The organism is Roseivivax lentus, from assembly GCF_900156805.1.
Taxonomy (GTDB): Bacteria; Pseudomonadota; Alphaproteobacteria; order Rhodobacterales; family Rhodobacteraceae; genus Roseivivax; species Roseivivax lentus.
The window spans coordinates 227,310-339,795 of sequence record NZ_FTOQ01000003.1; the positions used below are offsets into that span (position 1 = coordinate 227,310).

Sequence of the window (112,486 nt, forward strand, 5' to 3'; positions counted from 1 at the left end):
AAGAGGCGGCGCCGCGCGACGTGCCCGAGGCCGATGCGCGCGATCTGCCGGATTGGCTGTGGCCGGTCTTTCGCGATGCGCTGGGCGAAAAGGCCGGCCCCGTGGCCCAATCGCTGCGCAGCCGCGCGCCGGTGAGCCTGCGGGCGAACCTTCTCAAGACCGACCGCGCGGGGGCAGCCCGCGCGCTCGCTGCGGAGGGGATCGAGACCCGGCCCAATCCTCGGGCCGAGACCGCGCTGACCGTCACGGGCAATCCGCGCCGGGTGGCGGGGTCGGCGGCCTATCGCGACGGCCTCGTGGAGTTGCAGGATGCGGCCTCGCAAGCGGCGGTTGCGGCCTTGCCCTTGGCGCCCGGCATGCGGGTTCTGGATTATTGCGCGGGCGGCGGCGGCAAGGCGCTGGCCATGGCGGCGCGCACGGGCGATGCGGTCGAGGCCCATGATGCCGCGCCCGAGCGGATGCGCGATCTGCCGGCACGGGCGCAGCGCGCCGGGGCGGATATCCGGCCGGTAACGCGGCCCGAACCGCCCTATGACCTCGTGCTCTGCGACGCGCCCTGCAGCGGATCGGGCACCTGGCGCCGCGCGCCCGAGGCCAAGTGGCGCCTCGATCCGCAGCGGCTGGAGGCGCTTCTGGCGACGCAAGGCGCGATCCTCAACGCGGCAGCGGCGCTCCTCGCCCCGGGCGGGGTTCTGGCCTATGCGACCTGTTCGGTGCTCACGCCGGAGAACGACGCGCAGATCGACGCGTTTCTCGAGCGGCACCCGGATTTTGCCGCCGGGGACAAGCGACTGATGCTGCCGGACGATGATGGCGACGGATTTTTCCATGCACTCTTGACGCGTGTGTAGGGCGTTGCATTAATCAACTTTGGGTAGATTTTTCGGGCACCTTTAGAGATCCTTAAGGCTTCCGCGGAGAGTCTTTGCCAAATCGTCGGCAAGGGAGTTGCGGATGGCCTCAGATATCGCGCAGGGCGCGGCCCGGCATGGCGTTGCGAAGGGCGCGCTCATGGGCGCAATCGCCATCCTCGGCGTTGCGGTTGCGGTTTTTGCCTTCGATCTGCCGATTAACCTTCCCGTCGCAATGGGGGCCTGTGCCGCGGTGGTTTCCGCAGCGTGGGTGATTCGCCACCTCCCGCCCCGGCGCGGCAGCCGGCAGGTGGCCGATTCGGGCGCGCTCGACTTCGCGGCACTGGTCGAAGGCGATCCGGTAGCGGGCTGCGTCTGCGATGCCTCGGGCCGGGTTTTGGCGCTCAACGCGGCGGCCGAGGCCCGTTTCGCGCTCTATCGCGACGGCCTTCTGTCCGAGGTCTTCGCGGGGGATGTCGCCGATCCCGCCGCGCTGGTGACGTCGCTGACCAACCGGGCCATCGCCGCGATCTGGACGCGCGAGACGCTGCTTTACGGATCGGACCGGATCGATGTCACCGTGCGCGCGGTGGGCGATGTGTTCCACTGGCGCCTCGATGCGGTCGAGGGCACGCAGGCGGTTCTGCGGGACACGCCGCTCGTGTCGGTCGGTCGCCAAGGCGTGGTGCTGTCGATGAACAAGGCCGCGCGCGACCTCGTGGGCCAGCGCGCGCGCACCGTGTCGCAGCTCGTGGCCGATCCGCCCATCGACACCTCCCGCGTCTACGAGGTGCTCACCCCCGGCGGGCCTCGCCCTTTCCATATCTCGGTGATCGGCGACGGGCCGGGGCGCAGCGAACTGGCGATGTTCCCGGTGGCGCGGGCGGCCAATGGCGCGGGCGCGGGGCTCGACACGCTGCCGATCGCGCTTCTCAAGGTCACGCCCGAGGGCAAGATCGTCTTCGCCACCCGGCAGGCCCGGCGCCTCTTCTCCGCCGACCGGGTGGAGGGGGAACCCGTCGCGCGCTTCATGGAGGGGCTCGGCCGCTCCATCGCCGATTGGCTGCAGGATGCCGCCGCGGGCAAGGGCCTGACGAAGTCCGAGTTTCTGCGCCTGTCCCGCGAAGATCGCGAGGTGTTCGTGCAGGTCACGCTCGCCCGCGTGCAGGAAGAGGGGCGTACGCTGCTCGTCGCCGTGCTCAACGATGCGACCGAGCTGAAGACGCTCGAGGCGCAATTTGTGCAAAGCCAGAAGATGCAGGCCATCGGGCAACTGGCTGGCGGCGTCGCGCATGATTTCAACAACCTGCTGACCGCGATCTCGGGCCATTGCGACCTGATGCTGCTGCGCCACGATCCGGGCGATCCCGATTACGGCGACCTCATCCAGATCAACCAGAACGCCAATCGCGCAGCGGGCCTCGTGGGCCAGCTCCTGGCGTTTTCGCGCAAGCAGACGCTGCGGCCCGAAATCCTCGATCTGCGCGAAACACTGGCCGATCTGACGCATTTGCTGAACCGCCTCGTGGGCGAGAAGACGACCCTGACGCTGCGCCACGATCCGCTCCTGCCACCCATTCGCGGCGACCGGCGGCAGCTCGAACAGGTCATGATGAACCTCGTCGTCAATGCCCGCGACGCGATGCCCGAGGGCGGTCGCATCGAGGTGGAGACCGATTGCGTGACCCTCGCCGCGCCGCTCGAACGCGACCGCGTGAAGGTGCCGCCCGGGCGCTACGTGGTCGTCCGCGTCAAGGATGCGGGCATGGGGATCCCCAACGACAAGCTGCAGAAGGTGTTCGAGCCCTTCTACACCACCAAGCGGCTGGGCGAGGGGACGGGGCTCGGATTGTCGACGGTCTACGGTATCATCAAGCAGACCGGCGCATATATCTTCGTCGATTCCGAGGTCGGGCAGGGCACGACCTTCAGCCTCTATTTCCGCGCCCATGAACGCCAGGCGGACCAGCCCGTGGCCATCGCGCCGCCGCCGCCCCGGGTCAGCACGCGCGGGCGCGACGGCGTCATCCTCCTCGTCGAGGACGAGGCGCCGGTGCGCGCCTTCGCCTCGCGCGCGCTGCGCCTCAGGGGATACACGGTGATCGAGGCCGACAGCGCCGAGGCCGCGCTCGATATCCTGTCCGACAGCGCGGTCGAGGTCGATCTCTTCGTCTCCGATGTCATCATGCCGGGGCTCGACGGGCCGAGCTGGGTCAAGAAGGCGCGGCAGGACCGGCCCGATGTGGGCGTGATCTTCGTCTCGGGCTATGCCGAGGACGCGCTGGAACGGACGGGGTCGGACATGAACAACATGGCCTTCCTGCCCAAACCCTTCTCGCTCGATGCCCTGTCCGAGATGGTTCAGCGCCAGCTCGGATGATGCGACGACGCCCGTCAGGGCGGAGGAGCGGCGCGTCAGAGCGGCAGATATTCGACCGTATCCCCGGCTTGGAGCGGCCCCGCGCCGGGCGGGCGGACGACCAGCGCGTCCGCGGCGTTGAAGACCGACAAGAGGCCCGAATCCTGCCGCTCGAACACTTCGAGCGCGCCTTCCGCGAAGACCGCGCGCATGTAATGCGCCCGCGGTCCGTTGGCCGCCAGCGGATGGGCCAGCGGGCCGCGCTGCCGCGGCGCGGGCCGCGCGCCGAGGCCCTGCATCGCCCGCAGCACCGGAACCACGAAGACATGGCCGCACACCATCGCCGAGACCGGGTTGCCCGGCAGGCCGATCATCATCGTCGCGCCTAGCCGCCCCGCCATCAGCGGCTTCCCGGGCCGCATGGCGACCTTGTAGAAAGACCGCTCGAGCCCCATTTCCGCGGCCACGTCGGCCACCAGATCATGATCGCCGACCGATGCACCGCCCACGGTCACCACGAGATCGGCATCCTCGACGAGCCCCAGCACCGTGCGCAGCGAGGCCATATCGTCCCGCGCGATGGGCAAAAGCCGCGCTTCCGCGCCCGCCGCCTCGAAGAGGGCCGCAAGCCCGTAGGTGTTCGAAGCCACGATCTGGTCGGGGCCGGGCACCTCGCCCGGGGAGACCAGTTCATCGCCCGTGGCGATGATCGCGACGCGCGGCCGCCGGGTCACCGCGACGCGGGGCACGTTCATCGCGGCCAGCAGCGCGATATCGCCGGGCCGCAGGGGCAGCGGGGCGGCAAGTCGGAACCCGGCGGAAAAATCGTTGCCCGCAGGCCTGAGATAGGCGGCGCTGTCGGGCGCGTCGCAGACGGTGATGACGTCGCCGTCGCGCGTCACGTCTTCCTGGATCACCACGCGGCCCGCGCCTTCGGGCACCGGCGCGCCGGTGAAGATGCGCACGGCCTGGCCGGGGCCCACGCGCCCCTCGAAGGCCTTGCCCGCCACGGCGGTTCCGATCACCTCGAACCGGTCGCCGGGTGCGGCCTCGGCGACCGCGTAGCCGTCCATGGCCGAGGCGACGAAAGGGGGCTGGTCGCGCGCGGCGACCGCGTCCTCGCGCAGGACACGGCCCGGCGCCTGGCGCAGATCGACGGTTTCAGTCTCAAGCACGGGGGCCAGCGCGAACAGTTCCTCGAGCGCCGCCTCGACCGAGATCATGGCGCCTCGAACCGGCCGGACTTGCCGCCATCCTTCAGGATGACCCGGATACCGCCGATCTCCATGCGCTTGTCCACCGCCTTGGCCATGTCATAGACGGTCAGTGCCGTGGTCGAGACCGCGGTCAGCGCCTCCATCTCGACGCCGGTCTGCCCGGTGGTCTTGACGCTGGCCTCGATCCGGAGGCCCGGCAGGTCGGCATCGGGAGTGATCTCGACCGCGACCTTGGTCACCGGCAGCGGGTGACAGAGCGGGATCAGGTCCGGCGTCTTCTTCGCGCCCATGATGCCCGCCAGCCGCGCCACACCGATCACGTCGCCCTTCTTTGCGCGACCTTCTGTAATGATATCAAAGGTTTCCTGCGCCATCTTCACCCAGCCGACAGCGGTTGCGATCCGCGAGGTCACGGGCTTGTCCGAGACATCGACCATATGCGCATCGCCCTTGGCGTCGAAATGCGTGAGCCCGCCCGCCATGGCTCAGGCCACCGGATCGGCGAGGAGCCGCGCGGTGGCCGCCGCCACATCCGCCTGCCGCATCAGCGCTTCGCCGATGAGGAAGCTGCGCACGCCCACACCCGCCATCTCGGCCAGATCCGCCGGCGTGAAGAGCCCCGATTCCGAGATCACGAGCGCATCCTCCGGCATCTGCGCCGCCAGTGTCTTGGTGGTCTCCAGCGAGGTCTCGAAGGTGTGCAGGTTGCGGTTGTTCACGCCGATCATGCGGGATTTGAGCTTCTGCGCGCGCTCCAGCTCGTCGGCATCATGCACCTCGATCAGCACATCCATGCCCCAGTCAAACGCCGCGGCTTCCAGTTCCGCCGCCTGGCCATCCTCGAGCGAGGCCATGATCAGCAGGATGCAATCGGCATGCAGCGACCGTGCCTCGACGACCTGGTACGGATCGTAGATGAAATCCTTGCGGATCGCCGGCAGACGCGTCGCGTTGCGGGCCTGGCTGAGATAGGGCTTCGCGCCCTTGAAGCTGGGCGTGTCGGTCAGCACCGACAGGCAGGTGGCGCCGCCCTGCTCATAGGCGAGGGCGAGCGTCGCGGGCTCGAAATCCTCGCGGATCAGACCCTTGGAGGGCGAAGCTTTCTTGATCTCGGCGATCAGCCCGTAGCCCGATCCCTGCGCGCGGCGCAGCGCGGTTTCGAAGCCGCGCACGGGGGTGGCGGCCTTCGCGGCCTCCTCGATCAGGTTCAGCGGCATGGTCGCCTTGTCGGCGGCGACCTCCTGCAGCTTGTAGGTCTTGATCCGGTCGAGAATGGTCTCGCTCATCTTCGCGTCCAATCGATGTCCCTGTCGCCCCGAGACCTAAGCCAAGCGTTGATCCGGGAAAAGGGCCGTGATCCGAAAAAGCCCCGCCGCGCGGAGAGCGGCGAGGGATGCGGGCTTTCCAGCACGAGATGCCCGTCGCCGGTGATGCAGGGGCGAAAGGATTGCGCATGCGCGCCCCAGAGCACGAAGGCGCGGGGCCGGTCGGACAGCGTCGCCAGCACCTCTTCGGTCAGCCGCCGCCAGCCAAGCCGCGCATGCCCGCCCGCGACCCCCCGAGGCACGGTCAGCGCGGTGTTGAGCAGCAGAACGCCTTGCGTGGCCCAATCCGACAGGTCGCAATCTTCGCGCGTGACCTGAAGATCGATTTGCAGTTCCTTGAAAATATTCGATAAAGACCGGGGCGGGGGGTGCGTTCCCGGGGCTGCCGAGAAGGCCAGCCCGTTGGCATGGCCGGGCGTCGGATAGGGATCCTGGCCGAGGATCACCACGCGGACATCCTCCGGCCGCGCGGCGTCAAGGGCTGCGAAGACGCGCTCGCGCGGCGGCAGGATCTGCCGCGTCTCGGCCGCGAGTGCGGTCTGGATCCGCGGCCAGTCCGTGCGGAAGAACGGCAGATGCGCCCAGGCTTCGGGCGGATTTGGCTCCGTCACGCCTGCGACAGGCGCGCCAGCGCGTCGACCCGGGCGCGCGCCGCGCCGCTGTCGATCGATTCGGCGGCCATCCGCGCCCCATCCTTCAGATCCGGCGCCTTGCCCGCAACCACCAGCGCCGCGGCGGCGTTCAAGAGCACCGCGTCGCGATATGCGCCCGGCGCGCCCACCAGAAGCGCGCGGAAGGCCTGGCCGTTTTCCTCGGGCGTGCCGCCGAGGATCGCCTCGAACGGGTGCTCGGGCAGGCCCGCCTCTTCGGGATGCAGCTCGAACTCGCGGATCGCGCCGTCCTCGAGGGCGGCCACCCAGCTGATCCCGGCGATGGACAGCTCGTCGGTGCCGTCGCCGCCATGGACCAGCCATGCCCGGTCCGAGCCCAGCTCCTGCAGCACCTCGGCCATCGGCCGGATCATCTGCCGCGAGAAGGCGCCGGTCAGCTGGCGGGTGACGCCCGCGGGATTCGTGAGTGGCCCCAATATGTTGAAGATCGTTCTTGTCCCAAGCTCCTGCCGCGTCGGTCCCACATGGGCCATGGCCGGGTGGTGCATCGGCGCCATCATGAAGCAGATGCCCGCCTCGCGCAGGATCGCCTCGACCCGGGCGGCCTCGATCATCACGTTGACGCCGAGCTGCGTCAGCGCGTCCGCCGCGCCCGATTTCGACGACAGGTTGCGGTTGCCGTGCTTGGCCACGGTCACGCCCGCGCCCGCCACGACGAAGGCCGTCGCGGTCGAGATGTTGAGCGTGCCCTTGCCGTCGCCGCCGGTGCCGACGATGTCCATCGCGCCCGCCGGTGCGGCCACCTTGTTGCACTTGGCGCGCATCACCCGCGCGGCGGCGGTGTATTCCGCGACGCTTTCCCCGCGCGTGCGCAGCGCCATCAGAAGCCCGCCGATCTGGCTCGGGGTCGCCTCGCCCTCGAACAGAAGGGTGAAGGCGCGTTCGGCCTCGTCGGCGGTCAGGGGGCGTTCGGCGGCGGCGCCGATCAGCGGTTTCAGCGCGTCGCTCATGCCGCCACCGGCAGAAGATCGGTGAAGTTCTTCAGAAGCTTGTGGCCGTGTTCGGAGGCGATGCTCTCGGGGTGGAACTGCACGCCATGGATCGGTAGCGTCTTGTGCGACAGGCCCATGATCGTGCCGTCCTCGAGCTCCGCCGTGATCTCGAGGCAGTTCGGCAGGCTCGCGCGATCCACCACCAGCGAGTGATAGCGCGTCGCCTCGAAGGGCGAGGGCAGACCGGCGAAGACGCCGCGCCCCTGGTGATGCATCACGCCCATCTTGCCGTGCACAATGTCGGTGTGTCGCTGCACCCGCCCGCCGAAGGCTTGCCCGATGGTCTGGTGCCCGAGGCAGACCCCCATCAGCGGCGTGCCGGTCTCGGCGGCGGCATGGGTCAGCGCGAGGCAGATGCCCGCCTGGTCGGGATCGCAGGGGCCGGGAGACAGCAGAATGCCCGCGGGCTTCATCGCCATCGCCGCCTGCACATCCAGCGCATCGTTGCGGCGCACCACGACCTCTGCGCCAAGCTCGCCCAGGTAATGCACGAGGTTGTAGGTGAAACTGTCGTAGTTATCGATCAGAAGAAGCATGAACGCGCCTGTTTTCGCCGGTTTCGACCACGCGGAAGGGCCGAGAGGGCTGGTCCGGCGGGGATGAATTCCGGTATAGATGGGCCGAGCGGTCCGCCGAGGTCAAGGGCAGGGGTCTTCCTGCCGCGACCCCTCGGCCAAGAAGACCGTCGTCGGACGCGCCCGGATGCCGGGTGTGCCCGGTCGGGGCAAATGAGGGATCGAGCGATGGCGCGCGGATTACTGGCTGGGGCAGCGACGGGACTGGCGATATCGGTCGCGGCGGCTGCGGGATTGTCGTTGGTCATGGGCTACCCGCCGCCGCCCGACGGCGTGCTGCCCGAACCTGCCGTTTCGGACAGCGCGGTCTCCGAGGGCACGGCGCCCGACAGCGCCGCCGATGCGGGCCCCGCGCCCAGCCAGGAGACCGCGCCCGGCGCGGCGGGGGGCGTCGCGAGCCTCGATGCGCCCGCCTCGGGCGATGCGCTGCCCGAAGACACCGACACGACGCCCGCCGCGGTGCCCGATGTGGCCGGTGAAAGCGCGGCGCTCGAGGCGCCCGAGACCGCCGGCACCGACACCGCGCCTGGCACGCCCGGCCTGCCCGGCGCATCGGGCTCGTCCGGTATCGCCACCGCACCCGTGCTCGGCCAGCCCGCGCCCGTCTCCGAGACCGGCCCGGAGATCGCGACCGACCCCGCGCAGCCCCCGGTGCCCGAGATGCCGCAGGACGAGATCGCGCTCGTCGCCCCCGTGCCGGAGCCCGCGGAGGCCGCGCCGCTGCTGCCGCGCAGCGACGAGCGCGCGCCGGATACCGGGGATCGTCCGGGCGACATGACCGCGCCCGGAGCCGCCGAAAGCGCCCCCGATGCGGGAACCGAGTCCGCGCCGGTGCCCGCGACGGAGGCGGAACCGCAGACCGAAAGCGCCGAGGCGCCGGTCGTGGAAGACAGCGCGCCCGAGCTGCAGGACCAGACCGCGACGGAAGAGGCGCCCGAAGGCCCGGGCATCGGCACGCCCGCCTTGCAGCTCACCGATCGCGCCGACCCTGCGCGCAGCACGCGCCTGCCGACCATCGGCGGCGACAGCGGCGACGAGACCGTGGCGGATGGCGCGGCTGACGGAAACGCCCCCGAAGCCGATGCCGCGACCGATGCCGACGCCCCGCCCTTCCGGCGCTACGCCGCCAGCGTCGAGGTGGCGCCCGACACGCCGCGCATGGCGGTGATCCTGATCGACGACGGCTCCGGTCCGCTGGGGCCCGCCGCGCTCGATGCGTTTCCGTTCCCGGTGACCTTCGCCGTCGATCCCGCTGCCCCGGACGCCGCGGCGCGCATGGCCGGGTATCGCGAGAAGGGCTTCGAAGTGCTCGCGCTGGTCGATCTGCCGGATGGGGCGCAGCCCAGCGATCTCGAAGTGACCTTCGAGGCGGCGCTCGGCACCCTGCCGGAGGTCGTGGGCATCATGGAGGCGCCCGGCGGGGCCTTCCAGGGCAGCCGCGACGTGACCCAGCAGGTGGCGGATTACCTCGCGGCCTCGGGTCACGGGCTGGTGATGCAGGGGCAGGGGCTCAACACCGCGACCGCGCTTGCGCGGCGCGAGGGGGTGCCCGCGGGCGCCGTGTTCCGCGACATCGACGCCGAGAGCGAGGATCCGGGCATGCAGCGGCGACTTCTCGACCGCGTGGCGCTCAGGGCGCGGCAGGACGGGCAGGTCATCGCGCTGGGGCGGCTCAAGGCCGATACGGTCTCGGCGCTGCTGCTCTGGGGGTTGCAGGACCGCGCGGCGACGCTGGCGCTGGTGCCCGTGTCGGCGGTGATCGCGCAGCCATAGGGAAAGCGGGGCCGGGCGTGGTCCGGCCCGTGACGCTCAGCTCTTCCGGTCTTCCGTGGCCAAGGCGGACCATGCCTCGAGCGACCGGGCGAGGTCGCCGTATCCCGTGAACCGCCGTTCGAAGCGCAGGCCGAGCCGCTTCGCGCAATCGCGCGCGGTTTCGGTCAGGGCCGGATCGTCGGTCTGCGCCTGGTAGACCAGCGTCTCGTAATGGGCGAAATAGATATCCCGCAGTTCCGGATGCCGGTCGAGGCCCAGCGGTTCCCAGACGAAGGCGTCGAATTGCCGGACGAGGAAATCCGTCAGGTAGAAGGCCGTCATCTCGTCCCGCGCCGCGAAGGCCGCGTTGCCCTCGAAGAAGCTGTAGCAATGCGGGCCTTCCAGCATCTCGACGCCCATCTCGGCGCAGGACGCCGCAAGCGCGCCGCCGGTGCCGCAATCGCCGTAAAGCACGTAGACCCGGTCATAGTCCGCACGGCGGGCAGTGACCGCTTCGCGCACCGAGGGGGTGATCTTTTCGGGGGTGTTGTGCAGGATCGCGGGCAGGCAGTGCAGATCGAGGTGATCCCAGCCATTCGCCGCTTTCAGGTCGAGGATTTCCCGCGCGAGGGCACCGCAGGCCAGCAGCAGGATGCGCCCCTTGCCCGAGGCATCGAGCCCGGCGTCACGCAGGATGTCGAGATCGGTCGTCTCAGCCGTGGCTGTCGTCATAGGGCACATGCTCGAGGCCCCAGCGGGCCAGCAGACCCACGACCAGAAGCACCGGCAGGACAGCGAGGATGCCGAAGGCGCTCATGGCCCAGACGGTCAGGGCTGCCGCGGCGATCACCAGAAGGATCATTAGTGCGAAGGATGTCACAGGCATTCTTGGTCCTTTCCCTAAGACCAATATGGGACAGGAAGTGTTAAATAAAAAGCCCCATCCGCGAGGATGGGGCCATTGTGTCGCGCAAGTGGGGTGCGTGCCGTAACGTCAGCTGGCCGCGCGCTGGTTGTGGCGCCGGGCGACGAGTTCCTTGGCGGTGTCAACGGCGACGGCGGCGTCGCGGCAATACGCATCCGCCCCGATGGCGCGGCCGAACTCCTCGTTCAACGGCGCGCCGCCCACCAGCACGATGTAATCGTCGCGGATGCCCTGTTCCTTCAACGTGTCGATCACGACCTTCATGTAGGGCATGGTCGTGGTCAGCAGCGCCGACATGCCGAGGATGTCGGGCTGCTCGCGCTCGATCGCCTCGAGATAGCTTTCCACGGCGTTGTTGATGCCCAGATCCACGACCTCGAAGCCCGCGCCCTCCATCATCATCGACACCAGGTTCTTGCCGATATCGTGGATATCGCCCTTCACGGTGCCGATCACCATCTTGCCCATGCGCGGGGCGCCGGTTTCGGCCAGAAGCGGCTTCAGGATGGCCATGCCGCCCTTCATCGCGTTGGCCGCCAGCAGCACTTCGGGCACGAAGAGGATGCCGTCGCGGAAATCGCGCCCGACGATGGTCATCCCCGCCACAAGCGCTTCCGTCAGGACCTTGTAGGGCTCCCAGCCGCGTTTGAGCAGGATGTTCACACCCTCCTCGATTTCTTCCTTCAGACCGTCATAGAGATCGTCGTGCATCTGCGGCACGAGTTCCTCGTCGGGGAGGTCCGACAGGATCAGATCGTCTTCTTGCTCAGACATGACACTCGTCCTTTCCTTCGGCGGCCGGATACATGTCCGCCGCCGCGTTTCGCCGAGCTTTGGCGTCAAAGCGCCGAAGCTGTCCGCCGGATTGCGACGCAGGGCGCGTCGCAACCGACCTTTTCGCTGTCGCCGCGCCCGGTGGGACACGGAAACCGTTGCGAATGTTCTCACTTCGTTCTAATTTCGCGGAATGCCGCGCCATCAGACCCATATCGCCGAAGATCTTCGCCCGGGGCGGGGTGCCGCGAGCCGCGATGCCGGGCGCTTCGAACGTTTCCTGCGCGAAGACGTCCATGACGGCTGGGACATCGCCGAGACGCCCCGCATCGAGCGGACCGAAGTCGCCGAGGAGCGGCCGCGTTCGGTCATCAACTACACCCGCTCGCCCGATCTGCCCTTCGACCGCACGATCAACCCCTATCGCGGCTGCGAGCATGGCTGCATCTATTGTTTCGCGCGTCCGACGCACGCCTATCTGGGCCTGTCGCCGGGGCTCGATTTCGAAACGCGGCTGATCGCCCGGCCCGACGCGCCCGCCACGCTGGCGCACGAATTGCGCAAGGCGTCCTACCGGCCCGCGACCATCGCCATCGGCACCAATACCGATCCCTACCAGCCCATCGAGAAGACGCGCGGGATCATGCGCGGGCTCCTGGAGGTGCTGCGCGATCATCGTCATCCGGTCGCCATCGTCACCAAGGGCACGCTGATCGAGCGGGATATCGACATCCTGTCCGAGATGGCGGCGCAGGGGCTGGCGCGGGTCGGCATTTCCGTGACCACGCTCGATCCGGTCCTGTCGCGCCGGATGGAGCCGCGCGTGCCCGCGCCCGCGCGCAGGCTCGCGACCATCGCACGGCTGACCGAGGCGGGGATTCCCGTGCGGCTCATGGCCTCGCCCATGGTGCCCGCGCTCACCGATCCCGAACTGGAGGCGATCCTCGAGGCCGGTCGCGACGCGGGCGCCGATGCGGCCAGCTGGATCATGCTGCGCCTGCCGCGCGAGGTGGCGCCGCTCTGGCAGGACTGGCTCGAGACGCATTATCCCGACGCGGCTTCCCGCGTCATGGCGCGGCTGCGCGAAATGCATGGCGGCGCGGTGTACTCGTCCAAATGGCACACCCGCATGCGGGGCGAGGGGCCCTACGCCCAGATCGTCGCGCAGAGATTCGCGCTGGCCACGCGCCGTCTCGGCCTCGACCATCCGACCGCGCCGCTGCGCACGGATCTCTTCCGCGTGCCGCCGCGCGCGGGCGATCAATTGGCTTTGTTCTGAAATCATCACGCGCGACGACGACGGCGTCCGGCCGAACGGCGGGCAGCCCCTTCCGCCTTGGCCTCGGCGCCGGTGCCGTCGGAGGCCGAGGAGAAACCGCCGATCTTCGCCTCGATCTCGGCGAGGGTCGGGGCATCGCCGCGCGGGCGGGTTTCGAGCGCTTTGCGCATGGCGCGCAGGTGATCGGGCATCGTGCCGCAGCAGCCGCCGATGATCGTGGCGCCCGCATCGCGGGCCATCACGGCGTATTCGGCCATCAGTTCGGGCGTGCCGTCGTAATGGATATGCCCGTCCTCGAAGCGCGGGATCCCGGCATTGCCCTTGGCGATCACCGGGATTTCCGGGCTTTCGGCGGTGAAGCCCAGCACCGTGCGCAGCAGGTCCGACGCGCCGACGCCGCAATTGGCCCCGAAGGCCAGGGGCGGGTTCGGCAGGCCCTGCACCAGCGCCACCATGTCCGACGAGGTCAGGCCCATCATCGTGCGGCCCGCCGTGTCGAAGCTCATGGTGCCGCACCAGGGCATGTCCGCCAGCGCGAAGGCCTCGGCGGCGGCGCGGAATTCCTCGGGCGCCGAGATCGTCTCGACCCAGAGCACGTCGGCGCCGCCCGCCTTCAGCGCCTCGGCCTGTTCGTGAAACATCTCCACCGCGTCGGCATGGCTGAGGCTGCCCACGGGCTGCATGATGTCGCCGGTGGGCCCGACCGAGCCTGCCACGACGATCGGGCGGCCGGCCGCGTCGGCGATGTCGCGGCCAAGCTCGGCCGCGGCGCGATTGAGCTCGCCCACGCGGTTCTGCCCGTCATGCAGTTTCAGCCGCGAGGCATTGCCGCCGAAGGAATTGGTCAGGAAGATATCCGAGCCGGCCTCGACCGCGTTGCGGTAGAGCGCGCGGATCTTGTCGGGTTCGTTCAGGTTCCAGAATTCCGGCGCATCCCCCGAGGAAAGCCCCATGTTGAAGAGGTTGGTCCCCGTGGCCCCGTCCGCCAGCAACCAGTCGCGCGTCTCGAGCAGGGAGGTGAGAGCATTCGTCATCGGGTCGGCCTTTCGGGTTGCATGCGGGCAGGCGCGCCGGTCCGGCGCGCGGCGTGGTTCCCCAGCCAGTGCACGATGCCGCGGGCTGAAGCAAATTCATAATCTTCAAGAAGATGTTGAGGCGGGCTTCAATGTGCGGGGGCGAGCGTGCCGCCGTGGCCGCGTGAAACGGCGCATCGCGCCCGTGGCCCGGGCGGGAGCGAGGGGGCTGTCTGCCCCCTCGCGCTCCCCCGAGAGGTATTTCCGGTCCGGTCGTGACAGGGGGCTTTGCGCATCATCCCCGAGGGTGGGACGCGCCGGTGGCCGGAGCCGGGTCCGTGCGGATGCCTGGAGGGCTATGCTGCAATGTGTGTCGGGCGGGCGGCCGGTGTGCGTGTGGGGCGATCCTCGGGACGCATGGTGCGGGCGCTTTTCGGTGGCGCCGTGCCGGGCAGGGGGCGCGCCCGCGCCCGGCATGTCTTGTCGGGACCGTTCAGTGCTCCTCGACGAGCTGGCCTTTCGCGACGACCAGCAGCTCGGCCATCTTGGCGCGAATCTCGTCGGCGGTGGCGGCGTCGCCCAGATCGCCCGCGACCTTGCGCACCACGTCCTCGTGGCCGGCCTCTTCGAAATCGGACTTGACGACTTCCTTGGCATAGGCCTCGGCGTCGGCACCCTTCTTGCCCATCATCTCCGCCGCCCAGAGACCCAGGAGCTTGTTGCGGCGCGCCTCGGCGCGGAATTCCATCTCGGCGTCATGGGCGAACTTGGCCTCGAAGGCGTGTTCGCGGTCGTCGAATGTGGTCATGTCGGCTCTCCTGTCCTGTATCCTGTCCAGATTAGGCCGACAGCGCCGGGCGCCGCAAGCAGACTTGGCAGCGCGCTTGCGGGAAGATGGGCCATGCACTAAACGAACGCCAAGAGGTGCGCCGGGCAGACCGGCGCGCCGCAACCGTCATTCCGAAGGGGCCCCAATGGCACGCCGCAAGAAGATCTACGAAGGCAAGGCGAAGATCCTGTATGAAGGCCCGCGTCCCGGCACCATCGTGCAGTACTTCAAGGACGATGCAACCGCCTTCAACGCCGAGAAGAAGGACGTGATCGACGGCAAGGGCGTGCTGAACAACCGCCTGTCGGAATTCTTCATGACCGGGCTGAACCAGATCGGCGTGCCCACCCATTTCATCGAGCGGATCAACATGCGCGAGCAGCTCGTCCGCTCGGTCGAGATCATCCCGCTCGAGGTGGTGGTGCGCAACGTGGCCGCCGGGTCGATGTCGAAGCGCCTCGGCATCGAGGAGGGCACGGCCCTGTCGCGGCCCATCGTGGAATATTACTACAAGGACGACGCGCTTGGCGATCCACTGGTCACCGAGGAGCATATCGCGGCTTTCGGCTGGGCCAGCCAGCAGGACATGGACGACATCCTGAGCCTCGCGCTCCGGGTCAACGACTTCCTGTCGGGCGTGATGATGGCGGTCGGCATCCGGCTCGTGGATTTCAAGATCGAGATCGGGCGGCTCTTCGAGGGCGATTTCCAGCGCCTGATCGTGGCCGACGAGATCTCGCCCGACAGCTGCCGGCTGTGGGACATCGAGACCGGTCAGAAGCTCGACAAGGACGTGTTCCGGCGCGATCTGGGCAACCTCGCGGATGCCTATACGGAAGTGGCGCGGCGGCTCGGCGTGATGCCGAAGACCAGCCAGCCGATCACCAAGCCGACGCTCATCAATTGAGGCAGGTGCCCGGGCGCGCCCGGGCCTGCGCAACGTTTCGAAAAGGCAAGACAGGGGGCCCCGCCATGAAGGCAAAGGTGCACGTGATGTTGAAGGATGGCGTTCTCGACCCGCAGGGCGAGGCGGTGCGCCATGCGCTGAAGGGCCTGGGCTTCGGTGGCGTGCAGGGCGTGCGGCAGGGCAAGGTGATCGAGCTCGATCTCGAGGACGGCACCTCCGAGGCGACCATCGAGGAGATGTGCCGCAAGCTCCTGGCCAATACGGTGATCGAAAGCTACCGGATCGAGGTGCTGTGATGCGCGCCGCGGTTCTCGTCTTTCCCGGCTCCAATTGCGACCGCGATCTGGCCACGGCCTTCCGCGCCGCGGGCTTCGAGACCGAGATGGTCTGGCACAAGGAGACGAGCCTGCCCGACCGGGTCGACCTCGTCGGCGTGCCGGGCGGCTTTTCCTACGGCGATTACCTGCGCTGCGGCGCCATCGCGGCCAACTCGCCGATCTGCCGGGCGCTGAAGGACCATGCGGAGCGGGGCGGTTTCGTCTTCGGGCCCTGCAACGGTTTCCAGATCCTCGCCGAAACCGGGCTGCTGCCCGGGGCGCTTCTGCGCAATGCGGGACTGAAATACATCTGCCGGACGGTCGGGCTCAAGGTGGCCACGACCGACAGCGTGTTCACCGGCGCCTATGCCGAGGGCGAGGAGATCCAGATCCCCATCGCCCATCACGACGGCAATTACTTCGCCGATGCCGATACGCTCGACCGGCTTGAGGGCGAGGACCGCGTGGCGTTTCGCTACAGCGACAATCCCAACGGCTCGGCGCGCGACATCGCGGGGATCCTGTCGGAGAATCGCCGCGTGCTCGGCATGATGCCGCATCCCGAACGGGCGGCGGATGCGGGGCATGGCGGCACCGATGGTCAGCGCCTTTTCGCTCATCTGACCGAGGCGCTCGCCACCGCCTGACTTGTGGCAGGCCGCGCCGGACCGTATCCTTGCGCGCATGTCCGAGACGACACCCAGAGAGACCGGCCGCACCGGGCCGGGCCCCTTGTCCTGGCGCGTGCGCGCGGCGCTGGGGGGGCTGTTCGTCGCGGCCGCGGCCACCGTCTGGTTCACCAACAGCCTGCTGACCGACCGCTTCACCGAAACGACGCGCAACCGCGCCGAGCTGCGCCTCGCGCTCTATTCCGGCAACCTTTTGTCCGAGCTGCGCCGCAACGCCATCGTGCCGCAGCTTCTGGCGCGCGACCCCGCGCTCATCAACGCGCTCAACACGATGGATTACAGCCAGTCGACGCAGCGGCTGATCTCCTTCGTCGAAGAGATCGGCGCGGCCTCGCTGATGCTGCTCGACAGCGAGGGGCGCACGGTCGCTGCCACCGACCGCAACCGGCTGGGTGAGACCCATCGCAACGCGCCCTATTTCGTCGATGCGGTGCGCGCCTCCTCGACCGTCTTCACCTCGCTGCGCGGCGAGGCGGGCAATTACAGTTTCACCTATTCGCGCCGGGTCGAGAGCCAGGGCGCTGTGATCGGCGTCATCCTGGTCGAGGCGGATCTGGCGAAGTTCGAACGCGCCTGGGCGGGGATTTCCGACGCGGTGCTGGTCACCGACAGCGAGGGGCGGATCATCCTCGCGACCGAGCCGCGCTGGCGCGGGCTGACGGTGGTCGAGGCGCTGCAGCGGCAATCGCCCGACACCGCGATCGAGCGGGCGATCCAGGCCACCGCCGACTGGACCGCCCTGCCGGCGGACGCCTATGTGATGGGCGAGGCGGTGATGCGCGTCGATGGCCGCATCCCCTTCCGCGGCTGGTCGCTGACCTCCTTCACCACCTACCAGAGCGTGCGGGAGCGGGTGAATACCGTGCTGGCGCTCGAGATCATGGCCTTCGCGCTTCTGGCCGCACTCGCCTTCTACGCGCTGTCGCGCAAGACCGCGCTGCGGATGGCGCTCTTCCAGCGCGAAAGCCGCGAGCTCAGGCAGCTGAACCTGCGCCTCCAGCGCGAGATCGCCGAGCGCGAGCGCGTGCAGGAAAACCTCGCCGTGGCCGAGCAGACGCTGGCGCAAAGCTCCAAGCTCGCGGCCCTGGGCGAGATGTCGGCGGCGGTCAGCCACGAGCTCAATCAGCCGCTCGCGGCAATGAAGACCTACCTGGCCGGGGCGCGGCTCCTTCTGCGGCGCAACCGGCCCGACGAGGCGCTTTCTGCCTTCCACCGCATCGACGACCTGATCGAGCGGATGGGCGCCATCACCCGGCAGCTGAAATCCTATGCCCGCAAGGGGCAGGCGGATTTCTCGCCGGTGGACATGGCCGAGGCCATCGCCTCGGCGCTGTCGATGATGGAGCCGCAGCTGAAGGCGCGGAAAGTGCGCATCACCCGCATCCTGCCCGAGGCGCCGGTCCTCGTCATGGGCGACCGGATGCGGATCGAACAGGTGCTGGTCAACCTTCTGCGTAACGCGCTCGATGCCACGAAATCCGTGCGCAATCCCGAGATCGAGCTGCTGCTCGCCTCGGGCGAGACCGCGACGCTGACGGTGCGCGACAACGGTCACGGGATCGAGGATCTCGATTCCCTGTTCGAGCCCTTCTATACCACCAAGCAGCCCGGCGACGGCACCGGCCTCGGGCTTGCCATCTCCTCGGGCATCGTGAGCGATCTGGGCGGCCGGCTCATCGCACGGAACGCGGAGGACGGCGGCGCCGTTTTCGAAATGCAGCTCCCGATAATGACAGACACCACGCAAGCAGCGGAATAAGGTTCTATGGCACAGGCAATGAAGATCGCGATCGTCGATGACGAAAAGGACATGCGCCAATCGATCAGCCAATGGCTGGCGCTGTCGGGCTACGATACCGAAAGCTTCGCCTCGGGCGAGGAGGCCTTGCGCCAGCTCGGCCAGGATTACCCCGGCATCGTCATCTCCGACATCAAGATGCCCGGCATGGATGGCATCCAGCTTCTGAAGAAGCTGATGGGGCTCGACTCGGCCTTGCCCGTGATCATGATCACCGGCCATGGCGACGTGCCGATCGCGGTCGAGGCGATGCGGATCGGGGCCTATGATTTCCTCGAGAAGCCGTTCAATCCCGACCGCATGTCGGAGCTCGCGAAGAAGGCCACCAACGCGCGGCGCCTGACGCTCGACAACCGGCAGCTGCGGCGCGAGCTCAGCGATGGCGGGCAGATCATGCAGAAGCTCATCGGGCAGAGCCCGGCGATGGAGCGGCTGCGCGAAGACGTGCTCGATCTCGGTCAGGCCGACGGCCATGTGCTGATCGAGGGAGAGACCGGCACCGGCAAGACGCTGATCGCCCATGCGCTCCATGCGGTGGGCAGCCGGGCGGGCAAACGCTTCGTGCTCCTGCCCTGCGCCGCGATGGACGAGACCGCGCTGATGAAGCGGCTCTTCGGGCCGATGGACCCCGAAGACAGCCGCCTGCCCGCGATGGAAGAGGCGCGTGGCGGCACCCTGGTGCTCGAGGATATCGAGAGCCTGTCGGATGCGGCGCAGGCGCGGCTTCTGTCGGTGATCAACGACCAGGGCACGCCGCCCGAGACCCGGATCGTGGCCATCTGCAACCTGCAGGACGAGGGGCGGACCTGCGAGACCGCGCTGCGGTCGGATCTGTTCTACCGCCTCGCGGCGCTGCGCATCACCGTGCCGCCGCTGCGCCAGCGGGGCGAGGATATCCTCACGCTCTTCACCCGGCTCTCCGAGCAATATGCCGACGAATATGGCTGCGACACGCCGCAGGTGACCGCGCAGGAGGCCGCGCAGCTTCTGCAGGCGCCCTGGCCCGGCAATGTGCGCCAGCTCATCAATCTCGCCGAGCGCGCGGTGCTGCAATCGCGGCGCGGCACGGGCACGATCGCGTCCTTGCTGATGAACGATCACGAGGACATGCAGCCGGTGATGACCACCGAGGGCAAGCCCCTGAAGGAATACGTGGAAGCCTTCGAGCGGATGCTGATCGACAACACGATGCGGCGGCACAAGGGCTCGATCTCGGCGGTGATGGACGAGCTCTGCCTGCCGCGCCGGACGCTGAACGAAAAGATGGCCAAGTACGGGCTGCAGCGGTCGGATTACCTAGACTGAGCACGCCCGTGGCCGGAGCGGGAGCGAGGGGCCAGCCCCTCGCGCGCCCCGGAGGTATTTCCGGTCCGGCCGTGACGGGGGCGGCGCGCGCAAGGCGTCCAAGTGGGACGCGCGGGCGGCTCAGGGGGCGGCTCGGGGCCGCTGCCCCACATGGCGGCCCGCGCCCTCGGGTTTCGGGCATGCGGCATGGGCCTCGGCGAAGGCCGTCAGCGCCGCACCGATCCTGTCGGGCGGCGGCGCGGAGCGGCGGGTCGCGAGGTCCATATGCAGGCAGAGGGTTTCCATCGTGGCCGCGAGCGTGCCCTCGGGGCCGTGGATGCGGTGGAAGAGATGCAGCTTCTTGCCCGCGCCATCGAGCACCTGCGTCGTGACCGTGACCCGGTCGCCGGCCATCAGTTCGGCGAGGTAGCGCAGGTGGTTCTCGACCGTGAAATAGGACCCGCCCGAGGCGATATAGGCCGCGTCGCAGCCGATCATCTCCATGAAACGGTCGGTGGCCTGCGCGCCGAGCTCGAGGTAATGCGCCTCGTTCATGTGGCCGTTGTAATCGGTCCAGCTTTGCGGGATCGCGCGGGCGACGGTGACGGGCAGAGGGGCCGGTTCGGGCGCGGGCAGCGTAGCTTCATGGGCGGCAATCACCGCGCCCGCGGCGGCCCCTTGCTTGCGCAGCGCGCGCAGGATGCCCACGAGGTTGTCGTCGCGGAGCCGTTCCAGCTCGCGGATCGTGCGGTGGCCCGATTGCGCATCGGACTGGCCGGCGATCAGCTCCACCAGATCGGGCGTGAAGTCCGGCACATCGGTGAGCCGCGACCAGGGCCAGGCGAGCGCGGGGCCGAACTGCCCCATGAAATGCGCCATGCCATCCTCGCCGCCAGCGATGCGGTAGGTCTCGAAGAGGCCCATCTGCGCCCATCGGAGGCCGAAGCCGTAGCGGATCGCGTCGTCGAGCTCCCGGGTCGTGCAGATGCCGTCGCGGATGAGCCAGAGCGCCTCGCGCCAGACTGATTCGAGCAGCCGGTCGGCGATATGGGCGTCGATCTCGTGGCGGACATGCAGGGGCTTCATGCCGAGCGACGTGAGCGTCTCCATCGCCCGGGCGACGAGGTCGGACGGCGTGGCGGCGGAAGGCACGACCTCCACCAGCGGCAACAGGTAGACCGGGTTGAAGGGATGCGCGACGAGGATGCGGGCCGGGCGCCGCGCGCCCTCCTGCAGGGCGGTCGGGGTGAAGCCCGAGGTCGAGGAGCCGATGAGGGCCGCGTTGGGCGCATGGGCCTCGATCTCGGCCAAGACGCGGTGTTTCAGGTCGAGCTGTTCGGGCACGCTTTCCTGCACCCAATCCGCGCCGGTGACCGCCTCGGCGAGCGTGCCGCAATACGTCAGCCGCCCCTCGGGTGGCAGCGCCCGGTCGTAGAGCGACGGCAGCGACCGGCGGGCATTGGCGAGGACCGCCTTCAAGCGGTCTTCGGCCCCCGGAGCGGGGTCACAGACCGCCACGTCCCAGCCATTGAGCAGGAAGCGCGCGGCCCAGCCGCCGCCGATCACGCCGCCGCCGACGATCGCGGCGCGGCTCATGCCGCCACCGGCGCGCGTTTCACAAGGCCCAGCCGCGCGCGGACGTCTTCCGGGCCGATCACCCTTGCCCCCATCCGCTCGATGATGCCCACCGCGCGGTCGACAAGCTGCGCATTTGTCGCGAGCACGCCGCGGTCGAGATAGAGATTGTCCTCGAGCCCCACGCGCACATTGCCGCCCGCGAGCACCGACGCCGCGACATAGGCCATCTGGTCCCGCCCGAGCGAGAAGGCCGACCAGTGCCAGCCTTCGGGGATCGCGTTCACCATGGCGAGGAAGGTGTTGAGGTCATTCGGCGCACCCCAGGGCACGCCCATGCAGAGCTGCACGAGGGCCGGGGCATCGAGCACGCCCTCGCGCACCAACTCCTTGGCGAACCAAAGATGCCCCGTGTCGAAGGCCTCGATCTCGGGGCGCACGCCAAGGGCGGTTATCTCGGCCCCCATCGCGCGCAGCATGCCGGGAGTGTTCGTCATCACGTAATCGGCTTCGGCGAAGTTCATCGTGCCGCAATCGAGGGTGCAGATCTCGGGCAGGCACGCGGCCACATGAGCGAGCCGCGCGGAGGCCCCGATCATGTCGGTCTGGGCCGCGTTCAGGGGCAGGGGGGCCTCGGGCGGGCCGAAGACCAGATCGCCGCCCATGCCGGCGGTGAGGTTCAGCACCACGTCCACCTCCGAGGCGCGGATGCGCTCGGTCACTTCGCGGTAGAGTGCCGGATCGCGGGACGGCGCGCCGGTTTCGGGGTCGCGCACATGGGCGTGGACCACCGCCGCCCCGGCACGGGCCGCGTCGATGGCGGCCTCGGCGATGGCCCTGGGGCTGCGCGGCACGTTCGGCGAGCGGTCCTGCGTCGCGCCCGATCCGGTCAGGGCGGCGGTGATGAAGACCTCGCGGTTCATGGCTAGCGGCATCTGTCCTCCCCGACCCGTCGCGGCGCGATGATCGGGGAGAGCCTGTCTGCGCGCAAGGGCCCTCAGGCCGCCTCGGGCCCCGCGCGCATCACCATCCCGAAGAGATCGCGCGGATCATCGGGATCCGCCAGCAGATCGAGCGGGGTCGAGAAGGGCGTGCCGCGGATCGCCTCGCGCAGGAAACACAGCGCCGAGAAATCCTCGATGGCGAAACCCACGCTGTCGAACAGCGTGATCTCGGAGGTGGAACTGCGCCCCGATTTCTGCCCCGCGATGACCTGCCATAGCTCGGTCACCGGGTGATCGGGGTCGAGCTGCTGGATCTCGCCCTCGATCCGCGTCTGCTCGGGATATTCCACGAAGATCGTCGAGCGGTGCAGGATGCCCGGCGCAAGCTCGGTCTTGCCGGGGCAGTCCCCGCCGATGGCGTTCACGTGCACGCCCGCGCCGACCATGTTGTCGGAGAGGATCGTCGCGTATTGCTTGTCGGCGGTGCAGGTCGTCAGGATCTCGGCGCCTTCGATGGCCTCTTCCGGGCTCTGGCATTTCACCACGCGCAGCCCTGTGCCTTCGAGGTTGCGCGCGCATTTCTCCGTCGCCGCCGGGTCGATGTCGTAGAGCCGCACCGCCTCGATCCCCACCAGCGCCTTCATGGCGAGGCTCTGGAACTCGGCCTGCGCGCCATTGCCGATCATCGCCATGGTCTTCGCGCCCTTGGGCGCGAGGTGCTTGGCCGCGACGCCCGACATGGCGGCGGTGCGCAAAGCCGTCAGGATCGTCATCTCGGTCAGCAGCACCGGGTAGCCGTTCGACACGTCCGCCAGAAGGCCGAAGGCGGTCACGGTCTGCAGGCCCTCCTTCATGTTCTTCGGATGGCCGTTGACGTATTTGAAGCCGTACATTTCTCCGTCGGAGGTCGGCATCAGCTCGATCACGCCCACGGGGCTGTGCGAGGCCACGCGCGGGGTCTTGTCGAAGCTTTCCCAGCGGCGGAAATCGGCCTCGATCCGGTCGGCGATGCCGCGGATCATCGTCTCGAAGCCGAGGTGATGAATGAGCCCCATCATGTGATCGACGGAGACGAAGGGCACGAGGGCCTTGTCGGAGGGATCTTTCGCCATGGCGAACCTCAATACATGCGTTGCGTGGGACGGTCGAAGACCTTGCGGCCGAAGGCCGAGGCGGCCAGATCGACCATGAGCTGCGCGGTGCGGCCGCGTTCGTCGAGCATCGGGTTCAACTCCACCAGGTCGAGCGATGTCATCAGCCCGCTGTCGTTGAGCATCTCCATCACCAGATGCGCTTCGCGCACGGTGGCCCCGCCCGGCACGGTGGTGCCCACGGCGGGCGCCACGGCGGGATCGAGGAAATCGACGTCGAGCGAGACATGCAGCGCACCGCCTGCCTGCGCCACGTCGGCGAGGAAGGCGGCGAGGGGCCGGCGGATGCCGTCCTCGTCGATGGCGCGCATGTCGTAGCGGCGGACGCCCGTCCCTTCGATGGCGGCGCGTTCGGCCGCATCGACCGAGCGCAGGCCGATCATGCAGACGTTTTCCGGGCGCACCGGCGCGGTCACGGGCGGGAAGGCGTCGAAGCCGTCGCGCCCGGTGGCATATCCCACCGGCGTGCCGTGCAGGTTGCCGCTGCCGGTGGTCTGGGGCGTGTGGAAATCCGTATGGGCATCGAGCCAGAGGACGAATTGCGGACGGCCCGCCTCTACGGCGTGCCTCGCGACCCCGGTGACGGTGCCCATCGACAGCGCGTGATCGCCGCCCATGAAGATCGGCGTGCCGCGTGCCATGGCGGCCTCGGCCTCGCGGGCCAGCGCCTGCGTCCAGCCCACGGTTTCGGGCAGGGCGAAAAGGTGATCGTGCTCCGGCAGGTCCACCGCGTCGGGCGCGACATTGCCCAGATCCTCGACCCGGTGGCCGAGATCGCGCAGGGCGTCGGGCAGGCGGGCGGTGCGGTAGGCGTCAGGGCCCATCAGGCAGCCCGCGCGGCGCTTGCCCGAATCCATCGGCACACCGAGAAGAAGAATGGTCTTGTCGCTCATGGATCGGCCTCGCTTGTCTCTTGCGCCGTGATAACCGCCGGATCGGGCAGAAGTCACCTTGGCAAAATGGCCGATCCGAGGCAGTATTGATCGAAACGGACGGAGAGACTTGCGATATGGACGCGACCGATCAGGCCATCCTGTCCGCGCTCCGGCGCGATGCGCGGGCCTCCTATTCGGACCTTGCGCATTTGCTGGGCCTGTCCCGCACAACCGTGCGCGCCCGGGTCGAGAAGATGCGCGCCGAGGGGCATATCCTGGGCTTCACCGTCGTGCTGAAGGAAGACGCCGCGCGCGATCCGGTGCGCGCGATGATGATGATCGGGATCGAGGGGCGGGGGACCGACCGCATCCTGCGTCAGCTCTCGGGCCTGCCCGAAGTGCGCGCGCTGCACAGCACCAATGGCCGCTGGGACGTGATCGCGGAACTGGGGACGACCGATCTCGAACGGCTCGACGCGGTGCTGGGCCGGATCCGTGCCATGGGCGGCGTGACGACCAGCGAGACCTCGCTGCTGCTCTCGACCAAACGCAGCAGCTAGCGGCGTCAGCTCTTGCGGAACGCCGCGATCCAGAGCCCGGCGAGGATCAGCGACAGGATCGCGTTCCAGCCCGCCATGGAGATGCCCATGAGCTGCCAGGCGATCTCGTCGCAGCGCACCAGCGGCGCGCTCATGATCTGGTTCAGAAGATCGTCCGTGGACATCCCGCCGATATCGCCCGAGGTGCAGGTATCGGGGCCGGGCCACCATTCGCGCTCCACACCCGCGTGATAGGCGCCGATTCCGGCGGTCGTCAGCGCGGCCAGCGCACCGAGCGCGGGCAGAAGCCGGCCGGGCAGGGTCAGCGCCACAAGGCCGATGGCGATGGCGGCCAGATGCGGATAGCGCTGCCAGTAGCACAATTTGCAGGGCGGCAACTCGCCGATATACTGAAAGCCGAGCGCGCCCAGCATCAGCGCCAGCGATCCGCCGGCGGCCATAAGGATCAGGATGTTTCGCGTCATGGTCATAGCAGTCGCAACACCATGAAGCCGCCGATCAGCGCAACACAGAAAAGCGTGAAGACGAGCCCGAGCCGCCGCTCGATGAAGTCGCGGATCGGCGGGCCGAAGTAATAGAGCAGCCCCGCCACGATGAAGAAGCGTGCCGCGCGGGCCACGATCGAGGACAGGATGAAGGGCAGGATGGGCATCGCCGTCCAGCCCGACATGATGGTGATGACCTTGAACGGGAAGGGCGTGAGCCCCGCGACCAGCACCGCCCAGACGCCGTATTCGTTGAACTTGGTATTGAAGGCCTGCATGCTGTCGCCCTTGCCGAGCGCCTCCAGCACCGGCGCGCCGATGCTCTCGTAGAAGAAGGCCCCGATGGCATAGCCGAGCATCGCACCGGCAACCGACGACAGCGTGGCGACCAGCGCGATCAGCCAGGCCCGGCGGGGGGCGGCGAGGATCATCGGGATCATCATCACGTCGGGCGGGATCGGAAAGACCGAGCTTTCGATGAACGAGATGAAGGCCAGCGCCCAGAGCGCGCGGGGATGCTCGGCGAGCATCAGCGTCTTGTGGTACATTCCGCGCAGCATGAGGGGCGTCCTTTGTGATTGCCCCCTCTGAGCATGCAGGCCCGCCCGGGTCAAGAAACCCCGTTTTCGTCTGGACGAAGTGTTTCCGTCCCGCTATCCCCAAGCCGCGTGCCCGAGTGGCGGAATGGTAGACGCAGGGGATTCAAAATCCCCCGGTGGCAACACCTTGTCGGTTCGAGTCCGACCTCGGGTACCAATAATTTCAACAGGTTGCACGTTTTTTCCGCTTGGAGGATGTGGGAGTAGGCATGGCAGATCAAAAGTCGGCAATGCGGCGGTGCGAAACCAGGCCAACTGGTGGATCGTGGCAATAATCCAGTGGAAGACCGAGACCACCCTTCTTTGTGACGCCCTCCCGGACAAGAAATCCAGAGTTGCCATGGCTGCGCCGCCGTTAACGTCTCGGACTGGCTCTGATGATGCGACACTCCTCCTTTGCGGATGACCGCCGATTGAACCATTCACGTTGATGCCGACCGGGGGCACTTCATCATCAGCGGTTTCGCGCAAGTAGGCGCGGTTCTCGAGAGTTAATTCGGAAATCTCGATGACGGCTCGATAACGGTCCGCTGACGGCCCCATGTCAGATTGTATTTGTCCAGCCAATGAAGGCGGACGCCACAACTTGAAAAGGAGGACAAGTCATGTTTCACAAATTTGCAATCTCCGTCCTGGTTCTGGGGCTCGCAGGCCCGGCTGTCGCCAATGACGACTTTGCCCGCACGGTCGGTGTCGACCCCGGAAAATACACCACAAGCGAGCTCGTTCAGATCATGCTCTCGGACGACAAGGATACCGAGATGAAAATGATCGAGGTCCGGCGGCAGAAAGCCCGCGATGCCGCGGCTATTCTGAGTACGGCGTCTTCGACAAACTGATCGCTGTCTCGTGAGCCGGGGGGGATGTCTGCCCTCCCCGGCTGCGTACGACGGACGGCCCTCTATTTCTTGAATAACTTTTTGGCCAATTCCACATCGAAGAGTTGCTCCAGACCTTTCTCTGAGGGCTTCTTGCCGGGTGGGCGACCCGTCGACCGTCTGCTATCGGACGGAAGCAGACTCACCAACCCTGCGGCAATCGCCACCGCCGCCGAAGTTCCTGCAAATCGGCAGAACAGCGACGCGATTTCGTATTGCTCTTCATCTGGACCCGGTCGGTGTTCGTACGGGGACGGGTTGTAGCCGGCCCGGCCCGGAAGATCGGTCGTCACGATGTCGGCGAGCGGAAAATCTTCGCTGTTTTTTGGCACTCCCAATAGGTCATCTTCGATCTCCCACGGGTCGATACGAGTCCGTTCTCTATCGAATATCGGCACCTCGGTGCTGAGGGTCTTGATCATCCAGCCACCATGCCCGACGATTGTCGACTGGACTGGTGAATAGGTCAGGTCCTTGCCATCGGTACCACAAGCGCCGACCGCCCATGGTCCCGGTGCGTTTATCTCATTTATCTTGCCGTCGATCTTTCTGATGGTTTTGTCGTTGCATCGGCTGGCGGGATAGACGGGTTGATCAAGCGCGTCGTTTCCGGCTGCGCACAGAACGATGAAATTCAGGCAAAGGTCGGTCAGGGCGTCGTCGACGTCTTTCCAGGCGTCGGTCACAACCCCATCGGAATCCAGCGCTCCGTCCCATGAATCCGCGATGACCACGATGTCCGGTTCAATGAGTTTCGTATATTCGAGCGCGCCCAGAACCATCTCCGGGCTCGGATTTGCGGTGACCGAAACCGGTATGATCCTGCAAAAGGGATTGATGCCGCAATATGGCAGTTCGAGGTCCACGACCTGCGGCGTCTTGGCCATGTCTTTCGGCGTGAACATCGGGCGTCTCAATTTGACGCAGGCAGGTCGAGCCCCGATGAGACCAGCGACGGCTGTGCCATGCGCACCATATAGGCGGCTCGGAGGGACGAGCGGCACCCCCTTAGGCCGGTCTTCGTCCTTCTTGGACTCAATCCAGGCGGCCTCTTCCTTGATTGCTTCGTCTAATACCTTCTTGGAATTCTCTATCTTCGCCAAAAGGGCTTCTCGAGACACCATATTTTCGTCGGACAGGTTGTGCAAAACGAAAGCGCCGTTTCCACCTTGACTGAAATCGCGCATCAGTCCGATGTCGATTGCACCGGCCAAATTGGGGTGATCGTGGTCCACCGGCGTGTCGATGATTGCGATGCGGGTCGCTTTTTCATCCTTGTCCGCGTTGTCCCAAGGGTCGCCACTGTAATCCTTTAGGTCCTTCACAACACCAAGCATCGGCAGATGCCACAGGGCGTGGAACGCCGGCCGAAATCCCGTTCCCTCGGGCTGCGTGTCTGATTTTCTAGGCATCGGTCTCACCCCTCTCCCAGCCATTCACTGCGGACATCCCGGATCTGCTCTTGCAGGATTTTCTCGAACATCGGCGCGCAGAGCCGCGCGAGCGTCTGGCCCGCGGTGGTATCCGAGCGGATGTGCAGCCCCGCCCATTCGCGGTTCCGGGCGACCTCGCCAGCGGCACGATGGAGTGCCGGCACGCCGGGATGCTCGGGCACGGCGCGGGCAAAGACCTCGGCGATCAGGTAGGACTGAAAGGCGTGGTTCGACGGGTAGGACGAATAGACCGGGACCGGGATGAACGGCTCGAGCGTCGGGTCCAGCTGATGCGGACGTGGCGCGTTGAACCGTTCCTTGTAAAGCAGCCCGATCAGGCTCGCGAGCCACAGGATTGTCTGGAACATGATCGCGGTGGCACTGGCCGGAGAGGAGGCATTCGCTCCGAGAGGTAACATGTAGGCCGTCAGGTCATTGCTAGCCTCGATCTGGATACGGTCTCGGCGAAAAGCGTTTTCTGGCTCCCTCAGCTTGATCTGCAATTCGCGAAGTGCGCGCGTCTCGTCCAGCCGTTCCTTGACAGGCGGTGGGGGCGGCAGTTCGGACCGCCGGAAACGGTCCCATCTGTAGTCGTCGCGGCACTTGTACAGGCGCGTCAGTTCGCGCCACGGGACCTCGATCACCGGCCAGTCCAGCCCGGCGCCAGCCGCGCCATTGCCTCCCAGGAAGGCGCTCTTGTGTAGACCCTTGTGCAGGGCCTTGTGAAGCCGTTTATGCAGGCTCTTGTGAAGCGCCTTATGCAGGAAGCCGCCGCCGACACTTGAGCTGGGGCCGAGACTTTGGGACGTGTCTCGTGCGTTGCTTGTGATATCTGCGAGCTTGGCCAAAATTTCCCGCAGTCGATCGTCGCGTAATATCCCCCGCTCATCAAATTCAGTACTGAACTCTTGAATGACGTCCTCGATGTGAACGAGAACCTGCCGATCGATGCCAACGAGAGCCTCCGGATGGATGCCAGGGCATGGCTCCTGTTTCTCGACGCTTATTCGCGTCCCGGCCACCTCGAGTCGCGCGCGTTGCAAAATGCGCCGGACGTGGTCAGCTCCCGACTTATCTGAGAATAACGTGTCGATCTCGTCCGCCATGTACTTCTCTCCCTGTTTCTTAAATGAACCCGTTGTTCTGAAATGAGCGCGACAATGTCTGTCCGATCTCTCCTGGCGATCGACGCACCATGCTCTCGAGCCAGCCACCCATGTCGTAGTTGGGCCTGAGGCGCAGGATCCGCGAATGCATGATCTCGGCATCCTTGGCATTTCCGGCCAACGCGAAACCCGCCATGGCATAGCGCAGCGCCCCGACGAAGCGCGGTTTCCGCAACAGCGCCCGGTTCGCGAAATGCAGCGAGTTGCGATAATCGCCTTTCGCCATGTAAAGCATGGACCCGGTCACATCGTAGGTGTAGCGCCATGGGCTACCCACACCGACACGCTGGCACTGGAGAAATGCTTCCTCTGCCCCTTTGAGGTCGCCGAGAGACATGCGCAGCACGGCGATGTGATCGAGGTTTAGTGACAATGTCGGCGACCGCTCAAGAGAGGCATCGAGGAATGCCTTGGCGAGGTCGTTGTCGCCCAAGAGCATATGCGCACAATAGCCTGCGAGCGATTGCCAGAGCGGCAACATCGGGCTCGACTGCGGAACGCTGGCGACGAGATCGCATAGCTGCTCTCGAGTGATCCTCCGGGCGACTTCCACGCCTTCATTCTCTTTGAAGACCTGGGCGAAATGGCCAATGCACGAAATCGACTCCGGTGCGCCCGCTTCGCACATCCGCGCGATCTGAGTTTCGGTTCGCCGAATGGCATCGGTATCGAGCGAAAAGAGGGCCGTGAGTGCTGTCCACGGAAAGAGGTCCGGCAAATCCAGCGATATCATGCTGGCCGACAAGTGCTCGAGCATGCTCTCGGCTGAGGAAGCCGCAATTTCATCGGTGTGTTCCGGCACGATTGCGGTCGGGTCGCTTATCCACACGAGGCGAGAGGCCGCGTCCCTCAACCGCAGCGTCAGCATCAACTTGCGCCCCCGGCGCTCGACGAGCGGTTCGAGTAGGTGGGTCGGCCCCGTCCCTGTCTTGAGGGGCAGCGGCGCTACCGGCTCTTCGCATCCGCGCAAGTCATGCAAGGTTAGCCAGGATACGCCCATTGTGAAGCGCGCCAAGGCGTCTATGACAGATTGGACGCGCAGGCTTTCAGCGGCTGAAAGCGGCGCATGAAGAGCGGGTAGCAGGCCAAGCGCCAATGGTCTCGAAGATGTCGAGAGCGCGATATCGGGTGCAGAAAGTCTTGAAACTGAAGCTTTGCGAAATCCGGAGTGGTCTTCCTGATCCTGGGCATTCTCAGGTTCTGTCTCGAGGTTTTCCGAAACGCCACGACGAACGCGCATGTCGCGAAGCCACTCTTCGAACCCGTCGCAGGAGTTCAGTTCCAAGTCTATTCCTTCAAGGAATTCACCGCTGTCGTTGGATGCTGGGCGCACGTGGATCTTGCCGGGTTTCAGCCAAACGGCACTGCGATCCGCCTGCAGTGCGTCGCCGCCCAAAGGCGCAAGATCCCGTCGCAACATATTTAAAGCCGTGCGAAGATTGGCGGAAGCGCGTTTGCGATCAATTCCGCCCCAGAACATCTCTGAGAGACTTCGCCGAGGCTTGGACTGGTTGGGAGAAAGAAGGACGACCGCAAGGATAGCCTGACGGAGTGGACTGCTTGGTGTGGCGTCAATGCCTTCCGGGGAAACAATTCTGACCACACCGTCGAGCACCGCAACCGCACCGGATGCGGCGCGCTCGTCCTTGTTTTGCATAAGGATGTCGGCCGACGGTCCGGTCACATGTTATCGCTCCGAAAAATAACTCTTACTTGCAAAAGCTTGCGCGAAGTCTGGAAAAAGGGACTGCAGGACTTTACCATGTTCCAGTACATCGACAAAACACTAAAGCCATTCAGCGAAACGACGGAATATTGACACCGTTCTTGGTTTTCCCATAGCTCCTTAAATGAAAGCAAATTGAGTGGCGTTTTGGGATAGTGCCAAGCATTACGCCAGACATGATTTGATGATGATGTGTTCGTCTTCATTTGCGGAACACCGCCGACCCACCTTGGCACACAGATGCCGTCGGGGGGCGGTCACATCATCAAAGCCTCTTGTAGATGGCTTGCTCTTTGGTGTGTCGAATGCTCAAGCAAATCGTAGAATAATGGGCGCTTAATGCGCGAAGACAGTTGTGTAAAGCTCACACGATAGCAAAAATTTTGACTCCCACGTGACAGGGTGGAACTGCTCGTTTATGTGGGAGCGATGAATCATAAGGCATTGATTTATAGTAATTTCGTTAAGATTCAAAATCCCCCGGTGGCAGCACCTTGTCGGTTCGAGTCCGACCTCGGGTACCAATCCTTTCAACGACTTGCGTCTCGGAATGGCTGGGCGTCTCTTGCGAGTTCTCGCTGACCGCCACGGGCGTCTTCCGTTGGGGTCCGCGGGTCACGTATCGACAAGCTCGGTGATCGAAATACGATGCTCGGGCGCGCTATGCCACCGACCTCATCTCATGCCCGCGACGCAGAGCCGCCGGTGCCGCGCCGCTCTTCGCTGACTTTGGATTAGTGAGGATCCGCTCCTGAGTGACGTGGCATTTCTTCACGCCCTCCGCCCGCTGTGTCGGGACGAACACGTATGCGCGTGAAATGCGGAGACGGGACTCAGATGACCTGCTGCGTCTCGGATAGGGTGACGAAATAGTGTGTTTATTCATGCCATTGACTGTGGTCTGTACCGCGCGAGACTTTCGTGCGCGCTGCACGACAACCCGTTGAAAAGAAGTTGAACTTTGAAAAGACGTCTATTCCTTGGATTGCTTGGCACCAGCGCTTTCGCAGGCGCGGCGCCGCTCGCAGCCGACCCGGGCGACCTGGCACGTTCCTGGGCGTCTTGGGCCGCGCGCTTTCTGCAGCCCGATGGCCGGGTCGTCGACCCCGAGCAGGGCGGCGTCAGCCATTCCGAGGGTCAGGCTTATGCGCTCCTGTCGGCACAGGCGGCCGGGGATCGAGAGGCGTTCGAGCGGATCGAGAGGTGGACGCGTGAGCACCTGTTGGTCCGAGACGATGCCCTCATGGCGTGGCGCTGGACGCCCGGATCGGGTGTCGTGGGTGAGGACTGGCACAATGCGACCGACGGTGACCTGTTCCGCGCCTGGGCGCTTTTAAGAGCGGCACGCGACTCGGGATGGGACATCCCTGCCGAGCGTTACACCCCCATCGTCGCGGATCTGTCCGCCCTTTGCCTCTGGCCCGATCCGCGCGACCCCGCGCAATTGCTGCTGCGCCCCGGGGCGGAGGCTTTCGCAACCGCGGACAGGGTGCTCATCAACCCGTCCTACATCATGCCCCGTGCCCTGAGGGACCTCGGGCATGCGACGGGGGACGACCGGCTCATCGGTGCCGCCGATCATGGCGTCGCATGCCTGTCCGAGCTTGCCGGGATCGGGCTCCTGCCGGACTGGATCGACGTAACGTCCGAAGGCTACGGCGATCCGACGAACCACGATCTGCGTTCGGCCTATGATGCGCTGCGCATTCCGCTTTACCTCGCCTGGTCGGGTCACCGGGATCACGCTGCCGTCAGGCTTGCGCGGGCGAAACTCGCGCCTCAGGGTATGTCGGGCGGCGTCGCGGTCGCACGGGATGACACGGGTCAGGTGGTCAGCCGGAGCGACCTGCCGGGCTATCTGGCGTTGAGGGCGTTCCTTGAGTGCAAGGACTTGCCGCCTGTCGAAAGCTCCGTGCCGGGGCCCTACTATCCGGCGGTTCTCCACCTACTTGCCACTGTGGCAAAGTGGGAAGTTGCGTAACGCGCCGGGACCAAGGCAAGTCTGGGTCCGGCGCTGTAAACTGGTTTTTCATCGAGTTCGTTTCTTAAGGCGCGCAATCCCCCGCGCTGTTGTCGCATGAACATGAGACAGGATAGATGAATATATTTCGACTTCTCACCGGCGTCATCATCGTCGCGGTTGCGCTTTGGATCATCATTGGCGAACAGATGTCCGGGGCGAGCGCCAATGCCGTCGTTAACGCGCGAGTCTCGACGCTACGCGCTGATGTGGCCGGGACGCTAAGCTTGCCGGACCGCGCGCTCGGGTCTCTGGTGCGCGAGGGGGAGGTCCTGGCGTCCATCGACGATCCCCTCGTGGACAACACCCGTCTCAACGATCTGCGCATGGAGCGCGCCTTCGCGGTCGCGCAGATCGCCAGCGCCAACGCGCTAGCGGAGGCGAGCCGGGATATTCGCGCCTCGCTCGTTGAGCGCACGGAGATTTACCGGACGGAGCGCCTGGCCGAGTTGCGCACACGGCTCGACCATGCCCGGCGGCGTCTCGAAATCCTAGAAGGCGGCGACATCCCCGACGACGAAGAACAAATCCTCATCGACGGGTTCGATGAGGATTTGGCCCGCTTGCCCTTTGAGCCCTTGCGGTCGGAGCTTGCGCTCGATCATGCCCGGGAACGCGTCGCGGTGCTCGAGATCGCGGTGCGCGCCGCCGAGCAGGACGTCTTCCTGGGCGATGGCTACAACGATGCGCCGAACGCCGAGCAACGGGCGGTCGAACTGGACAGCCAGATCGCGGCCTATGAAACCGAGAAGGCCCTGGCCGAAAGACGGCTGGCGGCCATCGACATGCGCCTTGAACGCGAACGGGTTCGCGTCACCGTTCTGGCCGGCGGCGTCATCGCCTCCCCGGTCAATGGCCGCTACTGGGAGGTCTTGCAGCCCGATGGCGTCGCGGTGCAGCGGGGCGATCCGATCCTCCGCATGCTCGATTGCGATTCGACCTTCGTGACGCTCTCGGTGACCGAACGGGTGTATAACGGCCTTCAGGTCGGGCAGGCGGCGTCGTTCCGGATGGACGGTGACGGACGGATCTTCGACGCGATCATCGCGCGGCTCGCGGGCAGCGGCGCGGCGACCATCTATCGCAACATCGCCGTCGCCCCGTCGCAGCAGCATCTCGAACGCTACGATGTCGCGATCCTCGTTCCCGAACTGAACGCCGATCCCGATCTTGGCTGCGCCGTCGGCAGGACGGGCCGCGCCTTCTTCGATGACCGCCCGCTTGACGGTCTGCGCGAGGCCCTGAACTGAGATGACCGCGTTTCCGCATTTGAGCGAACTTGCCTCGGCCTATGTGCAGGTGATGCTGGCCGCGGGCGTGGGTGTACTCTTGCCCTTCATCTTCGACCGCACCCGGGCGTCGCACCGCATCACGCTGTTCGTCGTCGCGTTCGTGCTGGCCTTGCGATACGCGCATTGGCGCGCGACCGAGACATTGGCCCCCGCGGGCTGGACCGTGGATTACCTTGCCAGCGGTTCGTTGTTCTTGCTTGAGATGCTGGCGCTGGTCGGCTCGCTCAGTGCGTTCGTCATCCTGTCGAGGTTGCGCGAGCGCAGCGGCGAGGCCGACGCGCATATGGGCTGGTGGGGGGCGGACGAGCCGCGCGTTGCGATCCTGATCGCCACCTATAACGAAGAGCTCGAGGTGCTCGAGCGGACGATCATCGGCGCGAAGTCCCTCCAATATGCGAACAAGGAGGTGCTGGTCCTCGATGACGGCCGTCGCGACTGGCTGCGCGATTACTGCGCCGAAAAGGACGTGCGCTACATGCGGCGGCCGGACAACAAGGGCTCGAAGGCCGGGAACATCAACCATGCCCTCGCGCGCTTGGCAGAGGATCCGGTGACGCCCGATTTCGTCGCCGTGCTCGACGCCGATTTCGTGCCGCATCGCGGGTTCATTTCCCGCACGCTGGCCCTTTTTCACGACCCCGAAGTGGGGCTGGTGCAGACCCCGCAGCATTTCTTCAATGCCGATCCCATCCAGCACAATCTCGGGATCGCGCGGTCCTATCCGGACGAGCAGCGCTTCTTCTTCGACCACATGCAGCCATCCCGCGATGCCTGGGGCATCGCGTTCTGCTGCGGAACGTCCTCGGTCTGCCGCTGGCAGGCCCTGCAGGATCTCGGCGGTCTTCCGACCGACAGCGTGACCGAGGATTTCATGCTGACGCTGGCCTTGCAGAATATCGGCTGGCGGTCGGTCTATCTCACCGAGCCTTTGACCGAAGGGCTCGCGCCCGAAGGGCTGAAGGAATACGTCACGCAACGCGCGCGCTGGTGCCTCGGCCTGATGCAGATCGCGCGGTCCCCTCTGGGCCCGTTCGCCAGGAACAACCTGCGCCTGCGGGATCGCTGGAGCGTCGTGGATTCCGTCTTCTACTGGATGACGACCTTCCCGTTTCGGCTCGCGGCCATCTGTTTCCCGCTGCTCTACTGGTTCTTCAACATCACCGTGGTCGATGCGCGGCTGCCGGATGTGATCTCCTATTTCGGCACGTATTACCTGTGGATCCTGGTGGTTCTGAACCTTCTGAGCCGCGGAATGGTCGTGCCGATCCTGAACGACGTCAGCCAGCTCATCGGGGCCATCCCGATCAGCCGCGCCGCGTTCAACGGACTGTTGCGTCCCAACGGCCACCCGTTCTCGGTCACGGCCAAAGGCGGCGATCGCTCGCGCATCGTGGTGCAGTGGGGGATGATGGCGCCCTTCGCGATCCTGCTCGTGCTCACGCTTGTCGGTCTGACCATCGGCATCGCTTCGGACGCCTTCGCCTTCAACGATGCGGGGGACGGCAAATGGGTCGTGCTGTTCTGGACGATCTACAACGTGTTCGTGCTGAGCATCACCGTGATCGCCTGTTTCGAATTGCCCCGCCGGGAGCGGCACGTGGCAGATGCGCCGGAGCCCGCGCATTTCTTGGTCGATGGCCGGAACCTCGAGGTGTGGCTGACCTCGATGACCGCGGATACGGTGCGCATCCGGGGTGGCCATTACCCGCCGGAGACGCGCGGCACGCTCGACATCGAGAATGTGGGCCCGGTAGAGGCCTACGTGATTTCCGAAACGACGGACGGTGCCCGGCTACAGCTCTTGCCGGACGACGAACAGCGCGAGGCGCTCTTTGTCCGCTTCTACACGGAAGGCGCCGCCCCGGGCGTGGCCCAGGTACGGGGGGCGGCGATCCTGTCCGATCTTGCCCGAAGGTTCTCGTTCAGTTCCGGCGGTCATTGACCCTGAGCTTCTGAAGCCGTGCCAGCGCGGCCGAGATCTGCGCGGCTTCGCGCGTGGCGCGGTATTCCGGCGGATAGGCGGGCGCACCGTCTGCGATCTTCTGGGAGACGCTTCCGAGGCTACTGAACGGACGCGCGAAGAAGATCACGAAGAGGCTCGTGAAGAGCACGAGGATGGACACAAGGCCGATCCCGGTCACGAGGATTGTGCCCCGCAGATCGGCGATCGTGGGTTGAAACGCGGCCGCCGGGATGCGGCCCACCAGACGCCAGCCCAAGCTTGGCAGGTCGCCGTATCCCACGCTGGAGACGAGGGACGAAAAGTAATCCTCGCCGTCGGGCCAGGTCTCGCGGCCCGAGCTCTGGTCCCCGGCACGGGCGGTTCGCAGGATCTCGAGCTCGGCCGGAGTGGGGCGTCCGCCGTCCGACGCCACGATCACTTCGCCATTGGCGCTGATGAGGTAGGCGTCGATCCCGAGGATGCGCGCGGTTTCGGTCACGGCACGCTCGGCCCAGCCGAAGCTGATATGCATCGCGACGACACCGACGATGTCGCCTTCGGCGTCCCGGACCGGACGGGCCAAATCGAGCAGACGCAGCGGGTCCTCTTGCACAGTCCCACGGTCCCGTCGCGCCAGCAGCAGCGGTTCGTGAACGTCGCGCGCGAAACCGCCGCGGATGCCGTTTCGAAACCACGCGCGATCGCTCACGTTCTCGCCCACGAAGTCGCCGCCCGATCCGGCCTTCACGATGCCGTTCGTTCCCGCGTAGCCAACCCAGGACACGCGTTGGCCATCGCCTTGCACGCCTTCCATGAGCCCCCGAAGGCCCTCTTCGGACGTGCCGGGAATATCCATCGCGAGCTGTTCGAGATCGATCCAATCGTCGTGCAGCGATTTGGCGAAGATTTCCGCGACCGCATCCGACCGGACCCGCACCGCGCCGTCGAGCGCCGTGTCGAGTAATCGGTCCGACCGCGGAAAGAACAGCAGCGCCGATCCGATCAGGATCGACAGCGCCGTGACGATCACGAAGGCATAGGTCGCGCCTGCCAGAGTCAGTTTTGGCAGCACCGCGCGGGGGTCTTTTCGCTGGCGTTTCCGGCTGTCTGTCATCAGAACGTATTCACCGAAAAGCCGAAAAACGCCTCTTCGGCAACGAAGCGGTAGCCCAGCCGCAGGCTTCCGGGACCGCCGCCGATCCGCTGGTTCAAGGCCAGCGTCGTCTCGTCGTAGGTGTCGCTGAAGCCGCGGGACACCTCGAACGAGAAACCGCTGGCGCCGAGGCTGGTCTGTACGAGACCGAACCAGGCGTTCTCTATCGAGTTGAATTCGCCGAGCAGGTAGACGGCGCCGAACGAGGTCGGTGTGTAGCGGTCGAGGACCAGCTTGATCCCGGCCTGCGGATCGTCGAACCCGTCTCCGTCGTCCCGGGAGATGCTGATCGCGGGGCCCGCCTTCAGCGTCGCGAAATCTCGGATCGGAAAGGCGTAGACCAGGCTTGTTCCGGCCAGCGCACCGCCGTCGTAATCGTTGTAGCTCGCCCCGAAACTGAGCCGTCCGCGGGTGACCGTGGCAACCGCGTCAAACGCCGAGAACGACCGGTCGGCCTGCAGAAAGGTCCCATCTGCCCCGGCGGGGCGCGCGATCATCGCCAGCATCGCGCAAAGGAGACCGGCCACGGCGCGTCGACCGCGTGAGCAGGTGCGCCGGATCAAGCGTATGAATTCACCGTCGAGCGACATGCCGGACAGGTAGGACGAATAACGCAAATCAAAGCCCTCATGCGGAGCGTCTCTTCAACAAGTAGGGAGCGCAGCACTCATTAAAAAATCATGACGGCGGGTCGCCGCAAACATGCGCTGCAGGTTCACAACTGGCACAATACCGGCTGTTCGTCCATCTGCCCGGTGCCATTCGGCCCCGATTCCGGGAGGGTTCGATGCAGGTTGAGGCAAGACTGGGCTGGGGTGGGACGCGACGGAGCGCGATCTGGTTCAGCGGACCCACCCGGCCGGACGCCAAGGCCCGGCTACCGGCAGGCCTCAGGTGCGTGGTCGGCGCCAAAACAATCGGCTTTGATCGAGTCCCGAGTCGACCTGACGGGGGCATCAGGTCGACTTGAGCCCCGGCCGATCAAACCCGTTCCAGATCGTCCCCCGCCGTCACGCCGCTGATGAGCTGGTAGGACAGCAGGTCCGGGATGTCGTGCGGCGAGCGGACCAGCGGGCGGGTCGCGCCGCGCAGGCCCTTGCGGCGCGTCGCCTCGCGGCGCTCGATCTCGTGGGCGGTGTCCAGATCGACGAAGGAGAAGGTGATCGTGGCCCCCGCCTGCGCCTGCGCCACGCGCGGCAGGTCAGCGGGCAGGACCGATCCGATGCGGGGATAGCCGCCGGTGGTCTGGCTTTCGGCCAGCAGCACGAAGGGCGTGCCGTCGCCGGTGACCTGGATATCGCCGGGCACGATGATCTCCGAGAGGACCGACAGGCCCGCCTCGCTCTCGAAACCTTTGCCATCGGGCATCATCCGCACACCCATCCGGTTGCCGCGGGCATCGCGGGTAAAGCGCGTGGCTTCGAACCGGGCGCGTTCCTCGGGGGCGAAGAAGTCGGTCTGCAGGCTGGCGACGATCCGCACCGCGCCGCCCTCGAAGCGCGCCTCGGGATCGAAAGTCATGCCCACGCGCTCGCCCTTGTCGGGGCCCACGGGCAGCACGTCGCCCGGCTCGAGCGCAGCGCCGAGCCCCGCGGCCAGATGGGCCGATTGCGCGCCCAGCCGCTCCTCGCAGGCCAGCCCGCCGCCGACGCTCAGATAGCCGTAGCTGCCGCGCTCCACCGCGCCGATCGAGAGCCGCGCCCCCGCAGGCAGAAGGTGGCTCGCGTTCCACACCACGCGCGCGCCGTCGATGCTGGCGCGCATCGGCGCGCCGGTCAGGGCGATGCGCATGTCCTCCGAGGCCTCGAACTCGGCCCCCATCCCGGCCATCTCGAGCGCGGGCAGAACCGGCTGAGCCAGCAGCGCCGCCCCTTCCTCGAGGGCGAGCCGATCCGCCGCGCCGCCGCGCGACAGGCCGAAGGCCAGGTAGCCCGAGCGCCCCATATCCTGCACCGAAAGGCCCGGACCCGCGCGATGAACGATCAGCGACCGGCTCATGTCAGCTCCTCCGACGTGGCGCCGCCATCGGGGCCGTTTTGCTGCAGCTTCTCGAACGCCGCGCGGTCGACCGGATCGAACTGAACCTCGTCGCCGGGCCGCAGCACGAAGGGCGTGTCGCTGTCGGGCCGGAAGAGCTTCACCGCCGTCTGCCCGATATGCCGCCAGCCCGTGGGGGTCGTGACCGAGAAGAGCACAAGCTGGCGGACCGCGACCACCAGCGCGCCCACCGGCACCTTGTCGGTCAGCTGGCTTTGCCGCGGGATGTCCCAGGCCTCTGGCAGGGCGCCGAGATAGGGCTGGCCGGGTGCGAAGCCGATGGTCTGGACGCGCACCCGCGTTTCGGAGATGGAGCGGATCGCCTCCTCGGCCGTCATCCCGGCCGCCTTCGCGGCTTCCTCGAGCTGCGGTGCGAGGTCGGTGCCGTAAAGCGTCGGGATACGCCAGAAGCGGCGTCCCTCGGGCAGGGGCTCGGCATACCAGTCGCGGTCGCCGAGCAGGTCCGCCACGCCCGCGCGGATCGCCGCGGGATCGCCAGCGATCGGATCGTAGCGCAGATAGGTGGAGACGAGCGAGGTCGAGGTCTCCTCGATCCCCTCGGGCCCCTGGCGGTCGAGCGCGCCGCGAAAGGCCAGCGCCGCGCGGTTCGCCGCCTCGCTCAGCCGGTCGCCGAAGCTGACCAGCAGCCCGTCCACGCCGACCGAGCGGATCTTCGGCCAATCGTCTGCGGCAGCCTCGCTCATTGCAGCGCGTCCGGCAGCCAGAGCGCGATCTGCGGGAAGGCGATGAGCGCCATCGCCATCGCGAGCATCGCGATGATGTAGGGGATGGTGCCCAGCATCACGTCCGACATCGGCCCCGATTTCCGCGCACCCTGCACCACGTAGAGGTTCAGGCCCACCGGCGGGGTGATGAGCGCCATCTCGATCAGCACAATCATCAGGATGCCGAACCAGATCGGGTCGAAGCCCATCTCGACCACCAGCGGTACGATAATCGGGATCGTCACGACCATCAGCGACAGCGTCTCGATGAAGAACCCGAGCACGATGTAGATCAGCACGATCACGAAGATCGTCATCAGCGGCGTGAGGCCGAGGCCTGCGAGGAAGTCCTGCAACTCGCGCCCGATGCCCGCCGAGGCCAGCGTGAAGTTCAGGAAGGAGGCGCCGATCACGACGAGCATGATCATCGAGGTGATCTTGACCGTGCCGAGGATCGAGTCCTTGAACATCTGCAGCGACACGCCCCCGAAGGCGGCGGCGATGACGATGGCACCCGCGACCCCAACGGCGGCGGCCTCGGTGGGGGTGGCCCAGCCCTTGTAGATCGTGCCGATGATGACGGTGAAGAGCAGGATGATCGGAATGAGCTCCAGCAGCGCTTTCAGCATCTGCGCCAGCGGGAAGATCCGGCGTTCGCCCCCGAGGCCCGGACGGATCATGCACAGGATCATGGTGATCACCACGAAGGCCAGCGCGAGCCCGATGCCCGGCACGAGGCCCGCAAGAAAGAGCCGCGGGATCGAGGTCTGCGTGAGAAAGCCGTAGACGATGAGGTTGATCGAGGGCGGGATCATGATCCCCAGCGTGCCGCCCGCGGCGATGGCGCCCGAGAAGAGCTTGGGGTCGTAGCCCAGCTTCTCGGCCTGCGGCATGGCGACCGTGGCCACGGTGGCGGCGGTGGCGACCGACGAGCCTGAGGTCGCCGAGAACATCGTCGCGGTGGCGATGTTGGCATGGACGAGCCCGCCCGGCATCCAGCTCACCCAGCGGTCGAGCGCGGCATAGGTGCGCGTCGCCAGCCCAGAGCGCACCAGCACCTCGCCCAAAAGCACGAAGAACGGAATGGCGATGAGCGTGGCGTTGTTCGACGTGGACCAGACGAGGTTGCCGAGCCCCTTGACCAGCGGGAAGGGCGAGAAGAACTGGTCGATGCCGAAGCCCAGCAGGAACAGCACGATGCCGACCGGGATCGACAGGCACAGAAGGCCCAGAAGGCCCGCGGAGATATAGGTAATCATTTCAGTTGATCCGCTTCGCCGAAGGTTCCGATGGCCGCGTCGGTTGCGTCGTACTTGCCTTTCATCACCAGCGATGCGGCGGCGAAAAGCGTGATCCAGGAGGCCAGCGCGAACCACACCCAGCCGAGGAACCACGGCATCTGCACGAGGGCCAGTGGCGTTTCGAGATTGGTGTTGGCGCGCGATCCGTTGGAGATCGAGCGCGAGACCACCGGCCAGGCCTGCAGCGCGATGAGGCTGATCGTGCCCGACAGGACCAGCATGGAGAAGAGATCGAAAAGGGCGCGGCCCCGGGCCTGGACCCGGGATCGCAGGATGTCGATGCGGACATGGCCCAGTTCAGTGAGCGTATAGGCCATGCCCCAGGCCGTCGCGATGGCCATCACGTAGCCCGAGACCTCGTCGGTCCCGCCCAGCGTGGACCCCATCCGGCGCAGAATGATATCGGCCAGCACGAAGGCGACGCAGGCAAACAGCAGGATCCCGATCAGGATCGCCAGGATGCCGTTCGCGGCGCGCAGCCGATGTAGAATTGTCTCCGCCATGGGATGGGGCCTCGCTTTGGGAACGTCCGGGATCAGTTGACGGGGATGCTCACGCCGACGGCGGCGCCGACGCTGTCATTCCAGCGCTGCGCCCAGTCGTCGCCTGCGCGCTCGGCCCATTCGGGCAGCACTTCGGCGACCAGCACGTCGCGCGCCCGCTCGAAATCGGCATCCGACACCTCGACGAGGGTCATGTCGCGCGCCTCGCCCGCGGGGCACTCGCCGTTGCCCGTGAGGCAGGCGATGTCGTTGACCAGCGCGTCCTGCGCGACGGCCCAGGCGGGATCCTCGAACTCGGTCTTGGCCTGCTCGGTCAAGAGCGCCTTGTGCTCGTCCGAGAGGCTGTTCCACTTGTCGAGGTTGACCGCCGTCACGACGCTGTCCCAGCCACCGAGCGGAATGGGCAGAAGATGGGTGGACACCTCCCACCAGCCGGCGGAATAGCCCGAACCGGCCCCGGTCACGGCGCAATCGACGACGCCTTTCTGCAGCGCGCCCGGCACTTCGGAGAAGGAGACGTTCACGCCCTCGGCGCCCAGCGCCTCGAGGAATTTCGCGGTCATCCGGCCCGAGGCGCGCACCTTCTTGCCCTCGAGATCGGCGAGGTTGGTGACCTCAGCATTGCAGAAGACGACCTGCGGCGGGTAGGGCGCGATGGCTAGGACGTGGCTGTTGAAGCGGTCGTGGTAGATGTCCAGCACCATCGGGCGGGCGGCATCGACCATGGCCTTGGCCTCGTCGGCGGTCAGCGCCACGAGCGGCACGTCGAGGCCCTCGAGCTCCGGCGCGTCGGCCACGGCGTAATCGGCTACGGTCATGCCCACGTCGTACACGCCGTCGCCCAAAAGGCGGTAGACGTCGCCGACGCCGAGGTTCATCTGGTCATGCGTGGTCAGCGCCACCTCGATCTCGCCATTCGACGCGGCGGGCACGGTCTCGGTCCAGAACGGCGCTTCGTACTGCTTGTGCAGCGGCAGGCCCGACCAGGAACCCACGACCGACAGGTTTTCAGCCATGGCCGGGGTCGCGAGCGCGGTGGTGGCCGCGAGGAAGCTCAGAGTGCGTTTCATGTCATTCTCCTTGTTGGGTGATGTTGGTCTGATTGTTGTTGTTTTCGGTATTGCCCGGACCGCTCAGGCGGCCCTGGGGTTGCGCACCGGGACTTCGGCGTCCTCGGCGATATCGGTGATCAGCATGTGACCGGGCTTGTGCGTGATGCACAGCGGGATGCCCGCGCGCTCGATCGCCACCTGCGGGGTGACGCCGCAGGCCCAGAAGACCGGGATCTTGTCCTCTTCGATCTCGCAGGGATCGCCCCATTCCGGGGCACCCAGATCGGTGATGCCGATCTTTTCCGGATCGCCCCAATGCAGCGGCGCGCCATGGGCCAGCGGGAAGCGGCGCGAGATGGCGATCACCTCGTCCAGCCGCTCGGGCGCGATGAAGCGCAGCGACACCACGGTCTTGCCCGAGAACGGCCCCGCGGGCACGGTTTCGATGTTGGAGCGGAACATCGGCACGGTGGTGTCGTGATCGATATGCCATTGCGGGATGCCCGCCTCTTCGAGGGCGCGCTCGAAGGTGAAGGAACAGCCCAGCGCGAAGGCCACGAGGTCGTCCGTCCAGATATCCGTGATGTCCTCGCGGCTGCCCGTGAGCTTGCCATTCTCGTAGATATTGTAGGCCGGCACGTCGGTGCGGATGTCGATATCGGCGCCCAGCGTGACCATCATCGGGTTGCCGGTATCCGACACGCCCACCAGCGGGCAGGGCTTCGGATTGCGCTGGCAGAAGCGCATGAAGTCCAGCGCGAAGGCCTCGGGCATGATGGCGAGGTTGGTCTGCAGGAAGCCGGGGCCGAGGCCCGCGGTGTGCTTGGCGTAATGCCCGGCGCGAATCTCGCGGCGCAGGCTCGGCAGGTCGCTGCGGCGCAGCTCTTGATAGGTTGCGGTCAAGATCGTCCCCCTTACTCAAGGTCAGCGTGACGGGAAGCTGCAATAAAATCAAATCGAATAATATTCTCACTACCGATCAGAAATTTTGATCGGCGTAGCGCTGCGCCACCTCCAGGGCCAGATGCGCCGCGGTCTCGACCACATGGCTTTTCGGAGAGCCGCGATAGGAGGCGGTGAAGGACAGCGGCGCCGGGGTCCAGCCCGGATCGAACTCGCGGATCGTGCCCGCCGCGACATGGGGACGGCCCAGGGCGCGGGGCAGGGCGGCGACGCCGAGATCGGCCTCCACCAGCCGGAAACAGGCCGAAAGCGACGAGGACGGAAACAGCGACACGTCCGGGCCGACCCGCTCGAACAGCATGTCGCGCAATTCCCGGAACGGGCGGGTGTTGCGCGCATAGGTCAGGATCGGGCGGCGCAGATAGGCGGCGGGGTCGGGCAGGGCCTTGGCCTCGGCCGAGACGTACCAGGTCATCTCGAAGCCCGGCAGCGCCACGTTGTCGATGGAATATTCCGAGATCGGCCCGAGCAGGATGGCGAGGTCCAGCTCCTGCGCCAGCAGCGCCTCGCGCAGATCGTTCGAGATATCGACGCCGAACTCGATTTCGAGGTTGGGATAGCGCGCATGCAGACCGGCGATCAGATCGGGCAGCCAGCATTGCGCGATGGTCTCGGAGACGCCGAGGCGCAGACGCTTGTCGACGCCGCCCGGGTCGATCACGTCGCGCTCCACCATCTCCGTCAGTTGCTCGAACTTCTCGGCATAGGTCACCAGCAACTCGCCGCGCTTGGTCAGCCGCATGCCGCCACCGGCGCGGTCGAAAAGCTGCGCCGCGAGCGTCTCTTCCAGCGCCTTGATCCGCGCCGTCACCGCGGGCTGGGTGAGGTTGAGCGCCGACGCCGCCTTGCGCACGCCGCCAAGCCGCACGACGCCGAGGAAGGTCTTCAGCTGCTCGAGGTTGATTCTGCTCATCCTGCCAGAATGGCAGTCCCGAGGGTGATGAACAGAGGCCATGGGCGTCACGGGGCTGCCAGGGCCCATGCCGGTCGAATTGTGGCGAAAATCGGGCAGTCCGGGCGCGGTTCCGGCGGCGAATTGCGGCAGATTGTGGCGGGACAGGGCGTGCGATTCGGGCGGGATTCGCGGCCTTGACCCACCGCTCGGGCACCAATTCGACGCCGATTGCGAGATTGGTTCTCGCCATCGAACAACCGCCGGCGGCAGTGCGGCGGCAATGTGGCAAAGCGCGCGCCGCCGCCACATTCCGCAAGTTTTGTGCCATTTCGGGAAACAATGCCGCATCAAGTGGGGCCGATTCGACGGTTTTTCGCGAAAAAGGCGCGCAGGGCGTCGCAAGATGGAAACAATCGCGGGGTGTGGCCTGCCCGAAAGATGCCGAGGTCGGGGCCGGAAAAAGGCCATCCGACCGGATTTCAGACACTTTTCGAACAATTTTCACTTTGTTCACCGGTCGGCATCCCGTATCTCTTTGGTCAAGCCCACTGGGGGGTGACATCTGCTGGCCACGGGGGCGGCCACCAAGAAACGGACATCCTGACGGATGCATCGGAATGTGTGGCCCGGCAATCGCCGGGATCCGCCCGAGCCCTTGCGCGCCGAAAAAGCGCGCCACAAGGCCCCGATGCCCGCGTCGCGTTGACCGTCTGGTATGTTAACGGCGCGCCTGAGGGCCGCCACCGCGGGGGCGGGGGTACGGGACGCAAGTCCCGAGTTTGTGGAAGGGTAAAAAGATGCCGGATCTTACGCTGGATTGGATTGGGTCGGGGTTCAACCGGGTCAGCGACGGCCCGAACCAGGACGGGGCAATCACCGTCGAGACGGGCGGCGTCGCGGTCGATGTGACCTACGATTCCATCTCGGACAACTCGACCACCTATATCGTGGACATCGCGGGCTACGTGGCGCCGGGTGAGGACATCGATCCCAACTCGCACCTGAAGCTTTTCGCCGAGGGCAACGACACCGGGACGCCGTCTCCCGAGGCGACCTCGACCGTCACCTTCGATTTCCGCTCGACCGACCCGCTCTACGGCGACAGCGTGACCAATGTCAGCTTCCGCCTGAACGATGTGGATGCCGGCGCGCAGGACCTCGCGGCGGGCCCCGGCCCGGGCTTCGAGGACCAGATCACCATCGAGGCGATCGACGCCGACGGCAATCCCGCGATCATCACCATCACCTCCTCGGGCGCGGCCAGCGTCTCGGGCAGCACGGCGATCGGCCAGGTCACGACCAATTTCGACGACCCGAACGGCTCGCTCCTGATCGAGATCGAAGGCCCGATCCAGTCGATGACCCTGATTCAGGACAATGGCGGCACCGCGCAGCAGACGGTGCTCGTGTCCAACATCAACTTCTCCACCACCGATGCCGAGGGCGGCAACGAGCCGCCCGTCGCCGTGGACGATTTCGAGTTTACCTTTGAGGACACGCCCGTCACCGTCGATGTGGACGCCAATGACAGCGATCCCGATGGCGACACGCTGACCGTTACCGGCGTGACCGATGGCGCAAACGGCACGGCCGTGGTCGATGGCGGCGGCAACGTGGTCTACACCCCGAATGCCGGTTTCATCGGCGAGGACACCGTCACCTACACGATCGACGACGGCAACGGCGGCACCGATACCGCGGACCTCATCATCACCGTCGAGCCCGAACCGGACGACAATGCTGCGCCGGACGCGGTAGACGACACGGCGACCACGACGGTCAACACGCCGGTAACGATCCCGGTTCTGGCCAATGACAGCGATCCGGACGGCGATCCGATCACCACCGTTTCGGCCATTGCCACCAATGGCATTGCTGCGGTGAATGCCGACGGCACCGTGACCTTCACCCCGGATGTGGGCTTCACCGGCACGGCCGAGATCGGCTACGCGATCGAGGATCCCTCAGGGGCGAGCGACAGCGCGACCGTGACCATCACCGTGACGGACCCGCCGAACCAGCCGCCGGTCGCCGCGGACGACACCGCCCTGACCGACAACGAGACGCCGGTCACCGTCGATGTCGCCGCGAACGACACCGATCCGGATGGCGACACGCTGACCGTGACCTCCGTCAGCACGCCAGCCAACGGCATCGCGGCGATCAACGGCGACGGCGACGTGCTCTACACACCCAATCCGGGCTTCGTCGGTGAAGACACCATCACCTACACGATCGACGACGGCAACGGCGGCACCGATACGGGCGAGCTCATCGTGACCGTGGTCGAGCCCGGTCCGTCCGATGGCCGCATCGACGCGGACGTCTTCCCCGTGCCGGCGGCGGATCAGCCTCTCGATCCTCTCGACGGCAATGACGAGGATCCCGATCCGGACGACAACCGCGACTCCGTCAACGACGGCGGCTCCGGCAACCTGATCGCGACGGGCGACGATGCCGACACGATCTCGGGCAATGGCGGGAATGACACGATCTTCCCCGGCATCGACGACGACGTGGTCGGCGGTGGAGGCGGAGACGATTACATCGAGGACGTCCAGGGCGCCGACACGATCCGCGGCGGGCAGGGCAACGACACGATTATCGCCGGTTTCGACACCTTCTCCGATTACGAGAACGACGATCCGAGCTTCCCGCTCACCATCGGCGGCACCACTTTCGACAGCGATCCGAACACCGAGGATGGCCGCGACTACGTCGAAGGCAACCAGGGCAACGATGTCATCTCCACGGGCGACGACCGCGACACGCTTGATGGCGGTCAGGGGAATGACACGCTCGATGGCGGGATCGACGACGACCTGATCATGGGCGGGCAGGGGGACGACATCCTGCTCGGCGGCCATGGCTCGGACACGCTCGATGGCGGTCAGGACAACGACCTGATCGACGGCTCCGCACCGGCCTCGCTCGAGATCCCCGACGATCTCGACCCGCAGACCGAGAACGACCGCGACCTGCTGCAGGGCTTCCTCGGCAACGACACGCTGATCGGCGGCGATGACGACGACACGCTCGAGGGCGGCTCCGGCGAGGACCAGCTCGATGGCGGCATCGACGACGACCTTCTGAGCGGCGGTGACGACAACGACACGCTGATCGGCGGCGACGGCAACGACACGCTGAACGGCGATGGCGGGCTCGACTTCATCGATGGTGGCGCGGATCGCGACACGATCGTCGTCTCCTCGGCCTCCGATGCCTCGCAGCCCGACCCGGCCAATCCGGGCGAATTCTTGGGCGATACGGTCCAGGGCGGCAATGCGGGCGACGATTTCGACACACTGGACCTGTCCGGTGTGGGCGAAAAGGATGTCGACTGGCGCCTGGTCAACGAGCGTCCCGACGATGACGGCCCGGGCAACCCCTCGAACGGCATCGACGGCACGATCGAGTTCCTGAACGGCGCGGGCGAAGTCACCGGCTCCATGGATTTCTTCAACATCGAGGAAATCGTGCCCTGCTTCACGCCCGGCACCAAGGTCGCGACGCCACAGGGCGAGCGTCTGGTCGAGGATCTGCGCGAAGGCGACAAGATCATCACCCGCGACAACGGCCTGCAGGAAATCCGCTGGGTCGGCCGCAAGGACCTGACCGGGTTCGAGCTGGCGCGCAAGCCGCACATGAAGCCCATCCTGATCCGCGCCGGATCGCTCGGAAACAACCTGCCCGAGCATGACATGCTGGTCAGCCCCAACCACCGGATGCTGGTCAACAACGACAAGACCGCGCTCTATTTCGAGGAGCGGGAGGTCCTGGCCGCGGCCAAGCACCTCACCGGTCTCGAAGGGGTCGACGAGGTCCGCGCGCTGGGCGTCAGCTACATCCACTTCATGTTCGACCGCCACGAAGTCGTGCTCGCCAACGGCGCCTGGACCGAAAGCTTCCAGCCCGGCGATTACAGCCTGAAGGGCATCGGCAACGCGCAGCGGAACGAAATCCTCGAACTGTTCCCGGAGCTGGCCGAAACCGAGGGTCTGAAGGGCTATGCCGCGGCACGCCGCTCGCTGAAGAAGCACGAGGCGCGTCTCTTGACCAGGTAACTATCGTTTGCAGCGGCTCGACGCGCCGGGAAACCGGAAGCTTCGGGTTGGATACGGGGCGGAGCGTGTGGGGCGCTTCGCCCCGCATTTTTCGGGCCCGCGGGAAACGCGCGACCGGTTCCCGATGGTCGCGGGATCGGCGACGCTTGCGCCGTCCTTGGCCCGGCGCCTCAGCGCCTCAGCGCCACTCGCTCTCTTCGATCTCCATCGACTTGATCCGGGAATAAAGCGTCGTCGGCCGCACCCCCAGAAGCGCCGCGGCGCCGTTCGCGCCCGAAACCCGGCCGCCGGCCTCGCGCAGGCAGGCGATGACGTTCTCACGCATCATCCGCTGCATGTCGGCCTCGGTGCGGATCGCCGAATGTGCGGGCGCGGGTTCCGTCCCGGCCCCAGTGCCGCCCAGTTCCAGCACCAGCTTCGGCCCCTTCGACACGATGGCCGCGCGTTCGATCACGTTGCGCAATTCCTTTACGTTGCCGGGCCAGTCGTAGCGCATCATCTGCGCCATCGTGCCTTCGGTGATGACCGGGGCGGGCCGGTTCAGCCGCCGGCTGGCGATGTCGAGGATATGGGTGGCGAGCAGCGGAATATCCTCGGCCCGTTCGCGCAGGGGCGCGCAGGTGACCGGGAAGACGTTCAGATGCAGCAGCAGGTCCTCGCGCAGCCGCCCGCTCGAGACCGCCTTCTCGGGCGCGAGCGTGGTGGCCGCGATGACGCGGATATCGACGGGCTTGGCGCGCACATCGCCCAGGCGCGTCACCGTCTTGGATTGCAGCGAATGCAGCAGCTTGCCCTGATGCTCCACCGGTAATTCCTGCACGTCGTCCAGAAACAGCGTCCCGCCATGGGCCAGCTCCAGCTTGCCCGGCTTGTCGCGCACGGCCCCCGGCGTGGCGCCGCGGATCTGGCCGAAGAGCTCCGCCTCCACCGCCTCGGGCGCGACCGAGCCGCATTTGAAATGAATGAGTGGACGGCGCGAACGCGGGCTCGCCTTGTGGATGGCTGTGGCGACCAGCGCCTTGCCGGTGCCCGTCTCGCCCGAGATCATCACCGTCGCCTCGGTCTGCGCCACGAGGTCGATCCGGCTTTGCACCTGCTGGATGGCGGGCGAGGTGCCGATGATGTCGTGATGCGCGCGCTCGGTGGTGATGGCCTCCTGCAGATAGGCGTTTTCCTGTTCCAGCCGGTCGCGCAGCGCGGCCACCTCGTCGAGCGCTTCGCGCAGCTTGCGCTCGCCTTCCTTGCGTTCGGTGATGTCGCGGAAGATCACCACCGCGCCCGCCAGCACCCGCTGGTCGTAGATCGGGGTCGAGACGTATTCGACGCGGATGGGCTTGCCGTCCTTGCGCCAGAACACCTCGTCCTCGATGCGGTGCACCTGTTCGAAGCGGAACGACCGGTAGATCGGGCAATCATGCGCCGGGTAGCTTTCGCCGTTCATGTGGTGGTGGTGGATCATCGAGTGAATGTCTTGGCCCAGCAGATCGGCGGTGGTCCAGCCCAGCATCTCCTGTGCCGCGCGGTTCACGAAGGTGGTCTTGCCTTCCGCGTTCACCCCGTAGATGCCTTCGCCCGCGGCGTTCAGGATCAGCTGGTTCTGACGCTCGAGTTCGGCAAAGAAGCCCTCGGCGCGTTTCCATTCATCGAGGCCCGCCCGGTGCAGGCCCGCGGTCTCGGTGATCTCGGTGCGCCGCTCCATCAGGTCGAGGTCGATCAGCAGAAGCAGGATCAGGTCCGGATCGTGCTCGAGGAACCGCGCGCGCAGCTCGCAGCGCAGGGTCTCGCCCTCCGCCGTCCGCAGCGGCACGTCCCGCGTCCAGCCGGTGCCGCGATAGACGACCTCCTCTAGAAAGACGATGAAACCGGGCAGGGCGGTGCCGAGGTATCGGGCGAAGCGCGTAGCCTCTTCGGGACCCGTCCGCAGAAGCGCGCAGGCGGCGGAATTCAGCGCCACGATCCGGTCCGTCGCGGTGTCGAGGATCAGCGCGGCCTCGGGCAGGGCGGTGATGAGGGAATCGGATCGGAGGATGTCGTCGCGCATGGGGCCAGCATAGCGGGAAGGCGCCGGAATGCGTTATGAAAAATCGTAAATTACGAAAATTCGTGATAAGACCGTTGGCGTGCCATACCCTACCGATCTGAAATCATTAAATTTCTTTGTTTGCTCAAATGTTGGGCAGGGGAATTTTGTCCGCCGATCCGGCCCCGCATGATGCCGCCATAACCACGAAGGGGTCCAACATGACGATCAAGAGCTTGGGTAATCCATTCTCCGGAAAGACCGATCTGCGCCACGGTGCCGATTGCGGCTGCGACGGGTGCATGTCCGGTCACGGGCACGACAAGGATCACGTCGAACCGACGGCGATGAGCTCCGAACAGATGATGGAGCGCGCGGTGGAAAGCGCCATCGTCCGCTCGGTCTTCGGCCACAGCGATATCGGCCGCCGGTCCTTCATGGGCATGCTGGGCGGCTCCACCGTCGCGGCGGCGCTCGCCTCGGTCTTCCCGATGGATCAGGCCAAGGCCGCGATCCTCGACAATCTCGGGCCCCCGGAAAAGACCGACCTCAACATCGGCTTCGTGCCGATCACCTGCGCGACGCCGATCATCATGGCGCAGCCTTTGGGCTTCTACGAGCGCTACGGCCTCAACGCCCAGGTCATCAAGACCGCCGGATGGGCCGTGGCCCGCGACAAGTCGCTTTCGGGTGAATACGACGCCTCGCACATGCTGACGCCCATGCCGCTCGCCATGACGCTGGGCGCAGGCTCGGTGGCCGAGCCCTACATCATGCCCGCCGTGGAGAACATCAACGGCCAGGCCATCGTGCTGTCGAACGAGCATCTCGACAAGCGTGACCCCACCCAGTGGAAGGGCTTCACCTTCGGCGTGCCGTTCGAATATTCGATGCACAATTTCCTGCTGCGCTACTACGTGGCAGAGTTCGGCCTCGACCCGGATGTCGACATCCAGATCCGCGTGGTTCCGCCGCCGGAGATGGTCGCGAACCTGCGCGCGGGCAACCTCGACGGCTATCTCTCGCCCGACCCGTTCAACCAGCGCGCGGTCTGGGAAGGCATCGGCTTCATCCACATCCTGACGAAAGAGATCTGGGAGGGCCATCCCTGCTGCGCCTTCGCCGCACCCCTGTCCTTCGCGGAAGAGCTGCCCAACACCTATGGCGCGCTGCTGAAGTCGATCATCGACGCCACGCAATACGCCTCGGCCGCAGAGAACCGGAAGGAAATTGCGGCGGCGATCGCGCCCACAAACTACCTCAACCAGCCGGTCCCGGTGATCGAGCAGGTTCTGACCGGCACCTATGCGGACGGTCTCGGCGAGGTGAAGAACGTGCCCGACCGCATCGATTTCGATCCGTTCCCGTGGCATTCCATGGGCGTCTGGATCCTCACGCAGATGAAGCGCTGGGGCTATATCGAGGGCGATATCGACTACAAGGCCGTGGCGGAGCAGGTCTACCTTGCCGCCGATGCCAAGAAGGTGATGGAGGATCTGGGCTACGAGGCGCCGGACGTCACCTACAAGTCGCACACGATCATGGGCAAGACCTTCGATCCGGCGGAACCGGAGGCCTATGTGTCCAGCTTCCCGATCGGGAAAGGCTGAGCCATGCCCAGCGTGACGCTTTCCCTCAACCAGCGCGCGGCGCTTCTGTCCATCGTCATGCTGGTGGTCGGCCTCCTGATCTGGGAGGCCGCCATCCCGGCGCAGACCTTGGCGACCGAGCTCACCGAATACGAACGCCTCATGGGCCTCGGCCAGGAACGGGCCGGGGTTCCGCCCCCGTCCGACGTGCTCGCCAAGGCCTGGGAGCAGCTGTCGGATCCGTTCTACGATGCGGGCCCCAACGACAAGGGCATCGGCATCCAGATCGGCTATTCGATCTACCGGGTCCTGACGGGCTACATCCTGGCCGCTCTCGTGGCGATCCCGCTCGGCTTCCTGATCGGCATGTCGCCCATCGCCTACAAGGCGCTCAACCCGTTCATCCAGGTGCTGCGCCCGATCTCGCCGCTCGCATGGATGCCGCTGGCGCTGTTCATCATCCAGGACAGCGAGGCCTCGGCGATCTTCGTAATCTTCATCTGTTCGATCTGGCCGATGCTCATCAACACCGCCTTCGGTGTGGCGGGCGTCCGCACGGACTGGGTGAACGTGGCCCGCACGCATGAGCTGGGCAGCCTGAAGACCGCCTTCATGGTCATCCTGCCCGCAGCCGCGCCCACGATCATCACCGGCATGCGCATCTCCATCGGGATCGCGTGGCTCGTGATCGTCGCGGCCGAGATGCTCGTCGGCGGAACCGGGATCGGCTACTACGTCTGGAACGAGTGGAACAACCTCGATCTCACCTCCGTCATCTTCTCAATTCTCATGATCGGCGTCGTCGGCATGTTGCTGGATTCGGCCTTCGCCTTCCTGCAGCGCGCCGTTGCCTACGCCGAGTAAGGAGCTTCCCAATGTCGAAACCGTTTCTCAGCATCGAACGGCTGACGCAGCAATTCCCTGACGGTCAGGGGGGCACCCTGACCGTTTTCGAGAATGCCACCTTCGGCATCGAGAAGGGCGAGTTCGTCTGCATCCTCGGCCATTCCGGCTGCGGCAAGTCGACGATCATGAACATCCTCGCCGGTCTGGCGGAGCCCACATCGGGTGTCGTCAAGATGGACGGATACGAGGTGTCGGGACCGAGCCTCGATCGCGGCGTGGTGTTCCAGAACTACTCGCTGCTGCCCTGGCTCTCGGCGCTCAAGAACGTGACCTTCGGGGTCCATGCGCGCTATCCGGACTGGTCCAAGACCAAGGTGATCGAGCATGCCAAGACCTATCTGTCGATGGTCGGGCTCGAAGGTGACGTGGTGCACCGCAAGCCCAGCCAGCTCTCTGGCGGCATGCGCCAGCGGGTCTCCATCGCGCGGGCCTTCGCCAACCATCCCAAGCTGCTGCTGCTCGACGAGCCCTTCGGCGCGCTCGACGCGCTGACCCGCGGCACGATCCAGGACGAGCTTCTGAAGATCTGGGGCGGGACCGAGCAGACGGTGTTCATGATCACCCACGACATCGACGAGGCGATCCTTCTCGCGGACCGCATCCTGCTGATGTCGAACGGACCCCATGCGCAGGTCGCCGAGGCGGTGGAGATCACCATTCCGCGTCCGCGCAACCGCACCGAGATCGTCGAGCATCCGAACTATTACGCGATCCGCAACCACCTCGTGCAGTTCCTCGGCAAACGCTCGAAGGAGCTGTCGGGCAAGGCCGCGGACAAGGAGGACATGTCGCCCGAACCCGTGCGCATCGACAAGACCGGCCCGTCCGAAAGCGACGCCGAAAGCGAGCCACGGCTCAGGGCCGTGAACGACTGACGGGCCCGGGCCGATGATCGCCGCCGAAGACCCGCGCCCGCCTCTGCCGCCCTTCACCCTTGAGGACGCGGTAAAGAAGGTCCGCATGGCCGAGGATGCCTGGAACACCCGCGATCCCGATCGCGTGGCGCTGGCCTACACGCCGGACACGCGGTGGCGGAACCGGTCGGAGTTTCTCAACGGGCGCGACGAGGTGCGGGCCTTCCTGAGCCGCAAATGGGCGAAGGAAAACGGCTACCGCCTGATCAAGGAGATCTGGGCCCATGACGGACACCGCATCGCCGTGCGCTTCGTCTACGAATGGCACGATGCGGAGGGCCAGTGGTTCCGCGCCCATGGCAACGAGAACTGGGCCTTCGACGATCAGGGCTTCATGGCCGAACGGCACGCCTCGATCAACGACGTGCCCATCGCCGAGGCCGACCGCAAGTTCCGCTGGCCCCAGGGCCCGCGGCCCCAAGACCATCCCGGGCTGACCGCGCTCGGGCTCTGAACACGCCAAACCAACGACCGCCATCTGAGAGGAGAAAACCGATGAAGGACAATTTCGAGATGCCCGAGACCATGACCAAGGAAGACGTGACCGCGATGATCCTGTCGGCCAAGAAGCAGGCCGGCCTCACCTGGGAGGAGATCGCGACCAAGATCGACATGTCGCCGGTCTGGACGCATTCGGCCGCCATGGGCATGAACGCCATGCCCGCCGAGAAGGCCAAGGCGCTGGTCTCGGTCATGGGTCTGCCGCAAGAAGCGGCCTCGGTGCTCGAGGAGAGCCCGACGAAGGTCTGGGAGCAGGCGGTGCCGACCGATCCCTGCATCTACCGCCTCTACGAGATCGTCGGTGTCTACGGCCCCACCATCAAGGCGCTGATCCACGAGAAGTTCGGCGACGGCATCATGTCCGCCATCGACTTCGACATGCAGATCACCCGGGTCGAGCACCCCAAGGGCGACCGCGTGAAGATCGAGATGTCGGGCAAGTACCTGGGTTACAATTCCTGGTAAGACCCTGGGCCTTCGGGTCCGGAACGCCTGAACGTGAAGAGGGGCGGCGCTGCGGCGTCGCCCTTCGTCTTGCGGCGGGTGCCGCGCGGCACCAGCGCTCCGGGGCGGTCTTCGCGCCTAATCGTCCCGCGCGGATACGGCCCTTTGTCCGGCACGCCACGCCGCCCAATCCTCGGGCGTGTCGAGATCGACGCGCGCGCGGCGACCGGGCAGGGGGACGTGCAGTACGCGACCGGCCTCGGCCTCAGCCATGAGGACGTCCCGCGCGCCCTGATCGCCCGTCAGCTGCATCAGCGCGCTGCGAAAGCGCCGCGGAAAGATCACCGGATGCCCCGGCGCGCCGTCCTCGGTGGTGGCCCGGACGATGCGCTGCCCGCCTTCGGCGTCGAAGACGCGGGCCAGTGTTGCGAGGTCGGGCGCGGTAATCTCCGGCATGTCCGCGGGCATCACGAGGATGCCGCGGCAGGTCTCGGGCAGGGCGGCTGCGGCCCGCACCAGCGACCGGGCCATGCCCTCTGCCGCATCCGGCACGGCCACGCGCGTCACGTCCAGCCCTTCGAGGGCGCCGCCGCGCGCCGCGGCCGGAACGGGCAGCGCCACGATCACCGGATCGCAGACGGACCGCGCCATTTCGGCGATCCGGCGCAGCAGCGGGATACCGCCCACCTCTTCGGTCAGCTTGTCGCCGCCGCGCATCCGCGTCCCGAGCCCCGCCGCCGGAATTATGCTGGCCAATTCATTCACGCTTACTAGATAGGCGCGTATCGTGCCCGCGCGGGAGGTTTTTCAGCGCCTGAGCCGAAAACATTACAAATATGCAAACGGGGCTCGCGAAATTTGACACAAATCAATGTCCAAGATATCTGACAAGACAAGGCGGTCGCGCCTGGACGTCCGAAAGCTGCGCTCCGCATGGCTGGCCGCCGTCTCAATCCGACCTTGCGCTTTTCGCCCCGGTCGGCTCATTCAAAGGCCCGATTGGGCCGGACAAGGTTAATCAATGCGCGCACCAACTCCCAGCGATCAGGCTAAGCGGCTGGAAGATCTGCGTGACTACGACATTCTCGATTCGGAACCGAGCGAGGCGTTCCAAAGCGTCGTCGATCTGGTCAAGGAAATCTGCGATGTGCCTGTCGCCCTCATCTCCTTCGTGGACGAGGACAGGCAATGGTTCAAGGCCTATAGCGGTATCGAAGTCACTGAAACCCCGCTCGAAAACGCGGTCTGCGGTCACACGATCCTGCAGGACGAGGTCCTCGAGATCCCCGATACCTGCGCGGATGCCCGCACCCGCGACAACGAGCTGTGCATTTCGGACAGCGCGCCGATGCGTTTCTATGCCGGTGCGCCGCTGATCTCTCAGCGTGGCTACGGCCTCGGATCGCTTTGCGTTCTGGACAGCCAGCCCCGGAGACTGACCGAGCATCAGCGCAAGGCGCTGAAACTGCTGGCGGGCCAGGTGATGCAGCTTCTCGAGCTGCACAAGAGCCTGCGCAACGAAGAGATCCTGCGCAACGAGATCGACCACCGGGTCAAGAACTCGCTGCAGACCGTGTCGAGCTTCATCCGCATCTACTCCGCGCGCAGCCATGCCGCGGAGACGAAAGAGGCCCTGTCGGCCATCGGTCGGCGGGTCAACGCCATCGCCCAGCTGCATGCGGAACTCTACAACACCAATCAACTGAGCGAGATTCGTCTCGATCAATACCTGATGCGGGTGATCGACCTGCTGCGCCCGCAAATGGCGTCGAACGTGTCGATCAACACGAGCTTCCGGCCGATCAAGACCGAGAGCCGCCAGGCCTCGCAGATCGCCATGATCGTCAGCGAATTCGCCGCAAATGCCTCGAAACACGCGTTCCCGGATGGCCGGGACGGGATCATATCGTTCTTCATGGAGCCGCAGGATGACGGCACGATGCTGCTTCTGTGCGAGGATAACGGCATCGGCGATCAGGCCACGACCCTGCCCAGCGACGAGAACGAGATCGCGTCGATCGGCATGCGCCTGATGGAAAGCGCGGCGGAACAGATCGGCGGCCGTCTGAAGATGGGGCCGACCCCCGAGGGCTTCCGGCTGGAGCTTGTGACCTTCCCGCAGACGGACGACGCACCGTTCAAGGCCGGGGCGCTGTCGGCCGAGTGACGGCGCGACCGGCCTGCGACCGGCCCCGAGCCGTAGCAGGACCGGGCCGCTCTTTGCCTTTCTCGTAATCTCTTCACGTGGCCGGTGCGCGCACTGTGCTCGGCACGCCCGGAAACCGCGCCTTAGCCCTGCGCGGAGGCCAGCGGCACCGACTCGATCGGGCGCACCTTCAGGCGGGTGATCCGGTTGTTCTCGCGGGCGACCACTTCGAAGCGGAAGCCGTGAAATACGAAGGCCTGTCCCACCGTCGGGATCATCTGCGCCTCGTGAATGACAAGGCCCGCCACGGTGTTCGCCTCGTCGTCGGGCAGCTGGAAATCCGTCGCCCGGTTGAAGTCGCGGATCGTCATCAGCCCGTCGATCCAGAAATGCCCGTCCTCGGCCATCTTGATCGTGTGATCGGCGTCCGGGTCAAACTCGTCGGTGATCTCGCCCACGATCTCCTCGAGGATATCCTCGAGCGTGATGAGCCCCTGCAGCGCGCCGTATTCGTCCACCACGAGGGCGAAATGGGTGCGCCGCCGCAGGAATTGCCGCATCTGGTCGTCGAGCGACGTGGTGTCGGGGATGAAATAGGGCTTCATCGCGACCTTGGTGATCTCGAACGCCGCCAGCGCCGCCATCGAGGCCTCGGCGCCCTCCATCAGCTTGTACATCGCGCGCAGCAGGTCCTTGGCGTGGATGACCCCAATGATGTTCTCGGGATCGTCGCGGAAGATCGGAAGGCGCGTATGCGGGCTGTCGAGGCATTGCTGCAGGATCGCCGAAGGGTCGCTGTCCGCATCGATCATCTCGATGGCGGAGCGGTGCAGCATGATCTCTTCAACGGTGCGTTCCGAGAGATCGAGCGCGCCGAGGATGCGGTCGCGGTCCTCCTTCTCGACGACACCCTCGGAATGGCCGAGATTGAGCGCGCCGGCGATTTCCTCGCGCACCGCCAGCACCTGGCTGTCGGGATCGGTCTTGACGCCGAAAAGCCCCAGGATACCCCGCACCAGAACCCTGACCGCGCCCACCACCGGTGCGAAGACCAGGATGACCACCTGGATCACCGGCGAGACGCGGCTCGCGGCACTTTCGGGATTGGTGATGGCGTAGGTCTTCGGCAGCACCTCGGCGAAGATCAGCACCAGAAGCGTCATGATCAGCGTGGCCAGCGCCACACCCGATTCGCCCAGGAGGTTGGTGAAGAGCGCGGTCGCGAGCGATGTGGCGAGGATGTTGACGAGGTTGTTGCCGAGCAGGACCGATCCGATCAGCCGCTCATTGTCCTCGGTGATCTTCAGCGCCCGTTCGGCGCCCTTGTCGCCCCGGTCCATCGCCGCGCGCAACTTGCCGCGCGAGGCGGCCGTCAAGGCCGTCTCGGAGCCCGAAAAGAAGCCCGACAATACCAGAAGCCCCATGATGGCGGCGGCAGTGATCCAGAACGCAGCGTCCAATGGCCCGTTATCCCGATGTTGAAACTCTTACTGGTTATGTGGGCGATCCCGGCCCGCGACAAGGGGCAGGGCTCAGTCGCGCGCCATCGGGTGATGCTCCAGCACCAGATCGCGCAGCCGTTCTTCGAGGACATGCGTGTAGATCTCGGTTGTGGCGACATCGGCATGGCCGAGAAAGGTCTGGATGGCGCGCAGGTCGGCGCCGTTTTCCAGCAGATGCGTGGCGAAGGCATGGCGCAGCGTATGCGGCGTGACCTTGGCCGGAGAGACGCCCGCGGCGACCGCCAGCTCCTTGATCAGCGCGTAAAAGCCGTGCCGCGTCAGGTGCCCGGCCTTGGAGCGCGAGGCGAAGAGATAGGCCGATCCGGGCTTGCCCTGGCTGCGCGCCAAGGCTTCGTCGCGGTCGCGAAGCGCCAGCCATTCGGCCAGTGCCTGCCGCGCGGGCGGCGACAGCGGCACCATGCGTTCCTTGCCGCCCTTGCCCCGGATCAGCAGCATTCGCGGATCGCCTTTGGCCGCCGACAGGGGCAGGGTGACCAGTTCCGAGACGCGCATACCCGTCGCGTAAAGCAACTGCATCAGGCAGGTATTGCGGACCCGGTCCGCGGGTTTGCGCCCATGGGCGGCGGCGGCGTCGAGAAGCCGGTCCACCTCGGCCACCGACAGCGTCTTCGGCAGCCGCTTGTCGCGTCCGGGCCCCGCGATCTGCACCGCGGGATTGTCGGCGCGCAATCCCTCCTCGAAGGCGAAGCGGTAGATCTGCTTGATCGCCGACAGGCGCCGCGCCCGGGTCGATTTGGCGAAGCCCTGCGCGTCGCAATGCACGAGGTATTCCTCGATATCGGTGCGCCCCGCGCGGGCGAAATCGAGCCCGCGTCCCGCCAGCCAGTCCGACACCGATCCCAGGTCGCGGGCATAGGCCACAAGCGTGTTCTCTGCCGCGCCGCGCTCGGCCGCCTGGGCCTCGAGGAAGGACGCGATCAGCCGCTGATCGCTCACGGCTGCCCTCCGCGCATGTCGTCCAGAAGCGCCAGTTGCAACGCGGCGCGCCGCGCGGTGTCTTCGAGCCCGACCGCGCGGAAGGTCGCGAGCGCATCGGTCAGTTGCGCATCGTTGCCCGCCGCGCCTTGCGCAAAGAGGGCGATGGCGCGCAGGATCGCCTCGCCAAGCTGGCCGTTCTGCAAATGCCGCTGCAGGCCGGAGGGCGGGGCCGCATCCGCGGCGAAGGCGCCGGCGATGGCGGCGGCATGGGGCAGGTCGGGGATGCTCCCGGGCGCTTCGCCGCGCGCGATGGATGCAAGGAACGCGGCTTCCGCATCGCTGCCCGGGGCCAGGCTGGCGGCGCGTTCATAGACCGGCGAAAGAAAACCCGCGCGGATCGCCAGGCGTCGCGCATCGCCGGTCAGCGGCAGCGCGAGAAGCCGCTCGGCATACAGCGTGGCGAAGGGCACCAGCAGGCCCGCGGCGGCCATTTCGGGCCAAACGCGGGTCAGCGCGGTCGCCACCGAGGTCGGGTTGCGCGCGGTCATCGCGATGTCGAAGCGCTGCAGCGCCTCGACCCGGTCCCAGATGCCGCCCGAGGCTGCGGGCTGGCGCAGCGAATAAATGCCGAGTAGCCGGTTCTCCGACAGGGTGCCCGCCCGCGCGAGCCGCTCTGCCGCGGTGAGCTGCGCCTTCCAGCCCTGATCGCCGCCGAGATCGGTCGCGGCGAAGGCGCGCGGCAGGCGGGCGGTGGGCAGCGGCTCCCCGATGGCCTCGAAGAGGCGGAATTGCAGGACGCTCGGCCGCACCGGCGGGGGCAGGGCGGGCAGGTCCTCGGAAAACTCGGGCTCGAGGAACCGCGACAGCAGGTCGGCGTCGCGCGGCTCCAGCAAATCGAGGCTGCGCGCGCTCTCGAAGGTCAGCATCGCCCGCGGCCAGTCGCCTTGCCGAGCGGCGCAGTAGACCGTCGCCGCGAGATCGTCGCTGAGCCCCGCATCCTGCGAAAGCGCCTCGCAGGGTCCGGCCGGATTGCCCTCCAGAAGCGCTGCATCGAGCCAGAGCGGAAAGAGGTCCGCGCGTTGCGGCCCGGCGCGTTCCAGAAGGGCCAGCGCCGGATCGACCGCGCCGCCCTCGATCAGCCGGGCCACCCGCGCGGCGAGAAAGCGCGCGCCGTCGCCCACGCCCCGGGGCGGATGCGCCTCGGCCAGCAAGAGCGTGTTCAGCAGCGCCGCGATGGCCGGCAGGTCCGCGCGGCTGGACGCCACGAGCCGCGACAGGGCCGCGCCGTCGCTTGCCGACCAGAGGCTCGGCGGCAGGCCGCTGCGATGGGCGGGCAGCAGGCCCACCGCCTCGACCGAGGGCGCATCGAGCGGCTGCGCATCCACTTCGGGCACGTCCACGGAGGCGGCGACGGGCGGTTCTTCGCGGCTTTGCGCGGGTCCGGGCGCGCCATTCGGGGGCGGGGTGACCGGTGCGGCCACCGGCGGGGCATCCCGGCCGTCGAGCCAGTCGATGACCGACAAGGGCTCCTGTGCGCCGGCGGGCGCTGCGACGAAAGCGGCGAGGACCGAGGCCCTAATCGACATCCAGATCGACCGGCTGGCGAATCTCCGCCTGCGGCGGCGAGAAATCGGCGCCGAAGAACTCACCCAGATAGGCATAGGCCACCAAGGCGATTGCCGCCAGAATTACCAGGTAAAACAGCCATTTGAGAAGTCGCCCCATCGTTACCTTCGCCTTCTGCCTCGGCATTTTTTTGCACTTATAACTGGCAATCTGAGCAAGTTCACGTCATTCACGCCGAAAACTTCGTGATTGGGCGGCAGATGGCCGAAACAGCGCTGAACAAAGCCGTGAGACTGCGCAAATCCGTCGTGCTCGTGGGCATGATGGGCGCGGGCAAGACCGCCGTGGGCCGCGCGCTGGCGCAGATGCTGCGGGTGCCGTTTCTCGATTCCGACGCCGAGATCGAGACCGCCGCGGCCATGTCCATCGCCGAGATCTTCGCCCGCGACGGCGAGCAGTTCTTCCGCCGCCGCGAAAGCGAGGTGATCGCGCGGCTGCTGGCGGGCCGCCCGGCGATCCTGTCCACCGGCGGCGGCGCCTTCATGCAGGAAAACAACCGCAGGCTCATCTCCGAAAAGGGCGTTTCGGTCTGGATCGACGCCGATCTCGACCTGCTGTGGCAGCGCGTACGGCACAAATCCACGCGCCCGCTTCTGCGCACCGACAATCCGCGCCAGACCCTGTCCGAGCTTTTCGACGCCCGCGTGCCGGTCTACCGCCTGGCCGACCTGTCGGTCCGCACCGAACCGAAATATTCCATCGAGGATACGGCGCGCGCCGTGCTCGATACGCTGCGCAGCCGCGCCGATGTGCTGGAGGAGGTGTCATGATCGAAACCGTCCAAGTGCCCCTGGGCGACCGGGCCTATGACGTGCGGATCGGGCCGGGGCTCATCGGCCGCGCGGGCGCCGAGATCGCGCCGCTTCTGCCGCGGCCGCGCTGCGCCGTGGTCACCGACGAAAATGTCGGCGCGCGGCATCTTGGGGCGCTGCAGGCCGCGCTGGAGGCCGAGGGGATCGCCTCCGAGGCGCTGGTGCTGCCCGCGGGCGAGGCCACGAAAAGCTGGGCGCATCTGCAGCAGACGGTCGAGTGGCTGTTGTCGCAAAAGGTGGAACGGCGCGACGTGGTGATCGCGCTCGGCGGTGGGGTGATCGGCGACCTGGTGGGCTTCGCCGCGGCGATCCTGCGGCGCGGCGTGCGCTTCGTGCAGGTGCCCACATCGCTTCTGGCGCAGGTCGACAGCTCCGTCGGCGGCAAGACCGGGATCAACGCGCCGCAGGGCAAGAACCTCATCGGCGCTTTCCATCAGCCGGCGCTGGTTCTCGCGGATATCGACGTACTGGCCACCCTCGCGCCGCGTGATTTCCTCGCGGGATACGGCGAGGTCGTGAAATACGGCCTTCTCGGGGATTACGATTTTTTTCAATGGCTTGAGGTCGAGGGCCCCGCCATCGCTTCGGGAGACGCGGAAGCGCGGCAGCGCGCCGTCAAGCGCTCGGTCGAGATGAAGGCCGAGATCGTGGTGCGCGACGAGACCGAGCAGGGTGACCGTGCCCTTCTGAACCTCGGGCACACCTTCTGTCACGCGCTCGAGGCCGCGACGGGCTATTCCGACCGGCTGCTGCATGGCGAGGGCGTCGCCATCGGCTGCGCGCTGGCCTTCGAGCTCTCGGCGCGGCTGGGCCTTTGCCCGCAGGAAGAGCCTGGCCGGGTCCGCGCGCATCTGCGCGCCATGGCCATGGCCACCGACCTTGCGGACATCCCCGGCGATCTGCCCGATGCGGACGGATTGCTGGCGCTCATGGCACAGGACAAGAAGGTGGTGGCGGGGCAGCTGCGCTTCATCCTCGCGCGCGGCATCGGCCAGGCCTTCGTGACCGCCGATGTGCCCAGCGAGACGGTGCGCAGCGTGCTGGCCGAGGCGCTCAGCGCGCGCGCCGCCGCCTGAGCAACGCCATCGCCTGGGCCTGGGTTACGAAGCCCACCACGCGGCCCGAGGGCCCGGTCACGCCGATCGCGGGCGCATCGGACAGCACGTCGAAAAGCGCATCCGCGCCGCGGCTGATGGGCAGCGTCCGCGGGGCGGCGCCGATGATGTCGCGCACCCTCGGCGTCGGATCGCCCTGCCGGGGCGCTTCGTGCAGGCAGTCGCGGGTGACGAAGCCGTGCAGCCGCCCGTCGCTGCCGATCACCGGGAAGATGTCCTGATCGCCGGTCTCGGAGAGCTCCGCCGCGGCGGCGAGCGGTGCATCGGGCGACAGATGGGTGAAATCCGACACCATCGCGTCGCCGACGCTCAGATCCGCGACCCGGGCGCGGGCGGCCATCTCACCCAGTTCCGCATTGCCCGCAAAGAAGATGAAGACCGCGATCAACGGCAGCATGAAGCTGCCCGTATAGAACCCGTAGGCCGCGAAAAGGATCGCGAAGCCCTGTCCCACCCGCACCGCAACGCGCGTCGCCTTGAGGCGCGGCAGGAAGATCGACAGCGCCCCGCGCAGCACCCGGCCGCCATCCATCGGAAAGGCCGGGATCATGTTGAAGAGGACGAGGATCACGTTGACCGACAAGAGGCCGGCGAGGATCGCGCCGATGCCGGAGGCATCGCCCAGCATCGCGAAGCCGGGGCGCACGCCGACAAGGAAGAGCGCGCCCGCGATGACCACGTTGACCAGCGGTCCGGCCAGCGCCACCGCGATCTCCTGACCCGGGCGGTCGGGCATGCGTTCGAGCCGCGCCAGCCCGCCGATGGGCAGGAGCGTGATGTCGGGCGTGCGGATGCCGAAGCGGCGCGCCATCAGCGCATGCCCGAATTCATGCGCCACGACGCAGGCGAACAGCGCGAGGATGAAGACCACGTTCACCACCGCACCCGCGACACCGCCCGTGCTGAAGGCGGTCACCGCGATCCAGGCGATCAGGAAGAGAAAGGTGCCGTGCACCCGCACTTCCGAGCCGAGGATGCGACCGAGGGGAAAGGACCATGTCATCTGCGTCTGCCTGTCACTGCTGTTCTGTATCTAAGATGGGAACGGCAGGGCGGGATACCAGTTCCGGCGCGGGCGGAGGTGTCGCACCCGGCTGCGCGAGGTCCCGGAAAGCTTCGGAAGGACCACGCGGTGGCGTCCGGAACGGAGCCTGCCCGGGACGCGGGCCAAAGGGAAGGCGGCACGAAAAGGCCGCGCCCGGGATCGTCCCGGCGCGGCCCTGATGGTTCTGTCAGCGTGGCGCGGAATGCCCGCTCAGAACGGGATCTCGTCGTCGATGTCGCGCGCGGGCGCCCGCGATCCGCCGCCAGAGCCGCCGCCGGAGGAGGAGCCGCCGCCATAGCCGCCGCCCTGGTCGCCGCCGCCATAGCCGCCGCCGTAATCGTCGGAATAGCCGCCGCCACCGCCGCCGCCGCCGTAGCCCCCGTCGCCGCCATCGGAGCGGCTGTCGAGCAGCGTCAGCTCGCCCTTGTAGGGCCGCAGCACCACCTCGGTCGAATAGCGGTCCTGGCCCGACTGGTCCTGCCATTTGCGCGTCTCGAGCTGGCCTTCGAGATACACCTTGGAGCCCTTCTTGAGGTATTGCTCGGCGATCCGCGCAAGCGGTTCGGAGAAGATCGCGACCGAGTGCCACTCGGTCTTCTCGCGCTTCTCGCCGGTATTGCGGTCCTTCCAGTTCTCGGAGGTCGCGACGCGCAGGTTGCACACCTTGCCGCCGTTCTGGAACGTGCGCACTTCGGGGTCGCGCCCCAGGTTGCCCACGATGATGACCTTGTTCACGGATCCGGCCATTTTGGTCCTTTCCTTGTTCCCTGAAGCCCTGATTCCCGCGCCGGGCGCGGGCTTGGAGGAGAGGTTAACGCAGCGCCGGAGGGTCCGAAACGCCGAATCGCGCTTCTGCGGCGCGGGCTCCGCGCCAGATTTCCGCGATTCCGGTTAACCCCGGCTTAAGTCGCGGCGGCCAAGGCTGGCATCGTTGCAGATTTTGCGTATAGTCGCTGGGAATTTCCGGACCGGCCTCCCCGTGTTTGAGTGAACGAGGACGATGCGATGATGCGTTACGTGTTTGCCGCCGCCGCTTTTGGCATGCTTGCCCTCGGGACGAAGCCTGCCGCGGCGGATGTTCTGTCCTCGCAGGGCCGCGCGAAGCTCTTCTCCAACCAGACCGGCGTTCTCGACAAGCGCGCGTCGGAGCAATACCGCGCCTCGGTGCGGCTGCAGCCCGCGCGGGTGAACACGCCCACCAAGTGGGACGATGCCGCGCCGCGCTATGCGGGACGCTACAAGGGCGCCTACCTCAATGTCGCGAAATCCGCCGCGCGCCGTCACGGCGTGCCGGAGGACCTGTTCCTGCGCCTCGTCCAGCAGGAATCGGGCTGGAACCCCAACGCGGTGTCGCACAAGGGCGCGATGGGGCTTGCGCAGCTGATGCCCGGCACGGCGCGCCTCTTGGGCGTCGATCCGGCCGATCCGCAGCAGAACCTCGAAGGCGGCGCGCGCTATCTCGCCGCGCAATACAAGCGCTTCCGGTCCTGGCGCCTGGCGCTCGCGGCCTACAATGCCGGTCCCGGCGCGGTCGAGAAACATGGCGGCGTGCCGCCTTACAAAGAGACCATGAATTACGTGAAGGTCATCTGGGGCAGCTGATCCCGGCCCGGCTTTCGGCCTGCGCCTAGTCGTCCCCGCGCGCCGCGCCCTCCGCCCAGCCCAGACGATAGACATGCACCTCGAAGGACGGGTGCATCTCGGCGCCCAGGAGTCCCGGGCGGTAATGCCGGAAGAGCGAGCGCCAATAGGGCTGCACGATTACCCAATCCTCCCGCAGCATCCCCTGCAGCCGCGCCATGACGCGCGACCGCGTCTCGGCATCGGCGATGGCCAGCGCCTCGTCGAGGGCCGCATCGAAATCGGGATTGGCATAGGCGCTTTCGTTCCAGACCGCCCCCGTCCGGTAGGCCAGCGCCATCACCTGCACGCCGAGCGGGCGGTGGTTCCACTCGGTGATCGACAGCGGGAAGTCCTTCCAGTTCGACCAGAAGCGCGAGCCCGGCAGCACCACCTGCCGCGCCTTGATCCCGGCATCGAGCAGAAGCGCCACCACCGCCTCCCCGGTGCGCCGCGCGACCCCGTCATCGAGCGTGACGACCGCGTGCTCCACGTCGATCCGCCCCGCCTGGACAAGCGCCGCGCGGCCCTGCGCGGGATTGAACTCCGCCGGGCCGATATCGGCGAAATCGGGCTGGATCGGCGCCACATGGTGATTGGCCGCGACGCGGCCCCGGTCGCCATAGCCCAGCTCGAGACAGATCGCGTTGTCGATGGCGAGGCTCAGGCCGCGCCGCACGTTGCGGTCGGCGTAAAGCCTCTCGCCGTTCACCTCCGCCGACTGGTTGCCGCGCAGCACCACCGTCGCGGCGGTCACCACCTCGGATTTCTCCCAGCCGAGCGCGTCGGCGGCGTCGATGAACCGCCCGACATTCTCGTAAAGCATGTCGACCCGGCCATCCTCGATCGCCGCCACCCAGGAGGCGGGATCGGTGCCGAGATCGACGAACTCGATCCGGTCGAGCGTGGCGGGCCCGATCTCCGCGACGGCATCGCCCCACCAATCGTGATCGTCCCGGCGCACGAGCACGGCGATGTCGCCCTCGAGAATGAATTCCGGCCTGTAAGGCCCTGTGCCCACGGCATTTTCCGTCATGGTCTCTGGATCGAAGCCGGGCGGGATCACGGCGGCGGGGTAATCCGACAGGCTGACGATCAGCGTCACGTCGGGCTTCGGCAGGGTGATCTCGACCGTCAGCGGGTCGCGCAGGCGCACCGCGTCCTCGCGCAATTGCCGGGTCCCGGGATCGCCGAGGCTCGCGAGGCTCGCGGCCATGACGTTGCCCTCTACCGTGGCGTCGCACCAATAGGCGAACATGCGCGCGACATCCTCGGCGGTGAAGTTGGTGCCGTCGGACCAGCGCACGCCCGGACGGACATGCAGCACATAGGCGGTGGCGTCCGCGTTCACCTCCCAGCTTTCAAGCAGCATGCCGCGCAGGCTGCCGTCGGGCCTCTGCTCGACAAGGTATTCCAGCCAGCCGCGGGTGATATTCGCGATCTCGGGCCAATCATAGGTGCGCGGATCCTTCAGCCGGCGGACATCCTGCTGGATGCGCAGCCGGCCACCCATGGCGCGGGCGGGCTGGGCCGCGGCGGGCTGCGGCAGGCCGAGAGCGCCGAGCATGGCCGCACTGGCCCCGAGCGCCGTCGCGCGGGTCAGGAATTCGCGCCGCGACAGCTGGCCCGCGCGGTATTCCTGGCCAAGGCCGGGCAAGGCGGGATGCGGCGCCCCGCTCATGCGGTATCCCCGCCCGCCAAAGCCGCGCGGCGTAGGCCCGAGGGCGTCTGGCCGGTATGGCTTTGCACGAAGCGGGTGAAATAGGCGGGCGAATGAAAGCCCAGATCGCGCGCGACCTCGGCGATGGGGGGCGTCTTTTGCCCCAGCATCTGCCGCGCGGCGTAAAGCTTGCGCTCGGTGATCATCTCGGCGGCGGTCTTGCCCGACACCGCCTTGCAGACCCGTGTCAGATGCGTGGGGGTGACGTCGAGCGCGCGGGCGTAATCCGCCATCACCCGGTCGGTGCGGTGATCGCGCACCACAAGCTCGGCGAAGCGGTGGGCGAGCCGCTGGCTCGCGCCCTCCTTGGGGCGGTCGGCGGCCCCCGCGGCCACCTGCCGCCGGAGCCAGACCGAGATCAGCGCCAGATGCGCCTCGAGCGCGTCGCGCAAATAAAGCCCGTCGCGGGCGATCTCGCGCTGCATCGCCTCGATTTCGCCGGTCAGCTCGGCCTGGGGCAGGGCGTCGCGGCTGCGCAGATGCAGCGGCCCGCGCTCGGCCAGACGGATCGCGCCGGGCGGGGCCTGAACCACCTGCGCCAGCGCCTGCGGCCCCAGTTCCAGCGCCAGAAGCGTGCCCGCCGGCAGGAAGAGCGCGTTATGGGCGCCGAAGCCGCGTCGGATCCCGGCGATGTTCACCCGGCCCTGGCCGCGGGTGATCCAGATCAGAAGGTCGTCCGCGCGGTCATGCAGGTCCCGCAGGCGCCAGGGCGCGCCCTGGGTGAAGCGCGCGGCGTTCTGGCTCAGGATCGGGCGGGGCGCCTCGGTGGCCTCTTGGATGCGGGCGGGTTTGCGCAGGAAGGCGGGGCCATGCATCGCTCAGACCCCCGTGCGAGCGGATCGGGCGGGCCGCGCGGCGGGCGCAGGCGACGCGGGATCGAGCCAGCGCCAGTCGCGCATGTTGGCGCGGAACCAGCTGCGTTGCCGCTTGGCATATTGGCGGGTCTGGATCACCGCGCGGTCTATGGCGTCGTCGAGGGACATCTCGCCCCTAGCATGGGCCACAAGCTCCGCCGCGCCAATGGCTTTCGCCGAGGGAAGCGCGGTTGTGAAGGCATCGGCGTTGCCACGTGCCTCATCCAGGGCACCCGCGGCGATCATCTGCCGAAACCGCGTCTCGATGCGGGGGGTGAGCCAGTCCTTTTCGGCGCCGATCACGAAGGCCTGCACCTCTGCCAGCGGCAGGCGCGGCGGCGGCGTGTCTTCCTGCCAGGCGGCAAGGCCGCGGCCCGTGGCGCGCAGGACCTCCCAGGCGCGCTGGACGCGCATCGGGTTGCGGGTGTCGATCCGCGCGCGGGTCTCCGCGTCGATTTCGGGCAGCAGCGTCTCGAACCCGTCTTCGGCAATCCGCGCCATGGCCGTTGCGCGCACATCGTCCGGCGTCTGAGGAATCTCCGCCAAGCCCTTGGTCAGAGACGTGAAATAGAGCCCCGTACCGCCCACGATGATGGGCCGCGCACCCTTGAGGAAGGGCTCCAGATCGCGCAGCCAGGCGCCCACGGAATAGGGTGTGTCGCCGGGGACGTGACCGTAAAGGGCATGGGGCGCGCGCGCCTCGTCCTCGGGGCCGGGCCGCGCGGTCAGCACGCGCCAATCGGCGAAGACCTGCAGCGCATCGGCGTTGACGATGACGCCGCCCTGCGCCTCGGCGATCTGCAGCGCGAGACCCGACTTGCCGGAGGCGGTCGGCCCCGCGATCAGCACCGGGCGGTCGGGATCAAGCGTCGCGGGATCGGGCATGGGGACGGCTTGGCCTTTCATCCGGCCCGGCATTGTCATCGCGCGGGTTTTCGGACATTGATGCCCCCGATCCTAGACCGCCAGCCGGATGGAGCGCAACATGGCCGACACCGACACCTCCGAGACCACCTTCAAACGCGTCTTGCTGAAGATATCGGGGGAGGCGCTGATGGGCGACCAGGGCTACGGCCTGCATCCGCCCACCGTCGAACGCATCGCTCGCGAAGTGAAATCCGTCCACGACATGGGCGTCGAGATCTGCATGGTGATCGGCGGCGGCAACATCTTCCGCGGCCTTGCGGGCTCCGCGCAGGGCATGGAGCGGACGACCGCCGATTACATGGGCATGCTGGCCACGGTGATGAACGCGCTCGCGATGCAATCGGCTCTCGAGGGGATCGGCGTCTATACCCGGGTGATCTCGGCCATCCGCATGGACGAGGTGGCCGAGCCCTATATCCGCCGCCGCGCCGTGCGCCACCTCGAGAAGAAGCGCGTCTGCATCTTCGCCGCCGGCACCGGCAATCCCTATTTCACCACCGACACGGCGGCCACGCTGCGCGCCAACGAGATGGCCTGCGAGGCGATCTTCAAGGGCACCAAGGTGGACGGGGTCTACGACAAGGATCCGATGGAGCATGACGACGCGGTGCGCTACGAGACGGTCAGCTACGACGATTGCCTCGCCAAGAACCTCAAGGTGATGGACGCCTCGGCCATCGCGCTGGCGCGGGACAACAATCTGCCGATCATCGTCTTCTCGCTGGACGAGCCCGGCGGCTTCAAGGGCATCCTCGCCGGGCGCGGCACATTTACAAGAGTGCAGGGCTGATCCGGCGCGCATGGTCCGGACGGCTATACAGGGCCGCGGCAATTCACTAAAACGACACCAAAATAAAACGGGAAATCAGGCACAAAATGGCTGACGACTTCGAACTGGATACCGACGACCTCACCCGCCGCATGGACGGCGCCATGGCCAACCTGCGCACCGAGTTCGCCTCGCTCAGGACGGGCCGGGCCTCGGCCTCGATGCTGGAGCCGGTGCAGGTGGACGCCTATGGGCAGATGACCCCGATCAACCAGGTGGGCACCGTGAACGTGCCCGAGCCGCGCATGGTCACCATCAACGTCTGGGACAAGGGCCTCGTCGGCAAGGTCGAGAAGGCCATCCGCGAAAGCGGCCTCGGCATCAATCCGCAGCTCAACGGCACGATCATCATGCTGCCGATCCCCGAGCTCAATGAGGAGCGCCGCCGCGAGCTCACCAAGGTCGCGGGGCAATATGCCGAACATGCCCGCGTCTCGATCCGCAACCTGCGCCGCGACGGCATGGACCAGATCAAGAAGGCGAAAGCCGACGGTCTCTCCGAGGACGACCAGAAGTTCTGGGAGACCGAAGTGCAGGAGCTGACCGACACCTACATCAAGAAGGTGGACGAGGCGCTGGAAACCAAACAGCAGGAAATCATGCAGGTCTGATCGCCGCATGCGGCGCTCCCGATGCCTTCGGTGCGCGCCCCTCGCCAAGCCCGCGCAAGTCCGCGAAGGAGAGACGCCATGTCCAAGGCCCCCAATGCCGACGCCGCCCCGCGCCACGTCGCCGTCATCATGGACGGCAATGGCCGCTGGGCGCAACGCCGCGGACGGCCGCGTCTCTTCGGCCACCAGGCGGGCGCCCGCCGGGTGCGCGAAATCGTCGAGGCCTGCCCGGAATGCGGCGTCGAGTATCTGACGATCTTCGCCTTCTCGACTGAGAACTGGAAACGCACGCAGGAAGAGGTGGCGGGGCTGATGAGCCTCTTTCGTCTCTACATCACCCGCGAGGCCCGCGCGCTGCGCGAGAACAACGTGCGGGTGCGCTTCATCGGGGACCGTCCGGGGCTCGACCGCAAGCTGCGCGAGCTCATGGACCAGCTCGAGACGATGACCGCGCATTGCGACGGCACCAACCTCACCATCGCGCTGAATTACGGCGGCCGCGACGAGGTGGCCCGCGCGACCCGGCGCCTCGCGCAGGACGTGGCGGACGGCAAGCTCAAGCCCGAGGATGTCGGCGAGGAGACGCTGCCGCGCTATCTCGACACCTGCCTGCTGCCCGATCCGGATCTGGTGATCCGCACCTCGGGCGAGGCGCGCATCTCGAACTTCCTGCTGTGGCAATCGGCCTATGCGGAGTACGAATTCATCGACACGCTCTGGCCGGACTTCACCGCCGCGGAATTCACCCGGCTCACGCAAGGCTTCGGGCGCCGCGACCGCCGCTTCGGAGCTGTGCCTGCATGAGCCAAGGCGGGACTTGGGGCGATCTTTCCGAACGGATGATCTCGGGCGTCGTGATGGTCGCCGTCGGCATGGCCTGCGTCTGGGCGGGCGGGCTGATCTTCCACATCCTCATCGCGCTGGTCTCGGGCCTGATGGTCTGGGAGCTGGTGCGCATGCTCGATTCCGATCGCGTGCGCACGCCGAAGGTGCTGGCCGCCGCCGCGGGTGCGGCGGTGCTGATCGCGGGCGAGGTCTCGCCGGCCTATGCGATGCCGCTTCTCCTGGCGCCCTCGATGCTGGGCTTCGGCCAGATGACCCGCGGCGGGCCGACCTACGCGGTCTTCGCCGCGCTGATCCTGCTCGCGGGCTACGGCATGATGGTCGTGCGCGACGATTTCGGCCTGATCTGGATGCTCTGGCTGGTACTCGTGGTGGTGGCGACCGACGTCGCGGGCTATTTCGCGGGCCGCCTGATCGGGGGGCCGAAATTCTGGCCCCGCGTCAGCCCCAAGAAGACGTGGTCGGGCACGGTCGCGGGCTGGATCGCCGCGGGTGCATTGGGCGCCTCCTTCGCCGCGATGACCGGCGCCGACATGAGCCTCGTGCCGCTTTCCATCGCCATTTCCATGGCGAGCCAGCTCGGCGACATCGCCGAAAGCGCGATCAAGCGCCGCGCGGGCGTCAAGGACAGCTCGACCCTCATTCCCGGCCATGGCGGCCTGTTCGACCGGTTCGACGGCATGCTGGGCGCGGCCCTGTTCATCCTGATCGTCGGGCAATTGGTGGGCTTTCCCCCGGGCATCGCCTGACATGAGCGGGCGGCGGCGGATCTCCATCCTCGGGGCGACGGGCTCCATCGGGCAGAACACCCTCGACCTCGTGGCGCGGGATCCGGTCGCCTACGAGGTGGTCGCGCTGACCGGCGGGCGCAACGTGGCGCAGCTTGCCGCCGATGCGCGGCGGCTCAAAGCCGGGATTGCCGTGACGGCGCATGACGATCTTCTGGACGATCTGCGCGCGGCGCTTGCGGGCAGCGGCGTGGAGGCCGCGGCGGGTAGCGATGCGCTGACCGAGGCCGCGCGCCGTCCCGCCGACTGGGTGATGTCAGCCATCGTCGGCGCGGCAGGCCTCGCGCCGGGGCTCGCCGCGCTCGAGACCGGCGCGACGCTGGCGCTCGCGAACAAGGAAAGCATGGTCTGCGCGGGCCCTCTCGTGATGGCGACGGCCCGGGCTCATGGCGGGCGCGTCCTGCCCGTGGACAGCGAACATTCCGCGGTCTTCCAGGCGCTCATCGGCGAGGATATCGCGGCGGTCGAGCGGGTCATCATCACCGCCTCGGGCGGGGCGTTCCGCGACTGGCCGCTCGAGAAGCTGGCCACCGCCACACCGGAACAGGCGGCGACGCATCCGAACTGGGACATGGGCCAGCGGATCACCATCGACTCCGCGTCGATGTTCAATAAGGCGCTGGAACTTATTGAAACCAAGGAATTCTTTGGGATCGACCCGGCGCGCATCGAAACCGTCGTGCATCCCGAATCGATGATCCACGCGCTTGTGGGTTTCCGCGATGGTGGGCTCATGGCGCATGTGGGCCCCGCCGATATGCGCCACGCCATCGGCTTCGCGCTGCATTATCCCGAGCGCCGCGCGCTGCCGGTGGAACGGCTCGATCTGGTTGCTCTGGGCCAGTTCACCTTCCGCCCGGCCTCCGAGGAGCGCTGGCCGGCGCTGCGGCTGGCGCGCGCGGTGATGCAGGAGGGCGGGCTTGCGGGCGCGGTGTTCAACGCCGCGAAGGAACGCGCGCTCGACGCCTTCATCGAAAAGCGCATCGGCTTTGTCCGGATGGCCGAGGTCGTGGAGACGGTGCTCGACCGGCTTTCGGCGCAATCGGTCCTTAATGTCGACGCGATTACGCTTGATAAGGTCCGCGAGGCAGACCATCTCGCACGTATGACCGCCGACGTCGTGATGACAGAATAAAAGGGCAGGACATTTGGATTTCGTTTCGCTGATTCCGCAGTTCGGAGGTCTTCTCTGGACCCTCCTGGCCTTCGTCGTGGCCCTTTCGATCATCGTCGCGATCCATGAATACGGCCACTACATCGTCGGGCGCTGGTCGGGGATCCATGCGGATGTCTTCAGCCTCGGCTTCGGCCCGGTGATCTATTCCCGCCACGACAAGCGCGGCACGAAATGGCAGATCGCGCTGTTTCCGCTGGGCGGCTACGTCAAGTTCAAGGGCGACAGCAACGCCTCGGGCGGCAAGGACGAGGCGGCGATGAATGCCCTTCCGGAGGCCGAGCGCCGGCGCACCATGAACGGCGCGCCGCTCTGGGCGCGGGCGGCCACCGTGGCCGCGGGGCCGGTCTTCAACTTCGTGCTGTCGATCCTCGTCTTCACCGCGATCTTCATGGCGCGCGGCACCGTGTCGGAGCCGATCACCGTGGGCGAGCTGCGCGATCTGCCCATTGCGCAGGAATTGCGCGTGGGCGACGAGATCGTGGCGATCGAGGGCACTGCCCCGCCGGGCTTCGACGAGGCCGAGGCCTTCGATGCCTTCCTCGACGCGCTGCCCGAACATGAAAGCCTCGATTACACCGTGCTGCGCGACGGCGCCGAGACGGTGGTCGCGGGGCCTTACGTCTATCCGCCCATCGCCACGCAGGTCGTGCCGCGCTCGGCGGCGGATGACGCGGGCTTCCGGCCCGGCGACGTGATCCGCACCATCGACGGCGCGCCGATCTTCGCCTTCGACCAGCTGCGCGAGCGGGTGGAAGGCTCCGACGGGGCCTCGCTCGACCTGACGATCTGGCGCGATGGCGAGATCGTCGAGACCACGCTGACCCCGCGCCGCACCGACGAGCCGCAGCCCGACAATTCCTTCCGCACCGTCTACCGGATCGGCATCGTCGGCGGTTTGTTCTTCGAACCCGCAACCGAGACGCCCGGCGTGATCGACGCCTTCACCTCCGGGGTGAGCCAGACCGGCGCGATCATCCAGGGCTCGATCTCGGGCATGTGGCACATGATCACCGGGGCGATCTCCACCTGCAACCTCTCGGGCCCCATCGGCATCGCCGAGACCTCGGGCGCGATGGCGAGCCAGGGCACCACGAACTTCATCTGGTTCATCGCGGTCCTGTCCACGGCGGTGGGGTTGCTGAATCTCTTTCCGATCCCGGTGCTCGATGGCGGGCATCTGTGCTTTTACGCCTATGAGGCGGTGCGCGGGAAGCCGCCCAGCGACCGCGCGCTCCGGGTGCTGATGTCCGTGGGCCTCGTGGTGATCCTGTCGGTGATGGTGCTGGGGCTGACCAACGACCTGTTCTGCCCGTAACCGGGACAGCCCCGAAGCAGAACGGGACGGGGACCCCGGCCGGCAAACCGGCGCCCGGTGCCGCCACATCGTCATTGGCCCGCCCAATTTCGGTCGCATTCCGCCCTTACTGCAGGGGCTGACGAAATCTATTTCGCCAAGGGTGAGGCCATGCAGACCATTGAACGAGGATACCGCGGACTGGAACTTCTCTGGAACCTGAACTGGGACCGGATACTCTATGTCTGCACGATCATTTTCGCCCTCTCATTCGGCGCTTTCCTGGGCTCGCTCTGAGCCTGTCGAGAAAGGCCGTGCGGCCTTTTGACAAGGTGTTCCAATCCCGATACTGACAATTCCGAGGGATGTCTGAAGGAATTGGCGGAATGTCGAAAACGGCTGTCGCGCGCCCCTGTTTGTCGGCGCTCAACGGGTTTGCGAAACGCAGCGCTATCGCGGTCTTTTCGCTGACTTCCGCCGTGGCGCTGGGGACGGTGCCGACGCCGGTCGTGGCCCAGACCTTCGTGTTCAACGATGTCCGGATCGAGGGCGCCCAGCGGATCGAGCCGGGCACCATCCTGTCCTATGCGGGCATCGCCCGCGGCCAGACGGTTTCGGCCTCAGAGCTGAACGACGCCTTCCAGAACATCCAGAATTCCGGCCTGTTCGAATCCGTCGAGATCGTGCCGCAGGGCAGCACGCTCATCATCCGGGTGGTGGAATATCCCACGATCAACCGGATCGCCATCGAGGGCAATCGCCGCATCGAGGACGAGGATCTCGAGCCGTTGCTGCAATCGCAGTCGCGCCGCGTCTACAGCCCCTCGACCGCCGAGGCCGACGCCAACCTGATCGCCGAGGCCTATATCCAGCAGGGCCGCATCGCGGCGCGCGTCCAGCCCCGCCTTATCCGCCGCTCCGACAACCGCGTCGACCTCGTGTTCGAGGTGTTCGAGGGCGGCGTCGCCGAGGTCGAGCGGATCGCCTTCGTCGGCAACCAGAAATTCACCGACCGGCGTCTGCGCCGGGTGCTCGAGACCAAGCAGGCGGGCCTTCTGCGCGCGATCATCACGCGCGACACCTTCATCGCCGACCGCATCCAGTTCGACCGCCAGCTGCTCGAGGATTTCTATTCCTCGCGCGGCTACGTGGATTTCCGCATCACCGGCACCAACGCCGAGCTCGCGGCCGAGCGGGACGGCTATTTCGTGACCTTCAATGTCGAGGAAGGTCAGCAATTCCGCTTCGGCGACATCACCGTGACCTCCGATCTGGCCGAGGTCGACATCGCCGCGTTCGAGCGCGCCGTATCGGTGCGGCCCGGCAAGGTCTACGCGCCGCAGCTCGTCGACCGCGACATCGAACGGCTGGAACGCCGCGCGGTCGAGGAAGGGCTCGATTTCATCCGCGTCGAGCCGCGCGTCACCCGCAACGACCGCGCGCTGACGCTCGATGTGGAATACGTCCTGACCCGCGGTCCGCGCATCTTCGTCGAACGCATCGACATCGAGGGCAACACCACCACCCTCGACCGCGTGGTGCGCCGCCAGTTCGAGACCGTGGAGGGCGATCCCTTCAATCCGCGCGAGATCCGCAACGCCGCCGAACGCATCCGCGCGCTCGGTTTCTTCGCGGATGCGGAGGTCAACGCCCGCGAAGGATCCACGCCGCAGCAGGTCATCGTCGATGTCGACGTGGAGGAACAGCCCACTGGCTCGATCTCCATCGGCGGCAGCTACTCCACCTCGACGGGTTTCGGCCTCAACCTGTCTTTCTCCGAGCGGAATTTCATCGGTCGCGGTCAGCAGTTGAGCCTCGGTCTGACCACCAGCGAGGACAGCAACCGCTATTCGTTCAACTTCGTCGAACCGGCGCTTCTGGGCCGCGACCTCGCCTTCGGCATCGGGCTGAGCTATTCCAACACCGAACGCCAGAACGCCGATTACAACACCGAGTCGGGCACCTTCTCGCCTTCGCTGACCTTCCCGATCTCCGATAACGGGCGGCTGCAGCTGCGCTACACGCTGGAATATACCGACCTCACGCTGCCCGACGAATCCGATGTCGGCGGGATCGTGACCGCCGAGGCGGGGCAGGGCGCGCTCTACCAAAGCTCCATCGGCTACCGCTTCAGCTACGACACCCGCCGCACCGGGCTCGACCCCGATGCGGGCGTGCTGCTCGAATTCGGCCAGGACTTCGGCGGCGTCGGCGGCGACACGACCTTTGTGCGCACCAATGTCCGCGCGGTGGCGCAGCGGCTGGCCTTCTCCGAAGAGGTGACGCTGCGCGCGATCTTCGAGGGCGGTGCGCTCAACTATACCGGCGATGAGGGCAGCCGCGTCACCGACCGCTTTTTCCTCGGCTCCAGCCTGATGCGCGGCTTCGAGCCGGGCGGCATCGGCCCGCGCGAACGCGGTCCGGGCTTCGACGATGCGCTCGGCGGCAATTACTTCGCCGTGGCCCGTTTCGAGGCGGAATTCCCGCTCGGCCTGCCCGAGGAATACGGCATCAGCGGCGGCATGTTCTATGACGTGGGCTCGCTCTGGGGGCTCGACGACAGCGATGCGGCCACCGGCGAGGTGCTGTTCGAAGACGGCTCCCTGCGCCAGGTTGTGGGCCTGTCGCTGTTCTGGACCACGCCGCTCGGCCCGCTGCGCTTCAACTTCTCCGAAGCCCTGCAGCGCGAGGACGAGGACAAGGAACAGAATTTCGAGCTGACGATCTCGACCGACTTCTGATGCGGACCCGCGCCGGGATAGCGACCGGTCTCGCCGCGTTCGGCCTCGCGCTGGCGCTCTGGACCGGCGGCGCGACGCCTGCCGCCGCACAGGAGGCGCGACCGGCCCCGGCGCAATCCGAGGCGCCGCGCCAGATCGTCCGCTCGCCGATCCTGACCCTCGAATCCGAACGGCTCTTCGTCGACAGCGCGCTCGGCCAGCGCCTCATCGCCGAGATCGAGGCGGCGGGTCAGGCCCTGTCGGCCGAGAATCGCCGCATCGAGACCGAGCTCACCGAAGAAGAGCGCCGGCTGACCGCGCTGCGCGCCGAAACCGCCCCGGCCGAGTTCCGCGATCTTGCCGATGCCTTCGACGACCGCGTTCAGGCCCTGCGCCAGAGCCAGGATGCCAAGGCCCGCGAGCTGGCCAATCGCGGCGACCGGGTGCGCCGGGACTTCTTCAACGCGGTCCAGCCCGTCCTGACCGAGATCCTGCGCGAGGCGGGCGCGGCCCTGATCATCGAGCGGGCGAATGTGCTGCTCAGCGCCAATGCGATCGACATCACCGATCTGGCCATTGCCCGCGTCGATGCCCGGATCGGGGACGGCGCCGACGTGATGCCCGGTGAGGGCGCGGGCGCGGAGGATCCGGAGGCGGCGCCGGATGCCGCGGTCCCGGATGCCGGGGACGGCGCGGACGGCAGCCCGCTTTTCGACATGGGCGATCCGCAGGCCGGCACCGACGACCGCCCCTAGGGCGCGGCGCCGCGCGCAGCGCTTGCACCGCGCCGCGCCGGTTGCTACCCACCTTGGACCGCCCGCATCCTGCCCCGCGCCGTCTGCGCTGCCCGGATGTGCCAGCCGAGAGGAAGACCATGTCCGACGATCTGAAACGCGCCGATATCCAGCTCATCCAGCGCATCCTGCCGCATCGCTACCCGTTCCTGCTGGTGGACCGGGTCGAAGAGATCGACGGCACCGCCTCGGCGCTCGGCATCAAGAACGTCACCATGAACGAGCCGCATTTCCAGGGCCATTTTCCCGGCACGCCGATCATGCCCGGCGTCACCATCGTCGAGGCGATGGCCCAGACCGCGGGCGTGATGGTCGGCGTCGCGCTCGATCTCGCGGACAAGGAAATGCTGATCTATTTCATGGGTATCGACGGCTGCAAGTTCCGCCGCAAGGTGATCCCCGGCGACCAGCTCCAGATGCGGCTCGAGACGCTGCGCGGAAAGCCCGGCGGCAAGGTGTGGAAGTTCAAGGGCACCGCGACCGTCGATGGCGAAATGGCCGCCGAAGCCGAGTTCACCGCGATGATGGATCTGTCGAAGTGAGCGATACCGCCCCGCGCATTCACCCCTCGGCCTTCGTCGAGGAGGGCGCCGAGATCGGCCCCGGCTGCGAGATCGGCGCCTTCTGCCATATCGGCCCCGAGGTGCGGCTGGGCCCCGGCAACGTGCTGAAAAGCCACGTGGTCCTGACCGGCGACACCCGGATCGGCGCGGACAACACCTTCTTTTCCTTCTGCGTGATCGGCGAGATCCCGCAGGACAAGAAGTTCAAGGGCGAGAAGACCAAGCTCGAGATCGGCGACCGCAACCGCATCCGCGAACATGTCACCATCAATGCGGGCACCGAGGGCGGCGGCGGCGTCACCCGGCTCGGCAACGATTGCCTCATCATGGCGGGTGCGCATGTGGCCCATGACGTGGTCGTGGGCAACAACGTGATCCTGGTGAACAATTCGGCCCTCGCGGGGCATTGCGTGATCCATGACGACGTGATCGTCGGCGGCCTCTCGGGTGTGCATCAATTCGTGCGCATCGGGCGCGGCGCCATCATCGGGGCCGTGACCATGGTGACCAACGACGTCATTCCCTACGGCCTCGTGCAGGCGCCGCGCGGGGTGCTCGACGGGCTCAACCTCGTCGGGCTGAAGCGCCGCGGCGTGGCGCGCAGCGACATCACCGCCCTGCGCGCGGCCTTCCAGATGCTGGCCCAGGGCGAGGGCGCCTTTGCCGATCGCGCCCGCCGTCTCGGCGAGGAAACCGAAAGCGACTACGTGCGCGAGATCGTGGAGTTCATCACGAGCGCCACGGATCGCCACTTCCTCACCCCGGGCTGAGCCGCGTGCTGGCGCTGATCGCAGGGCGGGGGGCCTTGCCCGGCGCGGTGGCCGCGACCCGGGTCGAGAAGCCGCTGGTCTGCGCGCTGGCGGGCAATCCGCCCGACAGCCTCTTGCCCGATCTGACTTTCCGCATCGAGACGCTGGGCAGCCTCCTTGCCGATCTGACGGCGCGCGGCGTGACCGCGCTCTGCCTCTGCGGCGGCATTGACCGCCCGCAGATCGACCCGGCGGCCATCGATGCCGCGACCGAACCGCTGGTCCCGCGCCTGAAGGAGGCGCTGTCGCAGGGCGATGACGGCGCGCTGCGCGTGGTCATGGCGCTTTTCGAGGAGGCGGGCTTCACGATCCTCGCCGCCCACGAGGCCGCGCCCGATCTGCTGCTGCCGCCCGGCACGCCCACGCGCCGAGCGCCGCCCGCCATCGCCGCGACCGAGGCGCGCGTCGGAGACCGCGTGATCGCCGAGATGGGCCGGGCGGATCAGGGCCAGGCCTGCGTGATCCGCGGCACCGAGGTCCTGGCCCGCGAGGATGCGCGCGGCACCGACGCGATGCTGGCGGGGCTGGCGGGCGGGCCGGGCGCCACGGGCGGCGCGGGGCAGGGCGCGGGCCTCGGCGATCCCGCGGATTTCCTGATGGACACGACCTATGACGTGCTCGGCGGTGCGGCGGACTGGCTTTCGGGCGCCGGGCCGCGCGGGGCGGGCTGTCTCTGCAAGGCGCCGAAACCCGCTCAGGACCGCCGCGCCGACCTCCCGGCCATCGGCCCCGACACGGTCACGGGCGCGGCGGCCGCGGGCCTTGCGGGCCTCGTGATCGAGGCGGGCGGCGTGATCGTGCTCGACCGCGCGAAGACGCTCGCCAGAGCGGATGAGCTGGGCCTCTACCTCTGGTCCCGCGAAAGGCCCGCCTGATGCGCGTCTTCGTCATCGCGGGGGAGCCTTCGGGCGACCGTCTCGGCGCGGCGCTCATGCGCGGGCTGCGGCGCACCGCGCTGGAGACCGTAACCTTCGAGGGCATCGGCGGCGAACGCATGATCGAGGAGGGTCTCGACAGCCTCTTTCCCATGGACGAGATCTCGATCATGGGTATCCTCGAGATCCTGCGCGAATACCGCAGCCTCAAGGCCCGCATCCGCGAGACCGCCCGCGCCGTGATCGCCGCCAGGCCCGACGTGCTCGTCACCATCGACCTGCCGGAATTCTGCCTGCGCGTGGCCGAGCTGGTGAAGGCTGAAAGCGAAATCCGCGTCGTGCATTACGTCGCCCCCACGGTCTGGGCGTGGCGTCCGAAACGCGCGCAGAAGATGGCCGCGCATGTGGACCAGGTCCTCGCGCTTCTGCCGTTCGAGCCGCCCTACATGGAAGCCGCGGGCATGCGCTGCGATTTCGTGGGCCATCCGGTGGTGACCGATCCGCAGGCGAGCCATGCGGAGATGGCCGCCTTCCGGCTCACCCATGGCTTGGGCGAGGCACCGCTCTGCCTCGTGCTGCCGGGCTCGCGCCGGTCCGAGGTGGCCCGCCTCGCGCCGGTCTTCGGCGAGGCCGTCGCGCGGCTGCACGCGGCGCGACCCGATCTGCGCTTCGTCGTGCCGGCGGCCCAATCGGTCGCGGGCGCGGTGCAGGAGGCGGTGCAGGACTGGCCCGGCGCGCCCATCGTGCTCGATCCCCGCGACCCCGAACGCCTCGACATGGTCACCGCCAAGCGCGCGGCCTTCGGCGCGGCGGATGTGGCGCTGGCGGCCTCGGGCACGGTGTCGCTCGAACTGGCCGCTGCCGCCACGCCCATGGTCATTGCCTATGACATGAACTGGCTGTCGCGGCAGATCATCGGGCGGATGCTGCGCACCGACACGGTGACGCTGGTCAGCCTCGTTTCGGAGACCCGCGTGGTGCCGGAATTCATCGGCAAGGCCTGCAAGCCCGGCCCCATCGCCGAGGCGGTGCTGAACGTTCTCGATGCGCCCGAGGCGCAGAGCCGCGCCATGACGGAGACCATGGACCGACTGGGCCTCGGCGGGCCGCCCCCGGGCGAGCGCGCCGCGCGGGCGGTGCTGGATGGTCTGGGCATGGCCCACCGCTGAGAGGATCCGCGGCCGCGTTCGGCCAAGCGAGCCGCCGAAAGCCGCAGCGGCGGCCATGAGCCCCCGCGATGGGACCGAACCGGGCACCGCTGGCGATGTTGCGCCTGCGCTGGCTGGCTTTCCCGACCCGATCCGCGCCCCGCACATGAAAACGCCCGAAGCGCGCGGCTCCGGGCGATCTGCGATGTCCGGTTGTTGCGCGCCTTACTGCGAGGCGCTGACCGAGTCGTAGCTGTTGGTGAAGCCCGACAGCGACATGCCAACCGTCACCTTCTGGTCCGGCGCCGCGGCGGGCACGATGGTGATGTTGGCCACGGCCCCGCGCTTGAAGGCGGCGATGTCAGCCTCGGTGAAGCCCACCCGCGCGACGCAGCCCAGCTGCGCGCAGAAGGCGAAGTCATAGCGCTTGGCCGCGCCGCCATCGACGGCCATGGTCAGCTTCTGTGTCAGCAGCGTCTCCAGCGGCACGATGAAATTCGCGCCCGCCACGGCCTGGCCCTGGCCCTCGACCTTGAACAGGCTCACCTCGGCCACCGAATTGCCGTCCTCGTCGTTGAGCAACTGGTAAAGCTGGCACGGATCGTCGCCATCGGGGTTGCGCAGGCATTGGATCGACCAGTCGCCGATGGTCTCGCGCACGTAGCTGCCATCCTCGGCGCCTTCGGGTGCGGCGGCGGCCTCGTCGGTCACGGGCTCCCCGGTGTCGAAGATCGGCGGGGCCTCCGCCGCCGGGGCCTCGCTCGCCTCAGGTGTGCCGGTCTCTTCCTCTGCGGGCGGGGCCGTGCCGCTGTCCTGGGCCAGCGCCGGGGTGGCGCCCAGAAGGGCGATCAGGGAAAGGTGGGTCAGCGTCGTCTTCATCTACAGCGCTCCTCGGGGATGCTTGGTCGTGTTCGGGGCATCGTTTAGCACGGGCGGCTGCGGGTGTCAGGGGGGGAATACGGCCCGGCGATCCGGCGCCGGTGCGGCAGCTTCGCGCTGCAAGCCCTTGATCGCGAGAGAAAAAAGAAAAGAGAGCCCTTGGGCTCTCTTTTCCATTCTCTCCCCGTCGGACTGGCCGACTTTGTCATTGGATGGGACGCTACGATGGGATGCCTCACCCGTCAACAGCCAATATCAACAGAATTCCCCACAGGCCGCACTTGTAATGTTGCGCGAAAAAAAGCCGCGTCCGAAGACGCGGCCAGTCTGACAGGGAGGAAGTCAATCCGCACCCAGAGAGGACCAAAGGGCCGGACAAAATTCACACTGACAGCAAATGGTTAAGTAAGTATGTTGCCCATCGCACAAACTAGGAACGGGGCAGGGCGGATGGAAAACGGCATCTTCGTGGGCGGCGGCGGCGAAGGCTACGGCGACAGGCAATGGCTCGATCTGGCCTATGCCAACCGGCACGGGCTGATCGCGGGGGCGACGGGAACGGGCAAGACCGTGACCCTGCAGATCCTCGCCGAGGGCTTTTCCAATGCGGGTGTCCCGGTGTTTCTCTCGGATGTGAAAGGGGACCTTTCGGGGCTCGCCGCCGCGGGCAGCGCCGAGTTCAAACTTCACGGACCGTTCACCGAACGCGCCGCGACCATCGGCTTTTCGGATTACATCTACGAGGCCTTCCCGACCACCTTCTGGGATCTCTTCGGCGAACAGGGCCACCCGATCCGCACCACCGTGGCCGAGATGGGCCCGCTGCTGATCTCGCGGCTGCTGGAGCTAAGCGAGGCGCAGGAGGGCATCCTCAACATCGCCTTCCGCGTCGCCGACGAGGAGGGGCTGCCGCTTCTGGATCTGAAGGACCTGCAGGCGCTGCTCGTCTGGGTCGGCGAGAACCGCGAAACGCTGTCGCTGCGCTACGGCAACATCGCCGTGCAATCGGTGGGCGCGATCCAGCGGCGTCTACTGGTGCTCGAGAACCAGGGCGGGGCGAAGCTCTTCGGCGAGCCGGCGCTGGAGCTTGCGGACATCATGCGCCTGCGCGAGGGCGGGCGCGGGCAGATCAACATCCTTGCCGCCGACACGCTGATGGGCTCGCCCCGGCTTTACGCGACCTTCCTGCTGTGGCTCCTGTCGGAGCTTTTCGAGGAACTGCCCGAGGTCGGCAATCCCGACAAGCCGAAGTTGGTCTTCTTCTTCGACGAGGCGCATCTTCTCTTCGACGACGCGCCGAAGGCGCTGGTGGACAAGGTCGAACAGGTGGCGCGGCTCATTCGCTCCAAGGGGGTGGGGGTCTATTTCATCACCCAGAACCCCGACGACGTGCCCGAGGATATCCTGGGCCAGCTCGGCAACCGGGTGCAGCACGCGCTTAGGGCCTTCACCGCCCGCGACCGAAAGGCGCTGCGGCTGGCCGCCGAGACCTATCGCGAAAATCCCCGCTTCGATATCGAGGAGGCGATCAAGCAGGTCGGCACCGGCGAGGCGGTGACCTCGATGCTGCAAAAGAAGGGTGTGCCGGGCATGGCCGAACGCACGCTCATCCGCCCGCCCTCGTCGCAGCTGGGCCCGCTCGATCCGGCCGCGCGCCGGGCGATCATCGATGCCAGCGATCTCGATCTGAAATACCGCAAGACCGTGGATCGCAGCTCGGCCTACGAGATGCTGCAAAGCCGCGCCGAGGAGGCTGCGAAAGCGGCCGAGGAGGTGGAACGCCGCGAGGAGGAGGCCGAGATGGCCGAGCGCGAATACCGTGCCGGGCGGCGCTATTCCGGCGCCCGCGTCGAACGCTCCACCTCGAAGCCCACCCGACGGTCCGCGCGCGACACCTCCATCGGCGGGGCGCTCGCCTCGGCGGTGGTGAAGGAGCTGAAGGGCACGACCGGGCGTCGCATCGTGCGCGGCATCCTCGGCGGGCTCTTCAAGGGGCGTTGAGCATGCGTCTGACGCTCGATCACGTGGCCGTTCTGGGCGAGACGCTGGCGGCGGCCGTCGCGCATTGCGAGACGGCGCTGCCGGTCCCTTTGGGTCCGGGCGGGCAGCATGCGCGCTACGGCACCCATAACCGGCTCTTGGGTCTCGAGGCCGGGCTCTATCTCGAAGCGATCGCCATCGACCCCGAGGCTCCGGCACCGGAGGGCCCCCGCTGGTTCGGGCTCGACGACTTCTCCGGCCCGCCGCGTCTGGCGCGCTGGATCCTGCGCACCGACGACATGGACGCCGCGCTGGCCGCCTTGCCAGAAGCCGGGGCGGCGGTGCCGCTGGCGCGCGGCGATCTGCGCTGGCGCATGGCGGTGCCGCCCTCGGGACACATGGCCTATGACGGGATGTTCCCGGCGCTCATCGAATGGCAAAGCCCGACGCCCGCGGGCGATCTCTTGTCGCCTTCGGGGCTCACTCTGACCGACCTCGTCATCCGCCACCCCGAGGCGCGCGCGCTCGCGAACAGGCTGGCCCCGCATCTCGACGCGCCGCTGCTGCGCTTCGAGACCGGCGCGCCGGGCATGGAGGCCCATCTGCGCGGTCCGGACGGCCCCGCATGCCTGACGTGACCCTGCGCCCCGCGCGCGGCGGTGATGCGCCGGCCATCGCCGCGATCTGGGCGCATTGGGCCGCGACAAGCACCGCCACCTTCACCACCGACCCGCCGGGCGTTCGCGCCGTCGCCACGCTGATCGCCGAACGCCCGGTCTTCCTCGTTGCCGAGGCGGGCGCCGAAGGGGCGGACGGGATTTGCGGCTATGCCACCTACGCGCCGTTCCGCGCGGGCCCGGGCTATGCCCGGACGATGGAGCACAGCATTCATCTCGCGCCGGAGCGGCGCGGGCAGGGTATCGGCGCTGCGCTTCTGACGGGCATCGAGGATCACGCGATCCGGGCCGGGCAGCGCTCGCTCATCGGCGGGCTCAGTGCCGAGAACGCCGCCGCGCATGCCTTCCACCTGCGCCACGGGTTCCTTGAGGCCGGACGCCTCCGCGACGCGGGTCACAAGTTCGACCGCTGGATCGATCTCATCCTGATGCAAAAAATGCTGCCGCGCGCGGCCTGACTTATCCCGTCAAAGGCCCTAGTCTCACCCCATGTCGATCTGGACCCGCATTTCCGACGCGCTCGCGGCGCTCACCTCCGGCGAAAGCCTCGCCACGGTGTTCGAGACGTTGCGCGCGCCGCCCGAACGCTCGGTCGCCTTCACCATCGCGGTGATCGCGCTCGCGGCGAAGATGGCCAAGGCCGACGGGCAGGTCAGCCGGTCCGAGGTGGCCGCCTTCCGCGAGGTGTTCCACATCGCCCCCGAGGACGAGCCGGGGGCCGCCCGGGTCTTCAACCTCGCGCGGCAGGACGTGGCGGGGTTCGAGGAATACGCCCAGCGCATCGCCTCCATGTTCCGGGGCGACAAGACGGTGCTTTGCGACCTGATGGAGGGGCTGTTTCACATCGCGCTGGCCGACGGCACCTATCATCCCAAGGAGGATGCGTTCCTCGAACGGGTGGCCGACATCTTCGGGCTGTCCGGCACGCGCTTTCGCACCCTGCGCACGCGCTACGCGCCAGACGAGGCGCCCGACCCCTACGCCATTCTCGGCGTCGATCCCGACACGCCGCTGCCCGAGATCCGCCGCGCCTGGCGCGGGCTCGTGCGCGACAGCCATCCCGACCGGATGATCGCCCGGGGCCTGCCCGCCGAGGCGGTGAAGATGTCCGAAAAACGGCTCATCGCCATCAACCGCGCCTGGGAAGAAATCTCGGCCCAGCGCGGCGACTGACCGGGGATCGGATCACGGGATGCGCATCGCCACCTACAACATCGAATGGTTCGACGCGCTTTTCGACGATGACGGCCGGCTTCTGGACAATGGCGGCTGGTCGGGCCGGCGCGACGTGACCCGGGCCGAGCAGATCGCAGCCCTGGGCCATGTCTTCCGCACCATGGATGCCGATGCGGTGATGGTGATCGAGGCGCCCGACACCAATCGCCGCCGCAACACCATCGCCGCGCTGCAGACCTTCGCCGAGGCGTTCGATCTGCGCACGAGCCACGCGCGGATGGGTTTTCCGAACGCCACCCAGCAGGAAATCGCGCTGCTCTTCGATCCCGCCATGATCGCCGCCCGCCACGCGCCTGCCGAGGCCGAGGATGCCCCGCGCTTCGATCTGAGCTTCGGCATCGACCTCGATATCGACGCGACCCGCGACGAGGTGGAGTTTTCCAAGCCGCCCTTCGAGGTCGCGCTGCGCTGGCGCAACCGGGTGGATCTGCGGCTCATCGGGGCGCATCTCAAATCGAAGGCACCGCACGGGGCGCGGTCGCGCGACGAGATGATGCGCTTTTCCATCGCCAACCGCCGCAAGCAGCTGGCCCAGGCGATCTGGCTGCGCCGCCGCATCGAAGGGCACCTGGCGCAGGGCGATCCGGTGATCGTGCTGGGCGATCTCAATGACGGCCCCGGGCTCGACGAGTTCGAGGCGCTGTTCGGGCGCTCCTCGCTCGAGATCGTCATGGGCCACGGGGCCGAGGCGCTTTTCGACCCGCATGCCCACCAGGCCCTGTCGCAGCGCGTCGGGGCCCAGCCCGCCACCGCGCGGTTCATGATCGCGCCCGACAACCGCTACCTGCAGGCGCTGCTGGACTACATTCTCATCTCCCCCGACCTGCGCGACCGGGCGCGGGGCTGGCGCATCTGGCATCCCTTCGACGACCCCGTCTGCTGGCGCGACCCGGTGCTGCGCGAGGCGCTGCTGATGGCGTCGGATCATTTCCCGGTGACGCTCGACCTCGATCTGGACGGTGATGCGGGCTGTGATCCGCAAGACGATCCGCCCGACGTTACGCCACGCGATCCGGATGGCGGGGACGCGCTTGCGTGACTTGGGAATTCCCGGGTCCGCGATTATATATGGATCATGAGACAGATCGCACCTATACCCGTGCTGGCCGTGGCCCTGTGCCTCGCCCTGACCCCCGCCGCCGCGCAGGAGGCCGAGGAAGAGCGCGGCCTCTCGCTGATGGAGCGGGGCCTGTCGCTGTTCTTCGACGGGCTGCGTCAGGAGGCCGAACCGGCCCTGACCGAATTGCAGCGCCTGATGGAGGAATTCGAACCCGCCATGCGCGCCTTCGCCGACGAGATGGGGCCCGCGCTGCGCGAGCTGATGGCCGAGGTCGAGGATTGGTCGTCCTACCATCCCCCCGAGATGCTGGATAACGGCGACATCATCATCCGCAAGAAGACGCCCGAGGAGATGGAGCCGCAATTCGAGGACGGTGGCGGCGTCGAGCTTTAGCGCAGCGCGCAGCCCCGCGGATCGAACCTGCCCGGCACGGGCGCATGCCAGCCCCATCGGGTCGGGCGTGACCCCGGTCTGCGCCCCGCGCCGTGCCTAGTCCGCCGACGTGACGACCTTCACCTCGGCTTCCGCCCCCAAGGATTTCACGAGGCTCTGGAACCGCGCTTCGGCCACCTCGCCGTAAAGCGGCGCGGCCTCCTCGGACAGGCGCAGCGTCAATTGCCGCTTGCGCGGGCGCCACTCGAACCAGGCGCCGCGGGTCTTCTCCGACATCCACAGCATCGCGCCGAAGCGCAGCGCCTTGCCCAGCACCTCGGCATCCTGGATCTCGGCATCCGACAGGATCGAGGCCATCGCCTCGAACCGCGTACCCTCGCGCTTGTTGCGGTAGCGGTGCAGCAGCGCCAGCCCCAGGAAGACCCGTTCCTCGTGTTTCAGCCCGCCGAGATTGGCGCGCGTGGCATTGTCGAAGACGGTCTCGGCGCGGTAATCCGGGTGGGCGCGCCAGCTCACGTCATGCAGCAGGCAGGCGGCCTTGACGAGGCGCAGCTTGGCGGGCCGCGCGCCGGCGAACAGCGGCTCCACGAACTGGAACAGGCGCTTGCCGTAGCCCGGCAGCCGCGCATCCTTGGCCTCCGCATGGCGGCAGGCCTCGATCAGCGGATCGCGGTCGCGCAGCTTCTGCGGCATCTGCTCGAACAGCATGCCCTCGCGGATGCCGTAGGAGGAGATGGCGATATCCTTGGGCCGGAAGGTCTGCACGAGCCGGCGCAGGACCTCGGCCGCATAGGGCACCAGCGACATGCGTGCATCCGAGATGCCGACCCGCTGGCGCAATTCCTCCAGATCGTGCTGGGCGATGAATTTCGCGGTGTCGCGCACGGCACTCGCATCCATGCGGTACTCATGCAGAACGTGCAGCGGGTAGTTGCGCCGCTCCATGTCGATCCGCGCGATCGCGCGCCATGAGCCGCCCACGAGGAACAGCCGGTCGCGTTGGCTGCCCATGACTGCCTCGAGCTTTTTCATCGTTTCCTTGATGACCGCCTCGCGGCCCTTCTTGCCGCCCTTGATGTCGATCAGCTTCAGCGGCCCGAGGTCCGAGGTGACCCGGCGCCCGACCTGTCCGCCCGAGATCTCCGCAAGCTCCATCGACGAGCCGCCGATATCGCAGACGAGCCCGTAGGAGCCCGGCCAGCCCAGCAGCACGCCCTGCGCCGAAAGACGCGCCTCCTCCTCGCCGTCGATCACGTAGATGTCGAGGCCGGTCTCGCGCTTCACCTCGGCGCAGAAATCCGCGCCATCCTCTGCCGAACGCACGGCGGCGGTGGCCACGGCCGAGAGCTCGGTGCCCATGCCGCGGGCGAGTAGCTGGAAGCGGTGGATCGCCTTCAGCGCCCGCGCCCGGCCTTCTGGATTGAGCTTGCCGGTCTCGCCCAGCCCCTTGCCGAGGGCGCACATGATCTTTTCGTTGTAGAAATAGGCGGGCGAACGCGCCGCGCCGTCGAAGACCACCAGCCGGACCGAGTTCGAGCCGATATCCACGACGCCCACGCGGCTCAGCGCGCGGATATCGGGATCGGCAAAGAGCGGTCGGCCGAACGGCTCCCAGTCGGGATTGGTGGGTTCGGTCGTTCCATCCATGGTGGCGCCTGGCTTGTCGTTCGCGTCGCGGGGACAGTGCGGCACGGGGGTGCGGAGGTCAACCGGACGGGAGGACGCGGGGGGCGCCGAGACGGGGAGGCATGGCGTGCCCGGTCTTGCCGCGTTCAGGCCGGATGCAGGGGGCATCTGATCGGCCGGGTTGCAGCCGCAAAGAAACTGCGCAGGCGCCCACAGGGCGCCCTCGTGAAGCCGGACCAGCACGGCGGCAATTGCATTGGCGATCCCACCCCGAGCGGGCAATGACGATCCCTGCCGGGGCAGCCGCAGCCATCCGTCTCGGAGAAGCCGGAGCGAACCCCGGTCGCGTCAATCCCGCCGATGAGTGAGCACTGGAACATCGCCCGCCCCGGCCGAGCCGCGGCCCGAGAGCGACGGGTTCTCCATGAAGAAGCGGTGACAGTTGAAGGCGAAGCCCCCGTCCTCCACCTCGGCGCGCAGGAAGCGCCCGTCGGGCTGCATGACCCAGCTCTGCGCCACGTCGGCGAGGTTCGCGGCGATGATCTGGCTCACGATCTGCGCTTTCACGGTGGGGTTCATGATCTCGAGCAGGGTCTCGACCCGCCGGTTGAGGTTCCGCCCCATCCAGTCCGCGGACGAGATGAAGACCCGCGCCTTCTCGTGCGGCAGGCCGTAGCCGTTGCCGAAACACGCGATGCGGCTGTGCTCCAGAAAGCGGCCGACGATGGATTTCACGCGGATGTTCTCCGACAGGCCCTTCACGCCAGGCCGCAGGCCGCAGATGCCGCGCACGATGAGGTCGATCTGCACGCCCGCCTGGCTCGCGCGGTAGAGCGCGTCGATCATGTCCGCCTCGATCAGCGAGTTCATCTTGGCCCAGATCTGCGCGGGTCGTCCGGCCCGGGCGTGCTCGATCTCGCCCTCGATCAGTTCCAGAAGCTTCGGCTTCAGCGAATGCGGCGACAGCGACAGGTTCTCGAGCCCTTCGGGATTGGCGTATCCCGAGAGGTAGTTGAAGACCTTGGCGGCATCGCGCCCCAGCGCCGGGTCGCAGGTGAAAAAGCTCAGATCGGTGTAGATCTTCGCGGTGATGGGATGGTAATTGCCGGTCCCCCAATGGGTGTAGGTCACCAGCTTGTCGCCCTCGCGGCGCACCACGGTGGCGATCTTGGCATGGGTCTTCCAGTCCAGAAAGCCGTAAACCACGTGGGCGCCCGACCGCTCCAGCCGGCGCGACTGGCGGATATTGGCGGCCTCGTCGAAGCGCGCCTTCAGCTCCACCAGCGCCGTGACCGACTTGCCGTCCTCGGCCGCCTCGCAGAGCGCCTCGACGATGGGGGAGTTCTTCGAGGTGCGGTAGAGCGTGTTCTTGATCGCCACGACGTTGGGGTCGCGCGCGGCCTGGTTCAGGAACCGCACCACCATGTCGAAGGTCTCGTAGGGGTGGTGCAGCAGCATGTCCTTCTGGCGGATCGCCGCGAACATGTCGCCGTCATGGTCCTGCACGCGCTCGGGCACGCGCGGGGTGAAGACCGGCCAGAGCAGGTCGGGCCGCGCGTTCAGCACCAGCTCGCTGGTATCGGCGACGCCGATCATGCCCTCGAGCTCGATGGTCTCGTCCTCGCGCACGCCAAGCTCGCGCATCACGATATCCTTGAGCCCCGCAGGCGCGCCGGGCGACACGGTCAGCCGCACCACCTCGCCCCGGCGGCGGCGCTTCAGCGCCACCTCGAATTCCCGCACCAGGTCCTCGGCCTCTTCCTCGACCTCGAGGTCGCTGTCGCGCAGCACCCGGAAGCCGAAGTGATCCTTGACGCTGTAGCCCGGGAACAGGCTGTCGATATGCAGAAGCAGCACGTCCTCGACGAAGCAGAAGCGGTGCCGGTCGCCCTCGGCGGGCAGCCGCACGAAGCGGTCGATCTGGCTGGGGATCGGCAGCAGCGCCTTCAGCACGTTGCCGTCGCGGTTCCGTTGCAGCTCGATCGCGAGGCAATAGCCCATATTGGCGATGAACGGGAAGGGATGCGCGGGGTCGATGGCCAGCGGCGAAAGGACCGGGAAGATCGTGTCGAGGAAGGTCTGGCGCAGCGCGCGGCGGTCGTCCTCGGTGATCCGGTGCGCCGACAGGATCGAGATGCCCTCGTCCTCCATCATCTCGCGCAGGGTCTGCAGCACCTTCTGCTGGCGCGCCATCAGGTTGCGCGCATCCTCGTTGATCTTCACCAGCTGCTGGGCGGGGGTGAGGCCGTCCGCGGCGGGCGTGGTGTTGCCCGCCTGGGCCAGTTCGCGCAGGCCCGCGACGCGCACGGTGTAGAACTCGTCGAGATTCGACGCCGAGATCGACAGGAAGCGCACCCGCTCCAGAAGCGGGACCTTGGGGTTCTCGGCCTCTTCCAGCACGCGCCAGTTGAAGCCCAGCCAGCTGAGCTCGCGGTTGAAGAAGCGCGCGGGGCTGTCCGGATCGAAGCCCTCGATGGTGCAGGGCGTCGGGCGCGGCGCCTTGAGGAAATCGGCATTGCTCATGCCGGGTTCCCTAGGGGCGTTCTGTAACGCTGTCGTGTCGTCTCGGATCGGTTTCTGCATGCCCCCGAGTCAACGCGTTCAGCACCTCGATGGCAAGGGGCCTTGTGACGCGGCGCCGCAATCCGAGCGAGCGCGCATCGAGCGCGTCGACCACCCGGCGCGCCATCTCGAAAGAGCGCGGCATGTGGTGGGTCAGATAGGCGATGACGTTGGGCGCGGGCGCGATCTGGCGGTCCATGAACAGCTTGGCCAGCACCGCCGAGAGCAGCATGTCGTCGGGCGGGCCGAGCCGCGCCAGCGGGCTGGCCTGCATCCGGCTGGCAAGGTCGGGCAGGATCAGCGGCCAGCGCGCAGGCGGCGGGGCGGCGGTCAGCAGCAGCGGCTGACGTTCGGCCAGCGCGAGGTTGTGCAGGTGGAACAGCGCCTCCTCGGCGGCCCGGTCGCCGGCGATCCGCTCGGCATCCTCCACCGCGATGGGCGCGGTCGTGAGGGCGAGGATGTCGGCCTCGGGCAGGTCTGTCGCGGGCAGGATGCGCGCGCCGCTCTCGGCGGCCCAGACATGCGTGAGATGCGTCTTGCCCGCCCCTGGCGGGCCCACGAGGACAAGCTTGCCCGCGGGCCAGGAATGCCATTGGTCGATCTCGGCCAGCGCCAGCGCGTTGGCCTCGGTGACGAAGAAGTCCTCTCGGCCCAGCGCCGTGCGGGCGGGCAGGTTCAGGGGCAGTTGCTCGGCCATGGGTCAGGTGCCGGTCTTGTCCGCGTCGCCGCGATAGAGGCGGCTCGACTTGTAGCGGGTCACGAGGAAGCGCGCGATCACGCCGATCGCCGCCGCGACCGGCACCGCCACCAGAAGGCCCACGAAGCCGAACAGCGATCCGAAGACCGACATGCCCAGAAGCAGCCAGACGGGGTGCAGCCCGACGCTGTCGCCCACCAGCTTCGGCGTCAGGAAGTTGCCCTCGATGAACTGGCCGGACTGGAAGATCGCCCAGACCGCGGCGATCCAGATCCAGTCGCCCCAGAACTGAAAGAGCGCGAGCCCGATGGCCAGCACGCCGCCGACGATGGCGCCCACATAGGGGATGAAGGTCAGCACCCCGGCGATCACGCCGACGACGAGGCCGAATTGCAGCCCCACGAGCATCAGCGCCACCGCGTAATAGACCCCGAGGATCAGCGACACGGTGCCCATGCCCCGCACGAAGGAGGACAGAACGTGGTCGATCTCGGCGGCGAGGTGGCGGATCGTGTCCACATGTTCGCGCGGCAGAAGGTCGTCGACGCGGGCCACCATGTTGTCCCAGTCGAGCAGCAGGTAGACCGACACGACGGGCACGATGACGAAGAGCAGGATGACGTTGAGCAGCGACGCCGCCGAGCTGAGCGCGGTCTGCAGAAGCTGGCCGCCCTTGTCGCGAATGGTCTGGCCGATGGTCTGCAGCGTGTCGCGCACGACGCCGTCGCCTGCCATCAGGTCCGGAAAGCGCATGGTCAGGAATTCCTGCAGGTTGCGCATGAGCTCGGGCGCCACGTTGATGAGCTGCCCGGTCTGGCGCACCAGCGTCGGGATCACCAGGAGCGCCATCAGCACGAAGATGAGGATCGCGCAGATGGTGATGATCGCGGTGGCCAGCGCCCGCGACGTGCCCGCTTTCTCCAGCCGGTCGGCGAGGGGGTCGAGGAAATAGGCGATGGCCGCGCCGAGGATGAAGGGCAGCAGCACGTCGCCCAGGAACCACAGCACGACCGAGAGGATCACGAAGCCGATCCCCCAATATTTCAGCTGGTCTTTGACAGGTAGGCTCATCAGGATCGCTCGCGACGTGTCCGAAGGAATGTCGGGGTTTTCCGCACCGGGTGCAAGGCCCGGGCATGTGGCGCGGGCGGGCCGATGTCAATCGTCCTGCGCAAGGAGCGGAAGGGACGGCTGGTTTCCACTCGTATTGCGACGGGATGGCCGCCGGTCCGGTGCGCGGCCCTGCAGGCACCTGCGGGGGCATCGTCCAGGCATGCAGGGTGCGGCGGCTTTTCCTTCCGGCGGGCGGCGGCGCCCCTTGTGCCGGACCCGGCCCTTTCATACACCCGTGCGCGAGCCCTATGCACGAGAAGGAGCGCGCCGCATGCGCCTGAGCCGATATTTCCTGCCGGTCCTGAAAGAGACGCCCGCCGAGGCGCAGATCGTCTCGCACCGGCTGATGCTGCGCGCGGGCATGATCAAGCAGGCCTCGGCGGGGATCTATTCCTGGCTGCCGCTCGGCTACAAGGTCCTGAAGAACATCGAGACCATCGTGCACGAGGAACAGGTCCGCGCGGGCCATATCCCGATGCTGATGCCGACGCTGCAATCGGCCGATCTCTGGCGCGAGAGCGGGCGCTACGACGCCTACGGCCCCGAGATGCTGCGCATCACCGACCGGCACGAGCGCGACATGCTCTACGGACCCACCAACGAGGAGATGATCACCGACATCTTCCGGTCCCATGTGTCGTCCTACAAGGACCTGCCGCTGACGCTGTATCACATCCAGTGGAAGTTCCGGGACGAGCGCCGTCCGCGCTTCGGCGTGATGCGCGGCCGCGAGTTCCTGATGAAGGACGGCTACAATTTCGACCTCACGAAGGACGACGCGCTGCACGCCTATAACCGCCACTTGGTGAGCTACCTGCGCACCTATGAGCGCATGGGGCTGCAGGCCATTCCGATGCGCGCGGATTCGGGGCCCATCGGCGGCGACGATACGCATGAGTTTCTGGTGCTGGCCGAGACCGGCGAGTCGGAGGTGTTCTACGACAGCGAGATCACCGATCTGAAATTCGGCGACCGCCAGATCGATTACGACGATGTGGCCCAGTGTCAGTCGGTGCTCGAGGAATTCACCTCGCGCTATGCCCGCACCGACGAGACCCATGACGCGGCGCTTTTCGACGCCATCCCCGAGGACCGGCGCCGCTCGGCCCGCGGCATCGAAGTGGGCCAGATCTTCTATTTCGGCACCAAGTATTCCGACGCGATGGGCGCGAAGGTGGTCGATCACGACGGCAACCGGGTGCCCGTGCATATGGGCTCGCACGGCATCGGCGTCTCGCGGCTCGTCGGCGCGATCATCGAGGCCAGCCACGACGACAAGGGCATCATCTGGCCCGAAGGCGTGACGCCGTTCCACGCGGGCATCGTCAATCTCAAGCAGGGCGACGCGGATGCGGACGCGGCCTGCCAGGCACTTTACGACAGCCTGATGACGCTCGGGCTCGAGCCGCTTTACGACGACCGCGACGAGCGGGCGGGCGCGAAGTTCGCCACGATGGACCTGATCGGTCTGCCCTGGCGCATCACCGTGGGGCCGCGCGGGCTCAAGAACGGGGTGGTGGAACTGACCTCGCGCCGCACCGGCGAGAGCGAGGAGATGCCGCCGGAACAGGCGGTGACGCGCCTCGCGCAGATCTACGGCCGCGCCATGTGAGGGATGTCGCCCCGGGCTGCGCCCGGGGCGACCCGCGCGCGGCCTGCGGCCGCGCGGTCCAAGAGAAAAGGGCGCGCCTTCGGCGCGTCTTTTTGGTGTTTTTGGGCCCGTTTCCGATGCGTCGCTTTCGGCCTGCGTCGGTCTCGTGGCCCGGACGGCGTTGCGTTTTTCGGGAAAGGTGAAGGGGCAGGGGGGCGTGCCTCGGACAGAGGCCGCGCGCGGGCTGTGCCTGCGGGACCCGCCTTGGGCCGTAACGACGGCGCGCCAACCGGGGCGGCGCGCCGTCGATGCGGTGGGGCTCGCGCCTCAGGCGGCGCTTTCGATTTCCGCCACGACGCCGTCGACCACCTGGGCCAGCAGCGCCTCGTCCTCGCATTCCGCCATCACGCGGATCAGCGGCTCGGTGCCGGATTTTCGGATCAGCAGCCGGCCCTTGGTGCCGAGCGTGGCCTCCGCCTCCTGGATGCGGGTCTTGACCTGCGCGCGGTCGAGCGGGGCGGCGCCGGGGGCGAAGCGCACGTTCTTGAGAAGCTGCGGCACCTTTTCGAAGGTATGCACCAGCTCTTGCGCGGGTTTGCCCGAGCGGACCATCTCGGCCAGGAATTGCAGCGCCGCCATCAGGCCGTCGCCGGTGGTGGCGTAATCGGTCATGACGATATGGCCCGATTGCTCGCCGCCGAGGTTCCAGCCGCCGCGGCGCATCGCCTCGACCACGTAGCGGTCGCCGACACCGGTGCGCATCAGGGTCAGACCGCGCGCCTGCAGGAAGCGCTCGAGCCCGAGATTGGACATGACCGTCGCCACTAGCGTGCCGCCGCGCAGGCGGTCTTCCTCGGCCCAGCGGGCGGCCATCAGCGCCATGATCTGATCGCCATCGGCGACCGCTCCGGTCTCGTCGATCAGCACGACCCGGTCGGCATCGCCGTCGAGGCAGATGCCGAGATCGGCGCCCTCGGCCACCACCCGCGCGGCAGCGGCCTGCGGTTGCGTGGAGCCGCAGCCGTCATTGATGTTGTACCCGTCGGGCGAGATGCCCATCGCGATCACCTCGGCGCCCAGTTCCCACAGGATCTCCGGTGCGGCGCGGTGGGCGGCGCCATTGGCGCAATCGATCACGATCTTCATCCCGTCGAGGCGCATGCCCTGTGGGAAGCTCGATTTCACCCGCTCCTGGTAGCGGAAGCGGCCATCGTCGATCCGCTTGGCCCGACCGATATTGCCGGCCTGGGCCGGGGCGACGCCCGCCTCGACCAGCGCCTCTATCTCGCGCTCGGCCTCGTCGGACAGCTTGAAGCCGTCGGGACCGAAGAACTTGATGCCGTTATCCTCCGCCGGGTTGTGGCTGGCGGAGATCATGATGCCCAGATCGGCGCGCATCGACGGCGTCAGCAAGCCCACCGCCGGTGTCGGCACCGGGCCCAGCAACATCACGTTCATCCCCGTCGAGCAGAGCCCGGCGGTGAGCGCGCTTTCGAACATGTAGCCCGAGCGGCGGGTATCCTTGCCGATCACTACGCGGTGCACGCCGGTGCGTTCGCGGCGGAAGTAGCGCCCCGCCGCCGCACCGATCATGAGCGCGAGCTCCGCCGTCATCGGGTAGGTATTCGCGGTCCCGCGCACGCCGTCGGTCCCGAACAATTTCCGTGTCATGCACGCTGTCCCCTTATCGCTTCCCACAGGGCGAGCGCCTGCGCGGTCTCGGCCACGTCATGCACCCTCAGAATTTGAGCGCCTTGCGAAATACCGGCCAAGGCTGCCGCGATGGAGCCCGGCGCGCGGCGCCGTGCCTCCGTTTCCCCGCTGATGGCTCCGATAAAACCCTTTCGCGAGACGCCAAGCAAGACGGGACAGCCGAGACCGTGGAAAACAGCGAGATTCCGCAACAACTCAAGGTTGTGTCCGACGGTCTTGCCAAAGCCGATCCCGGGGTCGATCACGATCCGGTCGCGCGGCAGGCCGAGCGCCGTCAGCCGGTCGATCCGCGCCGCGAGGTGGTCGTAGACATCGAGCGTGACATCGTCGTATCGCGGGGCGTCCTGCATGGTTTCGGGCCGGCCCTGGCTGTGCATGACGCAGATCGGTGCGCCGCGTTCTGCCGCGAGCGGCGCCATCCCGGCGTCGAAATCGAGCCCCGAGACATCGTTGAGCAGCCGCGCCCCGGCCTCCAGTGCGGCCCGCGCCACACCCGCTTTGCGTGTGTCGACCGACACCACCGGGCGCCCCGTGGCAGACAGTTCGCGGATCAGCGGCAGGACGCGCGCGGCCTCGGTTTCGGGGGCGATTTCCTGCGCGCCGGGCCGGGTCGATTCCCCGCCGATATCGATGAAATCCGCGCCCGCATCGGTCATGGCGGCGGCATGTGCGCGCGCCGCGTCGATGCGGTCGAAGGCGCCGCCATCGGAAAAGCTGTCGGGCGTGGCGTTGAGGATGCCCATGATGCGTGGGCGCTCCAGCGTGACGCCCGCGATGGGCGCGCGGGGCCGCGTCAACGCGGCACGGCAGGTCTCGGGCAGCGCCTCGGCGGGCAGGCGTTCGGGCGCTTGGCCACGGGTCAGCCGCGCCACATGTGTGAACCAGAGCGGGCCGCCGGCAAGGCGCAGCGCGCCCTCCGGCCGGGCCGGGTCGTCGCAGAGGATGGGGCGGTAACAGGCGTCATGCATGGGCGCTGCCCTGCCACTGCCCGCGCGGCTTGGCAAGGGCCGTGGCTCAGGGCGCGATCAGCTGATCGGCGGGCGGGCTCAGCCGCAGGGGCACCGGGCAGGCCTCGGGGGCCGCGGCATCCACCACGATCAGCTCGCGCGCGGTCATCTGGCCCGCGAACCACGCGGCGAGCCCGGTCGCGTCGCGCGGCAGGATGCCCGGGCCCTGGGTCGCGTCCAGCACCATCTTCGAGGGCGCCCAGACGCAGACCTGCCCGTTCTTCATCGCCCAGTCGAGTTCGGTGCGGGTCGCGACGACCTTGGCGCGGTTGTCGCGCGCGGCCAGCATCCAGCAATTCTGCTCGATCGACAGCAGGTCGATCCGCCGCTGGACCATGGCGTGATCGGCCTGCGGCAGCGCCTGCGAATGCGGCCCGACACAAAGGATCAGCGGCGCGCCATCGGCCCGGCACTGGTCGATCCAGCCGGGCAGACGCGGATCGGCGATGGCCGCGTTCGACAGGAAAAGGATGCGCGGATGCGGCCGTTCGGCGGCGCGTTCGTCGAGCCGCGAGCCCAGTTCGCGCCGCGAGCGGACGATCTCGACGCCGAGGGCGCCCGGACCGCGGTCGAGCTTCTCGATCCGAATGAAGGCGCGCAGGGCCTGCGGCTCCTGCAGGATGCGTTCGGCAATGCGTTCGGCCAGGGTTTCGAGCAGATTGAGCCGCTCCGCTTCCAGCTCGGCGGTGATCGCCTCGGTCACGCGGTCATAGGACAGGATGCGGTCCACGTCGTCGTCGATGGGCCCGGCAAAGGGGCGCACCTCGACCACCACGTTGAAGCAGATGCGCTGGGTCGTGCCACGCTCGGCCTGGAAGGCGCCGATCTCGACCTCGCGGATATGGTCGCGCAGCGATATGCGGTCGCGCGGATCGTCGCCCGAGGTGGCGATGGCGCGCTCGGCGGGATGCGAGAATGCAAGGCGGATTTCAGTGGCCATAAGCAGGGTCCGATTGGTCGCGGCAGGGCGGGACGCTGCCAGCCATACCGGACCTGTGGGCACAGGGCCACCGAAAGACGGCATCCCGGGGTCGCTCTGCGACAGCCGGGATTGGTTGCGGGCCTAGGTCTGGCCGGTTACGACCGGCACACATGAGCAGCGCCACGGCAACCACGGCGCATCCCGCAGGTCATCCGCAGGCGCGACGGCGGCAGAAACGACTAGGGCTGGGCGCGCGCATCGCCGATCATCGGGGCGACGCGCGGCGGAGCGATCAGCGCTGGGACAGGCGGACCGGCTCCTTGTAGAAACGATGCACCCCGATCTGCGCGGTCATCGGGAACTTGCGCGCCCAGCGCGGGCTGACCGCGGTCGTGTGGTAATGCGTGGCCCCCTCGGTCAGGGTCCGCGGCGCGCCTTCCAGCATCAGCCGGGCAACCTTGCCGACGCGCTGGAACGCGCGGGGCTCATGGATCGTTTCGGGATTGCCGTCGCAGTTATAGCTGAACTGGCAGGCATATTTGCGGCCCGAGGACGCGCCCTGATTGACCACGCCGCAGACGGTGCTGGGGTAGTTTGGGCTGTCGACCCGGTTCAGGATCACTTCGGCCACGGCGAACTGGCCCTTGACCGTCTCGCCGCGGGCTTCGAAGTAAAGCGCCTCGGACAGGCACTGCCATTGCGCGCCGCCCGTGCGGTAGCGCTGCGCATCGAGCCAGGCACTGTTGAACTGCATGCCTTTGATGCTGCTTTCGGGTGCAGGCGTCACCAGCCGCTGCAGATGCGCGGTTGCCGCAGCGTTCAGGCTGCGCGCCTCCTGGTTGAGCACCTTGCTCATGTTGGTCTCTTTGAGTTCGGCATGGACCGGCAGCGCTGCGAGTATCAGCGCCAATGCCAGTTTCGTAATGCGACCCATCTGGACACCTCTTAACTACATTCGGATTGGCGAGAGACGTCCCGCCAAGGTTCGCGGCGTCGTAGGTAAAAATGGTCAATAGGTCCAGTTTTGGCCTTGCCGGATGGGCTGGAATCCGCCCAAAGACAACGAATCAGTTGGGGGATTTCCGCCCAAGGGGCTAAGAACGCTCGATTTTATCCTGGATCGCCGCTTGTGCGGCAGCCAGTCGCGCCACCGGCACCCGGAACGGCGAGCAGCTTGCATAATCCATTCCGAGCGTCCGGCAGAAGTGAATCGATTCGGGATTGCCCCCGTGTTCGCCGCAGATCGAGATGATGACGTCGGGATTGGCGGCCCGCGCGCGTTCCAGCCCGATGCGCAGAAGCTCCCCCACGCCGTTCTGGTCGAGCCGGTGGAAGGGATCCTCTTCGAAGACGCCCTGCTGAACGTAATCGTTCATGAAGCGCCCGGCATCGTCGCGCGACAGCCCGTAGGTCATCTGCGTGAGGTCGTTGGTGCCGAAGGACAGGAAATCCACATGCGGCGCGATATCGCCCGCGATGAGGCAGGCGCGCGGGGTCTCGACCATCACGCCCAGCCGGTAGGTGAAGTCGCGCCCGCGCTCGGTGCGCACGGCGCTGGCCTCCTGTTCGATCCGCGCGCGCACGATTTCCACCTCGCGGCGGGCCGAGACGAGGGGGATCATGATCTCGGGCACCACCGGGTCGTCGCCCTCGCGGCTCGCCTCCAGCGTCGCCTCGAAGATGGCGCGCGCCTGCATGGCGTAGATCTCGGGCACGGTGATGCCGAGCCGCACGCCGCGCAGACCCAGCATGGGGTTGTATTCGCCCATCGCCTCGACCCGGCGGGTGACGTCCGAGACCGGCAGGTTCAGCGCCTCGGCAAGATCGCGGAGCCCGGCGCGGTCGGTGGGCAGGAATTCGTGCAGCGGTGGATCGAAAAGGCGGATGCACACGGGCTTTCCGGCCATGATCGCGAAGAGCTCCTTGAAGTCGGCGCGCTGGATCGGCAGCAGCTGTGCCAGCGCCGCGCGACGATCCTCGGGTGTGGCGGCGAAGATCATCTCCTGCATGACCGTCAGGCGGCCGGGCTCGAAGAACATGTGCTCAGTCCGGCAGAGCCCGATGCCGCCCGCCGCGAAGTCGCGCGCGGTCTGGGCGTCCTCGACGGTGTCGGCGTTGACGCGAATGCGCAGGTCCCGCTCCGCATCGGCCCATTTCAGCAAGGTGCGGAAGGCATCGTCGAGCCGCGCCGCCTGCATCTTCGGCGCGCCCGCGAGGACCTCGCCCGCGGTGCCGTCCACGGTGATGATATCGCCCTCCTTGAAGACCCGGCCATCGGCGGCCACGATCTGCTTGCGTTGCGGCTGGAAGCGCATCTTGCTCGCGCCCACGACGCAGGGCCGTCCCATGCCGCGCCCGATCACTGCGGCGTGGCTGGTCATGCCGCCCCGTTCGGTCAGAACCGCGACGGCGGCATGCATGCCGCGCACGTCCTCGGGCGCGGTTTCGCGCCGCACGAGGATGCAGGGCTCTTCCCGCGCCGCCGAGGCCTGCGCGTCCGTGGCCGAGAAGACGATCCGGCCCGTGGCCGCGCCCGGGCTCGCCGCGATGCCCGCGCCGATCACGTCGCGGGTCGCGCCCGGATCGACCTGCGGGTGCAGGAGCGCCGACAGCATCCGCGGCTTGACCCGCATCACCGCCTCCTGCGGGGTGATGATCGCGTCCTCGGACAGGCGCACCGCGATGCGGATCGCGGCGGCGTTGCTGGCGGGCACGACGATCCCGTCGAGGATGAAGAGACGCCCGTTCTCGATGGTGAACTCGACCTGCATCTCCGCCCGCAGCCGCTGGCGCATCAATGCCGCGTGTTCCAGCAGCTCTGCGAAGGCTTCGGGCGCGCGCTCCTGCAGCGAGGGGCCGCGCGGATCGGTGGTCAGGAACAGCGCCTTTTTCCCGGCCTCGAGCGCGTCGCGGCCCTGGCTCTGGCTCAGGTAGCGCCCGGTGACCTGCGGCAGGCCGGTTTCGGGATCGACCAGTTGCAGAACGCCCGAGCCCGACTCGCCGCGGCCAAGACCCAGCGCCATCTCCTGCACCGCAAGGCCGAGCCCGGCATCCACCGGCGCGCCCTTGGCCTCGCGCAAAAGCCGCGCCGAAACGCTTTCCCAGCTGCGCGCCATGGAGCGCAGCACCTCGGAAAGCTGCGTGGCGGGATCCTGCGGGAAGGGCTCCTCGGCCTCGTCCTCGTAGGCGCGCAGGGATTGCTCCAGCGCGTCGGGCGCGTCCTCGTCGATCTCCTCGAAGGCATCGGGATCGAGCCGCGCGACATGCACCGCGTAGGTCTGGACCCAGCGGCGATACAGCGCCCGCGCAGCGCCCGCGCCCAGCGTTTCGGACAGCCGCGCGCAGGCCGCGTCGTTCATGCCGATATTCAGCATCGTCGTCGGCCCGCCCCAATCGGGGTCCTCCGAAGAGGGGCGCACGCAGACCAGCGCGTCCGCGTCGAACACCGACAGCAGGACCTTGGTGTCGGGAATCCGCCCCAGCGCGATCGCCTTCACCGTATCGAAGGACAGCGCCACCGTGCGCGGCACCGGCAGCTTCAGCCGCACCAGCCGCTGCAGGCACTTGGCCCGCCCGCCATGGGTGGCGGGCTGGATCGGCGCGGTCGGCGTGATCAGCGTGATGTGCCTGTCCAGCTGGAACGACACTTCGTTGAGGTATTTCTGCACTGCGGCAATCCTTCGATTGGCCGCAGGATACGCCTCAAACGTGGCCTGGCAAGGGCGCTGTCACGTCAGATGGACATTGGTCGTGGGGGCTCAGCCGTCCAGACGGGTCAGATCGGCCACCTGCAGACAGGTCGTGCGGATCTGGCTCAGCATGTTGAGCCGGTTGCGCCGGACGATGTCGTTGTCGGTGTTGACCTGCACCGCCTCGAAGAACGCATCGAGCGCGGGGCGGATTTCGGCCATCGCGGCCATGGCGGCGGGGAAGTCCTCGGCCTGCATGGCGGGGCGGATGCGGGCATCCGCAGCCTCCAGCGCCGCGAAAAGCGCGCGTTCCGCATCCGTCTCGGCCAGTTTCGGATTGGCGCCGAAGCTGTATTCCACGCCGTCCTTCTCTTCGGCCTGGGTCAGGATGTTGTTGGCGCGCTTGAACCCCTGCACGAGGTTCTCGCCATCCTCGGTCTCCAGCACCTCCTGCAGGGCGCGCGCGCGCTTGACCAGAAGCGTGATGTCGTCGCTGCCCTGCATGGCGAGGCTCGCGTCGATCACGTCGTGGCGGATGCCTTCGCCCTTGAGATACACCTTGAGGCGGTCATGCACGAAGGCCAGAAGGTCGGGCGCGGTGATGGTGTCGCGCTCGATGATGGTGAAATAGACCAGCACGAACACCGTCTTGTTCCATTTGTCGGCATTCCGCGCGCCCATCGCCTTGAGCCGCTCGCGGAAGAAGTCCTCCAGCGCCGCGCGATCGTCGAAATGGCGGGCGAGCGCGTCATGGAAGACCTGCGCCAGCGGCTCCCAATCCACCTCGAGGAAGGGGGCCGCGACCTCGGCCCAATCCTCGACCGTGCCGCGCTTGTCGGCGGCGACGCCTTGCAGGCTGGTGGGATCGAAGGCGCGCTTGATCCAGTGCGACAGGCGCAGCGTCAGGCCGTTCTCGAGGACGAGGCGGATCACGCCCAGCGCCGCGCGGCGCAGTGCGAAGGGGTCTTTCGAGCCGGTGGGCTTCTCGTCGATGGCCCAGAAGCCCGCCAGCGTGTCGAGCTTGTCGGCGAGCGCCACCGCCACCGACACGGGCCCGGTCGGCACCGCGTCGGAGGGGCCGAGCGGCGCGTAATGCTCCTCGCAGGCTGCTGCGACTTCGGCGGGAAGGCCCGCCGCATCGCTGTAATAGCGCCCCATAAGCCCCTGAAGTTCCGGGAATTCATAGACCATCTCGGAGGAGAGATCGGCCTTCGCCACCCGCGCCGCCTGTTCGGCGAGATCGGCATCGGCCCCCACCTCCGGCGCGATCTCCCGCGCCAGTGCCGCGATCCGGTCGATCCGCGTCTTCTGCGAGCCGAGCTTGTTGTGGAAGGTCACGTTCTCCAGCTGCGTGAGCCAGGGCTGCATCTTGTCGTCCCGCGCGACGCGCAGATCGTTCTCCCAGAAGAATTTCGCGTCGGCGAGCCGGGCCGCCAGCACCTTCTGGTTGCCCGCAAGGATGGTGCGCCCGTGATCCGCCGTCTCGCGATTGGCGACGGTCACGAAGCGCTCGATCCGGCCGGTCTTGGGGTTCTTCACCGAGAAGAATTTCTGGTGCTCCTTCATCGAGGTCTGCAGCACCTCGGGCGGCAGGTCCAGAAACGCCGCGTCGATCTGCCCCATCAGCACGACGGGCCATTCCACGAGCCCCGCCACCTCGGCCAGAAGGCCCGGATCCGCGACCACTTCCATGCCCGCCGCGAAGGCCGCGTTGGTGGCGTCGTTCCAGATCGTCTCGGCGCGCTCGTTGGCGTCCAGCACGACCTTGGCGCGCTTCAGCTTCGCCGTGTAATCCTCGAAGGAGGTGACGGAAAAGGGCTCCGGCGCCATGAAGCGATGGCCCTCGGTCACGTCGCCCGCGCGGATGCCGTCCACGTCGAGCGGCACCACCTCGGCCTCGCCCGCATCGCCCATCAGGATGCACAGGATCCGGTGCAGCGGGCGCACCCAACGCAGGCTGCCGCTGCCCCAGCGCATGCTTTTGGGCCAGGGGAAATTGCGGATCGTGTCCTCGAGCACCTCGGCCACGATCTCGGCCGCCGGGCGGCCCGGCTTCTCGATCACCGCGAAGAAGACGCGGCCCTTCTTGTCGTCACGCTCCTCGAGATCGGCGCGCGCGACGCCCGCGCCCCGGCAGAAGCCCTCGATCGCCTTTTCGGGTGCGTCGACCTTGGGGCCCTTGCGCTCTTCGCGCATGTCGGGCGAGCGGGCGAGCAGCCCCTCCAGCGTCAGCGTCAGCCGCCGCGGCGTGGCGAAGGCGCCCGCATGGGCATAGGTCAGACCGGCCTCCACCAGACCGTCCGTCACCCGCTTTTTCAGATCCTCCGCCGCGCGCGCCTGCATGCGGGCGGGAATTTCCTCGGAGAAGAGTTCGATCAGAAGATCAGGCATCGGGCCCTCCGCTTGGGCGACATTTGCAACTCGGCGCGGGATAGCGGGGCGGGCGGCGGAGGTCCAGCGCTTAGGCGGCGACGGGCGTCATGTCCGGGACTTGGCTTTCCGCAAGGCGCGGCTCGACAGCGTCTCGACATCGGGGCCGTCGCGGGCCGGAAGGACGCGGAACCGCGCCTCGACCAGGTTTTCGACCGCAAAGGCCAAAAGGCCCAGCCCCGCGATGCCCAGAAGGATGCGCCCGTAAGGCGCGGCACCGATCTCGCGCAGGGCGTCGCCCATGCTGCCGGCATTGTCCGCGTCGTATGTCAGGGCCGCCAGCGCGAGCAGCCCGCCGATCACCCCGATCAGCACGCCCTCGGACACGATGCCGATCCGCAGCACGGGGTTCAGCTTTTCCGTCAGAGGAGTGACCCGGATGTGCTCCTTGTAGGTCTCGGCCCAGCCCTTGTAAACATAGTAAAGGCCCGCACCGAACACCGCGACGGCCAGCGCCAGAAGCAGCCAGCGCCCATAGGGCAGGGCCAGCAATTCCTGCGTCCAGCTTCCGCCCGCCTCGTCGCTTTCAGGCACGAGGTCCAGTGCGGAGGCGCCAAGGAAGGCGTGCAGCGCGCCGGTGACCAGAAGCCCGCCCCGGGCAAACAGCCCCGAGGCATCGTCGCCCCGTCGTTCGAGATCGAGCGCGGCCGCCACGAAGCGCCAGATCGCGTAGCAGAACAGGCCGAGCGCCACGATCCAGATCAGCACGAGGCCGAAGGGCGCGCGGTGGAGTTCGCCGATGGCGCCTTCCGTGCCCTCGGCAACACCGCCCCAGATGGCCGCACTCAACGCCAGTGCGCCGACGATGGCATAGGTGGCGGCGCGCGCGGAATATCCCAGTCGCATGACCGGAACGACCCAGGCCGGGGCTTTCGAGGTCTGCATGGTCAGGGTCCCTTCCGCGCGCCGCTGTCACGGTTAAGCGCGCGGCTGCACCGACTTGTTCCCATCCGATCAGTCGCGCGCCGGACAATCGTCTCCGAGCGGCGTGCCGTCATAGGCCTTGTCGCCGCATTCGTTGATCTCCTGCCAGACATAGCCGCGCCCGTCCTCGGTCAGGGCGACCACCCGGTCGACCCCGAACTCGATGTTGCGGGCCATGGTGAAGACCTGCGCGGTGCCGGCCGCCATCTGGGCGGCGATGGCCTCTGCGTCGAAGCAATCGAACCAGAAGGGCGCGTTGCGGGGGCTCGCGCCGGGATAGGGCGCGGCCGCGATCGTGCCGGGGCGGGCCGCGGTGTCGAAACAGGCGCGGAACCGGATGGGCGAGCTGTCCGCGTCGATCCCCTCGAAGCCCGAGACGGGAAGGGTGATGGGGGTGTCGTCCGCGGAGAGCAGCGTGATCTCCTCCACCGGGGCCACCTCTTCGTAATAGGCGAAGACCTGCAGGTAATACATCGCGGCACCGCCCAGCAGCGCCGAGACGAGGATGAGGATGACGAGGAACTTGCCGGTCACGCGGCCTCTCCCGTCGCGGCGGGCGTGGTGACGAAGGCGTCCGCGCACATCTTGGCCAGCGCGCGGACCCGTCCGATATAGGCCTGCCGCTCGGTCACCGAGATGACGCCGCGCGCATCGAGAAGGTTGAAGAAGTGGCTTGCCTTGATGCACTGGTCATAGGCGGGATGCGCCATGACGATGCGGCGGTGCATCTTCGGGTCCTCCTCGGGGGCCTGCAGCAGGCGCGCGCATTCGGCCTCCGCATCCTCGAAATGGCGCAGGAGCATCTCGGTCGTGGCGTGATCGAAGTTGTGGCGGCTGTATTCTTCCTCGGTCTGCCGGAAGATGTCGCCATAGCTCAGCGGGATCGGCGCGCCGGGGTCGTTGAAGGGCATGTCCATCACGTGGTCGATGCCCAGCACGTACATCGCCAGGCGTTCGAGCCCGTAGGTCAACTCGCCCGAGACCGGGTGGCAATCATGCCCGCCCACCTGCTGGAAATAGGTGAACTGGCTGACTTCCATGCCGTCGCACCACACCTCCCAGCCAAGGCCCCAGGCCCCGAGCGTGGGGCTTTCCCAGTCGTCCTCGACGAAGCGCACGTCATGCAGCGCAAGGTCGATCCCGATGGCCTCGAGCGAGCCCAGATAAAGCGCCTGCAGATCGGGCGGCGAGGGTTTGATGATGACCTGGTACTGGTAGTAATGCTGGAGCCGGTTCGGGTTCTCGCCATAGCGCCCGTCGGTGGGGCGGCGCGAGGGCTGCACATAGGCCGCGGCCCAGGGCTGGCTGCCCAGCGCGCGCAGGGTCGTGGCGGGGTGAAAGGTGCCCGCGCCGACCTCCATGTCATAGGGTTGCAGCACCGCGCAGCCCTTCGAGGCCCAATAGGCCTGAAGCCGCAGGATGATCTCCTGGAAGCTTTTCGGTGTGTCGGCTGCGTGCATTTCGGCCCTCCGGGTTGGCTGCGCTTGATTAGGACGCCACAATCCCGGGGTCAATTGCGGGTCTGACCAATATTTGACGTGCGGGCGCCTTGCGTTTTGTTACCAATGGCGCAGGCGATTTCACGTTTGACCGAGGGATTTTACACGACATGACACGCTCCGTTCTGATGGCGGGCAGCGCGCTCTGGCTTCTCGCCGGGGCCGCCGCGGCACAGGAAGCCCATTACATCCAGATCGAGGCGCACCCCGCCCTCGCCGTGGCCGAGTCCCGGGCGCGCGATTTTGCCGCGCAATTGCCCGATGTGAACGGCTTTTCGCTGGGGGCCGGCTGGTACGGGATCGCGCTCGGGCCCTATGACGAGGCCGAGGCGAACCGTTTGCGCCTGGCGCTGCGCAGCGCGGGGCGTATTCCGCCTGACAGCTATGTCGAGGAGGCGGAGGAATATGCCCGCCGCTTCTTCCCGGTCGGCGCCGACGCGGTGCAGAGCCCGGCGCCCGCCGCCGAGGAGGGGCCGCAAGGCACCGAGGAGGTGCGCGCGGCGCCCGTCGTGACGCCCGCGCCGCAGCCCGATCCGGACGAAACCGTGGCCGAGGCCCGCCGGTCGGAGGCGCAGCTCACCCGCGCCCAGCGCGCCGAGCTGCAGGTCGCCCTGCGCTGGGCGGGCTTTTACCAGGGCGGCATCGACGCGGCCTTCGGGCGCGGCACCCGCGGCGCCATGGCCGGCTGGCAGGAAGGCAACGGCTTCGAGGTGACCGGCATCCTCACCACCCGCCAGCGGGCCGAACTGCTGCGCCAGTACAATGCCGTGCTCGACGGGCTCGAGATGACCCGCGTCGTCGACCGCCGCGCGGGGATCGAGATGGCCATGCCGCTCGGCGCCGTGGCCTATGCCCGGTCCGAGGCGCCCTTCGTGCATTACGACGCCAGCGGCGATCTGCCCGCGCGGGTGCTGCTCATCTCCCAGCCCGGCGACCGCCAGACCCTCGCCGGTCTCTACGAGATCATGCAGACGCTCGAGATCGTGCCGCTCGGAGGCCCGCGCGAGCGGAGCCGCGACCGCTTCACCCTGACCGGCGCCAACAGCCGCATCGTCAGCCACACCGAGGCGCGGCTGGTGGATGGCGCCGTCAAGGGCTTCACCCTGATCTGGCCCGCGGGCGACGAGGAGCGCCGCAGCCGCGTTCTGGCCCTGATGCAGGAGAGCTTCACCCCGCTTGCGGGCGTGGTGCTCGACCCCGGGACCCTGTCGGGCGACGCCCAGGCCATCGACCTCGTCGCCGGTCTGCAGGTACGCCAGCCCAAGAACGTGGCCTCGGGCTTTTTCGTCGATGCGCGCGGGCGCGTGCTGACCTCCGCCCAAGCGGTCGCGGAATGCGGACGGATCACCCTCGACGAGACCACCGAGGCGCAGATCGTGGCGCAGGCCGACGGGGTCGCCCTCCTGGCGCCCGACACGCCGCTCGCGCCGCGCGAGGTCGCGGTGTTCCGCGCCGACGTGCCGCGGCTGCAATCCGAGGTCGCGGTATCGGGCTTTTCCTATGGCGGGGTGCTTGGCGCGCCGACGCTCAGCTTCGGACGGCTCGCGGATCTCAAGGGTCTGAACGGCGAGCCCGGCATGGCGCGGCTCGAAGTGGCGGCCAACCCGGGCGATGCGGGCGGGCCGGTCTTCGACGGCGGCGGCGCGGTCGTGGGCATGCTGGTGCCCGCGGTGGCAGAGGGGCGGCAATTGCCCGACGGGGTGAGCTTCGCCACCGCCTCCGAACGGCTCATCGCGCTTTCGTCGGGGGCGGGCGTCGAGATCGCGACCGGGCAGGGGGACGCCTTCATGGCACCCGAGGACCTGACCCAGGTGGCCCGCGCCATGACCGTGCTGGTCAGCTGCTGGGAGTGAGGCGCGTCGCGGGTTCCCGTGCGCGACTTCGCCGTGGCGCAGAACCCGCGGTGCGGAATTATGACGGCATGCGTCCGCCGCGCCGATGCGCCTGTCCGCCGGGACGGACGGGCGCATCGGTGTCCCGGTCCTACCGTTCTAACTGGAGCAGCGGCAGTTACTCAGACGAAGCGCTGACGCCCCCCTGTTGCAGCGCCATCCCGCGAAACGGCGCGTTCCACGGTGTATGCAGGGCAAGAGATCTCTGCGCACCCCGTCGGACCTCATTCCTGACGCACGCTACCCGAACACCAAATCCGGAAGCATATCGAAAAACTTCAGCGCGCCGCCCGGAACATTCGTGACAGCTTCCCCCACTGGCTCACCAGCACGCCCGAAAGGATCAGCACCAGCGCCAGCACCAGCGACAGTCCGGCGGGCTCACCGAGAAAGACGATCCCGAGGCAGACCGACCAGACCGGCACCTGGTAATTCACCAGACTCATGAAGACCGGCCCCGCCGTGCGGATCACCAGCACCCGCAACAGGTTGGCTCCCGCCGTCGGCACCATCCCCAGAAGCGCCAGCCAGAACAGCGTCTCGCCCTGCGGCAGTGGCGGCGGGCCCTCGACGATCCAAGCGAAGGGGATGATTGCCGCGCTGCCCGCGATCAGCGGCGCCGCCGCAAGCCCGATCGGGTCCATGGGCGGCAGGCGCCGCATCATCACCGAGGCCGAGGCGTAGCAGGCCGCGGCGCCAAGACAGGCGAGCCGGCCCAGCGGCTCCAGCGGATCGCCGCTCGATTGCAGGGCGGTCGGCCCGATCAGGATCGCCACGCCCACGAAGCCGGTCAGAAAGCCCAGCGACCGGCGCAACGTCATGCGCTCTCCCGGCAGGAAGACATGCGCCAGGGGCAGGACCATCAGCGCCACCGCCGCCATCGAGACGCCCGCAAACCCCGAGGTCACGCGCACCTGACCCCAGGACAGGAGCAGGAAGGGCAGCGCGGAGTTGAAGACGCCCACCACGCCGAGGATCGGCCAGGGCCGCGCGTCGCTCAGAAACAGCCGCCCGCCCATCAGGCGCCAAACCAGCGTGGTCAGAAGCGTCGCGAAGCCGATCCGGTAGGCGGCGAGCCAGGCCGGCGTGATCCCCTCCAGCGCCAGCTCGATCACCAGGAAGGTGGCGCCCCAGATCAGGCCCAGAAGGGCGACCATGGCGAAGGACTTGCCCGTGATCTCGGGCGCGGACGTCGATGCCGTCTGCATAAAACCTCATCATTTTTCGAATTCTGCACAGCATTGGGGCATCGCCCGGCTTTCGCGGCACGTAGCACCGCGCTAGGGTGTCGTCCATCCAACCTGAGGAGAGAGAGTCATGGACGCGTTTTTCATTCTGCCCGTTTTCATCCTTCTGGCGCTGCTCGGCTGGTGCGTCTACCAGCTCAAGGACTAACGGTCGCACCCGGGGAACGGTTCGTCGGCGCTGCGGGTTCGTCCTGCAATCACCGCATCGAAACCGAAGGAGTTTCCCCATGACCGCATCGTTCTTCGTGCCGCTTCTGGCGCTTTTCACCCTGCTGGCCGTCACCGTGATGGGCATCCTCGGCAAGTTCGAGATCGAGCGGAAGCTCGACGATCCGAACGATCCGAAATCGGCGCTGGCCAAGGATGGCCCCTCCGGCGCCTGAACGCGGCTGCCGCCGCGTCGGAACGCGCGCGGTCGGCCCGAGGGCAGTCTGGGCGGAAACGGTGGGCTGCCATCGTCACAGCCTGGCCCGTCTTCGACCCGGCTGGCGCAGGTCTTCCGGCGCCCATGAACAGACTTCAATGAAAACGCCCCCGGACCCGCAGTCCGGGGGCATTCTTTGTAACGAGAGGGGCCTAGGGCCTCAGTTCTTCGCCTTGTCGACCATCTTGCCGGCCGAGATCCACGGCATCATGCCGCGCAGGGTCTCGCCGACCTGCTCGATCTGGTGCTCGTCGTTCAGGCGGCGCGTTGCCTTGAACATCGGCTGGCCGACGCTGTTTTCCTGCATGAAGTCCCGCACGAACCGGCCGGTCTGGATGTCGGTGAGCACGTCCTTCATGCGCTTCTTGGTCTCCTCGTAGGGCAGGATGCGCGGGCCAGAGACATACTCGCCGTATTCGGCGGTGTTCGAGATCGAGTAGTTCATGTTGGCGATGCCGCCTTCGTAGATCAGGTCGACGATCAGCTTCACCTCGTGTAGGCACTCGAAATAGGCCATCTCGGGCTCGTATCCGGCCTCGACCAGGGTCTCGAAGCCCATGCGGATCAGCTCCACGAGGCCGCCGCAGAGCACCGCCTGCTCGCCGAAGAGGTCGGTTTCGCATTCCTCGCGGAAATTCGTCTCGATGATGCCCGAGCGGCCGCCGCCGATGGCCGAGCAATAGGAGAGACCCAGTTCCAGCGCGCGGCCCGAAGCGTCGTTGTGCACGGCGACGAGGCAGGGCACGCCGCCGCCCTTGGTGTATTCGCCGCGCACGGTGTGGCCGGGGCCTTTCGGCGCCATCATGATCACATCGACGCCTTCCTTGGGCTCGATCAGGCCGAAATGCACGTTGAGGCCGTGGGCGAAGGCGATCGCTGCACCCTCGCGCAGATTGTC

Annotated in this window: 102 protein-coding genes and 1 tRNA gene (2 of these 103 only partly in view); 47 read left to right on the top strand and 56 right to left on the bottom strand. The window is 67.2% G+C overall.

The window, feature by feature from the left end; genetic code table 11:
• Positions 1-851 carry the 3' portion of an RsmB/NOP family class I SAM-dependent RNA methyltransferase gene (locus tag BW990_RS08010; RefSeq protein WP_076446812.1) on the top strand. It extends 298 nt beyond the left edge of the window, so only the last 851 of its 1,149 coding nucleotides appear in the window; its start codon lies off the left edge, out of view; its stop codon occupies positions 849-851.
• 103 nt (positions 852-954) lie between these two features.
• Positions 955-3,231, top strand: a complete 2,277-nt coding sequence (locus BW990_RS08015) for a hybrid sensor histidine kinase/response regulator (RefSeq protein ID WP_076446813.1) — start codon at positions 955-957, stop codon at positions 3,229-3,231.
• Positions 3,232-3,266: 35 nt separating this feature from the next.
• On the opposite strand, the gene BW990_RS08020 is transcribed toward BW990_RS08015, so the two are convergent.
• From BW990_RS08020 to BW990_RS08045, 6 genes are read right to left on the bottom strand one after another with little or no spacing between them, the layout of a single operon-like run.
• The gene (locus BW990_RS08020; RefSeq protein WP_076446815.1) at positions 3,267-4,433 is read right to left on the bottom strand and encodes a molybdopterin molybdotransferase MoeA; all 1,167 of its coding nucleotides are present in this window, start codon (positions 4,431-4,433) and stop codon (positions 3,267-3,269) included.
• On the bottom strand, positions 4,430-4,909 hold the full coding sequence (moaC, locus tag BW990_RS08025; RefSeq protein WP_076446818.1) for a cyclic pyranopterin monophosphate synthase MoaC: 480 nt from the start codon (positions 4,907-4,909) through the stop codon (positions 4,430-4,432). Before moaC ends, BW990_RS08020 begins: the two co-directional genes overlap by 4 nt.
• A gap of 3 nt (positions 4,910-4,912) precedes the next feature.
• Entirely contained in the window at positions 4,913-5,713 is an 801-nt protein-coding gene (trpC, locus tag BW990_RS08030; RefSeq protein ID WP_076447131.1) for an indole-3-glycerol phosphate synthase TrpC, read from the bottom strand.
• Complete coding sequence (locus BW990_RS22220) at positions 5,710-6,363, bottom strand: uracil-DNA glycosylase (protein ID WP_076446820.1); 654 nt, start codon at positions 6,361-6,363, stop codon at positions 5,710-5,712. Before BW990_RS22220 ends, trpC begins: the two co-directional genes overlap by 4 nt.
• A complete protein-coding gene (trpD, locus tag BW990_RS22225) occupies positions 6,360-7,373 on the bottom strand; it encodes an anthranilate phosphoribosyltransferase (protein ID WP_076446822.1) in 1,014 nt (337 codons plus the stop codon). The genes BW990_RS22220 and trpD overlap by 4 nt, the downstream gene beginning before the upstream one ends.
• On the bottom strand, positions 7,370-7,951 hold the full coding sequence (locus tag BW990_RS08045) for an anthranilate synthase component II (protein WP_076446824.1): 582 nt from the start codon (positions 7,949-7,951) through the stop codon (positions 7,370-7,372). Before BW990_RS08045 ends, trpD begins: the two co-directional genes overlap by 4 nt.
• Positions 7,952-8,158: 207 nt before the next feature.
• Between BW990_RS08045 and BW990_RS08050 the strand changes: the two genes are divergently transcribed.
• Complete coding sequence (locus tag BW990_RS08050) at positions 8,159-9,763, top strand: divergent polysaccharide deacetylase family protein (RefSeq protein WP_159441616.1); 1,605 nt, start codon at positions 8,159-8,161, stop codon at positions 9,761-9,763.
• A gap of 36 nt (positions 9,764-9,799) precedes the next feature.
• Here BW990_RS08050 and BW990_RS08055 read toward each other — a convergent pair whose 3' ends face one another.
• The 3 genes from BW990_RS08055 to BW990_RS08060 all read right to left on the bottom strand — a co-directional run bounded on the left by BW990_RS08055 (position 9,800) and on the right by BW990_RS08060 (position 11,441).
• Positions 9,800-10,474, bottom strand: coding sequence for a DUF1638 domain-containing protein (locus BW990_RS08055; RefSeq protein ID WP_076446828.1), 675 nt, complete (start codon positions 10,472-10,474; stop codon positions 9,800-9,802).
• A complete protein-coding gene (locus BW990_RS22080) occupies positions 10,455-10,628 on the bottom strand; it encodes a hypothetical protein (RefSeq protein ID WP_200798034.1) in 174 nt (57 codons plus the stop codon). The genes BW990_RS08055 and BW990_RS22080 overlap by 20 nt, the downstream gene beginning before the upstream one ends.
• Before the next feature lie 108 nt (positions 10,629-10,736).
• Positions 10,737-11,441 (bottom strand): corrinoid protein, encoded by a 705-nt coding sequence (locus tag BW990_RS08060; RefSeq protein WP_076446830.1) that lies wholly within the window; start codon positions 11,439-11,441, stop codon positions 10,737-10,739.
• Positions 11,442-11,634: 193 nt separating this feature from the next.
• Here BW990_RS08060 and BW990_RS08065 point away from each other — a divergent pair, with 193 nt between their 5' ends.
• Entirely contained in the window at positions 11,635-12,720 is a 1,086-nt protein-coding gene (locus BW990_RS08065; RefSeq protein WP_076446832.1) for a PA0069 family radical SAM protein, read from the top strand.
• 5 nt (positions 12,721-12,725) lie between these two features.
• On the opposite strand, the gene bmt is transcribed toward BW990_RS08065, so the two are convergent.
• Complete coding sequence (gene bmt / locus BW990_RS08070) at positions 12,726-13,754, bottom strand: betaine--homocysteine S-methyltransferase (RefSeq protein ID WP_076446834.1); 1,029 nt, start codon at positions 13,752-13,754, stop codon at positions 12,726-12,728.
• Between the two features lie 472 nt (positions 13,755-14,226).
• Positions 14,227-14,541, bottom strand: coding sequence for a DUF1476 domain-containing protein (locus tag BW990_RS08075; protein ID WP_076446836.1), 315 nt, complete (start codon positions 14,539-14,541; stop codon positions 14,227-14,229).
• Between the two features lie 166 nt (positions 14,542-14,707).
• Here BW990_RS08075 and purC point away from each other — a divergent pair, with 166 nt between their 5' ends.
• The 5 genes from purC to BW990_RS08100 all read left to right on the top strand — a co-directional run bounded on the left by purC (position 14,708) and on the right by BW990_RS08100 (position 19,578).
• Positions 14,708-15,469, top strand: coding sequence for a phosphoribosylaminoimidazolesuccinocarboxamide synthase (purC, locus tag BW990_RS08080; RefSeq protein ID WP_076446838.1), 762 nt, complete (start codon positions 14,708-14,710; stop codon positions 15,467-15,469).
• A gap of 65 nt (positions 15,470-15,534) precedes the next feature.
• Complete coding sequence (purS, locus tag BW990_RS08085; protein WP_076446841.1) at positions 15,535-15,765, top strand: phosphoribosylformylglycinamidine synthase subunit PurS; 231 nt, start codon at positions 15,535-15,537, stop codon at positions 15,763-15,765.
• Complete coding sequence (gene purQ / locus BW990_RS08090) at positions 15,765-16,433, top strand: phosphoribosylformylglycinamidine synthase subunit PurQ (protein ID WP_076446843.1); 669 nt, start codon at positions 15,765-15,767, stop codon at positions 16,431-16,433. Before purS ends, purQ begins: the two co-directional genes overlap by 1 nt.
• A gap of 37 nt (positions 16,434-16,470) precedes the next feature.
• Complete coding sequence (locus BW990_RS08095) at positions 16,471-18,234, top strand: sensor histidine kinase (RefSeq protein ID WP_076447133.1); 1,764 nt, start codon at positions 16,471-16,473, stop codon at positions 18,232-18,234.
• 6 nt (positions 18,235-18,240) lie between these two features.
• The gene (locus BW990_RS08100) at positions 18,241-19,578 is read left to right on the top strand and encodes a sigma-54-dependent transcriptional regulator (RefSeq protein ID WP_076446845.1); all 1,338 of its coding nucleotides are present in this window, start codon (positions 18,241-18,243) and stop codon (positions 19,576-19,578) included.
• A 120-nt stretch (positions 19,579-19,698) separates the two neighbouring features.
• Here BW990_RS08100 and BW990_RS08105 read toward each other — a convergent pair whose 3' ends face one another.
• The 4 genes from BW990_RS08105 to rocF all read right to left on the bottom strand — a co-directional run bounded on the left by BW990_RS08105 (position 19,699) and on the right by rocF (position 24,120).
• Complete coding sequence (locus BW990_RS08105) at positions 19,699-21,153, bottom strand: carnitine 3-dehydrogenase (RefSeq protein WP_076446847.1); 1,455 nt, start codon at positions 21,151-21,153, stop codon at positions 19,699-19,701.
• Entirely contained in the window at positions 21,150-22,067 is a 918-nt protein-coding gene (locus BW990_RS08110; protein ID WP_076446849.1) for a 3-dehydrocarnitine:acetyl-CoA trimethylamine transferase BcoG, read from the bottom strand. The genes BW990_RS08105 and BW990_RS08110 overlap by 4 nt, the downstream gene beginning before the upstream one ends.
• Before the next feature lie 62 nt (positions 22,068-22,129).
• Entirely contained in the window at positions 22,130-23,188 is a 1,059-nt protein-coding gene (locus BW990_RS08115) for an ornithine cyclodeaminase (protein ID WP_076446851.1), read from the bottom strand.
• 8 nt (positions 23,189-23,196) lie between these two features.
• Positions 23,197-24,120: an arginase gene (gene rocF / locus BW990_RS08120; protein ID WP_076446853.1), complete on the bottom strand. Its 924-nt coding sequence runs from the start codon at positions 24,118-24,120 to the stop codon at positions 23,197-23,199.
• A gap of 116 nt (positions 24,121-24,236) precedes the next feature.
• On the opposite strand from rocF, the gene BW990_RS08125 reads away from it, so the two are divergent.
• Positions 24,237-24,662 (top strand): Lrp/AsnC family transcriptional regulator, encoded by a 426-nt coding sequence (locus BW990_RS08125; protein ID WP_076446855.1) that lies wholly within the window; start codon positions 24,237-24,239, stop codon positions 24,660-24,662.
• A gap of 5 nt (positions 24,663-24,667) precedes the next feature.
• Here BW990_RS08125 and BW990_RS08130 read toward each other — a convergent pair whose 3' ends face one another.
• Both BW990_RS08130 and BW990_RS08135 read right to left on the bottom strand, forming a co-directional pair.
• Entirely contained in the window at positions 24,668-25,132 is a 465-nt protein-coding gene (locus BW990_RS08130; protein ID WP_076446857.1) for a disulfide bond formation protein B, read from the bottom strand.
• Positions 25,129-25,707, bottom strand: a complete 579-nt coding sequence (locus BW990_RS08135; RefSeq protein WP_076446859.1) for a YqaA family protein — start codon at positions 25,705-25,707, stop codon at positions 25,129-25,131. The genes BW990_RS08130 and BW990_RS08135 overlap by 4 nt, the downstream gene beginning before the upstream one ends.
• A gap of 110 nt (positions 25,708-25,817) precedes the next feature.
• Here BW990_RS08135 and BW990_RS08140 point away from each other — a divergent pair.
• Positions 25,818-25,903 (top strand) — tRNA-Leu (locus tag BW990_RS08140).
• 448 nt (positions 25,904-26,351) lie between these two features.
• Positions 26,352-26,585 (top strand): hypothetical protein, encoded by a 234-nt coding sequence (locus tag BW990_RS08145; protein WP_076446861.1) that lies wholly within the window; start codon positions 26,352-26,354, stop codon positions 26,583-26,585.
• 62 nt (positions 26,586-26,647) lie between these two features.
• Here BW990_RS08145 and BW990_RS08150 read toward each other — a convergent pair whose 3' ends face one another.
• From BW990_RS08150 to BW990_RS21280, 3 genes are read right to left on the bottom strand one after another with little or no spacing between them, the layout of a single operon-like run.
• Positions 26,648-28,036 carry a S8/S53 family peptidase gene (locus BW990_RS08150; RefSeq protein WP_159441617.1) on the bottom strand — a complete coding sequence of 463 codons (1,389 nt, stop codon included), beginning with the start codon at positions 28,034-28,036 and terminating at the stop codon, positions 26,648-26,650.
• Positions 28,037-28,041: 5 nt separating this feature from the next.
• On the bottom strand, positions 28,042-29,163 hold the full coding sequence (locus tag BW990_RS08155; RefSeq protein ID WP_076446865.1) for a phosphatase PAP2 family protein: 1,122 nt from the start codon (positions 29,161-29,163) through the stop codon (positions 28,042-28,044).
• A 19-nt stretch (positions 29,164-29,182) separates the two neighbouring features.
• Complete coding sequence (locus BW990_RS21280; protein WP_143526118.1) at positions 29,183-30,907, bottom strand: hypothetical protein; 1,725 nt, start codon at positions 30,905-30,907, stop codon at positions 29,183-29,185.
• Positions 30,908-31,910: 1,003 nt separating this feature from the next.
• Between BW990_RS21280 and BW990_RS08170 the strand changes: the two genes are divergently transcribed.
• From BW990_RS08170 to BW990_RS08180, 3 genes are all read left to right on the top strand, one after another.
• On the top strand, positions 31,911-32,930 hold the full coding sequence (locus tag BW990_RS08170) for a glycosyl hydrolase family 8 (RefSeq protein WP_076446871.1): 1,020 nt from the start codon (positions 31,911-31,913) through the stop codon (positions 32,928-32,930).
• Between the two features lie 116 nt (positions 32,931-33,046).
• Positions 33,047-34,219 carry an HlyD family secretion protein gene (locus tag BW990_RS08175; RefSeq protein WP_076446873.1) on the top strand — a complete coding sequence of 391 codons (1,173 nt, stop codon included), beginning with the start codon at positions 33,047-33,049 and terminating at the stop codon, positions 34,217-34,219.
• A gap of 19 nt (positions 34,220-34,238) precedes the next feature.
• Positions 34,239-36,203: a glycosyltransferase family 2 protein gene (locus tag BW990_RS08180; protein WP_234990188.1), complete on the top strand. Its 1,965-nt coding sequence runs from the start codon at positions 34,239-34,241 to the stop codon at positions 36,201-36,203.
• Here BW990_RS08180 and BW990_RS08185 read toward each other — a convergent pair.
• The 9 genes from BW990_RS08185 to BW990_RS08225 form a co-directional block, all read right to left on the bottom strand.
• The gene (locus BW990_RS08185; protein ID WP_076446877.1) at positions 36,184-37,275 is read right to left on the bottom strand and encodes a cache domain-containing protein; all 1,092 of its coding nucleotides are present in this window, start codon (positions 37,273-37,275) and stop codon (positions 36,184-36,186) included. The genes BW990_RS08180 and BW990_RS08185 overlap by 20 nt on opposite strands.
• 41 nt (positions 37,276-37,316) lie before the next feature.
• Positions 37,317-37,883, bottom strand: a complete 567-nt coding sequence (locus BW990_RS08190; RefSeq protein ID WP_234990189.1) for a hypothetical protein — start codon at positions 37,881-37,883, stop codon at positions 37,317-37,319.
• Positions 37,884-38,337: 454 nt separating this feature from the next.
• Positions 38,338-39,354, bottom strand: coding sequence for a 5-oxoprolinase subunit C family protein (locus tag BW990_RS08195; protein ID WP_076446879.1), 1,017 nt, complete (start codon positions 39,352-39,354; stop codon positions 38,338-38,340).
• Positions 39,351-40,097: a 5-oxoprolinase subunit B family protein gene (locus BW990_RS08200; protein ID WP_076446881.1), complete on the bottom strand. Its 747-nt coding sequence runs from the start codon at positions 40,095-40,097 to the stop codon at positions 39,351-39,353. Before BW990_RS08200 ends, BW990_RS08195 begins: the two co-directional genes overlap by 4 nt.
• On the bottom strand, positions 40,094-41,377 hold the full coding sequence (locus BW990_RS08205) for a TRAP transporter large permease (protein WP_076446883.1): 1,284 nt from the start codon (positions 41,375-41,377) through the stop codon (positions 40,094-40,096). The genes BW990_RS08200 and BW990_RS08205 overlap by 4 nt, the downstream gene beginning before the upstream one ends.
• A complete protein-coding gene (locus BW990_RS08210) occupies positions 41,374-41,922 on the bottom strand; it encodes a TRAP transporter small permease subunit (RefSeq protein WP_076446885.1) in 549 nt (182 codons plus the stop codon). The genes BW990_RS08205 and BW990_RS08210 overlap by 4 nt, the downstream gene beginning before the upstream one ends.
• Positions 41,923-41,954: 32 nt before the next feature.
• Positions 41,955-42,992, bottom strand: coding sequence for a TRAP transporter substrate-binding protein (locus BW990_RS08215; protein WP_076446887.1), 1,038 nt, complete (start codon positions 42,990-42,992; stop codon positions 41,955-41,957).
• A gap of 63 nt (positions 42,993-43,055) precedes the next feature.
• On the bottom strand, positions 43,056-43,877 hold the full coding sequence (locus tag BW990_RS08220; RefSeq protein WP_076446889.1) for a putative hydro-lyase: 822 nt from the start codon (positions 43,875-43,877) through the stop codon (positions 43,056-43,058).
• Between the two features lie 76 nt (positions 43,878-43,953).
• On the bottom strand, positions 43,954-44,850 hold the full coding sequence (locus BW990_RS08225; protein ID WP_076446891.1) for a LysR family transcriptional regulator: 897 nt from the start codon (positions 44,848-44,850) through the stop codon (positions 43,954-43,956).
• Positions 44,851-45,629: 779 nt separating this feature from the next.
• Between BW990_RS08225 and BW990_RS20980 the strand changes: the two genes are divergently transcribed.
• Positions 45,630-48,896, top strand: coding sequence for an Ig-like domain-containing protein (locus tag BW990_RS20980; protein WP_083950519.1), 3,267 nt, complete (start codon positions 45,630-45,632; stop codon positions 48,894-48,896).
• Positions 48,897-49,074: 178 nt separating this feature from the next.
• On the opposite strand, the gene BW990_RS08255 is transcribed toward BW990_RS20980, so the two are convergent.
• The gene (locus tag BW990_RS08255) at positions 49,075-50,937 is read right to left on the bottom strand and encodes a sigma 54-interacting transcriptional regulator (protein ID WP_076446901.1); all 1,863 of its coding nucleotides are present in this window, start codon (positions 50,935-50,937) and stop codon (positions 49,075-49,077) included.
• A 200-nt stretch (positions 50,938-51,137) separates the two neighbouring features.
• Between BW990_RS08255 and BW990_RS08260 the strand changes: the two genes are divergently transcribed.
• From BW990_RS08260 to cynS, 5 genes are read left to right on the top strand one after another with little or no spacing between them, the layout of a single operon-like run.
• Complete coding sequence (locus BW990_RS08260; protein WP_076447141.1) at positions 51,138-52,526, top strand: CmpA/NrtA family ABC transporter substrate-binding protein; 1,389 nt, start codon at positions 51,138-51,140, stop codon at positions 52,524-52,526.
• A gap of 3 nt (positions 52,527-52,529) precedes the next feature.
• Positions 52,530-53,369 carry a nitrate ABC transporter permease gene (gene ntrB / locus BW990_RS08265; RefSeq protein ID WP_076446903.1) on the top strand — a complete coding sequence of 280 codons (840 nt, stop codon included), beginning with the start codon at positions 52,530-52,532 and terminating at the stop codon, positions 53,367-53,369.
• 11 nt (positions 53,370-53,380) lie between these two features.
• Positions 53,381-54,286 (top strand): ABC transporter ATP-binding protein, encoded by a 906-nt coding sequence (locus BW990_RS08270; RefSeq protein ID WP_076446905.1) that lies wholly within the window; start codon positions 53,381-53,383, stop codon positions 54,284-54,286.
• Between the two features lie 13 nt (positions 54,287-54,299).
• Entirely contained in the window at positions 54,300-54,779 is a 480-nt protein-coding gene (locus tag BW990_RS08275; RefSeq protein WP_076446907.1) for a nuclear transport factor 2 family protein, read from the top strand.
• Between the two features lie 41 nt (positions 54,780-54,820).
• Positions 54,821-55,291: a cyanase gene (gene cynS / locus BW990_RS08280; RefSeq protein ID WP_234990190.1), complete on the top strand. Its 471-nt coding sequence runs from the start codon at positions 54,821-54,823 to the stop codon at positions 55,289-55,291.
• A 117-nt stretch (positions 55,292-55,408) separates the two neighbouring features.
• Here the strand turns inward: cynS and BW990_RS08285 are convergent, their stop codons facing one another.
• A complete protein-coding gene (locus BW990_RS08285; protein ID WP_076446909.1) occupies positions 55,409-56,035 on the bottom strand; it encodes a nucleotidyltransferase family protein in 627 nt (208 codons plus the stop codon).
• Positions 56,036-56,291: 256 nt separating this feature from the next.
• On the opposite strand from BW990_RS08285, the gene BW990_RS08290 reads away from it, so the two are divergent.
• On the top strand, positions 56,292-57,437 hold the full coding sequence (locus tag BW990_RS08290; protein WP_076446913.1) for a histidine kinase dimerization/phosphoacceptor domain -containing protein: 1,146 nt from the start codon (positions 56,292-56,294) through the stop codon (positions 57,435-57,437).
• A 122-nt stretch (positions 57,438-57,559) separates the two neighbouring features.
• On the opposite strand, the gene BW990_RS08295 is transcribed toward BW990_RS08290, so the two are convergent.
• The 4 genes from BW990_RS08295 to BW990_RS22085 all read right to left on the bottom strand — a co-directional run bounded on the left by BW990_RS08295 (position 57,560) and on the right by BW990_RS22085 (position 61,582).
• A complete protein-coding gene (locus tag BW990_RS08295; protein ID WP_076447146.1) occupies positions 57,560-58,840 on the bottom strand; it encodes an HlyC/CorC family transporter in 1,281 nt (426 codons plus the stop codon).
• Positions 58,841-58,948: 108 nt separating this feature from the next.
• Positions 58,949-59,875 (bottom strand): site-specific tyrosine recombinase XerD, encoded by a 927-nt coding sequence (locus tag BW990_RS08300; protein WP_076446915.1) that lies wholly within the window; start codon positions 59,873-59,875, stop codon positions 58,949-58,951.
• On the bottom strand, positions 59,872-61,443 hold the full coding sequence (locus BW990_RS08305; RefSeq protein ID WP_076446917.1) for a hypothetical protein: 1,572 nt from the start codon (positions 61,441-61,443) through the stop codon (positions 59,872-59,874). The genes BW990_RS08300 and BW990_RS08305 overlap by 4 nt, the downstream gene beginning before the upstream one ends.
• Positions 61,433-61,582 carry a hypothetical protein gene (locus BW990_RS22085; protein WP_200798035.1) on the bottom strand — a complete coding sequence of 50 codons (150 nt, stop codon included), beginning with the start codon at positions 61,580-61,582 and terminating at the stop codon, positions 61,433-61,435. Before BW990_RS22085 ends, BW990_RS08305 begins: the two co-directional genes overlap by 11 nt.
• A 101-nt stretch (positions 61,583-61,683) precedes the next feature.
• Here BW990_RS22085 and BW990_RS08310 point away from each other — a divergent pair, with 101 nt between their 5' ends.
• Positions 61,684-62,253 carry a shikimate kinase gene (locus BW990_RS08310; RefSeq protein ID WP_076446919.1) on the top strand — a complete coding sequence of 190 codons (570 nt, stop codon included), beginning with the start codon at positions 61,684-61,686 and terminating at the stop codon, positions 62,251-62,253.
• On the top strand, positions 62,250-63,371 hold the full coding sequence (aroB, locus tag BW990_RS08315) for a 3-dehydroquinate synthase (protein ID WP_076446921.1): 1,122 nt from the start codon (positions 62,250-62,252) through the stop codon (positions 63,369-63,371). Before BW990_RS08310 ends, aroB begins: the two co-directional genes overlap by 4 nt.
• Here aroB and BW990_RS08320 read toward each other — a convergent pair.
• Both BW990_RS08320 and ssb read right to left on the bottom strand, forming a co-directional pair.
• A complete protein-coding gene (locus tag BW990_RS08320; protein WP_076446924.1) occupies positions 63,349-64,413 on the bottom strand; it encodes a site-2 protease family protein in 1,065 nt (354 codons plus the stop codon). The genes aroB and BW990_RS08320 overlap by 23 nt on opposite strands.
• 252 nt (positions 64,414-64,665) lie before the next feature.
• A complete protein-coding gene (gene ssb, locus BW990_RS08325; protein ID WP_076446926.1) occupies positions 64,666-65,202 on the bottom strand; it encodes a single-stranded DNA-binding protein in 537 nt (178 codons plus the stop codon).
• Between the two features lie 258 nt (positions 65,203-65,460).
• Here ssb and BW990_RS08330 point away from each other — a divergent pair, with 258 nt between their 5' ends.
• On the top strand, positions 65,461-66,057 hold the full coding sequence (locus BW990_RS08330) for a lytic transglycosylase domain-containing protein (RefSeq protein ID WP_456114806.1): 597 nt from the start codon (positions 65,461-65,463) through the stop codon (positions 66,055-66,057).
• 25 nt (positions 66,058-66,082) lie between these two features.
• On the opposite strand, the gene BW990_RS08335 is transcribed toward BW990_RS08330, so the two are convergent.
• From BW990_RS08335 to miaA, 3 genes are read right to left on the bottom strand one after another with little or no spacing between them, the layout of a single operon-like run.
• Positions 66,083-67,756, bottom strand: a complete 1,674-nt coding sequence (locus BW990_RS08335) for an ABC transporter substrate-binding protein (RefSeq protein ID WP_076446928.1) — start codon at positions 67,754-67,756, stop codon at positions 66,083-66,085.
• A complete protein-coding gene (locus BW990_RS08340; protein ID WP_083950521.1) occupies positions 67,753-68,610 on the bottom strand; it encodes a helix-turn-helix domain-containing protein in 858 nt (285 codons plus the stop codon). Before BW990_RS08340 ends, BW990_RS08335 begins: the two co-directional genes overlap by 4 nt.
• Positions 68,611-68,613: 3 nt before the next feature.
• Entirely contained in the window at positions 68,614-69,534 is a 921-nt protein-coding gene (gene miaA, locus BW990_RS08345; RefSeq protein ID WP_076446930.1) for a tRNA (adenosine(37)-N6)-dimethylallyltransferase MiaA, read from the bottom strand.
• Positions 69,535-69,634: 100 nt separating this feature from the next.
• Between miaA and pyrH the strand changes: the two genes are divergently transcribed.
• From pyrH to lpxB, 13 genes are all read left to right on the top strand, one after another.
• Positions 69,635-70,366 carry a UMP kinase gene (gene pyrH / locus BW990_RS08350; RefSeq protein WP_407690128.1) on the top strand — a complete coding sequence of 244 codons (732 nt, stop codon included), beginning with the start codon at positions 69,635-69,637 and terminating at the stop codon, positions 70,364-70,366.
• A gap of 86 nt (positions 70,367-70,452) precedes the next feature.
• On the top strand, positions 70,453-71,016 hold the full coding sequence (gene frr, locus BW990_RS08355) for a ribosome recycling factor (protein WP_076446935.1): 564 nt from the start codon (positions 70,453-70,455) through the stop codon (positions 71,014-71,016).
• Between the two features lie 78 nt (positions 71,017-71,094).
• Entirely contained in the window at positions 71,095-71,820 is a 726-nt protein-coding gene (gene uppS / locus BW990_RS08360; RefSeq protein ID WP_076446938.1) for a polyprenyl diphosphate synthase, read from the top strand.
• Positions 71,817-72,608, top strand: a complete 792-nt coding sequence (locus BW990_RS08365; protein ID WP_076446941.1) for a phosphatidate cytidylyltransferase — start codon at positions 71,817-71,819, stop codon at positions 72,606-72,608. Before uppS ends, BW990_RS08365 begins: the two co-directional genes overlap by 4 nt.
• Before the next feature lies 1 nt (position 72,609).
• Complete coding sequence (gene dxr, locus BW990_RS08370) at positions 72,610-73,782, top strand: 1-deoxy-D-xylulose-5-phosphate reductoisomerase (RefSeq protein ID WP_076446943.1); 1,173 nt, start codon at positions 72,610-72,612, stop codon at positions 73,780-73,782.
• 13 nt (positions 73,783-73,795) lie between these two features.
• Positions 73,796-75,139 (top strand): RIP metalloprotease RseP, encoded by a 1,344-nt coding sequence (gene rseP / locus BW990_RS08375; RefSeq protein ID WP_076446945.1) that lies wholly within the window; start codon positions 73,796-73,798, stop codon positions 75,137-75,139.
• Between the two features lie 150 nt (positions 75,140-75,289).
• The gene (locus tag BW990_RS22445) at positions 75,290-75,415 is read left to right on the top strand and encodes a hypothetical protein (protein WP_268794330.1); all 126 of its coding nucleotides are present in this window, start codon (positions 75,290-75,292) and stop codon (positions 75,413-75,415) included.
• 89 nt (positions 75,416-75,504) lie between these two features.
• A complete protein-coding gene (gene bamA / locus BW990_RS08380; RefSeq protein ID WP_143526120.1) occupies positions 75,505-77,859 on the top strand; it encodes an outer membrane protein assembly factor BamA in 2,355 nt (784 codons plus the stop codon).
• Complete coding sequence (locus BW990_RS08385; RefSeq protein ID WP_076446949.1) at positions 77,859-78,593, top strand: OmpH/Skp family outer membrane protein; 735 nt, start codon at positions 77,859-77,861, stop codon at positions 78,591-78,593. Before bamA ends, BW990_RS08385 begins: the two co-directional genes overlap by 1 nt.
• 119 nt (positions 78,594-78,712) lie before the next feature.
• Positions 78,713-79,174 carry a 3-hydroxyacyl-ACP dehydratase FabZ gene (gene fabZ / locus BW990_RS08390; RefSeq protein ID WP_076446951.1) on the top strand — a complete coding sequence of 154 codons (462 nt, stop codon included), beginning with the start codon at positions 78,713-78,715 and terminating at the stop codon, positions 79,172-79,174.
• Positions 79,171-79,965, top strand: a complete 795-nt coding sequence (gene lpxA, locus BW990_RS08395; RefSeq protein ID WP_076446953.1) for an acyl-ACP--UDP-N-acetylglucosamine O-acyltransferase — start codon at positions 79,171-79,173, stop codon at positions 79,963-79,965. Before fabZ ends, lpxA begins: the two co-directional genes overlap by 4 nt.
• Positions 79,966-79,970: 5 nt before the next feature.
• Complete coding sequence (locus tag BW990_RS08400; protein ID WP_076446955.1) at positions 79,971-80,879, top strand: LpxI family protein; 909 nt, start codon at positions 79,971-79,973, stop codon at positions 80,877-80,879.
• On the top strand, positions 80,879-82,048 hold the full coding sequence (lpxB, locus tag BW990_RS08405; RefSeq protein ID WP_076446957.1) for a lipid-A-disaccharide synthase: 1,170 nt from the start codon (positions 80,879-80,881) through the stop codon (positions 82,046-82,048). The genes BW990_RS08400 and lpxB overlap by 1 nt, the downstream gene beginning before the upstream one ends.
• A gap of 204 nt (positions 82,049-82,252) precedes the next feature.
• On the opposite strand, the gene BW990_RS08410 is transcribed toward lpxB, so the two are convergent.
• A complete protein-coding gene (locus tag BW990_RS08410) occupies positions 82,253-82,906 on the bottom strand; it encodes an invasion associated locus B family protein (protein WP_076446959.1) in 654 nt (217 codons plus the stop codon).
• 450 nt (positions 82,907-83,356) lie between these two features.
• Between BW990_RS08410 and BW990_RS08415 the strand changes: the two genes are divergently transcribed.
• Genes BW990_RS08415 through BW990_RS08440 form a run of 6 tightly spaced genes read left to right on the top strand, consistent with a single transcriptional unit; the run spans position 83,357 to position 88,252 of the window.
• Positions 83,357-84,907 (top strand): helicase HerA-like domain-containing protein, encoded by a 1,551-nt coding sequence (locus BW990_RS08415; RefSeq protein WP_076446961.1) that lies wholly within the window; start codon positions 83,357-83,359, stop codon positions 84,905-84,907.
• A 2-nt stretch (positions 84,908-84,909) separates the two neighbouring features.
• Entirely contained in the window at positions 84,910-85,524 is a 615-nt protein-coding gene (locus BW990_RS08420; protein ID WP_076446963.1) for a VOC family protein, read from the top strand.
• Positions 85,512-86,021, top strand: a complete 510-nt coding sequence (locus BW990_RS08425) for a GNAT family N-acetyltransferase (RefSeq protein WP_076446965.1) — start codon at positions 85,512-85,514, stop codon at positions 86,019-86,021. The genes BW990_RS08420 and BW990_RS08425 overlap by 13 nt, the downstream gene beginning before the upstream one ends.
• A gap of 31 nt (positions 86,022-86,052) precedes the next feature.
• Positions 86,053-86,736, top strand: coding sequence for a molecular chaperone DjiA (locus BW990_RS08430; RefSeq protein WP_076446967.1), 684 nt, complete (start codon positions 86,053-86,055; stop codon positions 86,734-86,736).
• A 19-nt stretch (positions 86,737-86,755) separates the two neighbouring features.
• Positions 86,756-87,838: an endonuclease/exonuclease/phosphatase family protein gene (locus BW990_RS08435; RefSeq protein WP_076446970.1), complete on the top strand. Its 1,083-nt coding sequence runs from the start codon at positions 86,756-86,758 to the stop codon at positions 87,836-87,838.
• A gap of 36 nt (positions 87,839-87,874) precedes the next feature.
• Entirely contained in the window at positions 87,875-88,252 is a 378-nt protein-coding gene (locus tag BW990_RS08440; RefSeq protein WP_076446973.1) for a hypothetical protein, read from the top strand.
• Positions 88,253-88,348: 96 nt separating this feature from the next.
• Here BW990_RS08440 and BW990_RS08445 read toward each other — a convergent pair whose 3' ends face one another.
• From BW990_RS08445 to BW990_RS08460, 4 genes are all read right to left on the bottom strand, one after another.
• Positions 88,349-89,899, bottom strand: a complete 1,551-nt coding sequence (locus tag BW990_RS08445) for a Ppx/GppA family phosphatase (RefSeq protein ID WP_076446976.1) — start codon at positions 89,897-89,899, stop codon at positions 88,349-88,351.
• A gap of 327 nt (positions 89,900-90,226) precedes the next feature.
• The gene (locus BW990_RS08450; RefSeq protein ID WP_076446979.1) at positions 90,227-92,401 is read right to left on the bottom strand and encodes an RNA degradosome polyphosphate kinase; all 2,175 of its coding nucleotides are present in this window, start codon (positions 92,399-92,401) and stop codon (positions 90,227-90,229) included.
• 10 nt (positions 92,402-92,411) lie between these two features.
• Positions 92,412-93,137 carry a P-loop NTPase family protein gene (locus tag BW990_RS08455; protein WP_076446981.1) on the bottom strand — a complete coding sequence of 242 codons (726 nt, stop codon included), beginning with the start codon at positions 93,135-93,137 and terminating at the stop codon, positions 92,412-92,414.
• A 3-nt stretch (positions 93,138-93,140) separates the two neighbouring features.
• Positions 93,141-94,208, bottom strand: coding sequence for an AI-2E family transporter (locus BW990_RS08460; RefSeq protein WP_076446983.1), 1,068 nt, complete (start codon positions 94,206-94,208; stop codon positions 93,141-93,143).
• Between the two features lie 313 nt (positions 94,209-94,521).
• Between BW990_RS08460 and proS the strand changes: the two genes are divergently transcribed.
• A complete protein-coding gene (proS, locus tag BW990_RS08465) occupies positions 94,522-95,862 on the top strand; it encodes a proline--tRNA ligase (RefSeq protein WP_076446986.1) in 1,341 nt (446 codons plus the stop codon).
• A gap of 306 nt (positions 95,863-96,168) precedes the next feature.
• Here the strand turns inward: proS and glmM are convergent, their stop codons facing one another.
• From glmM to BW990_RS08510, 9 genes are all read right to left on the bottom strand, one after another.
• The gene (glmM, locus tag BW990_RS08470) at positions 96,169-97,512 is read right to left on the bottom strand and encodes a phosphoglucosamine mutase (RefSeq protein ID WP_076446989.1); all 1,344 of its coding nucleotides are present in this window, start codon (positions 97,510-97,512) and stop codon (positions 96,169-96,171) included.
• A complete protein-coding gene (folP, locus tag BW990_RS08475; protein ID WP_076446992.1) occupies positions 97,509-98,522 on the bottom strand; it encodes a dihydropteroate synthase in 1,014 nt (337 codons plus the stop codon). Before folP ends, glmM begins: the two co-directional genes overlap by 4 nt.
• A gap of 46 nt (positions 98,523-98,568) precedes the next feature.
• Positions 98,569-99,501 carry a dihydroneopterin aldolase gene (locus BW990_RS08480; RefSeq protein ID WP_076446995.1) on the bottom strand — a complete coding sequence of 311 codons (933 nt, stop codon included), beginning with the start codon at positions 99,499-99,501 and terminating at the stop codon, positions 98,569-98,571.
• A 274-nt stretch (positions 99,502-99,775) separates the two neighbouring features.
• On the bottom strand, positions 99,776-100,417 hold the full coding sequence (locus BW990_RS08485) for a cell wall hydrolase (protein ID WP_076446997.1): 642 nt from the start codon (positions 100,415-100,417) through the stop codon (positions 99,776-99,778).
• A 160-nt stretch (positions 100,418-100,577) separates the two neighbouring features.
• The gene (gene ppdK / locus BW990_RS08490; protein ID WP_083950522.1) at positions 100,578-103,151 is read right to left on the bottom strand and encodes a pyruvate, phosphate dikinase; all 2,574 of its coding nucleotides are present in this window, start codon (positions 103,149-103,151) and stop codon (positions 100,578-100,580) included.
• Between the two features lie 90 nt (positions 103,152-103,241).
• The gene (gene glyS, locus BW990_RS08495; RefSeq protein ID WP_076447000.1) at positions 103,242-105,563 is read right to left on the bottom strand and encodes a glycine--tRNA ligase subunit beta; all 2,322 of its coding nucleotides are present in this window, start codon (positions 105,561-105,563) and stop codon (positions 103,242-103,244) included.
• 87 nt (positions 105,564-105,650) lie between these two features.
• Positions 105,651-106,487, bottom strand: coding sequence for a DUF1206 domain-containing protein (locus BW990_RS08500; RefSeq protein ID WP_076447002.1), 837 nt, complete (start codon positions 106,485-106,487; stop codon positions 105,651-105,653).
• A gap of 69 nt (positions 106,488-106,556) precedes the next feature.
• Positions 106,557-107,060, bottom strand: a complete 504-nt coding sequence (locus BW990_RS08505; protein WP_076447005.1) for a DUF6446 family protein — start codon at positions 107,058-107,060, stop codon at positions 106,557-106,559.
• Positions 107,057-107,986, bottom strand: coding sequence for a glycine--tRNA ligase subunit alpha (locus BW990_RS08510; RefSeq protein ID WP_076447008.1), 930 nt, complete (start codon positions 107,984-107,986; stop codon positions 107,057-107,059). Before BW990_RS08510 ends, BW990_RS08505 begins: the two co-directional genes overlap by 4 nt.
• A 149-nt stretch (positions 107,987-108,135) precedes the next feature.
• Here BW990_RS08510 and BW990_RS08515 point away from each other — a divergent pair, with 149 nt between their 5' ends.
• Complete coding sequence (locus BW990_RS08515; protein WP_076447011.1) at positions 108,136-109,878, top strand: serine protease; 1,743 nt, start codon at positions 108,136-108,138, stop codon at positions 109,876-109,878.
• A 317-nt stretch (positions 109,879-110,195) separates the two neighbouring features.
• Here BW990_RS08515 and BW990_RS08520 read toward each other — a convergent pair whose 3' ends face one another.
• Complete coding sequence (locus BW990_RS08520) at positions 110,196-111,125, bottom strand: DMT family transporter (protein WP_076447013.1); 930 nt, start codon at positions 111,123-111,125, stop codon at positions 110,196-110,198.
• Positions 111,126-111,391: 266 nt separating this feature from the next.
• Here BW990_RS08520 and BW990_RS21780 point away from each other — a divergent pair, with 266 nt between their 5' ends.
• A complete protein-coding gene (locus tag BW990_RS21780) occupies positions 111,392-111,547 on the top strand; it encodes a hypothetical protein (protein WP_159441618.1) in 156 nt (51 codons plus the stop codon).
• Positions 111,548-111,748: 201 nt separating this feature from the next.
• Here BW990_RS21780 and ilvC read toward each other — a convergent pair whose 3' ends face one another.
• Positions 111,749-112,486, bottom strand: the 3' portion of a protein-coding gene (gene ilvC, locus BW990_RS08525) for a ketol-acid reductoisomerase (protein ID WP_076447016.1). It continues 285 nt past the right edge of the window; the window shows 738 of its 1,023 coding nt (coding positions 286-1,023); the start codon falls outside the window, past its right edge; the stop codon is at positions 111,749-111,751.

What these genes read in the sequence shown, in the direction of transcription:
- dxr (WP_076446943.1), top strand. Translation starts at nt 72,610, where the DNA reads ATGAGCGGGCGGCGGCGGATCTCCATCCTCGGGGCGACGGGCTCCATC.
- glmM (WP_076446989.1), bottom strand. Translation starts at nt 97,512, where the DNA reads ATGACACGGAAATTGTTCGGGACCGACGGCGTGCGCGGGACCGCGAAT.
- fabZ (WP_076446951.1), top strand. Translation starts at nt 78,713, where the DNA reads ATGTCCGACGATCTGAAACGCGCCGATATCCAGCTCATCCAGCGCATC.
- BW990_RS08210 (WP_076446885.1), bottom strand. Translation starts at nt 41,922, where the DNA reads ATGGCGGAGACAATTCTACATCGGCTGCGCGCCGCGAACGGCATCCTG.
- BW990_RS08270 (WP_076446905.1), top strand. Translation starts at nt 53,381, where the DNA reads ATGTCGAAACCGTTTCTCAGCATCGAACGGCTGACGCAGCAATTCCCT.
- BW990_RS08130 (WP_076446857.1), bottom strand. Translation starts at nt 25,132, where the DNA reads ATGACCATGACGCGAAACATCCTGATCCTTATGGCCGCCGGCGGATCG.
- aroB (WP_076446921.1), top strand. Translation starts at nt 62,250, where the DNA reads ATGATCGAAACCGTCCAAGTGCCCCTGGGCGACCGGGCCTATGACGTG.
- ntrB (WP_076446903.1), top strand. Translation starts at nt 52,530, where the DNA reads ATGCCCAGCGTGACGCTTTCCCTCAACCAGCGCGCGGCGCTTCTGTCC.
- BW990_RS08145 (WP_076446861.1), top strand. Translation starts at nt 26,352, where the DNA reads ATGTTTCACAAATTTGCAATCTCCGTCCTGGTTCTGGGGCTCGCAGGC.
- BW990_RS08215 (WP_076446887.1), bottom strand. Translation starts at nt 42,992, where the DNA reads ATGAAACGCACTCTGAGCTTCCTCGCGGCCACCACCGCGCTCGCGACC.
- BW990_RS08065 (WP_076446832.1), top strand. Translation starts at nt 11,635, where the DNA reads ATGCCGCGCCATCAGACCCATATCGCCGAAGATCTTCGCCCGGGGCGG.
- BW990_RS08260 (WP_076447141.1), top strand. Translation starts at nt 51,138, where the DNA reads ATGACGATCAAGAGCTTGGGTAATCCATTCTCCGGAAAGACCGATCTG.
- folP (WP_076446992.1), bottom strand. Translation starts at nt 98,522, where the DNA reads ATGCATGACGCCTGTTACCGCCCCATCCTCTGCGACGACCCGGCCCGG.
- BW990_RS08450 (WP_076446979.1), bottom strand. Translation starts at nt 92,401, where the DNA reads ATGAGCAATGCCGATTTCCTCAAGGCGCCGCGCCCGACGCCCTGCACC.
- trpD (WP_076446822.1), bottom strand. Translation starts at nt 7,373, where the DNA reads ATGAGCGACGCGCTGAAACCGCTGATCGGCGCCGCCGCCGAACGCCCC.
- BW990_RS08330 (WP_456114806.1), top strand. Translation starts at nt 65,461, where the DNA reads ATGATGCGTTACGTGTTTGCCGCCGCCGCTTTTGGCATGCTTGCCCTC.
- BW990_RS08055 (WP_076446828.1), bottom strand. Translation starts at nt 10,474, where the DNA reads ATGACGACAGCCACGGCTGAGACGACCGATCTCGACATCCTGCGTGAC.
- BW990_RS08105 (WP_076446847.1), bottom strand. Translation starts at nt 21,153, where the DNA reads ATGAGCCGCGCCGCGATCGTCGGCGGCGGCGTGATCGGCGGCGGCTGG.
- BW990_RS08125 (WP_076446855.1), top strand. Translation starts at nt 24,237, where the DNA reads ATGGACGCGACCGATCAGGCCATCCTGTCCGCGCTCCGGCGCGATGCG.
- BW990_RS08385 (WP_076446949.1), top strand. Translation starts at nt 77,859, where the DNA reads ATGCGGACCCGCGCCGGGATAGCGACCGGTCTCGCCGCGTTCGGCCTC.
- purC (WP_076446838.1), top strand. Translation starts at nt 14,708, where the DNA reads ATGGCACGCCGCAAGAAGATCTACGAAGGCAAGGCGAAGATCCTGTAT.
- ssb (WP_076446926.1), bottom strand. Translation starts at nt 65,202, where the DNA reads ATGGCCGGATCCGTGAACAAGGTCATCATCGTGGGCAACCTGGGGCGC.
- BW990_RS08365 (WP_076446941.1), top strand. Translation starts at nt 71,817, where the DNA reads ATGAGCCAAGGCGGGACTTGGGGCGATCTTTCCGAACGGATGATCTCG.
- BW990_RS08515 (WP_076447011.1), top strand. Translation starts at nt 108,136, where the DNA reads ATGACACGCTCCGTTCTGATGGCGGGCAGCGCGCTCTGGCTTCTCGCC.
- moaC (WP_076446818.1), bottom strand. Translation starts at nt 4,909, where the DNA reads ATGGCGGGCGGGCTCACGCATTTCGACGCCAAGGGCGATGCGCATATG.
- BW990_RS08425 (WP_076446965.1), top strand. Translation starts at nt 85,512, where the DNA reads ATGCCTGACGTGACCCTGCGCCCCGCGCGCGGCGGTGATGCGCCGGCC.
- BW990_RS08205 (WP_076446883.1), bottom strand. Translation starts at nt 41,377, where the DNA reads ATGATTACCTATATCTCCGCGGGCCTTCTGGGCCTTCTGTGCCTGTCG.
- miaA (WP_076446930.1), bottom strand. Translation starts at nt 69,534, where the DNA reads ATGCCCGATCCCGCGACGCTTGATCCCGACCGCCCGGTGCTGATCGCG.
- BW990_RS08135 (WP_076446859.1), bottom strand. Translation starts at nt 25,707, where the DNA reads ATGCTGCGCGGAATGTACCACAAGACGCTGATGCTCGCCGAGCATCCC.
- BW990_RS21780 (WP_159441618.1), top strand. Translation starts at nt 111,392, where the DNA reads ATGACCGCATCGTTCTTCGTGCCGCTTCTGGCGCTTTTCACCCTGCTG.
- BW990_RS08310 (WP_076446919.1), top strand. Translation starts at nt 61,684, where the DNA reads ATGGCCGAAACAGCGCTGAACAAAGCCGTGAGACTGCGCAAATCCGTC.
- glyS (WP_076447000.1), bottom strand. Translation starts at nt 105,563, where the DNA reads ATGCCTGATCTTCTGATCGAACTCTTCTCCGAGGAAATTCCCGCCCGC.
- BW990_RS08045 (WP_076446824.1), bottom strand. Translation starts at nt 7,951, where the DNA reads ATGCTTCTTCTGATCGATAACTACGACAGTTTCACCTACAACCTCGTG.
- BW990_RS08445 (WP_076446976.1), bottom strand. Translation starts at nt 89,899, where the DNA reads ATGGATGGAACGACCGAACCCACCAATCCCGACTGGGAGCCGTTCGGC.
- rocF (WP_076446853.1), bottom strand. Translation starts at nt 24,120, where the DNA reads ATGAGCGACAAGACCATTCTTCTTCTCGGTGTGCCGATGGATTCGGGC.
- trpC (WP_076447131.1), bottom strand. Translation starts at nt 5,713, where the DNA reads ATGAGCGAGACCATTCTCGACCGGATCAAGACCTACAAGCTGCAGGAG.
- bmt (WP_076446834.1), bottom strand. Translation starts at nt 13,754, where the DNA reads ATGACGAATGCTCTCACCTCCCTGCTCGAGACGCGCGACTGGTTGCTG.
- purS (WP_076446841.1), top strand. Translation starts at nt 15,535, where the DNA reads ATGAAGGCAAAGGTGCACGTGATGTTGAAGGATGGCGTTCTCGACCCG.
- BW990_RS08155 (WP_076446865.1), bottom strand. Translation starts at nt 29,163, where the DNA reads ATGGCGGACGAGATCGACACGTTATTCTCAGATAAGTCGGGAGCTGAC.
- BW990_RS08415 (WP_076446961.1), top strand. Translation starts at nt 83,357, where the DNA reads ATGGAAAACGGCATCTTCGTGGGCGGCGGCGGCGAAGGCTACGGCGAC.
- BW990_RS08020 (WP_076446815.1), bottom strand. Translation starts at nt 4,433, where the DNA reads ATGATCTCGGTCGAGGCGGCGCTCGAGGAACTGTTCGCGCTGGCCCCC.
- BW990_RS08455 (WP_076446981.1), bottom strand. Translation starts at nt 93,137, where the DNA reads ATGGCCGAGCAACTGCCCCTGAACCTGCCCGCCCGCACGGCGCTGGGC.
- BW990_RS22080 (WP_200798034.1), bottom strand. Translation starts at nt 10,628, where the DNA reads ATGCCTGTGACATCCTTCGCACTAATGATCCTTCTGGTGATCGCCGCG.
- BW990_RS08225 (WP_076446891.1), bottom strand. Translation starts at nt 44,850, where the DNA reads ATGAGCAGAATCAACCTCGAGCAGCTGAAGACCTTCCTCGGCGTCGTG.
- BW990_RS08200 (WP_076446881.1), bottom strand. Translation starts at nt 40,097, where the DNA reads ATGAGCGAGGCTGCCGCAGACGATTGGCCGAAGATCCGCTCGGTCGGC.
- pyrH (WP_407690128.1), top strand. Translation starts at nt 69,635, where the DNA reads ATGGCCGACACCGACACCTCCGAGACCACCTTCAAACGCGTCTTGCTG.
- BW990_RS08050 (WP_159441616.1), top strand. Translation starts at nt 8,159, where the DNA reads ATGGCGCGCGGATTACTGGCTGGGGCAGCGACGGGACTGGCGATATCG.
- BW990_RS08320 (WP_076446924.1), bottom strand. Translation starts at nt 64,413, where the DNA reads ATGACATGGTCCTTTCCCCTCGGTCGCATCCTCGGCTCGGAAGTGCGG.
- BW990_RS22445 (WP_268794330.1), top strand. Translation starts at nt 75,290, where the DNA reads ATGCAGACCATTGAACGAGGATACCGCGGACTGGAACTTCTCTGGAAC.
- BW990_RS08095 (WP_076447133.1), top strand. Translation starts at nt 16,471, where the DNA reads ATGTCCGAGACGACACCCAGAGAGACCGGCCGCACCGGGCCGGGCCCC.
- purQ (WP_076446843.1), top strand. Translation starts at nt 15,765, where the DNA reads ATGCGCGCCGCGGTTCTCGTCTTTCCCGGCTCCAATTGCGACCGCGAT.
- BW990_RS08275 (WP_076446907.1), top strand. Translation starts at nt 54,300, where the DNA reads ATGATCGCCGCCGAAGACCCGCGCCCGCCTCTGCCGCCCTTCACCCTT.
- bamA (WP_143526120.1), top strand. Translation starts at nt 75,505, where the DNA reads ATGTCGAAAACGGCTGTCGCGCGCCCCTGTTTGTCGGCGCTCAACGGG.
- BW990_RS08410 (WP_076446959.1), bottom strand. Translation starts at nt 82,906, where the DNA reads ATGAAGACGACGCTGACCCACCTTTCCCTGATCGCCCTTCTGGGCGCC.
- BW990_RS08100 (WP_076446845.1), top strand. Translation starts at nt 18,241, where the DNA reads ATGGCACAGGCAATGAAGATCGCGATCGTCGATGACGAAAAGGACATG.
- BW990_RS08110 (WP_076446849.1), bottom strand. Translation starts at nt 22,067, where the DNA reads ATGCCGCTAGCCATGAACCGCGAGGTCTTCATCACCGCCGCCCTGACC.
- BW990_RS08510 (WP_076447008.1), bottom strand. Translation starts at nt 107,986, where the DNA reads ATGCACGCAGCCGACACACCGAAAAGCTTCCAGGAGATCATCCTGCGG.
- BW990_RS08060 (WP_076446830.1), bottom strand. Translation starts at nt 11,441, where the DNA reads ATGTCTGAGCAAGAAGACGATCTGATCCTGTCGGACCTCCCCGACGAG.
- BW990_RS08075 (WP_076446836.1), bottom strand. Translation starts at nt 14,541, where the DNA reads ATGACCACATTCGACGACCGCGAACACGCCTTCGAGGCCAAGTTCGCC.
- proS (WP_076446986.1), top strand. Translation starts at nt 94,522, where the DNA reads ATGCGCCTGAGCCGATATTTCCTGCCGGTCCTGAAAGAGACGCCCGCC.
- BW990_RS08015 (WP_076446813.1), top strand. Translation starts at nt 955, where the DNA reads ATGGCCTCAGATATCGCGCAGGGCGCGGCCCGGCATGGCGTTGCGAAG.
- BW990_RS08335 (WP_076446928.1), bottom strand. Translation starts at nt 67,756, where the DNA reads ATGAGCGGGGCGCCGCATCCCGCCTTGCCCGGCCTTGGCCAGGAATAC.
- BW990_RS08195 (WP_076446879.1), bottom strand. Translation starts at nt 39,354, where the DNA reads ATGAGCCGGTCGCTGATCGTTCATCGCGCGGGTCCGGGCCTTTCGGTG.
- BW990_RS08430 (WP_076446967.1), top strand. Translation starts at nt 86,053, where the DNA reads ATGTCGATCTGGACCCGCATTTCCGACGCGCTCGCGGCGCTCACCTCC.
- BW990_RS08175 (WP_076446873.1), top strand. Translation starts at nt 33,047, where the DNA reads ATGAATATATTTCGACTTCTCACCGGCGTCATCATCGTCGCGGTTGCG.
- cynS (WP_234990190.1), top strand. Translation starts at nt 54,821, where the DNA reads ATGAAGGACAATTTCGAGATGCCCGAGACCATGACCAAGGAAGACGTG.
- BW990_RS08420 (WP_076446963.1), top strand. Translation starts at nt 84,910, where the DNA reads ATGCGTCTGACGCTCGATCACGTGGCCGTTCTGGGCGAGACGCTGGCG.
- lpxB (WP_076446957.1), top strand. Translation starts at nt 80,879, where the DNA reads ATGCGCGTCTTCGTCATCGCGGGGGAGCCTTCGGGCGACCGTCTCGGC.
- BW990_RS08480 (WP_076446995.1), bottom strand. Translation starts at nt 99,501, where the DNA reads ATGGCCACTGAAATCCGCCTTGCATTCTCGCATCCCGCCGAGCGCGCC.
- BW990_RS08435 (WP_076446970.1), top strand. Translation starts at nt 86,756, where the DNA reads ATGCGCATCGCCACCTACAACATCGAATGGTTCGACGCGCTTTTCGAC.
- BW990_RS08460 (WP_076446983.1), bottom strand. Translation starts at nt 94,208, where the DNA reads ATGAGCCTACCTGTCAAAGACCAGCTGAAATATTGGGGGATCGGCTTC.
- BW990_RS08340 (WP_083950521.1), bottom strand. Translation starts at nt 68,610, where the DNA reads ATGCATGGCCCCGCCTTCCTGCGCAAACCCGCCCGCATCCAAGAGGCC.
- BW990_RS08115 (WP_076446851.1), bottom strand. Translation starts at nt 23,188, where the DNA reads ATGGCGAAAGATCCCTCCGACAAGGCCCTCGTGCCCTTCGTCTCCGTC.
- BW990_RS08485 (WP_076446997.1), bottom strand. Translation starts at nt 100,417, where the DNA reads ATGGGTCGCATTACGAAACTGGCATTGGCGCTGATACTCGCAGCGCTG.
- BW990_RS08305 (WP_076446917.1), bottom strand. Translation starts at nt 61,443, where the DNA reads ATGTCGATTAGGGCCTCGGTCCTCGCCGCTTTCGTCGCAGCGCCCGCC.
- BW990_RS08255 (WP_076446901.1), bottom strand. Translation starts at nt 50,937, where the DNA reads ATGCGCGACGACATCCTCCGATCCGATTCCCTCATCACCGCCCTGCCC.
- BW990_RS08150 (WP_159441617.1), bottom strand. Translation starts at nt 28,036, where the DNA reads ATGCCTAGAAAATCAGACACGCAGCCCGAGGGAACGGGATTTCGGCCG.
- BW990_RS22085 (WP_200798035.1), bottom strand. Translation starts at nt 61,582, where the DNA reads ATGGGGCGACTTCTCAAATGGCTGTTTTACCTGGTAATTCTGGCGGCA.
- uppS (WP_076446938.1), top strand. Translation starts at nt 71,095, where the DNA reads ATGTCCAAGGCCCCCAATGCCGACGCCGCCCCGCGCCACGTCGCCGTC.
- BW990_RS20980 (WP_083950519.1), top strand. Translation starts at nt 45,630, where the DNA reads ATGCCGGATCTTACGCTGGATTGGATTGGGTCGGGGTTCAACCGGGTC.
- frr (WP_076446935.1), top strand. Translation starts at nt 70,453, where the DNA reads ATGGCTGACGACTTCGAACTGGATACCGACGACCTCACCCGCCGCATG.
- BW990_RS08440 (WP_076446973.1), top strand. Translation starts at nt 87,875, where the DNA reads ATGAGACAGATCGCACCTATACCCGTGCTGGCCGTGGCCCTGTGCCTC.
- BW990_RS08500 (WP_076447002.1), bottom strand. Translation starts at nt 106,487, where the DNA reads ATGCAGACCTCGAAAGCCCCGGCCTGGGTCGTTCCGGTCATGCGACTG.
- BW990_RS08290 (WP_076446913.1), top strand. Translation starts at nt 56,292, where the DNA reads ATGCGCGCACCAACTCCCAGCGATCAGGCTAAGCGGCTGGAAGATCTG.
- BW990_RS08295 (WP_076447146.1), bottom strand. Translation starts at nt 58,840, where the DNA reads ATGGGGCTTCTGGTATTGTCGGGCTTCTTTTCGGGCTCCGAGACGGCC.
- BW990_RS08520 (WP_076447013.1), bottom strand. Translation starts at nt 111,125, where the DNA reads ATGCAGACGGCATCGACGTCCGCGCCCGAGATCACGGGCAAGTCCTTC.